Source organism: Limosilactobacillus sp. (genome assembly GCF_022482365.1).
GTDB lineage: Bacteria > Bacillota > Bacilli > Lactobacillales > Lactobacillaceae > Limosilactobacillus.
In genome coordinates, this window is record NZ_JAKVPE010000001.1 from 1323171 (window position 1) to 1437595 (window position 114425).

Below are 114425 nucleotides of genomic sequence, written 5' to 3' on the forward strand. Positions count from 1 at the left end.
GACGTCCCAAGTCCAAACAATGTTCATCTTTCTTATTCCTCCCTATTCTTGTCGAGGTCTATTATAGTCCAGCTATCGCGCCGAATGGGCCCTAGCGAAGAATATCGATCAGGTTTTTATTAGCCGCCTGACGGGCTGGCAAGATCCCGAAGATCAGGCCAACCGCCGCCGAGGTTCCAAAGGCCAGCAGGAAGGCATTCAGCGTGATGTGGGCGTGGATATGAATGCCGCTGCCGATCGAATGCGACAGAAGCGGTGCGATCAGGTGGGCCAGCCCGGCACCGCCGAGAAATCCCAACAGACCCCCGGTGACCGTCAGCACGACCGCCTCAATCAAGAACTGCATCATGATGTTGGCCGGAGTCGCCCCGACGGCCAAACGAATCCCGATTTCCTGGGTCCGCTCAGACACCGAGATGTACATCATGTTCATAACGCCGATTCCGGCGATGAAGAGGGAAATAGCGGCGATTAGGCTGATGAAGCTGGTGATGATGCTCATCTGGGAGGAGAACTGCTTGAGGGCCTTCTCCATGTCCTCGTAGGTGTAGGTCCCCTGGCTGGCCGCGCTGCCGTTCTTCTTTAGGTATTTTTCGACCTTGCGGGAAAGACGGCCAGCATTCTCCCCCTGGTCAAAGGTTAGCTTGATCGTGTTCCCCTGACTGGCGGTATCGCCCTGGTAGTAGAGGCTCTTTGGCAACAAGAGGTCGACCCCGTACTTGTTTTCGTCGCCATCCGTGGAGTATTCCGCCTGACCACGGTAGACGCCAACCACCCGGTAGCTGGTGGAGCCGACCGTGGCCGTGGTGCCAATGGCGTTTTGCGCGGTTCCGTACTGCTTCTTGGCCAGGGACTCCTTCATCAGGGCGACCGACTCTCCGGTTGCCAATTGGCTTGCGGAAAGATTGTGCCCGGCAATCATTTTTACGTCGGTGGTCGGCTTTTTCAGCAGGCTAACTGTGGTGTGCTTCAGGGTATCGCCGATCTCCGCGTGGGTGTTGAGGTTGGCCGTTTCGTGCTCGATCCGGACCCGCCGTACCGTTCCGCCAAACTGGTTGTCGATGTTGGTCAAATCCTGCTGGTTAAAGCCGTTGACCGCCGAATTTTCGTTATCCGGGGTGTAGTAGATCTCCGTCGTCTGCTGGCCCCGCTTGGCATTATTGCCGAACTTGTCGTACATCGTCTGGGTGATGCCGTCCCCGATTCCCAGGATCGTAATCACGGCAGCGATCCCGATCATGATCCCGATGATGGTCAGGAAACTGCGCTTTTTGTTGGCCCGCAGCGAACGCAGCGCGGTCCGAATTAATTCACTTACCCGCATCGCGCACCTCCTGACTGTCGCTGACGACCCGACCGTCGATGATCTTTACTATCCGCTCACACTGGGCTGCTACCTTGGGGTCGTGGGTGACCATGATGATCGTCGTTCCCTCGTTTTGGTTGAGCTCTTTGAAGAGGTTCATGATCTCCTGACTGGTCTCGGTGTCCAGGGCTCCGGTCGGCTCATCGGCAATCAGAAAATGGGGATGGCTGACGATCGCCCGGGCAATTGAGACCCGCTGCTGCTGCCCGCCGGACATGTTTTGCGGCAGAGAGTCGCCGTAGCCGTGCAGACCGACCTGATCGAGGACCGCTTCGACCCGGCCCTTGATGGTGCTGCGCCGCTGTCCGGCATAGAGAAGCGGCAGGGCCACGTTTTCCGCCACCGAGGCCTCCCGGATCAGCTTAAAGTTCTGAAAGACGAAGCCAACGTTCTGGTTGCGGAGCTTGGAAAACTGCTTCCGCGTATAGTCATGGATCGGCTGGCCCTCGTAAAAGTAGGTTCCCTCAAAGTCATCGTCGAGGAAGCCGATGATGTTAATCAGGGTCGATTTCCCCGAACCGGACTCCCCGATGATTGCCACCAGCTCGCCCTGGTCAACGTTTAAGCTAATGTCGTGCAGAACATGGAAACGGTGATCGCCCTGGCGGTAATACTTGTTGATGTGCTCAAGCTTAATCATCTTGATCAACCTTTGTATTGTCCTTCAGGTGCTTCCCCGGGTTGGTCACGATCCGATCGCCCGCGTCAACCCCATCGGTAACCAGGTAGGAGCTGTTAACCGCGTGACCGCTGACGTGAACCGACTGGGCCCGGCCATCAATCACGACGAAGACCTTCCCGTGACGGACGGCAGACTTCGGGATCCGCACCCCGTCCTGGGCAATGAACGCCTTGGCGGTCTGGCCGGCCATGAACTTGTTGGCGTTCAGGTTGGCGGTTACCTTGTACTTGCTGTTATTGCCCGTGGCCTTGGTAGGCACTTTGGCCAAGTACGACACCGGCGTTTTTTCGGTCCGATTGGTTGCCAGCGCCTTGACCTGCAGAGTCGTCCCCTGGTGAAGCTTGCTGTAGTCGTATTCGGAAACCTGACCGGTAAATTGGAGGCTGTCGGAATAGAGGGTCACTACCGGCTGCCCTTGCTTGGATTGGTCGACCGTCACGTAGCCCGCGTACGGGGCCGTCAGCGTTTGATTGACCTTGCTGTTGGTCGTGTTGAGCCGGGACTGGGTCGAACTAACGCTGGCCTGGGCGTCATTGTAGGCGTTCTGGGCCTCCGTCAGCTGGCTTTGCAGGTCCGCCTGTTCGTCCTCATCCGCACTGCTGATTTGCTGGCGAAGGCTGTTGATCGTCTGCTGCTGCGACTTGACCTGCTGCTGGGCCTTAGTCAGGTCCCCCTGGAGCTCGGTCGCACTATCCTGGGTCTCGTCATTATGGGTCGTCAGGATCGGCGTCCCCTGGGCAACGTGATCACCATCCTTCACGTTTAGGCTCTGCAATTTACCGGATGGCAGCGCCAGTACCTGGGTTTGGGTTGCTTCAACCTTTCCCGTCAACGCAAAGTCGGACTGGCGACTGACCTTCATCGTCCGGTATTTTGGTTGAGCGGTTGCCTTTCGCTGATTTGTAGCGCGGACCGCCACCGCGATCACGATTACTACTACCAGCAGCCCGGCAAGCAGCAGCCAGCGCCGCCGTTTGCTCGCTAGCAGGCCCTTCCTCAATCCCCGCCGTGTTTTCTTTTCCTTTGCCACGATTTTCTCCTCCCAATAGAACAAATTCGTTTTCCTGTATCATACCAAATATTGCCGACTGAAGCGATGACAAAAAAATCACCCGGGAAATAATCCTGGGTGATTTCAAACTAAATTATTGATCTAAAATCTGACGAGTGGTTCGAGCTAGTTTTTCAACGTAGCTGACACCAGAATTAAAATTGCGATTGTTGCGTGTATAGATCGCAATCAGGTAGCTCTGGCGCGCATCCGGAATGCAACCGATGCTGTGGACCTCCCATTTCTTATTGTCACTAGCTTTTCGCCAGCCATCCTTCAGGAAAAAGCGCGGACTGCCTGCTGAAATTCCCCACTGCTGTTGCGGATTAGTATTCGCCATTAGGGATTGAATATACTTCCGGGAGCGATCATCTAAGTAATCGCTTTTCGTTGGTCCGTAAATCATCCGAAGCAGTTTTAGCTGATCATGTGGGACTGTCAGGGTCGTTCCCCACCAGTCAGAAGCCGTCGTATTGGTCATCCTCAAGTCGCGATAAATGGCCTTTAGTGCCAGAATGCCACCTAGATAGTTCTCTAAAATTGCCGTAGTAGCTTTGTTATTACTATTGCGAATCATCTTTTCCGCAAGTCTTTGTTGAGTTTGGTCAAGCTGCCCTTTGTTCGTATGAAGCAGGAGCGAAAGAACTGCAACTTTGACCGTACTGGCCGTCTCATAGCGAAGCTTCGGTTCATTCGTAAAACTGAATTCCCTGCGCTCCTTCTGGAGGAAAACAGCAATTGAGGAAGCATTGCCGTACTCATTCATAATCTTTCCCCAGTTAGTAATCAATTGGCTCTTCAGTGTTCGTGTCAAGATCGATCTGCTCCCTTCTATTTCACCCATCACAGCTACTCTGCTTGGTCCATCAGGCGATTAATCCGCTTTACAAAAAGAAGGAGGAAGAGCCCAAAGACAATGCTGACGGTTCCAACTGTAAGGAAGTACGGAACTTCAGTCGCAGATGAATAGAACTTGACAATTTGGGCGTTGACCGCCTGACCGGCTGCATCAGCCAGAAAGTACATACTCATCATCTGAGATTTAAAGGCCTTCGGTGCTAATCGACTAGTAACCGCAAGGCCGACTGGGGACAGCGAAACTTCCCCTAGCTCAACGATGAACCAAGAGCCGACCAGCCAAAATGGCGAAACTCGTCCGGCGGTCGTCCCATGAATCAAACCTGGTAAAGCCATAAATGCATATGAAAGACCGGCAAAAACCAGCGCCGCCACAAACATGACCGGTGCGCTCGGCTGCTTTTTGAGATGGTCCCAAAGCAGTGCGAAAAGCGGGGTTAGCATCATCATGAAAAGCGGGTTCAGCGTCTGAAAGTTAGCAGCAGTAAAGTGCCAGCTGCCCAGGTGCAGAATCGTCCGCTGTGCCGCAAAGAGGGCCAGGACAACCGATCCAGACTCATCGATAATCCAAAAGATCACAGCGGAGATAAATAGCGGAATGTAGGCCACCACACGCGTTCTTTCGACTTTGGTAACCTTCTTGGAATTCAGCATCCAGACAAAGTAGTATAGCGGCAGGGCAATCGCAATGATCGTCACTAATGTAATCAGATTGGTGATGTTTAATTGGCCAAACGCTGCCAGAATAACCAGTACAACCACCAAGGCCCCGACTGCCAGCAGCGTCTTGACAATAATTGAAGAACGCTGCTCTGAATCCAGCGGGTCGGTTGGCTGCAGACTGCTGGCCGGCAGATATTTCCGCCCGTCAATCAGGTACTGAACGAGGCCAAAGAACATTCCAAAGGCTGCCAATGAAAAGCCGGCATGGAAGTTGGTTTGATTACCGAAGAGGTGTAGGCCAAAGCCCTCAGCAGCCCACGGAACTGCCCAGGGCGCCACCGCAGCACCCAAGTTGATCCCAAAGAGGTAAATACTGAAGCCGGCATCTCGCCGCCGGTCTTCCTCACTATAAAGGCCACCAACCATATCTGAGATGTTTGGCTTCAAAAGTCCGGTTCCCATAACGATTAGAGCAATCGAGGCAAATAGCGCCCCCTTGGCAAGCGGCAGCGAAAGGGCGATATGCCCAAACATAATCAAAATCCCGCCATAGAAGACAGTTCGACGTGCTCCCCAGATCCGGTCTGCCAACCAGCCACCAATGACACTGGAGAGGTAGACCATCGACCCATAAATTGCCATGATGGACGCGGCCGTGGTTTTATTAATTCCCAGACCACCTTCGCTAACGGCGTAGTACATATAGAATAGCAGAATTGCCCGCATTCCGTAGTAGCTGAACCGTTCCCACGTTTCCGTGAAGAACAGCGTCGACAATCCCCGGGGGTGCCCAAAGAATGCCGTATCAATATTTCTCTTGCTCATCTCAACGCACCTCCAATAGTACCTGATTACAATTGACAAAGTTTGTGAGACATTATAGTCAGGTTCCACTAGACAGTCAATTTCTGCTTGCCGAATAGTGCGCGGCAATTAGTCGCTTTTGCATCAAAGCGATTAATAACCTTAATTTTTCAGCACTTGCTTCTTTCTTTTTCATACTTTACTGTGCTCAAGAGACTCGATTATTAGGAACTTCGGTTTTAGCAATTAAATTCTGCTTTTCTCTCCTTCAATTCCTTATAATAGATTTAATTATTTCACCAGAGGAAGTGCATAACGTGAGTACAGATTTAACTATTGTCAAAATTGAAACCCAGTTAGAAAAAATTCCACTTAAGCGACCATTCGTGACCCATCTACACACGGTCAACGATATTCAGGCCGTCAAGGTGACCATTACTCTGCAGAACGGGATCAGTGGCACCGGTGCAGCAACGCCGAATGAAGTTGTTACCGGCGATACGCTTGCCAGCTTGCAAATGATTATTGAAAATGTCATTCGCCCTAAGCTGATCGGTAAATCGCTCGCTGCTTTTGAACCGCTAATGGCAACTCTGCAGGGCAGCATCCGCAATAACCACCCCGCTAAAGCTGCTGTAGATATTGCACTTTACAACGCCCGGGCAAAAGCATTCCACTGCCCGCTGACCGATTTGCTTGGCGGGGCCAAGAAGTCAATGGCAACCGATTATACCATCAGCATTGGTGACCCCGATCAGATGGTGGCGGAAGCTAAGGATCTCGTCAAAGCTGGTTTCCATTCTCTCAAAGTCAAAATTGGCAACGGAAGTGTAGAACAAGACGTTGCAACCCTGTCTAAAATTAGCCAGGCAATCGATCCCACCGTTAGTTTCCGGGTCGATGTCAACCAAGGCTGGTCGTACCAGGAAGCACGGCGGGGTCTCGCCCTGTTAGAGGCCGCTAATCTTAACCTTGATTTTATCGAACAGCCGCTGCCTGCAAACCAGTTAACGAACCTTGCGAAGCTCCGGGAAAGAACCACCCTGCCGCTCATGCTTGACGAAAGCGTCTTTACCCCGGCAGATGCGCTAAGGGTAATTAAAGCCGGTGCCGCTGACATGATAAACATCAAACTGATGAAAAGTGGTGGTCTTTACCCAGCTTCGCAGATTAATGAGCTCTGCCAGGCGGCCGGAATTTGTTGCATGATTGGCTGCATGATCGAAGCACCAGAAAGCTTAGCTGCCGCCGTTGCTTTTGCTAATGCGCACCAAAACGTTCGCTTTATTGACCTTGATTCAGTTTATATGGCAAAGCATTTCCCAAGTACTAACCATTTGATCCACCAAAAAGACCAGCTTTGGCTGCAATGAGGATAATACAAAGGGATCACCACAATTAAGCAGGTGATCCCTTTGTAATTAGTCAAAATGATTAGACGAACATTTTAGTGCAAGGCAGTGAAGAAAGTAATGAAGCCAAAGAAGATTCCCGGGAAGTTGGCGACAAAGACCGCCCAGTCACGTTCACTCTTAAACCATGCGTAGATTGACCACAGCGTGCAGTTTAGGCCCGCCACAAATGGCTGGAGAGGTGCACAGTAGGCACCGTGAAGGTTGTTAATGATCTGTGGAATGTATGAAACGTACATGCAGACGGCGATCACACTGGCAACGACACTTAAGACCCGGATAAATTTAGTTTCCTTCATAGATTTTGTACCCCTTTTTTCTTTTCTCTCTCAATTTCTCAATTATTCAGTTGCGGCTTTCAGCGCCAGAGCAAAGTCGCCGATCGTGGCGGAACCATTATTCTGGGCCAGTGGCATCGTGATGTATTCATCCACGTTGTCGATCGGGATATAGTTGTTCAGAAGCTCCATGAACTTCGGCCGAACCTTCTTCAGGAACTCTTCGCTGACGACCCCGCCACCGAAGATCAGTTGGCCAGGCCGGAACATCAGGGTTGCGTCCAGGGCGGCCTGAGCAACATAGTAGGCCATGATGTCCCAGACATGATCAGTCAGTGGAACATCCTTCCCCTTCTTCCCGGTCCGAGCCTCAAAGGTTGGGCCGCTGACCAAGCCCTCCAGGCAGTCACCGTGGAATGGGCAGATGCCCTTGAAGTCCAAGTCGTCTGGGTGGCGCTTCAGGCGAATGTGACCCATCTCAGGGTGCCCCGTTTCACCGACGAACTTGCCGTCGATCACGGCACCGGCACCAACCCCGGTCCCAATCGTGTAGTAAACCAGGGAGTTGACCCGCTTGTTGAACAGCGTGGAGAGAACATATTCACCGTAAGCGGAGCCGTTGACGTCGGTCGTCCAGTAGATCGGAATGTTGAAGTGCTCCTTGAACGGGCCGACAAAGTTCGTATCCGCCCAGCCTGGCTTTGGCGTACTGGTGATGTAACCGTACTTTGGGGAGCTCTTGCGGATTTCGATTGGCCCAAATGAGGCAATCCCGATGGCTGACAGGTCGGCCTTGTACTGGTCGAACCAGTCGATGCACTTTTGCAGCGTTTCTTCCGGCGTGGTCGTTGGAATGTGAATTGAATCTTTGACTTGGTAGTTGGTGTCACCGACTGCGCAGACGAACTTGGTCCCGCCGGCTTCAATACTTCCTAATAACATCATTTTGGCTCCTCCTTAGTTGTTCTTTTCCATCTCTGCCCGCAGCTTGTCGCCGACCTCTTCGTAGCCCGGCTTGCCCAGCAGGCCAAACATGTTGACCTTGTAGGCTTCGACGCCCGGCTGGTTGAATGGGTTGATCCCGTTCAGGTAGCCGGAGATGCCCATGGCCACTTCAAAGAAGTAGATCAAATAGCCCAGGGTGTACTCGTTCTCTTCTGGAATGTGAACGGTCATGACCGGAACGCCACCGGCCGTGTGGGCGGCAACGACAGCTTCGTAGGCCTTGGTGTTGGCGAAGTCCATCGTCTTGCCTTCCAGGTACTTGAGACCGTCGAGGTTGTCCTCTTCGCTCGGGATGTCAACGTCGTAGTTTGGACGGTCGAGCTTGACCACGGTCTCCATCAGGAAGCGCCGGCCCTCCTGGATGTACTGACCCAGGGAGTGCAGGTCGGTCGTGAAGTTGGCACTGGATGGGTAGATGCCCTTTTGATCCTTCCCTTCGGATTCGCCGGCAAGTTGCTTCCACCATTCGGCGAACATCCGCATGTTTGGCTCGTAGTTTTCCAGCAGCTCAGTTTCGTAACCCTTCCGGTACAGGATGTTCCGGTAGGCAGCGTACTGGTAGGCTTCGTTCTTGGTCAGGTCAGGGTCAACGAAGTCCTTTTCGGTCTGGGCGGCACCGGCCATCAGCTGGTCGATGTCGGCACCAGAAGCGGCGATTGGCAGGAGACCAACGGCGGAGAGAACGGAGTAACGACCGCCGACCCCATCCGGAATGACGAAGCTTTCGTAACCGTGAGCGTCGGCCTCGGTCTTCAGGGCCCCCTTGGCCTTGTCGGTCGTGGCGTAGATCCGCTTGTTGGCCTCTTTCTCACCGTACTTGGCGATCAGCTTGTCCTTGAAGATCCGGAAGGCAATGGATGGTTCCGTGGTCGTCCCGGACTTGGAGACGATGTTGACGGAGAAGTCCTTGTCGCCGATCAGCTGAAGCAGGTCGTGAACGTAGGTTGAACTCAGGGAGTTCCCGGCAAAGATGACCAGTGGGTACTTGCGATCCTCAGCACTCTGGGCTTGGTAGAAGGTGTTGTGCAGGAAGTCGATGGCCATCTGGGCACCCAGGTAGGAGCCCCCGATCCCGATCACGACCAGGATGTCGGAGTCAGATTGGATCTTCTTGGCGGCCTGCTTGATGCGGGCGAATTCTTCCTTGTCGTATTCGGTCGGCAAATGGAGCCAGTCACGGAAGTCCGCGCCAGCACCGGTGCCCTTGCGAAGTTCTTCGTCGGCGGCGTTGACCATTGCCTGCATCTCACCGAGTTCGTTTGCGTGTACAAATTGCTTTAAGCCTTGCTTGTCTAATGAAACATGAGCCATGATAAAAGTCCCTCTTTTTACTAAAATTCCTCAGTTGTTAGTAAAGCGCTTCCTTGTTTCAACGATTCTTATGTTAGCGCTTTCTGTTTTCTCTGTCAACCGGTTGACATAAAAAGTTAAAATAAAAAAGAGCGGCACTAGGCCGTTCCCCCATCGATTAGCTTGACCGGCAGCATCACCGACTCCACTGACTCCCCGTCTAAACGGGCCTGGAGCAGCTTCACAGCGGTCTTTGCCATCCGATCAATCGGCTGCTGAACAGTGGTCAATTGTGGCAACAGAATCCGGGTGGAATTGGCACCGTCATAGCCAACCACCCGCAGGTCCTCTGGAATCAAGCGTTTATACTCCCGCGCCACGTTCATGATCAGACCGGCGTTGGTATCGTTATCGGCAAAGATCCCATCAACCTCCGGATGTTCTTCAAAAATCTGCCGAATCACCTGGCGCTTCTTTTCAACCGGATCATCAAAGCTGATGTGGTAGGTGATCGGCGTCCGCCCGTGCAGCCGCAGCAATTCTTCATAGGCTAAACGCCGTTCGTGGTTCGGCGTCGGAATGTTTTCCGGATAGTTGGTGTGGATAATGTGCCGGCAGCCATCATCAAGTAGCCGCTGTGTGGCGAGCCGTCCCCCGTTGTAGTTGTCGGACGACACCACCGGAACGTTTCTGCTGACAATCTGTTCAATCGAAACGATCGGCAGGGTCGTGCGCTGGTATTCATCGATGTCCTCATTGTGAGCCCCGACGATTAGGCCGTCGACCTGCCGGTTCAGGAGCTGCCGCAAAAAGCTGCGTTCCTTGTCTGGATCGTTCTGACTATTTCCCATCAGGACCTTATAGCCGCGGTGATAAAGCTCACTTTCCAGAGCTGCTTCCAATTGGCCGAAGAAGGGATCATCGGTGGTTGGAAAGATCAGGCCGACAATCTTTGTTTCCTGCTTATAAAGCTGGCGAGCAATCGCATTGGGCCGGTAATTTAGTTTCTCCATCGCGCGGTGGACCTTGGCAATGGTTGCGTCACTAAGGTAGCCACGCTGGTTCAAGACGCGGGAAACGGTCGTCTTGGACACCCCGGCCTCACGCGCAACATCGTCTAATTTGACTGGCTTTTGTGCCATTTCTTTCACCTGATTTTTTACATAATTGGTTTTATTATAACATTTCCGACTGGCGAAAATAAAAAAGCCCGCTTAAACGCGAGCAATTCATTATCATAATACCGCCCGATAAGCAGCGAGGGTTGCGGGATCAAAGCAGACCATCGTCACCTGCTCGACACTGGTAGATTGTGCCAGAAAGTCCCGGATGGTCTCCAGGGCGATTGGCGCCGCCTGGTCAAGCGGAAAGGCATAGACCCCAGTGCTGATCGATGGAAAGGCCACCGTTCGACAATTGTGTTCTTCCGCTAGGAGCAGGCTGTTGCGGTACGAATTGGCCAGCAGTTGGGCCTCATCCCCGGTGCCACCATGCCAGATCGGTCCCGGGGTATGAATGATGTAGCGGGCCGGCAAATTAAAGCCGCTGGTGATCCGGGCCTCTCCGGTGGGGCAACCGTTGAACTTGCGGCAGGCCGCATACAGGGCCGGACCGGCAGCCCGGTGGATGGCGCCGTCAACGCCACCCCCGCCCATCAGCGTGGTGTTGGCCGCGTTGACAATTGCATCGACCGCCAGCGTTGTGATGTCGCCTTGAATAACTTGAACTTGTTTCATTGATTATTCCTTCCTTGCTTAAATTGCGGGTAGAGCCAAATTAATTCAATTAATTTTCCGGGAAATACTTCTTGCTAAGACAATATCAAAGCCATTCGCAAATGTCACGCTAACTTTTCCAGACATAAAAAAACACTGGAAGCTTATCATCTAAGCCCAGTGAATTTTCTGTTATTACCAAATGTTAACCCGATCCGCGGGGGCCCTGTACATCTTATCGCCCGGTTGGATATCGAAGGCGGTGTAGAAGTCGGCCTGGTTCTGGGCCTGGACGTTGGCCCGCAGCTTTTGCGGGGCGTGAACGTCGATTGACAGCAATAATTGATCATACTGCTTGGTGGCCTTCATCCGCCAGATCGTTGCCCAGTTAATGAAAAATTCTTTGGCATTGAAATCGGCCTCACCCTTGGCGGCCTCGAGGGCACAGCTAAGTCCACCCCCGTCGGCAATGTTTTCGGAAACGGTCAGCTTACCGTTGACCTTTTGTCCGGCAAACGGCAGGCCGTCGAACTCATCGATCATCTTCTGGGCTAATTGCTTGAAGTGGGCAGAATCTTCCGCGGTCCACCAGTTGTTCAGGTTCCCGTACTCATCGAACAGCGCCCCGTTGTTGTCGAAGGCGTGGGAAATTTCGTGGGCGATTACGGCCCCAATCCCACCGTAGTTCTGGCTGCTGGATTGCTTTAGGGAGTAGAACGGCGCCTGCAGGATGGCCGCCGGGAAGACGATGATGTTCTTGAACGGGTGGTAGTAAGCGTTAACCGTGGCCGCACTCATCTCCCAGCGCATCCGGTCCACCGGCTTATTCCAGCGCTTGAACATTTCTCGGTTGCGAGTGATCGTCAGTTGGTTCAGGTTGGCGATTAGGGACTCGCCATCGTCGACCTTCAGCTGGTCGTAGAGTGCCGGGATTTTGTCCGGGTAGCCAACCTGAATGCCCAACTTATCAAGTTTCAGAATGGCCTTTTCACGGGTGGCCTTGCTTAGCCAATCATTCTTCGCCAGCCGGCCCTTGTAGACCTTGACCATCTGCTCAACCATGTGGTGAACGTCGGCCTTTGCCTTAGGCCCGAAGTACTTCTTACCGTAGTAGTCCCCGGCCACCTGGCTGAAGACGTCACGGGCCAGGTAGTAGGCAAACTTCCGCTGGCTGATCGGCTTCTTGCTGCCGGAAAGGGCTCGACCGAAGCGGCCGTTAATCTCCCGCATTTCGTCATCCAGGTAGCTGGCGTAGTCACGAATGACGTTGACAATCGCCCAATCCTTGAAGAGATCGAAGTGGTCCTTCAGGATTTCGTCTAAGGCCTTGAAGTAGTCCGGCTCGGTCACGATTACCTTTTCCGGCTCCGTGCCCACCAGCCGCTTAATCACAGCGGCCAGGTCCAGCTGGTCCGTGGAAGCCGCCAGCTCGGCCACCGTCTGCGGGTTGTACATCTTGCTGTAGTCAGCCGCTTCTTCGGCACTCTTGACGTGCGGGGCCAGCAGCGCATCGAACTGCTTGGCGTGCTCAATGATCGCTGCGGCCTCGTCCTTGTCGTACTTGAGTTTGTCCATCAGCGTGGTCATCATGTCCGTCCAAAGCTTCAGCAGTTGGTCGTGCTCCTGCTTCTTATCTGGAGCATAGTAGCTCTTGTCCGGCAGGATCAGCGCTGGTGAAGAAGCAAAGAGCGCATATACCGTGGCGTTCTTCATGTCGGCATCGATGTCAAAGCTGACCGGTGAAGGCAACCCGGCCATGATCCAGTTGCGCCACTGGTTCTGGTAATCATCATAGGACTGTAAGTCGGTCACACTGGACAGGACCCGCTGCAGTGCCTTGGGGCCGATCTTTTTCCGCAGTTCGAATTTCTTGGCAACCCGATAAAGCTTGATCATTTCATTGAAGCGCGCGTCGTCGGACTTTTCCTTCCCATCCGCGTAGGCGTCAAAGTCATCCATCATCTGCTTGTCGATTGCGTCCACCAGGTCGTTGAATCCCCCGGTTGCCGGCTTGTCGTCAGGAATCTTTGCCTGCTTGATCCATTCGCCGTTAACGGCTTCGTACAGGTCATCCTTGATCATTTTTTCGTCTATTGCCACAATTTTGTCCCCCTTAAAAGGTTTAATACCTTAATTATACTATTTTTCGATTTTAGCGACACTCACGACGCACTAGTCCTGGAAGGGGGCCAATAAAGCCTGCCGAGCTCCAGGCGAGAACCACTGATCATGGCGCATAATCAGCTGGTTGACCGACTGATAGTTACTTAGGTCGGTCGTACCCGCCAGCAGCCCCGCAAGCTGGAGCTGCCGGGCAAAGTGAACGTCGGCGGCCTCCAAAACGTTGCGGTAGATCGGCTGATCATCCGGGTCCCAATTTTCGTTCAAAAGGCCGACTGCCCGCCGGTACTCATCGCTGTGGGTCAGGACCCGCTGCATCGCCTGTGGATTCAAAATGCTTGTCATCCCTGATTCCCTCTTTCAGTTGAAATACGTGCCCGCGCGGCTGCTTGACCGACAATTGACCAGACGTGGTCGTCAGGAGCCAGTCAACATTCCGGTAGCGGTGCATGCGAAGCTTTTCTTCGCCCCAACCGTCAGTAATAATCACGATCACCGCCCCGGTGCGGGAGACGTGGTGATCACGCAGGTAGTCAAAAATCGCCTGGAAGCTGGTGCCGCCACCGCCTTGACGCTGCCATTCAATCTGATGACCACTGCGCAGCCGTTGTCCCGGGCCATACACCTTCGCATCAAAAGAATAGACGGTTACCATCGGGCGTTCGCGAGCAACCAGGTTCCGAATTTCAGCCAGCGCCCGGCGGATCTCAGCATCGGTCATCGAACCAGAATTATCAACGAAGATTCGCAAGTCGGCAGTCTGGTGGCTGACCTGACCGGGCAGATCCATACGCAACGGTTGACGCCGATTGAAACGTGCCCGCGACTTCTCCTTGCCCCGGGTGATCTTGCCGACCTGGTGACGAAGAACCGACTGCCAGTCGAAAGCAGCCGACTGGCGGGGACCGGTCAGCTGCTGTACTACCTCACCCGGCAACAAACCCCGATCGCGCTTGGGGGTCTGCTGCCAGGCGTGGCGCAGGACTCGTCGCAGATTAGCCAGGCGAATCTGTTGACTCCCCTGGCTGGCCTGGCCGACGGACGTGCGCCAGCCCTGGTGGCCGTCCGTCCCCAGCGCCGATTGTTGCCCATGACCCTGACCGCTTAAGCGCAGGCCACCCTTCTTTAAGCGTTCCTGCTCCTCAACCGTGGTGTTTTCCAGCAGGATGAGATATTCCTGCGAATCCAGGCGGGCGGGAACCCGCTTCCGCAGCAGGCGTCTTAACTGCGCCAACGTGGCCGTGCTGGTGGGCGCTGCCGCTAGGTACTGATTAACCGCCACGTCGGTTGCCACCTTGACCATGTCGGGATGCGGGTGCTGAGCATAACGCAGCGGATGTTGCCAAAGCACGTGCAACGCTTCGTGGGCCAGCAGCGTCTGCTGATCATCGGTGCGTAGTTGCAAAAACTGGTCCGGATTGATCCTCAAAATTAGCTGATCCCCTTGCCAGGCAAGTTCCGCGGTGGCGGCTTGATCGGGATCGTAGGAACGGGGCAGCTGGAGCAAAACTTCGCCCAGGAACCGGTGACTCTGGAGCAGCTGAACCACCGCCCGGGTTGCTTGATCCGCAGCAGTTGTGTCTTGCCGTTTCTGATGGTGAAATAAGCGGTCTAAAAAGCTCATCAGCGATTGTCTCCCCGCGTTGCAATCACGGCCAGTTGCTGGTAAAGCTGGGCCACTGCACCAGCGGGTTCCTCCTTAGCCCGTTCATACATTGGCTGAAGAATGTTGTCCAGCCGCTCCCCTATTGATTGAGCAAGGGCATACTGACCGTCCGGGCTCACCATCGCCAGCAAGGCCCCAAAATGCTGGGCGCCGGCCTCCGAACTCAACGGCTGGCCTGAGTCATCCCTGATCCAATCTCGCAGGAGGGCCAGCTTGGTTGCATCGTCAACGGACCGAAATTCGTCCCGACTGCTTTCCTTAGTCTGCAGCTCTTCGACGGTCAAACCGCGGCCGTGTGCCAGGACAAACTGAGCAAAGGAGGCCCCCACTTCGGTCCCCAGATCACCGCTGAAGAGGTCGGCGGCCAAAGATTTTTGAATCTCGGCCGGTAACTGAGCCAGCTGGTCCAGGTTCTTGGCAACCCGTTCCCAGGCCCGGGGTGTCGGGTGAAGGTCCTGCTCATCCCGATTAATAATTGACAGTCGCTCCGGATAGGTGGTCAGGTAATCGACAACCATCGAATTGAGGCCAACCGATCGGGCCCAGGAGAGCCATTCGGCGGTCGAAGTGGTCATCACCAGTCGAACGGTCCGATCCTTGATCGCCGCGTCTGCGATCGCCACGTCATACTCACTCTCGGTGAAGCCAGCCATGGTCGCGTCGGGATTTTCGGCAATCACGATCCGAACAGTCTCCGGCAGACGCAGGGCGTTGATCCGCCGCTGCAAGACCAGGTTCATCAATTCGCTCTGGACGGCCTGACTGCCCCGGTTGAACTCGTCTAAGAACCAAACGATTGGTTTATCCGGATGGGCCTCGGCGAACTTGATGATGCTGACCAGGGTTTCCGAATAACCGTACTGGACGTTTGCCAGCCGGCCATAGTGCCGAGTCTCGACAAAGGAGTCACTGGTCAACGGTGGCACCGGGATTGCCAGGTCACCCTTCTCGCTCAGGCTCACCACGGTCGTGTATAGCTGGGCTCCCATCTTAGCAGCCACTTCCTCCACCAGGGCGGATTTCCCGATCCCCGCGTCACCGACAATGTTGGGAACGTTGCCCGCACGGAGCACCAGTGGAACGGCGATTAATAGTTGTTGATATGTTAAGGCCATCTCATTCAGTCCTTCCAGCCGTGTTTTTCTAAGTCCATCTCCCGCTTACGCATCCCCGAAACGTAGGGGTTGCCGGCAACGAAGAAGCGGCGCGGCTTGGCACCATCCTTGCCTGCCAGGTTAACCCCGATTCGGGCCGTCGTGATTATTTCCCGGGGAATTTTAAAATTTTCCAAGTCCACGTAGAGGGGGCTGTCCTCCATCGGCTGCCCATCTAGCCGGCGCGAACTGATTCCCAGCGCCTGAACCAGTTTGGCAGGGCCATTGGTAAGGTTGATCCCGGTCATTTGGCGATGCTTTCTCATTAAATCAATGCCCTCACAGGGCTCGATCCCCCGCAACAAAATCCCCTGCGGCTCTTCTTTGTCTTGAACAACGATGTCGAAGCAGTAACGGCCACGAATCTGGTAGAGGTAGATGTCGCCCGGCATGCCGTAAAGGGAAGCGGTATAGTTGGTACGGCGGCCATTAAAGGCGTGGGAGGCCGAATCGTTTTCACCTAGATAGGCCTCGGCTTCGACAATGTAGCCGCTGGTCTTACCGTCCGGACCCGTGTAACACACCCGCTTGCCCAGCAGGTTCTTGGCAATTTCTACAGTTGGCCGGCCGGTGAAAAATTGTTGATATTTCGTCAGCATCGTTTAACTTCCCCCTCAAAGATACTATTCTTAAGGTACCACGAAACGAAAGAAGCGACAGTAATGGAACTCAAAATTGAACGAATTTATACCAAGCCCGCCGACCTAAATGGCTACCGCATCCTCGTCGACCGGCTCTGGCCGCGCGGCATTTTCAAGGATAACGCCCACCTCGACAGCTGGCTCAAGGAGGTCGGCCCCAGCACCGAATTGCGGAAATGGTTCGGCCACGATCCCGCCAAGTATGCGGGATTCAAGGAACGCTACCTGCAAGAGCTGGCGGCTAATCCGGCTTATGACCAGCTCAAGGATTTGGTGAGCCAGCAATTGCCAAAGCAAAACGTGATCCTTTTGTACGGGGCCAAGGACGAGCAGCATAATCAGGCGGTTATTCTTCGCCACCAATTAGTTGCTGATCTCAAATTAGAACAATAAGAGGATCTCCAGCATTATTCTGTGCCCGGATCCTCTTAACTCAATTCAATAGCTGCAATCCCGCCTGTAAGACATCACCGTCCACACTGGTCGTCAGGAATCGCTGCATCGGCGTCTCGCTGTGCCGGTCCTTAAAGGCCAGCGGCTCGGCGGCCAGGATCACCGCCGTCAGGTTGTTTTCGGTCATTAACAGCTGGCCGGGGCCCGTGTACTTGCCCTTGGTGTGCTTGCCAATGCGCCAGACGTGGAGCTTGGCGTTGCCGGCAGGGTCCAGCTTTAACTGGTACTTGCCATTAGCGTCCATTTCGACCGGGATACAGGTAAACTTCAGCACCTTGTACTTTCCCTTTTTGCTCATTCTTTTTGCCACCTTTGTTTAATTTGCTTTCTATTTTAATCAATTTTGTGCTAACTGTCACATTATCATCCCCGCCGATTAGTGCTACAGTTAAGGTAAATGAATGGGGGAATGATTTATGAATAAAACACCGATTACCGCCGAACAAATGCGGCACTACGATTCCTACACAATCAACACAATTGGCATCCCGTCACTGGTGCTGATGGAGCGGGCCGCCCTGGCCGTCCGCGATGAGATTCTACATGCCTTCCCGCTTTACCTCGACCGAGTCGTTGTCGTCGCCGGCAGCGGCAACAACGGTGGAGACGGGCTCGACGTCGCCCGGCTTCTGCACATTGCCGGGGTCCACGTAACGATTCTCAACGTCGGCAACCCGGACCACGCCTCGGATGAGCATCAGGTTCAGGATAAGATCTGCCAATACTACCAGATCCCCGAAACAACCGACCTGACCGTCCTCAAGCGGGCAACCCTGGTCGTCGACGCCATGTTCGGAATCGGCATTGACCGGCCCGTCACCGGTGCCTACGCCGACGCGATCAAGGCCATCAACGCCAGTGACGCCCTGGTCGTTGCCGTGGACATGCCATCCGGCATCAACACCGACACCGGCGAGGTTATGGGCGTTGCCGTCAAGGCGGATGCCACCGTCACCTTTGCCTTCAACAAGGTCGGGCTGACCAAGAATGACGGTGCCAAGTACGCCGGCCGGATCATCATCGCCGACGACATGGGCACCTACGCCGTGGATGATTAACTAAAAATGAGGCCGGGAGAAAGAAATTTTCTCTCGGCCTCTTTTGCTTTTTCGAATATTGGAAAGATAACGTGGAAAACAACCGTGGGGCTAGTGTCTAGCTACGGACGAAAGCCGACGCCTTTAGCGTCGACTCCCGTCCTAGGCTAGCCATACGCCCCACTCTGGTGGTTGTTTCCCACTCACATTTTTTAGTTTACTTAAGGTACTTAGCCGGATCAGCCACGAAGTCCTTCACACTGACCTCAACGCTGTCCTTGGTGGCCGCGTTCTTCAATTGGAACTGACCCTCGTCGACTTCCCGACTGCCGAAGACGGCGAAGTACTTGGCGTTGCGCCGGAAGGCTTCCTTGATCTGCTTACCGACCTTGACGCCGCTGTAATCCTTGTCGGCCACGATGCCCTGCTGGCGAACCTGGTTCAGAATGTCGAAGGCCAGGCCGTCACCCTTGTCATCAGCACTGGCAAAGAAGACGTCCAGAGTGTCCTTTGGCGCAAAGTCTGGATTTTCCTGCTGGAGGAGGAGCATCAGCCGCTCAACCCCCATGCCGAAGCCGATTCCACCTTCTTCGGGACCGCCGAGCTGCTTGATCAGGCCGTTGTAGCGTCCACCGGCACAGACCGTCGTGTAGCCGCCACCGAAGACCGGTGAGTCGGACATGATCTCGAAGATGGTGTGGTTGTAGTAATCCAGCCCCCGAACCATGTTGGTGTCGATCTCGTAATCAATTCCCAGTTGCTTGAGCAGGCTTTGAACCTGGTCAAAGTAGGATTGGGACTCCTCATCCAGATAGTCGAGGATGGATGGGGCGTCGGCCACGATCTTCTGGTCGCCTTCGTCCTTGCTGTCGAGGACCCGGAGCGGGTTGCGGTAGAGCCGGTCCTGGGAATCCTTGCTCAGTTCGTCATAGTGAGGCTTCAGGTAGTCAATCAAGGCCTGGCGGTAGTCCTCACGCACCTGCTTGTCACCCAGGGTGTTGATCGTCAGCTTGACGTTCGGCACACCGAAGCGTTTGAAGAGGGTCATCGCCATGGCAATAACCTCAACGTCAATCTGTGGTGACTCGTTGTTTAAGGCCTCCACCCCGATCTGGTGGAATTCACGCTGCCGGCCGGATTGTGGCCGTTCGTAACGGAACATTGGCCCCATGTAGTAAACCTTGTACGGTTTCGGGTATTCTGGACCGTAGAGTTTGTTTTCCACGTAGGCCCGGACAACCCCGGCCGTTCCCTCTGGGCGCAGGGCGATGTGACGATCACCCTTGTCGCGGAAATCGTACATTTCCTTTTCGACAATGTCGGACGTGTCCCCGACGTTGCGGGAAAAGACGTTGTAGTCTTCAAACATCGGTGTCCGGATTCCCCGGTAGCCGAATTCATGGAAGACTTCCCGTGCGCTTGCCTCAACTTTTTCCCACAGGCCGGTCGTTCCCGGCAGCAGGTCTGCAGTACCCTTTGGTTTTTGATAATCCATTTGATTTGCTCCCTTCGTGTCTTCGCGTTTTAAGTAGAAATCGCCCTCCAAGGCCAATGCCTTAGAGGGCGATTTTAATCACTGTGCCACCTCTATTCGCAACGGCCTCACAACCGCTGCCTCAGGAAGTTGTCATAACTTCGCGGCGATAACGGAGCCACCGGAGCGGGATACTAAGCATTTCCCCCGTCCAGCCAAGTAGAGGTGACTTAATGACGGCCGCCAGTTTTCAGCTGCCCTGGTTCTCTGCATCTTCTGCCGTCACTTTTTATTCTACTGAACGCTTTTAAATTCATTAGTGATTCTACCATACCAAACAGCTGCGGTCTACCTTCTTAAGCCTGCGCCTGCATGTGGTGAACATGAATCAGGTAGGTCAGAACAATCCCCAGGGTGATAATCATCATCAAGAAGACGGAGATGAACAGGATCTGATAGTTTCCCTGCTCAATGACATAACCACCGTAGAGGGGCCCGATCGCCCGCCCGACCGAAATCGTGATGTTGAGCAGGCCCTGGTAGTGACCGGCCTCATTGACGTCGGTCAGCTGGGCCACCCAGGCCGGCAGACCGGCAAAGCTAGTGGTCTCCCCGATCGTCAGAATCACAAAATCAACCACAAACGCCGCCAGGCTGCGGGCGAAGACCAGCAGCAGGAAGGAGAGGGCGAAGATGAAGATCCCCACGATGATCTGGCTTGAGAGCCGCACATAGGGACTGAGTTTGTTGACCAGCGGCTGACCGATGATGATCAGGATCCCGTTGAGGGTCCAAAGCATACTGTAGGCGTAGAACGGAATCCCCATGTTGGTCATGTGGACCGCCATCACGCTTTCCCACAGGGAGTAGCTCAGGTGGATCGTCACCAGGTTCAACAGGATCAACCAGACCAGGGTGATTAATCGGCGGTGTTGGGCCGAACGCGCTCCACTTCTGGCTCGCATGGCAGCGGACTTCTTTGGCAAAACAATTCGCACGTTGAAGGTCAAGACGACCAGGATTGTCAGCAAAACGTAGAAGACGGTTGCCACGGCAAAGACCAGCACTACGCTGATTGGCAGCAAAACACCAACCAGGAGCGTTCCGATGACCACCCCAATGTTGAAGGCCATGTAGATGTAGTTGAAGACGTAGCGGGACGTCCGATCGCTGACCATTGAGCCGTAGGAATTGACGATCGTCGCGTTGATCCCATCCCCAAAGCTGTTCAGCATCATTAAAAGGGCAAACCAGGGCCAGGTGTGAATAAAGATCAGCAAAAAGATCGCCAAGGTGGACAGACTGACCCCCACCAGGGCCGTCTTATACTGACTCCAGTGGTCAAAGAGCCACCCTCCGCTGTAGTTGCCGGCCATCATGGCAATGGACATGAAGAGCATCACGATCCCCGCCGTTGTCAGGGTCTGGTGCAGGTAGTTGTGCATGTACATCGTGGTCAATGGCCATAAGAAAGCCGCCCCGGTGTTGTTAAGCAGACTTGCCAGGGCGACCCATTTTAATTTAACGGTTGTTTTGGCTGTCATAATGATCGCTTATCCTAGCGTTGCTCAACCATTTCTGCCGATGGCACCCGCAGGAGCGTGTAGGCTGTCGACTGACGGTTAGCCCGCAAGCCAATCCCGTTGAGCGGCGTGTTGCGGTAGCGGACGGACATGACGGCAGCGAAGGCATGACCGGTGCGGGAGTCCTGCTTCTTGAGTTCCTTTTTATTCCACGGCAGGCCAACGGCGTTCAGAGGAATAATTCGGTCGCTGTCCGCCACGGCGCCAAAACGTGAGTTGGTGACGTACTTGTTATTGCCGGACCAGTAAGTGTAGGAGACGATCGGGTGGCCACCACCCTTGCTCCGGTTTGCCAGAACATAGTAGTAATCGTCCCCCCGATTATTGATCTGCAGGGCGTAGTATTTCGTGCTGACCTGTGCCTCGGCCCGGTTACCCAAATCAACCCTGTGGAAAAAGGTCGCGTGGGCCATTGCACCCAGCCAGATCAAGGACACGGCCAGTAAGGCGACGTAACGTAAGAACAGTTTCTTGTCAAAGGCCTTCTTGGTTTTCGCAATCAGCATCAACTGCTGAACCCGAATGTAGTGGATAACGTAGCAGAGAAAGGCGATCGCTAAAATCCATAGCAGCCAGCCCAGCCAATTCCAACTCATAATCATTCTTCTCCCATCGTAAAGTGTTTACCCTAAATTATCACACAAAAAGGCCGTAAAGTCCCGCCCTTTCCGTTGATAAGTAGCACAATTTTTCGATTTTTCTAAAGTTAAAGCGACCGCGTTGGTCAGATTTAAGAACTGTGCTAAACTTTATTTTGGTATAAAATAGGATCTTGTTCTATAATTGGGCAGTAGTATTTAGGCATTGAATCTCTTAGTGAGGTTTGAACTAAGGAGGAATTGATTTCATGGACAATTTGAGTGACTTAGCTCGCGAATTAATCAACTTTGAGCGTGAAAACGACTTAAACGATAACGAAGTTGCTTTTGGAAGTCACCTATCCGTTGAACGGGTACACGACATTAAGTCAGCTAACTCTGCGGCGACTTCGGAAGAAACCGAATTGCTCCAACGGTTTATGCAAAGCAAATAACCATAAAAGAAAAGCGACTGTGATTTGAAATCACAGTCGCTTTTCTTTTATGATCGATAGAACTTCACCGGCACCACAACCGACGCCACTTTTTCCTGGGGTTTCGCGATTCGCTGCAGCAAGGTCTTGATCAGCTGCGCGCTCAGTTCGCCAATTGGCTGAATGACGGTCGGCAATTCAGGGGCAACCTGGCGAATCAGCTTCGAGCCATCGTAGCCCGTAATGCGGAAGTCCTGGTTCATCCGCAGCCCCGCCTGACGGTAAATATTGATGATCTCCAGGGCCTGAACATCGTTGGAGGCAACCACACCGTCGTAGATTCCTGGAAAGACATCCTGAAGCTGGCTCTTGTTAATGTCGATCGGGTCAAAGCTGCGGCCCTGCTGGCTCAGGTAGTCCACGACCCCCTGCAGCCGGTTGACCGTCGGCGAAACGGATTGGTCTTCGTCAACGATCACCGCAAGCCGCTTAACGTTATGATCCAGCAAGTACTTGGCCGCCAGTTGACCACCCCGGTAGCTGTCGGCCGAAACGATTGGAATATTGTCAGCCAGGTACCGGTCAAAGGACACGATTGGGGCCGTTATCTGATGATATTCATCAATCCCCAAATTATGGGAACCAGAAATAATGCCGTCTACCTGGTTGGCCATCAGCATGTTGAGGTAATCGTGCTCGATCTCCGGATTTTCCGCCGAGGAGGCAATGATCGCCTTGTAGCCCTTGGTAAACAGCTGGCGTTCAAGCTCGTTAACCAGCTCAGCAAAGAACGGATTGATCAGGTTAGGGAAAATCAGGCCGATAAATTGGGACGGTTTCCCCTGCATGGCCCGGGCCAGTGCGTTGGGTTGATAGTTCAACTGCCGCATTGCCGCGTGAACCTTTTTTATCGTTTTTTCGCTCAATGAACCGTAGTTGTTGATCACCCGTGAGACCGTCGTCACTGATACGCCGGCCACCCTGGCAACATCGCTTAGCTTTGCGACCATAGAAACAATCCCGTTCCTTTCGTTTGTTAATTGTTTAATGTTAAAAACTTTATTATTATAACCCATCTTTACCACTAGGACAGGCTTTTCACCCAATTAATATGCTAATTATTTCATTCGTTAAAGATTTGTTTGGGATCCATTCTGATTGCAATTAGCCAGTAAAGCTTGCTGCAACGGACGAAATCCACTTAATAATATAATATTTCTTATTTTAGCATCAAAGCTAAATTGACGTTTTACCTAATAAATGTTACTTTGATACTAGCTGAAATCTTAATAAGTTCTTAAATATTTTCACCAAAACTTATGAATTTATTTATTAACCTTCAAGTTTGTTTTATAAAGGGAGTTCGTGCCAATGAATCGTCAAGAATCAACCAATGTGACCACTCGTTTCAAAATGTATAAAAGCGGCCGTAAATGGATGTTTGCCGGCATCACCGCTCTCACCATGCTGACTGCTACTGGTGCAGTTGCCCACGCCGATAATCAAAGCCAATCCGTTCAGAGCCAATCAGCCGTCGCCGAAGTCACCAGTTCTGCCACCAGCGATAATTCCAGTGCGGCAAGCGACAGCAGCTCCGTAACAATCAGCGCTGCTAGTGCTGCGGCCTCATCTGCCAATTCAGCGGTTCCATCCGCCGCCAGCGCTTCTTCAAATTCGGCCAGCACCAGCAATGCCGCCCCGGCTGGGTCCGCTTCCGCAAGCCAGGCCACAGTCGCTAGCGCATCAGCCAAGGCCGTTAACGCCGCCACTAGTCAGCAGCAGACCACGACTGATCTGAATAGTCTCCACTTCAGCAATAATGCCCGTTCTCAGCAATTCATCGAGAGCGTGGCTGCGGGAGCCGTTCAGGGCTGGAGCAAATACAAGGTCCTGCCGTCAATTACCGTTGCCCAGGCAATCCTCGAAAGTGGCTGGGGCCAGTCGTCGCTATCGACAAGTGCTCACAACCTTTTCGGGATCAAGGGGTCCTATAACGGTCATTCAGTAACTATGCGGACGCGGGAGGTCTATGGTGGCCGCAGCGTCTACATCAATGACAATTTCCGGGCTTACGCCAATAACTCCGAATCCGTTGAAGATCACGGGAACTTCTTAGCCAGCAACCGGCGTTACAATAACCTGATCGGTGACACCAACTACGTCTCCGTTGCCAACAAGCTGCGCCAGGACGGGTACGCCACCGACCCAAGCTATGCTCAATCCTTGATTAAGCTGGTCCAGACTTACAACCTTACCCAGCTCGATGCCGTTGCCCTGTCCGGTCACGCGGTTGTCAACAATTCACAGGAGGAAACCTCTACCAAGGCAACAGCCGGAACAACGACCAACAATGCTACCACCAACGGGGGAACCAATTACTACACCGTTCAACGTGGTGACACCCTCTCCGCGATCGCTAGTCGCTTCTCAACTACGGTTAACACCTTGGCAAACCTGAATGACATTCAAAACGTCAACCGGATTTACATCGGGCAGCGCCTCCTGGTTCACCAAAACGAGACAAGTACGCAGCAGAGTCAGCAAGCAACAACCACCACGGGCTCCACTACCACTACCCAGTCGCAGACGCAGAATACCCAACAGACGACCACGTCCGTTTCCTCATACACGGTTCAGCGTGGCGACACTCTGTCCGGCATTGCCGCCAAGTTCAACACCACTTACACTGCTCTGGCACAGATCAATCACCTAACGAACCCGAACCGAATCTACATCGGCCAACAGTTGCAGCTGCGGGCACAGTCAAGTAAAACTACTACCAGCAGTACGCAAGCGGCGGCAACCAGCAGCTCGCACCAAACGACCACCAGCAGTTCAACGGCTGCTACCTACACGGTCAAGAGCGGTGACACCCTTTCTGCGATTGCCGCCAAGTTCAATACTAACTATGAGCAACTGGCTCAACTAAACGGCATTTCAAACCCGAACCGGATTTACGTTGGGCAACGGCTGCAAGTTCAGACTAGCAGTCAATCGACAACGTCCTCGTCCCGTTACCGACTTGCCGCTAATAGCCGCACGAACAGCACTGGCAGCTACACCGTTCAGAGCGGCGATTCCTTGTCAAAGATCGCAGCCCACTATGGTATTAGCTGGCGGACATTGGCTTCCAAGAACCAGCTGCAAAGTCCATACATCATCTACGTTGGTCAAAAGCTAGCTCTCTAATAACAACCTCAAAAAGCAAAAGTTTTTACACACTTTTGCTTTTTTTAGTTTAAAATCTTAAAATAAAGGTATCTTGAGAATGTTAACGCTTTAAAATAACGCAACAGATAGAAAGTACGTGATCCAATGCCAGTTCGTAGTATTAACCAAGTTCCCCACCTCACAGAAGTCAGTCAGCTTTTCAAAATCCTGGGCAACCCGAAACGACTGCAGCTGCTCTACCTGCTGATTCAGCATTCAATGAGCGTTACGGAGATCAGTGAAAGCCTTAACTGGGAACAGTCTGGCGTGTCACACCAACTTCAGCTGCTGCGCAAGTATAACCTGGTCCAGCAGCGCCGAAAGGGAAAGGTCGTCATCTACCACCTCGACGATCCACAGGTGGTGGTCCTGATCGCTGACGTCCTCAGCCACGCAGAACGAATTGTTACCAGTGAGCATTAATTAAAAAAGGAGACTGGGAATTATCCCAGCCTCTTTGCCGTTATATAGCTATAAATGCTACAGCGCGGTAGCTGGCTGGATTCCGAACGTTGATAAATCAACGTCCGGAACGCCTAGCCAGCCTCGCGGGGGTGGGAAGACGAACTCGCAAGCGAGTTCTGTCCCACTCCCTTTGTGTGCCCTGCCAGCTTGTAATTAAATAAACTTTAACTGAAAGTCTTCCTTGCTCAAGACATCGTCGACCGTTAACTGTTCGCCATCGTGAAAGTGAGTTTGGTCGAGATAAAAGCCTGGGTGAGCATGCCCATAAAACTTAAAATTATACATTGGTGCCGAATCATTCGTTTCAATCCGCATGATTCCTTGTGTTCGATCGGAGCAACTAACCGTCTGTGTCTTGCCATTGTCATGAACGTAAACTATCGTCACTTTTAACACCTCCGTCTTAATTATACCCCTATTTTGGTCTGCCTAATTAAATTTTAACCTTGATATGCACTTATTATACTTTTTATCGCTAAATGACCAATTAATAAAGCATCCCAGTAGAATCAGCATTGACCCTACTGGGATGCTTTAACTGTAATTAATTTAGTCTGCCGCTAGGGCATCAATTGGGTTCAGCTTGGCCGCCCGCCGTGCTGGCAAGAGGGCCGCAATGAACGAAATGACGATGGCAATCACGAAGGCAAAGATAATGTTGCCACCGGTGATTTGCACGATGTTGTACTTAATCAGGCCGTAGAGGGCGTGGTTGAGAATCAGGGTCACGACCAGTGCCAGCACCACCGCCAGCACAGCCGAAAAGAGGCCGATCAGTATTGATTCGGAGGTGAACAGGCGCCGAATGTCTTGTTTTCGTTCACCCAGGGCACGCAGGATCCCAATTTCCTTGGTCCGCTCGGAAACCGACATGTACATCGTCACGATGATCATCAGCGCGGATACCAGGAGCGAAATTCCGGCGATAGCCGCCAGAACGGTCGAGGCCAGGTGAACATAGGTGTTGACCGTCTTCAGGACGGAGCCAACGGTAATGGCGCCCAGCACACGTTTGTTGTTATTATCGCGCATGTTGTCGATCCGGTTGGCAACCGTCTGGACCTGGTCAAGGTTCTTCACGATGACGGCTGCATAGTTGGCGGTAGTGGTCCCGCCCCCGGACTTCAGCAGGTTCTTCATTGTTGTCGCGTTCAGCGCGGTCGAAGCACTGGCCCCGTCCGCAATTCCGCTCACCCGAACGTCACCGGCGATCTGGACCGGCTTACCCGCTTTATCAACCCAGGTAAACGACAGGTGGACCTTCTTGCCGATCAGCTGCCGGTACTTTTTAGCACTGCTCAGCTGAATGGCCTGCTGCTTGGTCAGCAAAATTTCATTATTCCCCGGACGGTGGCCTTTCTTGATCGAATTTGTCGTGATGGAGTGGTTCCAGGTGGTCAGGTTGGTCCCGCTCTGCTGCAGCTGCTTATAGGAAAGGCGGAAGCCCGGCACCATTACCCCGGGTTCAACGGTCGAGACGCCCTTCATTTTCTTCAGGCGGTCAATGTTGTGTTGGCTGATGAACATCGACTGCGGATCAGCCGACATATTTTGCATCGATGACCGCAACTGGTCCTGGCTCATCTTCTTTCCACTGACGTTACGGAAGACCGTCACCGCCCGTGGGTTGGCCAGGCTGTTGACCTGGTCCTGAATATAGCCATTGATCCCGTTGCCCAGGCCGCTAAACAGGATCACCGCGAAGATCCCGATCGCCGTCCCCAGCATGATCAGCGAGTTACGCCAAAAGTTGTACATCAAGTGCTTAAAGGCCGTACGGTAGCTCGCCGCTGCCGGCAGCACCCGGGCCGCAATGTGAGTGGGATGCTCTGGCAACGGATAGGTCGGCCGGAGCTGCTGGTCGCCGTCGATCTTACCATCCGCCAGGTGAACGATCCGGGTCCCGTGGTCGGCAACTTCTTGGGAGTGGGTCACGGCAATCACGAGCTTACCGTCCTTAGCAATGTTATCAAGCAGGGCCAGCACCTCTTGGGTGTTCTGCGAATCCAGGGCCCCGGTTGGTTCGTCGGCAATGATGATTTGCGGATCGCTGGCCAGCGCCCGGGCGATCGCCACTCGCTGCTTCTGACCCCCGGAGAGGTGGTTCGGGTGCTTGTCAACCTGGTCGGCCAGTCCCACCTTGTCGAGCAATTGAAGGGCCCGCTTCTTTCGGGCGTCACGGTCCAGGTCGGTCATGTCGAGGGCAATCAGAACATTGTCCAAAACCGTCAGGTGGGAAATCAAATTGTAGGATTGATAAATGTAGCCCACCGTGGAACGACGGTAATTATCCAGCTGCTTTTCCTTATGGTGGTCAAGCAGCTGCCCGTTGACTAGGACCTCCCCCGTAAAGTTACGATCCAGGCCACCGATAATGTTCATCAAGGTTGATTTCCCACCACCGGACTCACCGAGGATCGAAACAAACTCCCCCCGGTCAAAGCGAAGACTGATTCCGTTCAAAACTGGGAAAGCCTGCTTGTCCAGGTAGTATGACTTATGGATATCTTTTAATTCTAAAAAGGCCATTGCTTTCTCCTTTAACTCCCTACTTGTACTAGATAAGGTTAATTATAACAACTTACCGCCAGTCGGTGCATTCACCGCTACCGCTCTTTAAGAATTATTAAAATTTCCCGGGAAATAATCACTCGGCCTGAAGGTGGCCATCTAACAACTGGTAGGTGTGATCGGCAAACTCCCGCAGGCGCAGGTCATGGGTGACCACGATTACCGCTTTATTGTGGGCCGTGGCCATTTCCCGCAGCAGCCGGCCAACCGCCTTCACCCGCTCGCTGTCCAGGGCCGCCGTTGGCTCGTCAGCCAGGATGATCTGTGGATTGGCGTACAGCGCCCGTGCCAGGGCCACCCGCTGGTTCTGGCCCCCGGAGAGTTCTCCCGGATAGTGATTCAGGAGCTGGTCAATTCCCAGCTCCTTCAAGAGCGTGGTTAATTCTTCCTGGGTCAGGTTACCCTGCTTTTTAACCCGGTCCACCAGCTTAAACTGATCCACCACGTTGAGGTAGGGTAGAAGGTTATAGGACTGCAAAACAAAACCAATCGTCGTCAGCCGCAGCTGGTCACGCTGCTTGGGTGACTGCTCAGCCAAATTTTGCCCATCAATGAGCACCGTGCCGCTGTCCGGTGTTTGCAGGCCGCCAATGATCGTCAGCAGGGTGCTCTTCCCCGATCCCGATGGCCCGAGTATAAGATTCAGCTCGCCCAGGTCCGCACTGAAATTAACGTTATGCAAAACATCAACCCGGCTGAGCCCGGCGCCAAAGGCCTTGTTGACGTTCGTTAGTTCAATTGCCGCCATATTAATCAGCTCCTTTCAGTTGTTTAGCGCCGCGACCGGGTCAATCTTGAGGATCATCCTAACCGGCAGCAAGGCGCCCACCATCCCCAGGGCAACCAGCGCCAGCCCAATTCCGGCAATCGCCGGCCAGCTCATCAGGATCGGCACTTCGGTTGGCATCAGCAGCTGGGTAATCCAAGTAAAGACGATCCCGCCAATGACCCCGCAGAACATCAAGAGGGCCGCCTGAGCTAAAGTAGCGTTGACCAGGTGCCGGGCAGGAATCCCCTGCGCCCGGAGTACGGCATAGTTGGCCATCTTTTGCATCGTCAGGATGTAAAGAAAGACCGCGATAATCACCAGGGAGATCACCATCAGGAAGGCGATCATAAAGGTAAAGGTATTGTTCTGGGCAGTATAGCCAGGAAGCTTGTTGATAAACTGCTTGACCGTTAACCGACTCAGTCCTGGAAAGGCGCTCCCCTTAACGTTTTGATCCGCCACGACCCCGCTGGCAACTACGGCAGGGCCAACGCCGCGCAGCTTCCGCCAGTTGGCCAGGCTGGTATAGATCACCGGTGCGACGTTGAGCTTGGCATCCTTGGCAAAGCCGACGATCTTAAATGACTGACCGCCATCGTTTAGGCGGACCCGATCGCCCAGGTGGTAGCCCTGGGCCCGCAGTCCCTGATCCACCACGATTTCACGATCATTTTTTGCTTGACGGCCCGCAACCAGGTGCAGGCGCTTTTGGGCAATGAACTGCCGGGAATCCAGGCCAATCAACTGGGCATTTTGCTTATGCTTATGAGTACCCGTGGCGCGCGTCAGGACAACCGGCGTCTGACCGACCAGCGCTTCATGCCGATTCAATTTCTGCGGAAGCTGTGCCTGAGTGATCATCGACTGACTCAGGCTGCCGTTGGCATTCTTATTGAGAAAAACCGTCCGCGTTCCCCAGGAGTTGATGGCGACCTTGTTCTCATTGGCCAGTCCAAGCATCATCCCCATTAAAATGAACATCAGGTAGGAGACCAACATGATCATGACCGCAATTAGGACGTAGCGGAACTTCTCGTGCTTGATTTCTTTTAGTGCAAGAAACACCTTTATCACTTGCTTTCCTTTTATTTAAAAAGTGACACCATGTCACCACAAAGTATAAGCGCATTGGTGACACCGTGTCAACTTTACCTATTCGCCATCCTCCCAATCTGCGGTATACTAATTCAATGAATTGTTAATTACTGAGGAGATTTGAACTAATGAAACATCTTCGTGCCTGGTGGTCCTTTACCCTCCTAACAATTGGCTGGGCCACCAATGCCATCCTGTGGCTGCCTCAGCTGGGCCAACTTTATTCCCAGACCAATAACTGGTCAATGGTTGGCCTACAGCTTAGCCATAGCCTGACAATTATTTTCTTTTTACTATGTCTACTGGTCAGCGGTGACGTTTTGAGTCGCCGTCAGCAGCCGGTCGCCACCGCGGTCAAAATGTGGCTCTACCTGGTTGCCCTGGCCCTGACAGTTTTGCTGATAGAGTGGCTGGGCTTCAATCACTTTGACTACCATAATCTCTATAACAGCCTGCTGCCGATCAGCCGCAACCTGGCACCCAGCGCCACGGCCGTGATCATCGGCGCCGTGGTTCTCCCGTGGCTGCGACAAAAAGCCCAGTCAAATGCTATGCTCTGGATGGCCGTGCTCTTTCTGCCGCTGATCGCAACGACGCTCTTTAGTCAGGATGCTTTCGGCCTGCTCAAGGGCAATTCCGTCACCTTTTACCTCCTGGTCATGGCGCTCGGGAGTCTCGGCGCCAGTCAACCGTTCAAGCGGCGCACCGTCGCTAAGTGGCTGGGCTTGGCATTAATAGTTAACACCCTCTTAGTCGCCATGATGCCCAACGCCTCCTTCCAGGTGCACAAAACCATGGTCACCGCGGGGCGTTTTACCGTTCCGACCTCCTTTACCATGGTCATGGTCGCACTCGGCTGCTTTCTCCTGCTCCGTCAGCCACTGACCCGCTTTGTGAGCCAGCTACACCGGCCACACTTCTTCCTGTTAGGATTAGCCGTGCTGTTTGGAGACCAGGTGGCCACCGGGCAGTGCGCCCGCATAGCTGCTCAAACGAGCTCACCGGTCCTTCGTGCAGTGATCATCGTGGCCTTTGCCATCCTCGGCCTCCTCGTTGCCGGTTACGGTCCCGTCCTAGCCGAAAAGCTACAGGGGCCATGGCACATCAGCCAACGCATTGACCGGCTCTGGAACACCGATCACTCCCTGACGCCCGACCGACAATTGCAACAACTCGGTCGGCAGGTTGGTCGGTGGTTTGCTTCCCAATGGCCAACCTGGCTGGCGTTGGCAACGGCCTACGTCTTCGCCGACCTGTCACTCTACTACATGGGCAACCAGTCCCACTTCGTCAAGCAGTCGATGCTCTGGGTCACCCTGGTGCTGATTTTTCTGACTTTTAAAGCCCTCCAGGCGCTAACCAATCGTTACTGGTTAGCCCTCTTGCTCACCGGGCTCTTCAACGCCATCTGGATCGTCGCCAATATCCAGAAAATGGATCTGCGTAACGAACCGATCCTGCCGTCCGAGCTGGCAATGATCGACGACCTCGACAGCCTGCTCAAGATGATCGACTACCACCTGCTCATCTACGCAGGCATTGGCATCGTCGCCGTTATCGTCGCCATCATTCTTCTTGAACGGTGGCGTCGTGCCCAACGCCTGTCCTGGCCGTGGCGGATCTTCTGGCTGGTCCTCGCCGTCTGTGCCTTTGGCAGCTCCAATTTCTGGAACCACCACAACTCCCGGATGCAGACGCTGATGACCGGCTTTGACGATCAACCGCACTTCATCCACCAGGCCGTCGGTGCCAAACAGAACGGCCCGACCGTCCAGTTTCTAAACAATGTCGACATCACGATCATGGAAAAGCCCCAAGGCTACTCCAAAGCCGCGATGACCCGGATCAGCCGAGAATATGCCCAGGCCGCCAAGAAGATCAACGTCCACCGGACCACGCGGTTAAGAGATCAAACGGTGATTTTCAACCTGAGTGAGAGCTTTGCCAATCCGACCCGGGTTCCGGGTGTTTCACTGCGGCACAATCCAATTCCACGAATTCAGCACATCAAGAAGCAGACCACGTCCGGCATCATGATCAGCTCCGGCTACGGTGGCGGGACAGCCGACATGGAATACATGACCCTGACCGGCTTTGCAATGTGCAACTTCGCTCAGACCCTTTCGACGCCGTACACCCAGTTGGTACCGTTTCTCAAGCACAATCCGACAATCGTCCAGAGCTTCAACTACGCTGCGGCGATCCACCCTTACTCCAAGAAATTCTATGACCGGGGAACCGACTACCCAAAGTTTGGCTTCAAGAAGTTCTCCTACCTCGGCAGCAAGAAGTACCCGATTCGCCACCAGAAGACGATCGACAACAACACCTATATGTCGGATGAGACGGCCTATGCGAACACGCTCGACCAGCTCAACGCCCACCACGGTCCGCAATTCATCAACCTAGTCACGATGCAAAACCACCTGCCGTACAACAACCTCTATAAGGACAGCAAGACCGACTACTTCAAGGCCACGGTCGGCAACGGCACGGACCCTAAGCAGGTTGCCAACTATGCGGTCGGCATCCATTACACCGACAAGGCGGTCGCCAAGTTTATCAAGCAGATCGACCGGATTAATCGGCCAATCACCCTGGTCTTCTACGGGGACCACCTGCCCGGCATTTACCGGAACAGCATGAAGAAGGACGGCCTTAAATTACACGAGACCGACTACTTCATCTACTCCAACCCGGCTGCCCAGCGCCAAGGGGCCAAGCGGCTGACCCGTTCCACCCATTACGTGGCGCCGAACGACTTCACCGCCATGGTCGCCGAGCAGACGAACGCCAAGGTTACCCCTTACCAGGCCATGCTGACCATGCTCTATCACCAGTTGCCAGCCTACGCGCTGAGTACCCAGCAAAACGGGACCAACAGTTTTAACTCGGCGCCGGAATACGTTAACCAGCACGGCAAGGTGGTCACGTACAATTCGTTTACCAAGCACCAAAAGAAGCTTTGGCATGACTACCAGCTTGTTCAATACGACATCACGGCTGGTCACCACTACCTGCTGAAGACTAATATGATGAAATAATCATCTAGCATCCGTTCTTTTTGACGGGTGCTTTTTGTATGTCCAAAATATTTTTAAAATTTGTTTAAGACCACTTCGTAACCGTTTTCCACCCGTCAACGGTCACCATTTCCGCCTTTTAAATGGGCCGCTAAAAGCCGTTATGACGGCGGTTTTCAGTTGCATTGCATAAATTTTTATGTTAGCCTAACAAAGTATTCGAATTAAGTTAATTTTGGTTGTCAACCGGGTTAACAAAATAAGATGAAAGGTGGATTTGGCGTGGATAACACAAAAAATCAGCACCGTAAGCACCGCTTGATTGAGTATGCTAACGGGAAGTCTCTAGAAGAAATTAACGGCACCGTTGAAGTCCCTAAGGGAAAGGGATTCTGGCGAACATTATTTGCCTACTCTGGTCCTGGTGCATTAGTTGCCGTCGGGTACATGGACCCTGGTAACTGGTCAACCTCAATCACCGGTGGACAAAGTTTCCAATACACCCTAATGACTACCATCTTGATTTCAAGTTTGATTGCGATGTTGCTTCAATACATGGCGGCTAAACTCGGGATCGTGAGTCAAATGGACCTCGCTCAGGCAATTCGGGCACGGACCGGTAAAGCATTAGGAATTGTTCTTTGGATCATGACAGAATTTGCTATCATGGCAACCGATATTGCCGAAGTTATTGGGGCAGCGATTGCCCTGAACCTGCTCTTCCATATTCCATTAATTCCGTCCGTTTTCATTACGGTTTTGGATGTTTTAGTACTGCTCTTATTGACGAAGATCGGGTTCCGGAAGATCGAGGCTATCGTTGCCTGCTTGATCCTGGTCATTCTGTTTGTTTTCGCTTACCAAGTGGCCTTGTCCAACCCTGATTGGGGAGCTGCATTTATGGGGCTGTTACCATCAACCAAGGCCATCGCACAAAGCCCTAACGTCGGCGGCATCACCCCATTGAGTGGTTCCCTCGGGATCATCGGGGCGACCGTCATGCCGCACAACCTCTACCTGCACTCCGCAATTTCTCAGACGCGGAAGATCGATCATGACGACCTCGACAGCATTCGCCAGACGGTGCGGTTCACGACCTGGGACTCCAACATTCAGCTGTCCCTGGCCTTCATCGTCAACTCACTGCTGCTGATCATGGGGGTTGCCGTCTTCAAGTACGGTGCCGTCAAGGACAGTTCCTTCTTCGGCCTTTACGAGGCATTAAACAACACTTCGATGCTTTCTAACCCAATTTTGATTGCGGTTGCCAAGTCTGGAGTCCTTTCAACCCTGTTTGCCGTAGCATTGCTGGCATCTGGGCAGAACTCCACCATCACTGGGACCCTGACCGGTCAGGTGATCATGGAGGGGTTCGTTCACATGAAGATGCCACTCTGGGCCCGGCGGCTGGTAACCCGGTTGATCTCCGTTGTCCCCGTGCTGCTTTGTGTCGGCCTGACGAGTGGTGAATCCGAGATCCAGCAACACTCTGCCCTGAATATGCTGATGGAAAATTCGCAGGTTTTCCTGGCATTTGCCCTGCCATTCTCAATGCTGCCATTACTGATGATGACTAACAGTGAGGTTGAAATGGGTGAGTTCAAGAACCGTGGCTGGGTCAAGTTCTGTGGCTGGTTGTCAGTCATTGCGTTGACCTTCCTGAACCTTTACAACCTGCCTTCCACCTACGAAGGTTTCGGCGTTTGGTCCAAGGGCACCGCGGATATCCTGGCCTACGCCTCGATCGTAGTTATCCTGGCCCTGTTGATCTGGACCTGTGTCGAACTTTACCGCGGTGACAAGCGCTTTGCCGCTGAGGGGAACGGCTTTGGTCAGCACGAATCAACCATGAAGGGTTATAAGAAAGATTAACGAATTAAACTAAGGAGGATTGGCAAATTGCCAATCCTCCTTTGGCGTTTTAAAATTGCTAGATCATGATATAATATTGTCCTGTAGTAATTTAATTGTTCTGGATGAGGTGAACACATTGAACAACGACCAAGATCAAAACAAAAAACGCCTGACCCGGGTGGAGCTTTACGACACGCCGAAGCCCGGCACCAAGAAAAAGAAACGCTCATCAATTTTTGACAACTTAAAACGCAAGGAACAGGAAGACGAACGCCGCTACGCCAGCACCGCTAGCAAGACCGGGCACAAATCCCCCCGTCCTAAAAAGCCACGGAAGCGCGGCGGCCACCGCACCTTCAAGATCCTGCTATCAATCCTCTTAGCAATCCTGTTGGTCATGATCATTGTCTTCATGGTCAAGCAGCAGAACCCGGTCAACACCAGCAACGACAACGAGACCACGGTTTCTACCAGCTCCAAGAAGAAGCACAGCAGCAGTCACAAGAAGAAACATAAACACCACAAGTCGTCCAGCAGCGAGGACTACACGAATGACGACGTCTCCGACACCTACTCTTCGACGCCAAGCACCAGCCGGAGCACGACGACCAGCCAGCCGAGCCAGCACAGCACGTCGACGACCGACAACAACACTAGTCGGCAAAACTCAAGCTCAACGACAACCCAGCAACCGCAAAGCAACAATAACCAGCAGTCGTCCACGAATACTAACCACCAGTCATCCCAGACGACGGGCACCATTTCGAGCCAGCCTGCTAACGGTCAACAAGGCGGCACTAATACGCAACAAAAATAATTTTCAATTAGCCCTTGCGAAGGATCAAAAGCGTGCTATAATCAAAAGCAATCGAAGGATATGCACATTGTTGATCCTCTAACAGGGAGTCGGTACCTAGGCTGGAAGTACCGTAGAGGTTTTGGCATTGTTGTACCACCTTGTTAAGATTACCGGCCGAGATAAGGCCGATCGGGTCGTGTCCGTTACCACACCATGGAGAGGACGTTTTTTTAGTACGTCCTGAAGATGGGTGGAACCACGCTAACTATTGATAATTAACGTCCCTAGCGCTTACAAACGTAGGTGCTAGGGACGTTTTTAATTTTTATAAGGGAGAGATACATATGGCTCAAGTTGCAGTTATGTCACCAGATGGATCCGTTGAAAAGATCGATCGCGATTCAAAAGAAAGTTTACAGGCCCTGCGGAAGTTATCTGCACTGATGCTCAAGGCCGCATTACAGCAGGAATTCAAGGGCATTCGGCTCGGTGAAGTCGTTGCCGATGAAGACGGCTTCCACGTTGATTCCGATAAGGACGATCAACAGGTTTCCGTCGACGAATTGCCAGCACTTCAAGATGCAATCAAGAAGCTGGCTAAGGACGACGCCAAGGTTGAATTCGTCGAAATGGACCTGGACGATGCCCTGGCCGAAGCGGGCGACGACCAGTACTCCAACGCCCTGATCAAGGAAGCCGCTAAGGATGGCAAGGTTGCCATGTACCAACTCGGCGACGTTAAGGCCGTTGCCGACCAGGATATCCTGGTTTACGGTGACGTTGTGAAGAACATCCAGCTGCTCTCCGTTGCCGGTGCTTACTGGAAGGGCATGTCCTCCAACCCAATGCTGCAGCGGCTGTACGGGACCGTCTTCTTCAAGAAGGACGACCTGGCCGACGACCTGAAGAAGCGCCAGGAAGCCCGCGAACGTGACCACCGGGTAATCGGGAACCAGCTTGACCTCTTCTTCGTTGATCCAAAGGTCGGCGCCGGTTTGCCATACTGGATGCCAAAGGGTGCCACGATTCGGCGGACGATCGAACGTTACATCATCGACCGGGAAGTTGCCGACGGTTACAAGCACGTCTACACCCCAGTCCTGATGAACCTGGACGCCTACAAGACTTCCGGTCACTGGGAACACTACCGTGACGACATGTTCCCACCAATGGACATGGGTGACGGCGAAATGCTGGAACTGCGGCCAATGAACTGCCCAAGCCACATCCAAATTTACAAGCACCACATCCGTTCCTACCGTGATCTGCCACTGCGGATTGCCGAACTTGGGATGATGCACCGTTACGAAAAGTCCGGTGCCCTCTCCGGTCTGCAGCGGGTTCGTGAAATGACCTTAAACGACGGCCACACCTTCGTTGCCCTCGACCAGATCCGGTCCGAATTCGCCAAGATCCTGAAGCTGATCATGTCCGTCTACAAGGACTTTGACATCACCGACTACAGCTTCCGGCTCTCCCTGCGTGACCCGAAGAACACCAAGAAGTACTACGCTAACGACGAAATGTGGGAACGTTCCCAAGCCCTCTTGAAGGCTGCCATGGACGATCTGAACCTCGACTACTACGAAGCTGAAGGGGAAGCTGCCTTCTACGGTCCAAAGCTGGACATCCAGACCAAGACTGCTCTGGGCAACGACGAAACCATGTCCACCATTCAGCTGGACTTCATGCTGCCTGACCGCTTCGGCCTGACCTACGTTGGTAACGACGGTAAGGAACACATGCCAGTGATGATCCACCGTGGGGTTGTCGGCACCATGGAACGGTTTATCGCCTACCTGACTGAAATCTACAAGGGTGCCTTCCCAACTTGGTTGGCTCCTGAACAAGTCCACATCATCCCGGTTAACGAGGATGCCCATGGTGCCTACGCCGATGACTTCGCCAAGAAGCTGAAGGCTGCTAACATCCGGGTCGTTGTTGACCACCGGAACGAAAAGATGGGCTACAAGATTCGTGAAGCCCAGACCCAGAAGGTTCCATACACCCTGGTTGTCGGTGACGACGAAATGAAGGGCAATGGCGTTTCCGTGCGGAAGTACGGTGAAAAGGCTCAAAACGAAATGAGCCAGGATGCCTTCATGAACGAAATCCTCGCTGATATTGCATCCTACTCCCGTGAAGAAAACTAATTCATAAATTTAACGAAGCGGTCGTATCGAGTCCGAAAAGCGGTTCGATACGACCGCTTTTTTAGTTGGGTGTACTCCAGTTAAAAACTTTTGCTTCGCTTAGTTTACGGGTGTAAACTAAGCAAGTATCTTAAATGGGGTGAGAAAATTGAACGATAACTATATTGAATTGCCACGCTACAAGGTGATTTTTCTGGCGACCTGCGTCGGGGTGATCGTCGCCAGCATGTTTTACATCCAGCCGATCGAAAACGTGATTACTGTCAGCTATCAGATCAAGCAGTCCCAGACCGCCGTGATCGCGATGCTGACCCAGGTCAGTTACGCCCTCGGGCTCCTGCTGGTGGTGCCGCTCGGTGACATGTTCAACCGCTACCGCTTTCTGCAAGTGATGGAGGCCATCTCGATCTGCTCACTGCTGCTGGCGAGTTGGGCCCCGAGCCCGGTCATCTTTGCCCTGGCCTCCGTTTTGATCGGGCTGACCTCGGTCGGCGGCCAAATCATCATTCCCTACGTTGCCTACCTGACGCCCCTCAAAAAACAGGGGCCGATCCTGGGCGTCATGATCTCTGGAATGCTGACCGGGATCCTCTTCGCCCGAACCTTTAGCGGCCTGATCGCCGCCGCCCTCGGCTGGCACATGGTCTACCTGATCGCCGCCGTCCTCAACTTCCTGCTGCTGATCTTGATTCACCAGTGGGTCCCGAACGACCCCCGCGAGCACGGGCAAGACATCTCGTTGGGCCAGCTGCTGGCCTCCCTGCCCAAGCTACTCAAAAAGTACCGTTACCTGCGCAGCTCGGCCGTCAACGGCTTTGCCATGTTCGGGCTGGCCAACCTCTTCTGGTCAACGCTGGCCTTCCTCTTGATGAGTCGCTTCCACTACGGGTCGGCCGTCGCGGGCAGCATGGGCCTGCTGGGGATTGTCGCGATCTTTGCGGCCCCCTTCATCGGGCGGATGGTTAATCTCTACTCGCCAAAGCAAAACATCGTGACGAGCATCATCCTGGCTATCGTAGCCTACCTGATCTTCGGTGCCTTTCAGCATTCAATGGTGGCCCTGGTCATCGGCATCATCGTCCTTGACCTGAGCACCCAGTTCAGCCAGGTCACCAACCAGGCGATCATCCAGTCGCTCAGCCGGACCGAGAATAGCCGTAACAATTCAATCTTCATGTTCTCCTACTTCTTCGGTGGCTCAATCGGGACCCTGACCGGTATCGACGCCTGGTCGCACTTTGGCTGGGCCGGCGTCACCGCGATGGCCGTGATCTTCGTCATCGTGGCCCTCAGCGCCCATTTTGCAATTGGCGAACCGGAAAAGCTTGGCTGAAGTTAATCTATCAAACGCGGAGCACAAAGCGGCCGCGTTTTTATTATCTCTTCGTAAAATACGAACATTAATTTAAAATATTCCAAAATAGTATTTGATTTTGTGAACTTTTCTTTGTATCATCGAATTGAAAGTAAACAATATTTTTATTTTAGTTGCAATCGTTCGTGTTTAGGAGGTTCACATGCACTGGTTTGCGGATATTATGGCGGCACTTGGCGTCGTCCTCAACGGGATTCCCCAGGGGATCATGGCGATGGGGCTGGGCTTTGCCGTCTTTCCCACAACGTTCTCATTTCTCTTAGTCTCCGGAATTAACTTCGCCTTTAATTCCGTCGCCCCAGTTTCTTTTCAGGCCGAATCATTAGCCCTGACCGGCAACCTTGGTAAGAACACCCGGGAGTACACCTCGATCATCTTCGGTGGTTCCATCATCATGTTGATCATCGGGCTGACCGGCACGTTGACCAAGATCGTTCAGGTTTTTGGCAACCACATCATCACCGCCATGATGGCCGGCGTCGGCATTATGCTGGCCAAGATCGCCCTCAACATGAGCAAGGGCCACGGCTGGACCGGCTGGGTCTCCATCGCGGTCGCCGTCGTCACCTACCTGGTTTCCAAGGACCTGGTCTGGACAATCTGCCTGTCCGTAATTCTCTCTAGCCTTTTCGCGGTCGTCGTCGAACACTACCAAAACGAGCTGCCCAAGGCCGTCACCGTCCGGCGCTTTATCTTCACCAAGCCAATGTTCAACCTGCGGATCTTGCGCGGGGCTTTGGGGCTGGCCTGCCTAAACATCGGGGCCAACCTCTCGTACGGACTGATCACCGGGCAAATGACCGGCATCAAGCCCAACCCCGTGAACCTGAACCTGCTGACCTCTTCCCAGGCCCTGGCCGACATGGGAACCAGCCTGCTCGGTGGTGCCCCGGTTGAAACTATCATCTCCGCAACGGCGAGTGCCCCGGAGCCAGTTGTTGCTGGGATCTTAATGATGCTGATCATGGCCGTGATTCTGTTCGTCGGCTGGTTGCCCAAGATCGGGAAGTACGTCCCCAGCAGCTCCATCGCCGGCTTCTTGCTGGTGTTAGGACTGTTCGTGACCTTCCCGGAAAACGCCGCGACTGCCCTGGCCGGTAAGGAGCAGCTGATTGCCGCCACCACAATGGTCATTACCGCCCTCGTCGACCCATTCACCGGTTTGCTGGCCGGCGGGGCAATGAAATTCGTTCTGCCGCTGCTTGGCCTTTAAGGAGAAAAAGATGACAAATTATTATCAATTAAAACTCGGTTCACTGACGCGCAAGCTGCCGATTATTCCGATCAGCGCCGACACAGCCATCGCCTCGTTTGTCCTGCTCGGGGACGACGAACTGTCCCGAACCGCTGCTAAATTAATTCAGCCGAAGCTGCCAGCACAGTTCGACTACATCGTGACGGTGGAAAGCAAGGGGATCCCCTTCGCCCACGACCTCAGCCTCATCACGAAACATCCCCGCTCCTTCGTCATCCGCAAGTCGGTCAAGGGCTACATGCGCGATCCGCTGGAACAGTCGGTCAATTCAATCACGACCAAGCAGGAGCAGGAACTGGTCCTCGACGGTCAGGATGCCCAGCAGCTTCGGGGAAAAAAGGTGCTCCTTGTTGATGACGTCATCAGCACCGGCAGCTCCATCCACTCGGCTGCCACCCTCTTAGAGAAGGCCGGCAGCCAGGTTGTGGGCAAGGTTGCCATCCTGGCCGAGGGTGATGCGGCTAAGCGCAACGACATCATTTTCCTTGCCAAACTGCCGCTCTTCAACCTCGATGGCACCATCAAGGCATAATAAAAAGCGAGTTCCGTAGCTGGACACTAAGAACTCGCTTTTTACCACGTTATAACTATGTAATGTCACTGTCAGATCCCCTGCCAGTGGCATTTTTTGATATCGACGTGGGTCTCGTCTTTAAAGGGGACATTTTCCGCCAGCAGCATCGGGCGCTGGTCGACCCAGCCGGGCACTAGTCGGCCGTTCGCCGTTACGACCCGGTGACAGGGATGTTTGCCATAACCACCCGATTTGCCCAGGGCCTTGCCGACCAGGCGGGCGTTCCGGGGCCGACCAATGATGCGGGCAATTTGCCCATAGGTAGCAACCCGTCCTAGCGGGATAATGTCGACGACGTTTAGGACCGCACGCATAAACTGGTCATCGATTTTAGTCATCCGCGTTTGCCCCCTTCCGGCTCAGCCGCGGCAGCAACAGGAAGATTACCAATCCCGCCAAGAAAAGGATCCCCAGGGAGGCGGCACCAATCGTTGACTTGCCGGTCCGCTGGGTGACAACGCCGACGATTACCGGACCAAGGATTGCCGAAAACTTGCCAAGGATGTTATAGAAACCAAAGAATTCGCTGCTGGATTCCTTAGGCACAAGCTGACCAAAGTAGGACCGGCTCAGTGCCTGGATGCCACCCTGGCTGGTCCCGATCAGAATTGCCAGAAACCAGAAGTCAAACATCGTCTTCAATCGCAGGGCGTACAGGCAAATGAAGAGGTAGACCACAATCCCGGTCAAAAGAGCCGTCCGATTCGAGGTTCGCCGGGCATACCAACCGTAGAGGAGTGAAAACGGAAAGGCAATCAACTGAACAACCAGCAGGACCAGCATCAGCATGGTCGTGTTGACCCCCATGTCCTTTCCGATCGAGGTTGCCATGGTGAAAATGGTGTCGACCCCGTCAATGTAGAAGAAGTAGGCAATCAAGAACCAGGAAATTTGCCGGTATTGGCGGATGTGCCGGAAGGTTTGGGCTAAGCGGCGAAAGCTGTCCTTCAGCGGATTATCAACCGCCGCCACACTGTACTGCTGCTGGCCGTGACGGAGCAGCGGCCAGCCAAAGATGACCCACCAAACCGCGGCAATGACGAAGCTGAACTTGCCGATCCCGTAGCTATCGAGGAGCCCACCAAAGCCGTTGGTCAGCTGGGCCGCCAGAAAGACGATAAAGGCAATCACCCCGCCCAGGTAGCCCATGCCGTAACCGGTGGACGAGACCAGGTCCATCTGGTGATTGTCCGCCACGTCGGTCAGGAAACTGTCATAGAAGAGGTTCCCGCCCGAATAGCCGATAATTGACAAGATGAAGAGGATCAGCAGCCACTGCCAGTGCTGGGTCGGCACCAGCGCCAGGCCCAGTGTCAAAATGATGGCCGGCCAGGTAAAGGTGTTGAGCCACCGGCGTTTGGCATTCGGGTAATCCGCCAGCGCCCCCAGCAGCGGCGCCAAAAGGGAAACCACCAGGGTGCCAAAACTATTGGCATAGCCCCAGTAAGCGGTGGAATCGGCGCTGCTGACCCCGGCCTGCTGAGCCACCGCCTTGAAGTAGACCGGCAGGACCGCCGTCACCACCAGGATCCCGTAGCCGGAGTTGGCCCAGTCATAGAAGATCCATTGCCATTGTTGCTTAGTAAACTTCACGAAAACACCTTACTTTCTGAAAATCCCGTCGATCGGTTGGCCAGCAGTGGGCGCCGGATAGTGTAACCCCAGCAGGCGGGCAAAGGTCGGCCCCTCATCGACCAGGTGTGCCCCCGCCACCGTTGCGCCAGTCTTGACATCGGGACCGGCAAAAACAGCCGTGGTGAAGTAGTTCGGCTGGCTCGGCCCATAGCCGTGGACGCCGTGGTAACGGTCATGAGTGCCGAGCGTCGCCGGATCGACGTCCTCTACGATTGCCGGTCGGTTAACCTCATCGGTGAAGTAGTAGCCCGGCTTGGCCTCAATCAGGAAGGTACACCGCGGATCGGCACCGAGCTTGACGGCTTCCGCCCCGTCATAGATGTGTTCAACTCCTTCGACTCCGGCGATGAGCTGCTTTAACTGGCCAAGATTGACGTTGCCTCGAGTATAGACATAGGTTTCACCGTCACAGGTCTTGGCGGTCACCTGCCAGTTGTCGCGGTAGGTCGTCTTCCCCGCCAACGGCGACAGCCAGCCGTGATGGGCAAAGAGCATGTTGAGGTGGATCATCTTGGAAACGTTGATCTGGTAGTGGTCCCCCAACAGGACAAAGTTGGTTTGGTCAAAGGTTCCCGCCTGCTTTGTTGCGGCAATGATGCGGGCTACCCGGCCATCGAGGTGCTGCAGGGCCTCCTTAGCTTGGGGTGACCGGACGCCATAGCGGTGGCGCATGCTGTCCATGTCAACCAGGTGGATCAGTGTCAGGTCCGGCCGCTTGTTCTCCAGGGTATCAACTGCACAGGCCGTGATAAAGTCGTCCAGCCAGGGCTGCTTGATCCCGTGACGCAGCTTGCCGTAGCGGTGGTTCATCTGAATCAGGAAGTAGGGCGAGCTGGCCTTCAGCGAAACCAGCACCTGGTTGGTCCAGATTCGGTTGGGAAAGATTTCCGCCAGGTTGTAATCAATCTGACTACCCGCCGTTACCGGCCAGAGGAAAGCCGCGGTGGTCAGTCCCGCCTGGTGGGCAACGTCATATAGCGGCATTGCTTTGACGTCCTTGCGGTACCAGTACCAGTCTGGCGAAAGGCGCCGCGGCTGGAGCTTGGTGTTGTTGACGATCCCGTGCACGGCCGGGTATTGACCGGTGATGATCGAGGTGTGGGACGGGTAGGTCAACGTTGGGAAAATTCCCCGGACCCGCTTCACCCAGGTTCCCCGATTTATTACCCGGGAAATATTGGGAACCAGGTCCCACAATTCGTCGAGGTCGCGAAAGCCCAGCGAATCAAGGGAAATAACGACTAATTTCTTTTGGCTCATGGTCTTAACCAGCTTTCTGCTAATTTTTAATAACTAGATACCCTCTATTTTACGATTATTTTCCGCTCCGTGTTAACCATAATGCACAATTCACTGCTTTTGGCTATTATTTTGCCGGCAGACTAACTATAATAGAAGAGTTACTTTGCATTTTCTGCCGATTTTATCGACAAATCTACGAAAACGCGTTTAAAGGAGTGGACATCTTGTCACAGCAGCAACCAACTCGGTCACTGGGATTCTTCGCGGCCCTCTCGACCGTTACCGGAACCGTCATCGGCTCGGGAATCTTTTTCAAGGTTCCCGCCGTTACCAAGGCGACCGGGTCCGTTAGCCTGGCGACCTTCACCTGGTTTCTTGCCGGAATTATCACCATCTGTGCTGGCTTAACGGCGGCGGAACTGGCGGCGGCCTATCCTCAAACCGGCGGACTGACCCTCTACATCGGCAAGGCCTACGGGAGCTTCTGGGGCTTTTTAGCCGGCTGGGCCCAGTCACTAATTTACTTTCCCGCCCAGTGGGCCGCGGCCGCAATCGCCTTTGCCACCCAGTTTGTCGACCTCTTTGGCCTTGACGACAGCTGGCTGCCCCTCGTCGGTATCTGCGTTACCCTCCTTGTCTTACTGACCAATTTTATCAGTGCTCAGGCCGGTGGGTTGGTCTCCTCGATCGCCCTGGTGGTCAAACTGATCCCGGTCGTCGCGATCGTCGTCCTCGGCTTCTTCCACCCCGGGGATCCGCAGTTTCGCCTCTTCCCAGTCGCTCCCGGCCCCAGCCAGCACCTCCTTACCGCCCTTGGCAGTGGCCTGTTGGCGACGATGTTTGCCTACGACGGCTGGATCCACGTCGGAACAATGGCGGGTGAAATGAAGAACCCTAAAAAGCACCTGCCGCGCGCCATTTTCTTGGGGCTTGGCCTGGTCACCGTGGTTTACTTGCTGATTAACCTCGCCTTTCTCTACGTGGCTCCGCTGGGAACCGTGGCGGCCGACCTGAACATCTCTTCCCGGGTGGCCCATATTGTTTTCGGCCCCCTTGGTGGTAAAATTATTACAATCGGAATCATGATTTCGGTCTACGGAGCACTGAACGGCTTTACGATGACCGGGATTCGAGTTCCCTACGTGATGGGCTACCTCGGCTACCTGCCGTTTGCGCGTGCTTTCCGGGCACTCAACCGGGGCGGCGTGCCCTGGGTCGGTGGCTGCCTGCAGTTCATCGTGGCGGTCCTGATGATTCTGTCCGGGACCTTTGACACCATCACCAACATGCTGGTGGTCGTCATTTGGTTCTTCTACATGCTCTGCTTTGCCGCGGTCTTTATCTTACGCCGGCGGGAGCCCGATCTCCCGCGGCCATACAAGGTTCCCGGCTTCCCGTTGGTACCCATCATCGCCATGCTGGGTGGCGTCTTCATCATTTTGACGACGCTCTTTACCCAACCGGCGATTACCCTGATCGGGGTCCTGATTACCTTAGCAGGCGTGCCAATTTATCGCTATCAGCAAACTCACCATCGCATTCGCCAAATTTAAGGGAGCTGATTAATGATTATCAAATAAATCATTAAATATTATCAAAAATAGTATAATATTACTGGAGGCTAAAACGTGAGGTGATATTATGCTACCGAAAATGAGTGAATCCAAGATGATTGCTGAGCGTATGCCTACCAATTGAAGATGTGTCATAAGATAAAGAATGACGTTTAATCTTTGAAAGGTGGTGGAAATAATGCTCAGGACGGAAAAAGTGCGTCTGTATCCCAACGCAACCATGAAAAAAGTTCTTGATGCTTTGTGTGATTATCGACGTTACTGCTGGAACCATGGACTGACCTTATGGAATGACATGTATGACGAGTCACTGATTATGGGTAACAAGAAGCTTCGCCCAAATGCCTATAAGGTCCGGAACGAGCTGGTTGCTAATAAAGCGGACTGGCAATACGAATTATCAGCTCGGTGCTTACAATTGGCAATCGCTGATCTGGGAAAAGCTTGGCAGAACTTTTTCGACAAAAGTCAGCCTGATTGGGGCAAGCCACATTTCAGATCGAAGCGTGCACCCCGCCAAGGCTTCAAAACTGACCGCGCCAAGATTGTCAATGGCAAGTTACGGTTAGATAAGCCCCGCGGAATTAAGGGCAATTACGACCTGCCTTTTAAGGGCGCTCAAAGCCTGGCGGGAGAGCTGAAGGTTGTTTCAGTTTACCGGGAAAACGGCAAATACTGGGCTTCCTTACCGTTTGAGGTTCAGGAAGCGTCAAAACCCATCGACTGGTCAAAGTACGGCCGTTGACGTTAACGTGGGGCACTTTAACTACACCGCGGGCGAGGTCAACATCCTACCGAAGCGGCTGCGAAAACTTTACCAGCGCATCAAGCACTATCAGCGGGTGCTGGCGCGTAAACGCAAGGTGAATGGCAAGTTCGCTAACCACAGTAATAATTACGTGCAGACGAAAGCCAAGCTGCAACGTGATTATCGGCGGGTAGCGAACATTCAAAATGATATTTTGCAAAAGTTTACGACGAACCTGGTTGACAGCTACGACACGATCGTGATTGAAGATCTGGCGGTTAAGCAGATGCAGATGAGTCATGTCGCTTCTAAAGGCCTGCAGCGGTCCCTGTTTGGTAAGTTCCGGCAAATTCTAACCTATAAAACCGAATGGTATAGGAAACAGCTAGTTCTGGCTGATCAACATTATCCCAGCACCCAGCGCTGTGCTAAGTGCGGTCATGTTAAAACGGGTCAAGATAAGATTACTCTACAAGGTAATGTTAAGCACCACACTAAGCATAACGAATATATCTGTTATCAATGCGGTTACCATAATGATCGTGATCAAAATGCGGTGCTCAATCTTCTAGCTTTAGTACAGTAAATATTTCTATGGGGTGGGCTACACCCTTCAAGCTATCAGAGCCGGTCAATGTGATTACTCCCTAGTTGGAATATCGGAATACTGGTGTTGACGGTAGTAAATAAAATTAAGAAAGGAAAACTATATTCCTTCGCAAATATGATCAAATCACAAATGATGATATTTGTTCACGTTTTATATAGCAGATTCACTTTTATGAAAAACAGTCCCAATTTGCAAAAAACTGAACACGAGAAAACACTCGGGCTCTTTGACCTCACCATCCTTGGTATCGGGGCCATCATCGGGACCGGGATCCTGGTTCTGACCGGGATCGTGGCGGCCGAGGATTCCGGCCCGGCAATCGTCTTCTCGTTTCTGATCGCCGCCCTCGCCAGCGGGCTGATCGGTCTCTGCTACGCCGAACTGACAACCAGCCTGCCCAACTCCGGGAGTGCCTTTTTCTACGCCTGGGTCGCAATCGGTAAGTTTGTCGCCTTCCTCGCCGGCTGGACGCTGATCGGGGTCTACGTTACCACGACGGCCACCGTGGCGAATGGTTGGACCGGCTACGTCCAATCGTTCCTGGAGGTTCTCGGCATTAAGCTTCCCCACCAGTTTCTCGTCAATCCGGCGGCCGGGGGCTATGTCAACCTGCCGGCGGTCCTGATGATTATCCTGATGACCATCGTTTTGACCCGCGGAACCAGCGAAAGCAAGTGGGTCAACAACTTCCTGGTCGGCGTCAAGCTCTTCATCATCCTGCTCTTCATCGTCGTCAGCGTCTGGCACGTCAATCCAGCCAACTGGCACCCCTTCCTGCCTTATGGTTATAAGGGGATCTTCACCGGTGCCTCGGCCGTCTTCTTCTCGTTTTTGGGCTTTGATGCCCTGGCGACCTCGGCTGAGGATGCGAAGGACGTCGGCCACACGATCCCCCGGGCCATCGTGCTCTGCCTGACCATTTCGACCGCTCTCTACATCCTGGTCAGCCTGGTCATGACCGGGGTCCTGCCCTACAAGAAGCTCAACGTTTCCGAGGCGATGTCCTACGTCCTGCTGAGTCAAGGTCACGAAGTCGTCGCCGAGATCGTCTCGCTGGGGGCCGTGCTCGGCATCATGGCGGTGGTCTTTGCGTTCATCTACGCCGGTTCCAACATTCTCAAGTCAATGAGCCGCAGCCGTTTCCTGCCGAAGGGCCTCGCCGCTGTCAACTCCAAGACCCAGAGCCCCAACCGGGCAATCTGGCTGGTCGGGCTTGCCGCGGCCGTGTTCGCCGGGGAATTCGACCTCCACTACCTGGCCTTGATCGCTAACATCGGCTCGCTGATGGTTTTCATGCTGATCTCGCTGATTGTCATCATTCTGCGTTACCGCTATCCAGAACTGAAGCGGCCATTCGTTGTTCCGTACGGGAAAATCCTGCCGGTCCTGTCAATTTTGATTTGCCTGGTCCTGCTCGTCAGCATCTCGGTCAAGGCCTGGCTGACCTACCTGATCTGGATTGCCCTCGGCCTGATCGTCTACTTTGGCTACTCCCTGCGGCACGCCGATGAATTCAACTTTACTGAAGATTAAGATTAATGCACGATCAACCTTGATCGTGCATTTTTCAATCCCGAAAAGAGTAGAATAGAGTTAGAACGTTTGGAAACTACAGAAAGGAAATGGTTATCTATGACACGTTATCGAAATTCGGCCTGCACCTCCATCATGGTCGGCAAACTCGCCTCAATCGACGGTTCGACCTTCATCTCCCGGAATGAGGACCGGGTCAAGGCGATTGAACCCAAGCGCTTCCTGGTCCAACCCGCCGTCCACGACCGCCACGCCACCTACGTTTCGGCCTATAACAAGCTGACGGTCCCGCTGCCGGAGAGCGGAATGCGCTACACCGCTACCCCATCCGTTGATCAATCGGCCGGGCCGAACGAAGAAGACGGCTTCAACTCGGCCAACGTTGGTGAAAGTGCGACCGAGAGCGTCTACGCCAACGATCGGGTCCTGGCCTATGACCCCCACATCAAAAACGGGTTGGCTGAGGATTCAATGACCACCCTGGTCTTGCCTTACATTCATTCCGCCCGGGAAGGGGTCCAGCGCCTGGGTGAACTAGTCGCCGAATACGGTTCCGCCGAGGGCAATGGCGTTCAGTTCATCGACCGCGATTCCGTCTGGTACATGGAAATCGCCACCGGTCACCACTGGGTCGCCGTCCGCATTCCGGATGATTGTTACGCGGTGGCCGCCAACCAAATCGCCATCGAGCAAATCGACTTCAATGATCCAGACAACTACATGTGGTCCGACGGCATCCGTGAATTTGTCGACGAGCACAATCTGAACCCGGACGACGATCAGTGGAACTTCCGCCACATCTTCGGCACCAACACCAAGAAGGATCACCACTACAACACGCCGCGGGTTTGGTTTGCCCAACGCTACCTGAGCCCCCTGGCAAGCGCCGGGCAGACGCCTGAATCCCCCGACATGCCATTCATCCGCAAGCCGGAACGCAAGATTTCTGTCGAAGACATTCAGTACCTGCTGAAGTCGCACTACAACGAAACCAAGTACGATCCACTCGGTGAGGGCAGCGATCATGACAAGAAGGTCTACCGGGCAATTTCGCTCTCCCGAACCGCTCAATCCCACATCCTGCAGATGCGAAACACCGTCAACCCGAAGCACGCCGCAATCCAGTGGGTCGAATTCGGGGTGCCATCGTTCTGCGCCTACACGCCATTCTTTGCCAATGCGGATGACACCGACGCCTCCTACCGGAAGGTCCCGAAGACAATGAAGCTAAAGAACGCCTTCTGGCTGAACGAGGCCCTCGCCATGGTGGTCGAAAGTCATTACAGCGAGTTCGCCGAGGATGACGAGGACTTCCAGCAAGAGCTCAACGAATGGGCCCGGCGCAAGATCGCCGCGGTTGATGCCAAGGCCAGTCAGCTGGATGGCGCCAAGCTGACCACTTACCTGACTGGACAAAACCACAAGATCGCCAAACACTACCACAAGAAGACTAAGAAGCTGCTTTTCAAGCTCCTGACGGACGGCACGGAGCTTTCCGAATTGACCTTCAAGATGGATCCAAACTTATAAAAATAAATTACTGGAGAACAGTTAACAAGGCGAGTAAAAAAGTGGACTCGCGGTTTGTTGGCTGTTCTTTTGGCTTATCGGCGCTTTTTGTCTAGTATCTTTGCCAAATTAAGCAGAGTCCGGGAGGAAAACGCCTCCGCGGACTTTTTTATTTAAGAAATTTTGATAAACGTTTGACATCCAGAGAAAAACCGCTTACAATTCAAACCGTAAAGCAATTATCTTTTTTAGAAAATCTCTCCGCTAATTCTGACGAAAGGATGCACACTAATGAAAAAGCACAGCTTATTCAAAAACCCTTTTTATCGGTTTGACTCGCTAAACATTCTCTTATTCTTCACTGCCTGGGGAATCTGGTGGTCCTTCTTCCAGATCTGGCTCACTAACACCCTGCACTTCTCCGGTGCCCAGGTTGGGACGATCTACTCTTTCAACTCCGCCATCACCCTGGTCCTGATGTTCGTCTACGGTGCCATCCAAGACCGGCTCGGCTTGAAGCGGCACCTCCTGATCTTCTGTGCCGTCATGGAAATGCTGCTCGGCCCATTCTTCACCTGGGTCTACGCACCACTGCTCCACAGTAACTTCTATCTCGGGACCTTCCTCGGTTCCCTCTACCTGTCATTCGCCTTCCTGGCCGCTTCACCAACCTTTGAAGCCGTCACGGAGCGGATCAGTCGGCGCTACGGTTTCGAATATGGTCAGGCACGGTCATGGGGTTCATTCGGTTACGCGGTTTCCGCACTGCTGGCCGGTTTCCTCTTCACCGTTAGCCCATACCTGGTCTTCTGGCTCTCATCCGGAATTGCCCTGTTGCTCTTCCTCCTGCTCGTCTTCGTCCACCCCGAAAAGAACGCTAAGGCGATTGACACCTACGAAAACAAGGTTGAAAACGCTAAGGAAAGCAGCACCGCTTCCCTGAAGGAAATTTTCGGCGTCTTCAAGATGAAGGCCCTTTGGCAAATCATCATCTACATCATCTTCTCCTGGACATTCTACACCGTCTTCGATCAGCAGATGTTCCCGCAATTTTTCACCCAATTCTTCGCAACTAAGGCCCTTGGTCAACAGATGTACGGGGTTCTGAACTCCGTCGAAGTCTTCCTGGAAGCCATCATGATGGCCTGTGTTCCATGGCTGATGAAGAAGATCGGTGTTCGGCGGACTCTCTTAGTCGGGATCACCATCATGGTTGTCCGGATTGGGGGCTGTGGCCTGGTTACCAACCCAGTCGGCGTTTCCTGCATCAAGTTGCTCCACGCCCCTGAAACCGCCTGCTTCGCCCTCGGCCTCTTCCGTTACTTCACCCTGCACTTTGATACCAAGGTTTCCGCAACCCTCTACATGGTCGGTTACCAGATTGCTGCTCAGGTTGGTCAGATCATCTTCTCGACTCCACTTGGTAACCTGCGTGACCACATCGGCTACAGCCACACCTTCTTGGTAATCTCCGGGATCACCCTGATCGCCGGGATCTACGCCCTCTTCATCCTGAAGAAGGATGACGTCGACGTCGAAGGTCAGCCGCTGGCCAAGGATTAATTAAAGCCATAATAAAATTGAGCCCCGTCACCGGATTTTCTCCAGCGACGAGGCTCCTTTTTTATTCTTCCGCGAGCTTGCCGACGACCGGCAGGCCCTTCAATACCCTTTCACCGTGGGGCGATTTCTCAACCAGGACCGCGGTCAGGTCGCGCCCGGCCAGGTTGCCGTGGTGCTTGCCACCCTGCCAAGCGGGTTTGGCGGACACGTCATAAACCGTCCCCTTGATCGCCACGTAGGCTGGTTGGCCGTTTTGGCCGTCAAACTTGGCTAACTCTTTCTTGGTAAATACTTGTTCTGTCATTTTGGCCCCTCCTTTGGTTTGTGCTGACTTCAGCATACCATCTCACCGGCGGGAAAGGGCCCTTTGCCGACTTTATTAAGCAAAACTTACTGATTGTCCTTGGCAAATACCAGGTGGACGCCGCCATCACCAAGCGGATCGGCGCGGACGAGCTGGAAGCGCTGGTCGACGAAGACCTGTTTGGTGTCGAAGGTGCCCTTCTTCGTAACGTCGCCGCTGATGTAGGGGGCCACCACCAGGGAAATTTCATCGACCAGGCCGGCCTTGAGAAAGGCTCCGTTGATCAGGGCGCCACCACCGAGCACCATCTTTTCGATGCCAAAGCGTTGCCGCAGCTTGACCAGGGCCTGTTCAAAGTCAATCTGCTCATCCCCGCAGACCAGGTACGGGATCGCCATTGACCGCAAAAACGCCAGGTAGCGCTTGTCAGCCAGCTTGGTCACCACCTCGATCGCCCGGCTCTTCTTGCCGGCATAATCGAAGTAGTTCTTTTCCCAGCCGGCCCGGCCGCGCCGATCAAAGCTGACATCCCAGGTCGTGGCCTGCAGGTTTTCCGGTGACCAATCGGTGTAGTCAATCCCGGTCGGGTCGTACTGGCTGAGGTCGACCTTCCCCGGTGCCGCGTACATAACGATTGTGTTGCTGCCGTTCGCATTGGTGTTGCTCAGCTTAAAGAGAATGTCGTCATAAAAGTCTCCTGAGGCCTTGTCACCCGGCAGGCCGTCCCAGTCGCCATCAATCTTGCCGTCAATCGACTGATACATGTGAATGATTACCTTTGCCCGTTCCATTTTCGGTTCCTCCTATCTGACTGTATTATACCAAAAAGGCCGCCCTCCATTTGGAAGGCGGCGCGGCTTTAGCAGTCATGAGTTCCGCTATATTCGGTGGTGACCGGCTCGGTCAGGTCGACAACTTCCAGGTTCTCGGTCAGCGTCCCCTTCGTCGGGCTAACCAGCGGCATGGTGAAGTACTTCGGGTTGAAACGGACCTCCATCTGGTTTTCAAACTGGATGTTAGCGTAAGGCTCGCTCTTGATCCAGACGTCGCCAATGTTGGAAGTCACCCGCTCGTCAAAGTCATGCAGATCGGCGCCCTGGTTGACGAAGATCAGGCGGTAATTGGCGTCCAGGCTGCAGTTGCCGATGGCGGAAAAGGGCCCCACCCCGTCGTCGAAGTCCAGGACAATTTTCTTCCCCGGGCGCAGGTACTTGGCGATTCGTTGCTTGGCTTCAGCGGTAAAAGTTAATTGCTTCATCAGCGCTTCCTCCTCATTTCTTACTAATTGTTAGTTTACGCTTTTAGCGAGAAAATCAAACTAATCTGCTCAGGCGGCAAATGCGTCTTCCCACCTTGTGAATTTCGTTCTATACTTTGGGCAAAGGATTCGAACGCAATGATCAGCAGACACCAAAGGGGAAGAGTACGATGATTCATGAAATTAAGACCGTCTCAAACTACATTGAAGAGATTGAAAAACTCATTAACAGTAAAAAGCACAACTACTATTTCCGTGGGCAAGACGACGCCTTCTCCAACACCCTTCCCGCGGTTTTCCGCAGTCGCAAGCTCCTCGACAACGAGGATAACCTCTTCAACGATTTCTTGATGACCGACCCACAGCTCTTCGAGAAGTGCCGAACAAACTTTGAGCGGCTCGCGTTGATGGAGCACTATCACTTGCCGACGCGACTGCTCGACGTCAGCAGCAATCCCCTAATCGCCCTGTTCTTTGCCGTGAAGGGCGGTCAGGGGAACGGTGAGGTCTACGTCTACAAGGACCAGCCCAACCGCGATAAGCTGGCAAAGATGCTGGATCACCAGGGCTGGCCCCACCTGATTGCGGAGTACGACGCCAAGATCGGCTCGACCTACCACAATTACTTTAAGAAAAACGCCTTTTCCAACGAAATGCAGCTGGAGTCTTCCCTCGCCCGTCAGTCGATGGCCGACAAGAGCTCCTTTTTCCAAACCATCAAACACTTCTACGAGTTGGATGATCAATACATCGCCAAGCAGCATAAGCTTTGGAGTCAGAGCTATTTCAGCTACTTCGAGGATGACGCGGCCAGCCACTTTATCGACTTCAAGCGGGACCTGCAGACGATCCCCTTCCTGCGCCTGTTTGAAGAAGCCAAGCGGGACATCCCCAGTTTTGCCAATAAGCTGAACCCGCTGGAGCTGATTGTCCCAAAGATTGTTAACAGCACGCGGATGAGTCGCCGGATGGAAAACCAGCAGGGCCTCTTCCTCTTCGTGCCCTTCATCGGCGACGAGTATGACCAGTCGGTGGCGATTGACTACGCCGAAGTCGAGCACCGTGCCCAGCTGGCGATCGATGTCTTGAGCCTGTATAACCATGACCATCCCGACGAGAAGGAGAAGTACATCATCCCCGTCCAGTACAAGCACGGCATCCTAGACGAGTTGGCCAAACTCGGCATCGACTCCAGCTTCATCTATCCCGAGGACCATACTAAAAAGGCCGAATTGATCAAGAATAAGTACCTGGAGCTATAGGCAGGGCGCATGACCGGCGATTCGAGATGGGCATTTAACATTTTGTCCGGCACACCCTAGAATGGGGCTAACTAATCAGATCAATCCTGATCTCGGAAAGGGAGCCCTTTTCATGCGTCGTCGTTTTGCTATTCTTACCATCGTTGTCATCGCCGTTGCAATCGGGGGCCTGGCTGCCTGGCACCGCGCCCGGGCAGCTAAGCAGTTCGTTCAATCAAGCGTTCCCACCATCTTCGTCCACGGTTGGGGCAGCAGTGCCAATGCCGAAGCCAAGATGACCCACGCCGCCAAGCGGGCTGGGGTCACCGAGACAATCGTCCGGGCCAACGTTGCCAAAAGCGGCAAGGTGACGTTTAACCGCACCATCCCGGCGCACGCGATCAACCCGATCGTTGAGGTCAACCTGGCCGACAACAAGCTGAGCGCCTACAAGCACGACTATGTCACTGGCTACAAGCACGGCGGCACCTACGTCAAAAACGTCGTCCTGGCGCTGGAAAAACAGCACCACTACGCCGCCATTAACCTCGTCGGCCATTCGATGGGCAACCTGGAGATCATCAACTACATCAACGATAACGTCAACAATGACCGGCTGCCGAAGATCAACCACCTCGTCGCGATTGCCGGCCACTACAATGGCTTTGTCGGGCAAAAAACTGCTACCAGCAGGGTCGATCCCCAAACTGGCAAGCCAACGCGCGAGGATGCCAGCTTCAAGCCGCTCCTGAGTCTTCGCCAGACCTTTCCCACCAACACGCGGGTGCTGAACATCTACGGCGACATGAAGGACGGCTCACATTCCGACGGCGACGTCCCGGTTAATTCGGCCAAGACGCTCAAATACCTGGTCGCCGGTCGCGCTAGGTCCTACCGGGAAGTGGAGATTAAGGGCAAGGACGCCCAGCACAGCAAGCTCCACAACAACGATCAGGTCAACCGCGAACTGGTCAACTTCCTTTGGCGCAAATAATTTTGAAGCGTTGCAAAAAAATCAGTTAACCAAAAAAATCGGATGATGAACCATGTCGGCTCGTCATTCGATTTTTAAGATTTACGAGAATACTAATTTTATACAGATATCCTTCTATTTGATTTTGGCCAATCATCCTTGATTAGGCCTCCAAAAAATTAGGATCAGCAAATTCTGGGTGTGGATAATGATAGAATCCCTGACCAGATTCTTGACCGAAGTGCCCAGCAGCGGCCATTTCTTTCAGTTTTGCATCGATTTCCTTATAAACTTCATTATGCGTCATCGCATAGAAGTTCTCGACCATCTGTAATGAGGTCCGAACGCCTACTTGATCCAAAATCATAAATGGGCCCAATGGTGACTCTGTCGAAATCATCCAATCTTTATCAATCGTTTGTGGATCAGCTACATTTTTAACCCAAAGCTGCAACGCTGAGGAGAGAAGCGGAACTAGAAGAGCATTTAAAACATAGCCGTGCTGTTCCTTATGCAGCTCAATCGGCACCATCTTGATTGCCTTAGCAAAATCAACAACCTCCTGATAGACTGTAGGATCAGTCTGGACCGTCCCCATAATTTCTGCAACATTATGACGCCAAATCATATTGGCAAAATGCATGTGGAGATACTTTGCCGGCCGGTCAACATAGTCAACCAGCTGGGAAGGAACAAAAGTTGATGAGTTGCTAGCAAACACAGTCTTTTTAGGAGCAGCAGCCGATAGTTCCTTATAAAATTCTTCCTTAATTGCCAAAGATTCAGGAAGAGCTTCGATTACATAATCGGCATCCTTTACAGCATCATTAAGATCAGTTGTAACATTAACAATATTGTCCATTCCGGCCTGAAGTTCTTTATCGCTTAATTTCAGATCATGCTTGTAGCTTGGCTCTAATGCAGTTAGCCTCTCTTTCACAGATTCAATATTGTGATCATAAATGGTAACTTTAAACCCGCTCAGTGCAGTCTGATACGCGATTTGACTGCCTAACACACCAGCACCAGCAATTGTAATATTAGAAAATGCCATAAAATCATCCTCCCAGATTGTAGTAGCCATAGCATACGGAAATTCTACTAACAAAATGCATTGTGCCCTAGTTCCATGTTAATTATCGATAACCAGGAGCCAGTAATCGAATCCTTTTTACTTTCCATTATGCTTGTTTGCTTCTGGATAAACCGCTTTCGGCTACGGTTTTATTGTACTAAAATTAGAAGAATGGAAATAGATTTCTTTGCACAATCATTCACAATATCGTTGTGCACGCTGCACATTCTGGAGGAATTATGAAATTCACTAAACTTGTTCATCAACTGCGGAGCCAGCTAAAGATTCGTCAAATAAAATACGGTGCTAATGCTAATGTCTATCAACTACACTTAGGAGTCACTGGGCAGCAACACTTGGGAAGTGTCAATTTGCTTAAAAAACATTCCCATTTCTACCTCGTTAATGGCAACGATTGTGCAGAAATTTTTTGTCCCAGTACCATAGCGGAGAGTGCAGATTATTCAAAGTTCGATGATTATCAATGCCATATCGTCAACATTATTAACCAACTTTTTCAGCAAGAGCAGCAGGAAAATACTCATATTCTTGAAGCACTTACTTCATCATTTCGCGAGTCCAGTATTGAACAGGTTCTTAACCAGCTGGCGCAAAAACTAAATAACTCACTCTTAATTATGAGCTCTAACTATCAGATTATTGCCTACTCAACTCAGTTTGGTCTTCCTCCTGCACCTTGGTGTAATGTTATTAAGCAGGGGTATTCGGACGATAAAATTATCATGCAAATCAGCCGCTCCATTAGCCTTCCATTGCTTGCTGCTCATCAGCCATACAAAACCTCCATTACCAAGGGAGAAGAGCTAGTTATTAATCTTTTTAATCAGGGAAACTTAATTGCTTTTCTAGTTCTTTTTAACGATCAACACCCAATCGATGACGACCAACGAGCCTTGCTCACTACGGCCGCTATATTTCTTAAGCAGCGCCTCCTTGCTGCCGGTTTAATCAACAATTGGAATTCACAATGGGAAGATTCACTAATTGAACTACTGAAGAACGATCGTTTTGACAGCATTCCGGCAATTCTTAATAAGCACCATCTGACGTTTCCAGCAGAACAAGCACTGTTATTTTGCCAATCGACTGGAGATCGCCCTCTATCGTTTCTCAAAATGGCCCTCCAGCATCTCCTTGTTAAAGAGTTTGGTTCAGCCTTAACCTCAGTTTATGAAGGACGAGTTGTTAGCAATTTTAAGTTGCCAATCCGGGAACTACACTGTTCTGTCACTGAAAAAAAGTTAACCAAAATTGCCAAGCAACTGAAAATTACTATGTTAGTTACCAACCCTTTTAACGATCTTAGACAAATTCATGATATGTATCAGCTCGGTTTAACGGGATGCCACCTGCTGACAATCAATCAACCAGTCGAATTTCTTTATCGACATCAGTTGCTACTGCTCTCCACCATTTCGCAGGACAAATACCATTTGTTGATCGATCCAGAGATAGAGCAATTAAAACAATATGATATCCAGCATCGAACCGCACTCTTGCCCACATTGGCAACGTTAATTAAATATAATGGTCAAATCCAAAAAGCTGCTGCCGCACTCTATGTTCACCGCAATACCCTAACTAATCGTATCAAGCAAATTGAACGGATTAGCGGCTATAATCTAGCAAACTATGCTGACCTTTTTGCCATTAATTTTTCCTTACAGCTCAGCAATATTATTAAAAATAATCCTATAAATGGATGGTAGATTATAGAATGAAGTTAGCCACCCAGTTGGTGGTAAATAAAAAACGCCATTCGGCGTGACATCAGGTATCATATTAAGTGAACCAAACCTATATGAAAGGATGTCCGTCAAATGACGCACTTAAATGATACCATGTCTACTATTTTATTGACTACTCATAAAAAGAATGCTCATCTTACTAAAGAAGAACGTGTGATGATTGCGACTTTAAAGTCGCAAGGACTTTCCAATCGCGCAATTGGTCGCCAATTAGGAGTTAATCATCAAACAATTAATAACGAGCTCAACCGTGGTACGGTCCGCCAACTTCGTCGTCAAAAATCTAATGGTAAGATTTACGAATATTCTTACTACATCTATAGTTATGAAGCTGGTCAGGCCACATATCTTGAACATCACCGCCATTCTGGTCGTCGTCGCTTATATTATTCTTCAAAGCAATTTTTACGATTAGCTGATCAGCTAATGCTTGGTGAGTTTGACGACCACCATTACTCCCCACAAGCGGTTATTTATAAGGCTCGAGATTTAATGAATGATGGCACCCTGATCCCAAAGTCGGTTGTAACTTTATATCAATGGATTAATGAGGGTGTGCTTCGTACGTCCAATTTAGACCTCTTTGAAAAACCTAAACGTAAGCATCATCAAACTCATCCGCAAGCTAAAAGGTGCTTAGGGCCTAATATTGCTCAACGACCTCAAACTGCGGACCAACGGTCCGAAATTGGCCATTGGGAACTGGATACAGTTCAGGGACAGAAAAACGGTAATGACAGTGTTGTACTAGTAATGACTGATCGCCTTTCACGAGTTAATATCACGAGTAAAATTGCTGGTAAAACTGCGCATGCAGTAAATCAGTTCTTTATAAATTTGCGCCAGAAAATGGGCACAGATGCTTACTATCGCATTTTTAAGACAATAACCTCTGACAACGGTTCAGAATTTAGTGAGTTAACACAAGTTCACGATCATGTTTTCTATGCTGATCCGTATTCCCCTTGGGAACGTGGATCCAATGAGATCAATAACCGGTTTCTCCGCAAGGAGATTACCAAAGGTGAAGCTATAAATAACTATAGTAGTGCTCAGATCATAGCGACTAATGATTGGATGAATCACTATCCACGAGCTATGTTTAATGGACATTCGTCAATGGATATCTATCGTAAGGCCTTCTACCAAGAGATATCACAGCTCCATCAACCAATAATCAATTGGTCAGTATTATTTATTTGAGTCCAGTGGCTAACTTATTCTTGAAATTTAGGTCCTATAAATGGATAACGACCAGGTCACCGTAACAGTAAAGTAAAATGGAAGGAGGTCATTTAATTGAGACGATTTAGAAACATACTAATAACAATCACGATAATAATAACGGAGCTGGTAATCGCCGGACACGGCCAGGCCGCAACCCTGAAGCAGCCGCGAAGCCAAACCTACCAGGTCACCTACATCAACGCCAACGCCTACCAAACCAAGCACCAGTACGCCCTCTTCAACCGAGCCGGCCGGGTCGCCTACGTCAACGTCGAGGATTTCGACCAGTCCGGCAACCCGTTCGTCGATAGCAAGGCAACTAAGGAGCAGGCCCGGGCACCCCAGCTCCTGCAACGCTACGTTTCCTCGGCCACGGCTCTCAACCGGGTGGCGACGCAGCGTGGCTTTCAAGTCCGGGCAAACCATCGGGTGCGGATCCACAACCAGCTGATCACCCAATCGGCTACCGGCAAGGTCAGTCAAGTCACCAGCACCGGCTTCACCATCACCTACCCAACCAAGTCAAAGGTGCCCTACGCCACCGTCCAATTCAAGCTGGCCCCAGATAAGTACCAAGTTAAACACTGACGAAAACAACCCACGACCACAATCTGTCGTGGGTTGTTTTTTTACTCTAAGTGCCAGCGCTTCTTCAGCTTGTCCTCGCTGAATTGCAGCAGCTCTTCACCACTGACGCCGTACTTATCAGCCAAGATCAACACCTGGTCGATGATGTCGGCCATTTCCTCGCGGAGGTTGTATTCCTTCTCGGCCGTCGTCGCTGCCGCCTCCCCGGGATGGGAACGGCCGATCTCAATCGCGCGGACCGCCCGCGCTAATTCGCCTTCCTCTTCGGTGATAAAGTTCATCCGCCATTCCGGCGACAGTTCGTACCAGTGCTTGCTGCGGTAAAAGTCGCGCAGCCAGCGCTGGTGATCGTTAATCAGCATTGCAACCACTCCTTTGGGCCTATTATACCCCGGGAGCGGGCGATTAATAGGCCTGGATCAGATCCTGAATTGGCAGTGCGGTGGTCCCCGTTACGATCTTGGGCGAACCACCCCCGTTGACCTGACCGAGCGCCTGAAACTTTGCCAGGACGTCCCGCGCCTTCCCGGCTGGTGAAATAATCGCAAAGCTAGTTTGCTGATTGAGTTTGGCAACCAGCAGCTTGTCGGTCTTCACCTGCCGCAGCAGTTGCGGTGCCAGCATCGACATGTCACCGGCGCTGTCAATTTGGACCTGGCTGACCGGTTGATCTTCCTCTAGAATTTGCTTGAGCTTAAAGGCCAGCAGCTCCTTTTTGAGGACCTTCACCTGCTTTTTAAACTGCTTGTTTTTGGCGGCCAGTTCCTGGATTCCGGCGGTGACCTGATTTTCCTTCACACTGAGCAATTTGGCCGCCTGCTTCAGCTCCTGGTCATCCTGCTTCAGGCGGTCGTTGGTCACCAGGTTAGTCGTGATGAAGATCTTGGTCCCGGCCGAAACCCTGGCCGTGCCGAGGATGACAAAGCTCTGGAGCTGGCCGGTGTGATTGACGTGGCAGGTGCCACAGGGTTGGATGTTGATATCGCCAAAGTGGACCAGCCGGACCTGCGAATACTTCTGGTAGGCAGGATCGGGGTAGTCACTGCCAGCGACGTAGGTAAACGTGGTAGGGATGTCCTGGTGGATGACGTCATTCATCCACGCCTCGACGTCCGCCAACTCCTCTTCACGGACCTGCTTGGCGTCGACGATGTACCATTCGTTGTGCGGGTTGGCGTTCACCTCAACGATCCTGGCGTCCTTGTCGGCATAGTAGCCGTCGAGGAGGTGAAAGGCACTCTGCACGGTCGTGTTGATCCAGCGCGTCCGGGCATCGACCTGCATTTTGATCGGATCATGAAGCTCGCCGGCCACCTTATGATAGAGGGTGTCCCCGTCCCACTTCAGGTCGACTACCGGCAGACCATTGATCGTCCCGCGATCGGCCAACTGCCCGCCCTTCTCGCCGTAGAAGACGGTCTCGTCAAAGGCGTAGTAGTCGTCTTTTTCGTCTTTGATCTTGGTCGTGCAGGTTAGCTTTTCGAAATTATCATAGTTCTTGTTCATTATTAGTCTTCTCCTTTCAAAACCATGTCAAGATGTGGAATATTATCTTCCAAATAGACCGCCGAAATCGGCCGAAAGCCAAATGATTCATAGAATTTCTGCAGATAGGCCTGGGCTTGAATCTGGATCGGTTCCCCCGGAAAATGCTCCTGGGCGACCGCAATCGTTTCCTGGATCAGCCGCCGACCATAATGGTGCTTCCGGTATTGCATCGGCACCAAAACCCGACCAAAGCTGATTTGGCCGTCCGCCCGTTGGTAAATTCGCGTGTAACCCACCAGTTGCCCCTGGTCGGTTTGCAGCTGAAGATGGAGGGCATGGTAGTCGTCAGCATCGACCTCCTGGTAGGGGCAATGTTGCTCGACCACGAAGACCTTAATCCGCTCCTGTACCAACCGGCACCATTCCCGTGCACTCATTTCATCAAGCGTCTTCACTTCAATTTTCATCCAAAAAACCTCCTAGTACGCAAAAAGCACCCAACCCTATTTCTCTTTCGTTCGAAAGCCCTAACGAAATAAGGTTGAGTGCTATTATTCCCAGTTCCGGGGAACCAGGTAGCGTATTTATTTGTTGCTAGTAATCTAGCACAATTAAGTATGGATGTAAACGTTTGGAATCAAATTCTGCTCAATAAACTTTCGCCAATCTACTCTCAATCCTAGTACCAGGCCGGTTTGTCGCCGTCCGTTCCCGGCTTGTCGACCCCGAAGTCCTTGCGTGCATACGGTGCCGGGTCGTTGATGATCTTGGCCACAAAATTACCGATCGACTTCCGTGAAACCTCGGTTCCCTTAAAGGCCTCACCACGCTCCGTGGTCTCGTAGTCGACCTCGTTCTTGTTGGTCAGCCAGGCCGGGCGAATAATCGTGTAGTCCAGGTCGGAGGCGGAAATCACGTCCGCGGCCTTGCGGTAAGTGCCGAGGTAGCTGTCCTCCTGACCGCCACCGAGCTCGGCGTTATTCCATTCGCCGAACTTGCCGGGTACTTCGTCGTAGATTCCGATCGATGAAATCCAGATCAGCGGCTTTACGCCGTGCTTATCCATCGCCGCCACAATGTTCTTGGCCTGTTGCTCGATCTCCGGACTGCGCAGGTTAGCATAAACGATGTCGGCTTGGGCAATCGCCGCGTCCAGTTCCGCCGTCTTCAGGGTATCGCCCTTAATCACCGTTTCCCGGTCCTTGTCAACGTGTTGAAGGTGCTGCGGGTGCCGGGTGTAAAGCAGCAGATGGTCGTTCCCATTTGTCAGCAAGGCATCAATGGCATGCCCGGCAATCTGGCCAGTCGCTCCGAGGATCAATACTTGTTTGGTCATTTTAATTCCCCCTATTCGATTTCTTACGGTTTCTAGTATAGGCAGTTGTAAAACTTATTAAAAGTAAGCACTTTACGGTAAGATAGTTACCCAGCGGTAAGATTTACCTGGCCTGGGGGTAGTTGACGAAATTAAATTTTTTGACCAAAGCTTGCTATAATGGACTTAGCATTTCACAAGGAAGGTGAACAGATGATGGAGAAAATGTTCAATACCGGTGCCGACTACGCCCTCTCAATCATCGGCGGCAAGTGGAAGCCGGTGATTCTCTACCTGCTGGCGGGACATCCGCGACGGACCGGCGAACTGGTCAAGCAGCTCGGCACCTCCTACAAGGTTTTGACCGACCAGCTACGCGAGCTCGTCGACGCCGGCATCGTGACCCGCAAAAGCTTCAACACCATCCCGCCCCACGTTGAGTATCGGCTGACCGACGAGGGGGAGAACCTCTACGCCGCCCTGCGCTACCTCAACTACTGGGGCGAACGGCGGGCCGCGGACGAGGATGGCGTCAGGATCATGTGCACCAACCAGATGAAGAAGGTTGGCGACGACGGCCTCTGCGTCGTCACCAAGCGCCACCTCAACCATTGGAAACAAGAAATCGTCAGCCAAGACTAAGGAGTACTTTTATGAAATTAATCAGTTGGAATATCGATTCACTCAATGCCGCCCTCACCGGAACGTCCGAGCGGGCCGGCGAAACCCGGGCGGTCCTCAAGAAGATTGCGGCTGCCACACCGGACGTCTTTGCCATCCAGGAAACCAAGCTGCGGACGGACCCGACCAAGAAGCACCGCGAGGCCCTCGCCGAAATTTTTCCCGACTACGAATACGTCTGGCGGTCTTCGGAGGAGCCAGCCCGGAAGAGTTACGCCGGCACCATGTATCTTTACAAAAAGGACTACCAGCCCAAGGTGACCTACCCGACCATCGGCGCCCCATCGACCATGGACCAGGAAGGCCGGATCATCACCCTGGAATTTCCGGACTTCTACGTCACCGAGGTCTACACGCCCAACTCCGGCAACGGATTGAAACGGCTGGCCGAGCGGCAAATCTGGGACGATAAGTACCGCGAATACCTGACGGGGCTGTCGAAGGACAAGCCGGTCATGGCCAGTGGGGATTTCAACGTCGCCCACGAGCCGATCGATCTCGCCCATCCAAACAGCAACCACCACTCCGCCGGTTTCACCGATGAGGAGCGGGAACACTTCACCAAGCTGCTGGCGGCCGGCTTCACCGACAGTTTCCGCAAGCTCTACCCTGACAAAGCCGGCGCCTACTCCTGGTGGGCCCAGCGCGCCGTCACCAGCAAGCAGAACAACTCCGGCTGGAGGATTGACTACTGGCTGGTTAGTGACCGGATCGCCGATAAGATTCAGGAATCCACGATGGTCGACACCGGCAAGCGCCGCGACCACGCCCCGATTGAGCTGAAGATTGACCTTTAGAAATGTCTATCTAGCTCTTGCTCCCGCCTTAGTTAATTATTAAAATAGGATCATTATGAGATACTCTTACAAATTCAGCGACGCCATCCACCTCTTGGCCTACCTGGTGGTTCACGAAGGTGGGGACTGCTCCAGTAAGGCAATTGCAGCCAGCATCGAGGTCAATCCCAGCGTGGTCCGCAAGTTGATGGCCGACCTGCATCACGCCAACATTATTGATACCCAGACGGGAAAAGCGCGCCCCAGCCTGGCCCGGCCGGCCAATGAAATTACCCTCTTCGCCGTCTTTTGCGCCATCCAGATGGACCACGAGCTGCTGCATGTCGACCCGGCCACCAATCCCCAGGAAAAGGTGGGGCAACGAATCCAGCCCGTTTTGAGCCATTACTACGCCCAGATCCAGGACGCCGCCACCGCGGAAATGCGGCGAATTACTATCGATGACATCGTTCAGCAAATCAACCACAAATAGCATCGGATTCTCAAAGGATCCGGTGCTTTTGTTTCACGTGGAACAGTTCAATTTTTAACAGCCCAACGCAGCCCGGACATCGTCGAGAACCTGCGAAAGATCGCCCTTGATCGCAACCCCCTTGTCCTCAATTTGTTCGGGTAAAAACTGGTAGTCCCGATTAACCATCACGTCGTAGGCCCCGGGCAGATTATTCGTCAGTGCCCAGAACGGCTCTTGGATAAACATCGGGGTCAGGCGGCCGACGCCCAGCTCAAGGAAGAGGACGTGTTTGTCAGGCAGATGGGTCTCAATATCAGCAGAAATCTTCTGGTATTGCTCCTGATAGCGGCTGCCCTCCAAGAAATTGCCGTAGCCGCGGACCCAGGGAAAGGCCTCGGCACCACAGTGTGGGCACCGCGGAATCATGCTCTCCGGCAGAACCGTGGTGTCATGCTCATCCAAGTAGTCATACATCTCATCAATTTGGGCGGTCGCGTCCCAAACGTCATCGGTGCACTGCTGGCTGCATTGGAAAAAGCGGTGATCGCCCTGGATCTGGGCCACTTTTTCCTCGGGAAAGGCCTTGATTGCCTGAGTATCCTGGTTGGTCGTCAAAATAAAGTAATCCTTATCGCGCAAAAGGGCCTGCAAATCCGCATACGGTTTGCGCACCGGGGCGTGGAGCGTGGTGTGCAAAAAGGTGGCTAGATAGCCCCAAAATTCGCCCCGACTGGACCACTGCCGCTGCATTCCCGCAAAGGCGCCACTGATCTGATACTTGTCATAGTAACGCTTGAAGGCCGTCTTAAATGATGGTGTGGCGGCGTAGTAGAAATCACCGCCACCGGCCGCCGACAGCCCGGAAGCTCCACCGACAATCACGTGGTCGGCCGCCTTAATTTTTTCGGCAAAGATTTTAATCTGCTGATCATAGGGCAACGGCTTTTTCGCTGTCAGTTTGATCGGTGTCTCGCCCTGTGCGTAGACGCCGTAATAGCGGGAATAGTTCATCTGCGTTTGCATCACGAGCTGTTCGTACAATGATTGGTTCATCTCAATTTGGCTCCTTTACTAATTTGGTTAACGTCTTTTTCAGATCCCCCGGCAGGGCCAGCGATCGGTCGGCGATGCCCGCTGGAATGTTAATTTCCGTTGGCAAATTTAATGTAAGATAGTGCCAGCGGGGATGGGCTGCGACCATTTCCATCAGCGGCTGTTTGATTAATTGGTTGGCCGCCCCGATCCCGAGCTCGAGCTGGACCAAATTCTTATCGGCATATCGTTGGAGAAAGTCTTGACAGGCCTGCTGCTGGGCCTGCCATTCGGGGCTCTGCATTCGCAGGCCAAAGAAGTTACCCTCAATTTCCCACAGTCGGTGCGGCTCAAAGCCGTTCAGTTGAAAATGTTGGTCGGCGTTGGACGTAATCACAAAGTAGTCCCTCTCTCCCACCAACTGCTTGAGCAGCCGGAACTGGTCAGCACCGTGATAGTCATCGATAAGATATTGATGCAGCTTCGCCATAAATGCGCGACGTGCGCCCTTGGGCAGGTAGGCCTGGGCCCCCTGAAGAATACTGGTGATTCCATACTCCGCGGAAAATTCACCGAAGTAGCGGTGAAAGGCGGCGTTATTGGCAAAGATATTGTAACCCTCGCTAATCGAAAGACCGTTGCTGGCGCTGATTAGAATTGCATCGGCGGTCCGCAGAAGCTGCTGGGCATTTTCAATCGCATCCATTCTTCCCATCTCCTCAACAAGTTGTATAATTATGGACAGGTTGTCTTGAAATTCATGTAATCAATTTAGCGCAAGAACCAAAAAGGGAGAAGCACACAGTCGCACGGGCTGTCCACTCCTCCACAGTTTTAAGAAAGTGTCGTGAAATTATGTCAATGAGTCGCAAGCGGGATCGCCGCACCATCTACACGATCAACCTGATCAAAGATAGCTTCGTCGACCTAATTCAGAAAATGCCCTACGCCCAGATCACCGTTACCAAGCTCTGCCGGCAAGCCGAATTAAGCCGCTCCACCTTTTACCTGCACTTCAATTCGATCACCGAGGTCTTAAATGCCGTCCTCGATGATGCCCTCGTCTACCTTCCCGATGATCATTCGGCCGACGTTTCGGTAGCCACCGCCTCGACCGATTACCTGAAGCAAAATGAATCACTCATTCCCGCCTGCCAGCGCATCGGCAATTCGTCCAAGTATCAACAGCTCTTGATGGATCCGGACCTCAGCGAGTACATCATCGGCAGAATCATGGCCCACGAACGTTCCCGGGTGATCCCTTCGATCCAGGAACAGACCGGTCTTCCGGCCAAGGACGCCGAAAAGATCTTCCTTTACATGCTCCACGGTTCCTTTGCGGTCAACCGCGCCCACCACTTCACCAAGGACGCCGAATGGTACCACGAGGTCAAATTGCTGAACCAGTTCACCCTCGGCGGCTATCGGGCCTTGAGGAAAAGCCACCACGCATAATAGCAAAAGGCCCGCTGCAAATCTGTGCAAACGATTTGCAGCGGGTCTTCACTATTTACATTTCCATTCCCATTTTCTTGTATGATTCCATGCCACCGAGCCAGAGTTGATCCATTGGAACGCCCCGCTCCTCTGCGAAGGCCTTCATCAGGGTCATGTGGTCCATCAGGTGGTAGTGCTTGTTCGGCTCGGCCGGATCGACGACCAGGAGCTGGGCCATCATTCCGCCATCCTCGTGTTCCAGGATGTGACAATGGTACATGAAGACGCCGGCAACGTTGAACCAGACCTTGAGCAGCACGTGCTCGCCGGGGTTAATTGCCACGGTGTCCTTTAGCCCCAGTTCGTTCGGGTACGGGGCGTGGCCGTTACGCGACACCACCTCGAAGGCCCCACCGTGCATGTGGTAAGGATGGATCATGCCGGGGGCCGGGTTGGTGTTGTAGATGTCCCAGAGCTGGACTCGATGCAGCGGCATCTGGTAGTCGATCCGGTCCATCTTGAATTTCTTGCCGTTCATGGCCACCGCCTCGTCCATGCCGTCGAGGGTAACGTGGTGGACGGGCAGGTCGGGATCAACCGCCGGGTCCGGGGTTTCAAATAAGGTCTTTGGCAGTTTCGTCTCATCCTTTTCAAATTCATGAATCCGGAAATGAACCAACGGAACGTCGTCGGAGTAGAGGATCACCTCATCCCCCGGCCGGTACTTGCCAAAGTCAACAATCACTTCCTGCCGTTCGGCACAGGTGATCAGGAGCTTGGTTAATTTGACCGGGTGTGGCAGGAGACTAAGGTCACCGGCGATCTGGGTGAATTCTAGATCGTCGGAAAAGTGGAGGCGGAACTCCCGCCGGTTGGCCCCGTCGAGAAAGCGCAGGCGGACCCGCTGCGTGGTGACGTCAAAGTAAGGATTAATCGTCCCGTTGATCATCGGCGTTGGCCCGGCGACCCCATCCGGATCATAGTCGGCCCGGTAATCCCACTGGTTATTTTCGTGGAAGCGCCGGTCCTGGAGGATGAGCGGAATGTCGTCGACCCCGTAATTGCGCGGCAGGGGCAGGCCCGCCTCGTGCTCATCCTGAACGATGGCACCACCGGCCAGACCATGCCAAACCTGCTCGGCCGTTGCCGGACACGGGTGGGCGTGGAGCCAAACGAAGGCGGCCGGCTGGTTGATCTTGAAGGTCACGTCACGGCTCTTCCCCGGGTAGACCGGGGCGTGACAGCCGCCATCCTCGATTGGCCCCGGGATGGCGAGACCGTGCCAATGAAAGGTCGTCACCTCGGGCAGGTGGTTGACCAGGTGAACGTGAACCGTCTTGCCACGCTTAAAGATTACTGTCTTGCCCAGCAACGCGCCGTTGTAGCCCCAGGTCTTGGTCTTTTCCCCCGGCAGGAGCTGGGTCTCGCCGGGCTGGGCCACGATTGTGTAGTACATGTCGGTGGCGGTTTCCTTGTCCGGCTTTAAGATCGCCGGAATTTTTAAGGGCTGCTGTTCGGTCTGGGGCGCTTCTAGGGGCACATAACCCGCGTCGTGATAGTCATAGGCAGCTTCGTCGTAAAAGTAGTTCGTAATAACCTTTCCTTCTGCCATCTTCCTCAACCCCTTTGGTTAAATACTATTGCAGCGAATCCCAAGCCGTCAGGGTAACCGGCGTGCTATCTGCCAGCTGCTTAAGCTCATCATCCAGGTACTTGCGATTGATCACGGCCTCATAAGTGTATTCTTCAAACCAGTCCTGGGTCATGACGAAGTAGCCGTTGTCACCGTTGTCCTTGCCCCAGCTGTTTTCGATCTTCCAGCGGATCGGTTCACCGTTAACCAGGTCAAAGCCGGTTAGGGTCATGGCGTGGGAAACCATTGCCTGCCGGGATTCGAGCCGGTCCTTCTTGTCCATCGTGAAGTCAACGTCGAGCAGTTCGGCCCGCCGGAAGAGCTTGGCATCCATCAGGCCCCGCTTGCGGTCCATCTGCTGGAGGACGTCGTTGCCGACCCAGACAGTTTCACCGGCCTTAAGCTGCTTGATGGCCGCTTCCTGCAGGTACTTGAACGGCACGTTGACGAACTTGATCGGGATCCCGCCGGCCACGCTGTCCTGGGTTGGCATTGCGTAAACCTTGTTGTAGGCGTGGTCTGGTGCGTTGGTGACAACCACGTAATCATTCAGGTTGGTGGCGAAGTATTCCCGGTAGAACTTCAGCGGTGTCAGGTTGAGGATCTGATGGAACTTCTTGTTATCGTCCTGGTATTCCAGGTCAAACTTTGTCGGCGGTTCACCAAAGGAGTAGGCGGCGACCTTGTAGACGTCGGCCATCATCTTTTCCTTGGCCGCGCTCAGTTCATCCTCGCTGGCCCCGTCATTGACCAGGCGCCGCAGTTCCAGAGCGTCCTTTTTCATCATATAGTTCATTACCTCAGCCACATCGGTCGTGTCCTTGGTGTTATGGGTGTCGGGCATCACGTATTCCGGGACGACCCCGTACTTTTCGATGATCGAAGCGGCGTTGGCCCACTGTCCACCATCGTTTTCGGCAAAGCTCAGGTAAAAGTCGACGAGCCGGTCGTGGAGCGGCTTCTTGGCCGTGGCAATGACCTTCTGGAAGAACATGTTGGCCCGTTCGATCCGGTCCCAGAAGAAGAGGTAGTTTTGCGACAACTCAAAGTCCTTGACCTTGTACTTAGTTGCAAACTTGTGCCGCAGCGTGTTCAGGGTCGCAAATGACCAGCAACGGCCACTGTGCCGCTGATTGGATGGTTTCCCGGTCTTAATCTCGTAGGAAAAGGCCCGGTGCAGGCGAGCACTGGCTGCTGGATCCTCACTGGCGTTCTTGATCCCGTTCTTTTGAACCGCCCGGGCAATTACGTCGGCATCGCGACGGGCGTGAAAGGCTTGTTGATACTTTGTCACCATTTCAGGTGTTAAGTGTTTTTCAGACATAAAGATCCTCCTTGTTCTTTTTGCAAAAGTTAATCTACATCTATGATAACGCAAACAAAAAAATGATGGGCGATTCCCATCATTTCGTTAATCCGATTGTTCTTCGAGTTCCCGTTTCACCATCGTTGGATCGGCCTTGCCAGGGTTTAGTTCCACCAGCTTGCCGGAGCCACTATAAATAATCCACTCGGCGAGGTTGACGATGTGGTCCCCCGCCCGCTCCAAGTAGCGAATTACCGCCAGGTAGGTGCCATAGCTCTGCACCGCCGTCCCCCGCTGGAGGGCTCGCATGATGGCATCCTGCTGCTGGACATAAATGAGGTCAACCTTCAAATCCTCGTTGGCAACCTCGTAGGCCTGCTGCTCGTCGGTGTAAACGTAGGCGTCCATCACCCGCTCCAGCATCTGGCGGATAATCATCATCATCCGTTCAATCCGGTCTTCAATCTGATCATCATCGACAGTCGCGCTCAGGTTAATGGCCGCCCGGGCAATATGGGTTGCATAGTCCCCCAGCCGCTCGATGTCCGAACTGGCCTTAAGGATCGAGATAATCTTGCGGAAATCCGTCGCCACCGGCTGCTGGAGGGCCATCAGCTTCAAAGCCTGCTTTTCAAGGTGGATCTCCTCGTCGTTCAGCTTACTATCGGCACTTAAAACCTGGTGGGCCAGGGCCGTGTTCTTATCGGTGAAGGCCTTCGTCGCCTGGTAAATCTGTTCGCTGGCGTCGATTCCCATCTCCATGAAATGTCCACGCAGCCGCTTTAGTTCGTCGTCAAAGATTGCACCCATTATCGTCCCCCTAACCAAACTTGCCGCTCAGGTAGTCGGCCGTTTGCTGTTCCTGCGGGTTCATGAAAATCTCCGCAGTCTTGTTGAATTCAACTAGGTGTCCCTGGTGCATGAAGGCCGTCCAGTCCGCGGAACGAGAAGCCTGTTGCATGTTGTGGGTCACCATGATAATCGTTAATTGTTCTTTTAATTGTACTAAAGTATCCTCGATTTGCGAAGTCGAAACCGGATCCAGAGCACTGGTCGGTTCGTCCATCAGGATAATCTCGGGCCGCACAGCAAGCGTTCGGGCAATGCACAACCGTTGCTGCTGACCGCCGGAGAGGGCCAGGGCGCTACTGTTCAGCTGGTCTTTAACCTCGTCCCAAAGTGCGGCTTGGCGCAGGCTCTCCTCGACACGTGCATCGAGCACCTGCCGATCCTTTTCGCCAGCCAACCGGAGCCCGTAGATCACGTTTTCGTAAATCGATAGCGGGAACGGCGTCGGCTGCTGGAAGACCATCCCGATCTGTTGCCGCACCCGATAAACGTTGGCCTTGGGCTGGTTAATGTCGATCCCGTGGAAGTTAATTTCTCCCGTCACCGTGGCCAGCTCGTCGTTCATCCGGTTCAGGCTTCGCAAGACCGTTGATTTTCCGGACCCGGATGCGCCGATCAAGGCCGTAATTTGATGGGCTGGAAATTTGAGCGAAACCTGCTCTACCACCTGTTTAGTGCCGTAAGCAACGGCTAAATTGTTCACTTCTAAGGCTGTCTTTTCCATTTCTTATCCTCACTTTGCAAATCGCCGCTTCACCAGGTAACCGATCAAGCGGGCTAACAGATTGAACAGCAGAATCGTAATAATCAGTACCGCGGCCGCTCCGTTTGAAACCGCCCGAGCATCCGGCACCAGGCCCTCACTGTTGACCTTCCAGATGTGGACCGCCAACGTTTCCGCTGGCCGCAGCGGGTTGAGAAAGCTGGTCGGGCTAAACGGATTCCAGTTGCCATAGTCTACGGCGGGAGCACTCTGCCCGGCCGTGTAAATCAGGGCCGCCGCTTCACCAAAGACCCGACCCGCGCTAAGGATCATTCCCGTAATAGTTCCCGGTAACGCCCCAGGCAGGACGATCTTAGTAGTGACCCGCCATTTTGACATCCCCAATCCCAGTCCAGCCTGTCGTTGTAAGGCTGGAACCTGCTGGAGCGCATCTTCAAAGCTCCTGGTCAGGATTGGCAGATTCAGAATCGTCAGCACCAAGGCCCCAGCCAGTAAGGAGAAGTCCAAGCCAAATTGGAGAACAAAAACCAGGTAGCCGAAGAGCCCAATGACGACAGACGGCAGCGATCCCAGGACCTCGACGGCCAGGCGGATGGCTGCCGTCAACCGATTCTGCGCCGCGTATTCGCTCAGGTAAATCGCCGCGCACAGGGCGAGCGGCACCGAGACAAGCATTGTCAAAACAACTAGGTAGAGTGAATTGAAGAGCTGGTCCCGGATCCCGCCCCCGCTTTGAAAGGCTTTTGCCGGTGACAGCAGGAAGTGCCAGGAAACATGCGGCAGTCCCGTTACGAGCAGGTAGGCCAAAAAGCCCAGCACCGCCAGGCCGGTGATCCCGGCGAACAAGAGGATCAGGCCCGTTGCCAGTTTGTCAGTTTTTTCCGGTCGCATCTTACCGGACCCCCTTTCGGCTAATCAAACGCAACACTAGGTTAAACGCCAGTGACATCAACAGCAGGAGGAGGGCTAATGACCACAGAGCGTTGTTTGACACCGTCCCCATCACGGTGTTCCCGATGCCGGTCGTCAAAACACTGGTGAGGGTGGCCGAAGACGACATCAGACCCGCGGGCATAATCGCTGCATTGCCGATCACCATTTGCACCGCCAATGCCTCACCAAAGGCCCGTGCCATCCCGAACACCATCGCGGTCAAAATCCCGCTCTTTGCACTTGGGACCACCACCCGGCTGATCGTCTGCCAACGAGTGGCGCCCAGACCCGCGGACGCTAGGCGGTACTGTTTGGGAACCTGCCGCAGGTTATCAATGGTCATCGAAGTCATCGTCGGCAGAATCATCAGGAAAAGGACACAGGTCGCCGCCAAAATCCCGAAACCGGTCCCACCAAACATTCGGCCGAGCTGGGGTACGATCACCGTCAGCCCGACGTAGCCGTAAACTACCGAGGGGATTCCCACCAGCAATTCAATTACTGGCTGCAAGACCCGATAAACCCAGTTTGGCAACAGCTCAGTGATGGCAATCGCGCTGACCAGCGCCAGCGGCAAGGCCAGGACCCCGGCGAGGACCGTTACTGCAAAGGAGGTGGTGATCATCGGCAGGGCACCGTAGTGGTGATGGCTGGGCCGCCAGTCGGTGCTGGTCAAAAATTCACCGAGTGAAAATTTGTTCGTGGTAAACAGGGCCAGCCCCTTATTAATCAGAAAGGCAAATAAAGTTAGTACTAACCCACCGATCAGGAGAATCGCCAGACAGCTCACCAGTTTGCCGCCCCACTCCTGCCTGGTTTCGGCCGACGGAGCCAACAGGCGGTCGAAGGCTTGGGGCACCTTCTTCTTCCGGCGAAAAAGTGCGGTCGGTTTTGACTCGAAGGATTGGTTTAACTCGTCCATCGGCTTATCTGCTCCTTTCACTGATTTGACCATCCGGCGTCCGTGCCACCTTCATGTCGTGGATGCTGATGTAGTTGGCATCCTTGATGAGGGAATCCTGAACCCGGCGTGTTTGCATAAAGCGAATAAAGCTTTTGGTTGCTGCATCCGGCCGTCGCTTCATGTACAGGTGCTCGTAGGACCAGAGCGGCCACTGGTTGGTCGTCACGTTCGCGGCCGTCGGAGTCACGCCGGATAATTTGACCGGTTGCACCCGTGAATTAATGTAGGCAAACGAGATGTAGCTGATCGCCCCCCGCGTATTGGCCACAATTTCCTTCACGGTTCCGTTGGAGTCCTGTTCCTGAGCATTCACTGCGTGCTCACCGGACCTAAGCACCGTCTGCTCAAAGGCGACCCGTGTCCCGCTGCCGCTTGCTCGGTTAATGACCGTGATCGGCAGGTCAGGACCACCGAGCTGCCGCCAGTTCGTGACCTCACCGGTGAAGATCTGCCGCAGCTGGTCCAGGGTCAAGTCGTCGATGCCGAGACGGGGATTAACGATCGGGGTAATTCCAGCCACCGCAACGATGTGATCTTGCAGCTTGGCATGATCGATCCCGTCCTGTTGATCAGCGAAGATGTCGGAAGAACCGACATTCACCGCTCCATCCTGGACCTGGCTCAAACCGGTTCCCGAACCGCCACCTTGGACGATGATGCTGGCCTTAGTGTGACTCTGCTGATACTGCTCAGCAGCCGCCTCCACCAGGGGTTGGAGGGCGGTCGAGCCGACCACCGTCACCTTGGATTGGGCTGGCTGTTTCTTGGCGGCTGCCCAGCCGAAGCCGAGACCCACCAGCACTCCGGCCAGCAAAATTCCCAATAATACTTTTCGCATGGTCTCCTCCTAGTTGTCTTCACGGTTTTCCTATGATACAAATAAAAGCATAGCAAGCCGCTGTAAATGTTTAATCTGCACAATGTAAATGTTGTGTAAATATTGGAGAAACAAATGACTAAAGAATTCCTCCTCCTAAGCCAATCGCCGGCCCTCGTCCAACAGCTGACGGACATCTGTGCCAAGGCCCACTGGCACCTCCGCCGGGTAACAACCCCGACCGGACTGGTGGTTGCTTTAGAAAAGCACCCGGCCAGCGGGATCTGGTGGGACCTGACCGCCGCTACGTTGGACACCACCATCGCCACAATGACCCTGATCCGCAGCCAAATCGCCGGCCCCATTACCGTTCTGACGGCCAAAATGACTGGACGCCTGCAGCGCAAACTCTACGCCGCCCGGGTTGATGACGTTGAGCTTCTGCCAATTGATGACGCGGCCTTTCGAGCCAAAATTGAGCAGCGTCTCTGGACATACCAGCATACCGACCTCCATGGCAGCACCCCGCTCGCAAAGCCGGCTCATTCTGAAATTCTCACGATCGGCGACCTGACAATTGACCTGGCCGCTTACACGGTGACTAAGCGCGCTCAGCCGGTCGACTTGACGCCCAAGGAATTCCAACTGCTTTCTTACCTCGCCCACCATCAACAGCAAGTTCTCAGTCGCGAGCAGCTGGTGACCGGGGTCTGGGGCTACGACCTCCTGACTACCTCCCGAATTGTCGACATCCACATCAGCCACCTTCGCGATAAGCTGGAAGACGACCCCCACCAGCCAACCCACCTGCTGACGGTCCGTGGCTTCGGCTATAAATTCGTCTAAGCCCGCGCCCGACAAGTGTTTTTGCTTTCACGCTAACAAAAAATAAGTTAGAATAATAATGAAGTTGAACCTATGCAATCAAGGAAGGAGTCTTATCATGACGAAAGTATTTATCGCCGGCGGATCCGGTCGGGTGGCAACTGAACTGATCAAGGACCTGGTAGCGACTGGCAACCAAGTAATTGCCGGTGCCCGGCACCCCGAGAAGATCGTTAAGATGGACGGGGTGGCCCCTGTCAAGATGGACCTGCACGGAAGCGTTGATGATCTGGCTTCCCTGATGAAGGGCGCCGCGGCGGTTTACTTTGTCGCCGGCTCACGGGGCAAGGACCTGCTCCAGACCGATGCCATGGGCGCGGTGAAGACGATGCAGGCGGCCAAGCAGGTTGGCATCAAGCGCTACGTCATGCTGAGCTCAATGTACGCCCTGCAGCCGGAAAAGTGGGCAAAATACCCGGCACTGGCAAGCATCCCCGACTACAACATTGCTAAGTTCTTTGCGGACAATTACCTCATCACCAACAGTGGCCTGGACTACACCATTATCCAGCCGGCCGTGCTGACTGAGAAAGCCGCCACCGGCAAGGTCGACCTGGGATTGGGCGATGAAACTACTAACCCGATTCCTGACGTCGCCAAGGTGCTGGCGGAGGTCCTCAACCGAAACAACACCATCGGCAAGGTCATCATGATGCGCAGCGGTGACACGCCGATTGAGACGGCCCTGGACAATATTTAAAATCAAAAATGAGGTTGGAAATTAGCCCAACCTCATTTTTAGTTTTAAATGCTACAGCGCGGTAGCTAGCTGGATTCCAGCCTCGTCGACGGGGGGAACGAACTCGCAAGCGAGTTCTGTCCCGCCGCCTTTTTACTTTCTCGCAAACCGCCACATCATTAGTAATTCGCCGACATTGGTAATCGTCAGGCCGGTCATCAATCCAACATTGCTGCTTTGCCAAACAAGGGCCAGCAGACTGCCGATCAGCCAAATGGCAAGCACCCAGCCGATGTGGCTCCCCCTGATCCGGTGCTCAGACTGGTTGTAGATGGCGTTGCACATCAGGCAGAGGTAGAAGACCAGCAGGCTGCCGGTCAACATGCCGACCAGGAAAGGACGCGAAACGGAGTCGTGTGCTAGGTAGACCAGGCCAACCGTGATGGTCAACAGACTCATGATCATCACCACGTGCGAATACATGGCAACAAAGCCCCGCGTGTACTGGTAGTGATCCTGCAGCTGCTCGATCTGGATAATGTAGCAACCAAAGAGCGCCGCCAAAAAAACGAAGATTAAAAGTGGCAGCGGTGCCCAGAGCGCGCCGTGGAAGTACTGGGTGACGTTCACCAGCGCCTCACCGAAACTGATGATGATGATCAGGCTCAGCCGTTCCACCAAGTGGGGAAAGTTGACCTTAGCGGATTCAAAGAGCCGGAAGAAGGCCAGCGGCATCAGGAAGCCAACCAGGCCCCCGAAAACGCAGAGGTAGATTCCGTACCGGTAGCCCAACAGCAGGCCGCCCAGGATGGCAACGAATTCCACGAGCAGGGTGATGATGAAGGCGCGTTCGTCCCGCCCCCGCCACGGATGCTTGCCGGTTCCGCAGAGGTATTGCCACAGCAGGTTGCCGACCGTTAGCAGCATCGCCGAATTGAAGGCCTGAAAGGTGGTCTCCCAAGTGGTGTTGATGTTGTTGGCCAGGTAGATCGCCGCGTACATGCTGATCATCAGCCCCACGGTATCGACCAGCCGGCTACGGCCAAAGCGGTTGATGTACAGTGTCTGGTAGAGCCAGAGCTGCATGACCAGGATGATGGCAGTGATGAACTCGCCGTAAGTTCCTAGCGCTAGTCCGCCGCCCACGGGATGGTGGATCATTGCCGTAATCCGCGAAATCGCGTAGACAAAGATCAGGTCATAGAAGAGCTCCAGCATTGAGACCGGCTTGGCTTTAATCTTTTTCATTCTCAACTCCCCCTCGTTGTTTTTCCCTAATGATAGCATGGTTAGGACCGGGGTTTGCAAACATCCCCCGTCCGCACTAAAATGAATTGGTAAATAATCGGTAAGTGCAGGCGTACCCGAAACAAAATTGTGCCGTTGAGAAAGGATTACTATGCTCTCAACGGCTTATTTATTAGTGCCTAAATTTCAAGAATAAGTTAGCCACTGGACTCAAATAAATAATACTGACCAATTGATTATTGGTTGATGGAGCTGTGATATCTCTTGGTAGAAGGCCTTACGATAGATATCCATTGACGAATGTCCATTAAACATAGCTCGTGGATAGTGATTCATCCAATCATTAGTCGCTATGATCTGAGCACTACTATAGTTATTTATAGCTTCACCTTTGGTAATCTCCTTGCGGAGAAACCGGTTATTGATCTCATTGGATCCACGTTCCCAAGGGGAATACGGATCAGCATAGAAAACATGATCGTGAACTTGTGTTAACTCACTAAATTCTGAACCGTTGTCAGAGGTTATTGTCTTAAAAATGCGATAGTAAGCATCTGTGCCCATTTTCTGGCGCAAATTTATAAAGAACTGATTTACTGCATGCGCAGTTTTACCAGCAATTTTACTCGTGATATTAACTCGTGAAAGGCGATCAGTCATTACTAGTACAACACTGTCATTACCGTTTTTCTGTCCCTGAACTGTATCCAGTTCCCAATGGCCAATTTCGGACCGTTGGTCCGCAGTTTGAGGTCGTTGAGCAATATTAGGCCCTAAGCACCTTTTAGCTTGCGGATGAGTTTGATGATGCTTACGTTTAGGTTTTTCAAAGAGGTCTAAATTGGACGTACGAAGCACACCCTCATTAATCCATTGATATAAAGTTACAACCGACTTTGGGATCAGGGTGCCATCATTCATTAAATCTCGAGCCTTATAAATAACCGCTTGTGGGGAGTAATGGTGGTCGTCAAACTCACCAAGCATTAGCTGATCAGCTAATCGTAAAAATTGCTTTGAAGAATAATATAAGCGACGACGACCAGAATGGCGGTGATGTTCAAGATATGTGGCCTGACCAGCTTCATAACTATAGATGTAGTAAGAATATTCGTAAATCTTACCATTAGATTTTTGACGACGAAGTTGGCGGACCGTACCACGGTTGAGCTCGTTATTAATTGTTTGATGATTAACTCCTAATTGGCGACCAATTGCGCGATTGGAAAGTCCTTGCGACTTTAAAGTCGCAATCATCACACGTTCTTCTTTAGTAAGATGAGCATTCTTTTTATGAGTAGTCAATAAAATAGTAGACATGGTATCATTTAAGTGCGTCATTTGACGGACATCCTTTCATATAGGTTTGGTTCACTTAATATGATACCTGATGTCACGCCGAATGGCGTTTTTTATTTACCACCAACTGGGTGGCTAACTTCATTCTATAATCTACCCTTATTTATTAGTGATGTCTTTAATTGCCGGGATTTTGACCGGGATCATCGGGATGGCTTCATTAACCCTGTACCCGGTCCTGCTGTCGGTCGGCGTGCCGCCCGTTTCCGCCAACGCCACCATCACCGTCGCAACGGTCGGCGCCGGGGTCGGCACCACCATCTCCTCGCTGAAGGAGCTAAGGCACCACTGGGGCAGCGCTATCCTGGTGGCAATTCTTAGCACCTGCGGCAGCATCTGCGGTGCCCTGATTCTCACCCGCAGCTCCAACGCGGGCTTTCAAAAGATTGTTCCCGTCTTTATTCTACTGGCCGGTATTCTTTTACTTTGGCCCACTTCAGGTCAAGTGCGACAGCGGTCCCGCCACTTTGCTTGGCTCCTGGACTGGGCCGGCGTGATCCTTATCGGCCTCTATAACGGCTACTTTGGTGCGGCGTCGGGGCTGTTGATGATCGCGGTCCTGTCCAAGGCAATCGGCGGCGAATACGCGACCTACAATGCCGTCCGAAATTTTGCCTCCCTGGTCAACAACATCTGTTCCGCCGTCATTTTCATCTGCACTATCAGGATTCAGTGGGCCATCATCGGCTTTCTGCTTTTGGGGCTGCTTGTCGGCGGCTACCTGGGCCCCATCATCGTCCGCTACATTCCCTCGGCCGTGATCAAAAAGGTGGTCGGCGTAATTGCCATTTTGCTGGCCCTAGTTCTGGGGTGGCAGGCAATCCATTAGCTAAACGAAAAGCCTGGACCGGTTGCTAATTTTGCGCAGCCGGTCCAGGCTTCTGTTGGCTATTCATGGTTCTCGCCGGTGTGCAGCTCGTCGTCATGAATACAGCCGTAGGAATATTCAATTTTAATCTGCGGATCGTTCTCCTTCACTAGTTCCTCGCCGACCAGGGAAAGCTTTACCATCAGTTCCCGCGTTCGCTGACCATTGGGCGTCAGGGAGTAAAGGCTTTGCGGCGGCATGGTATCGAGGCTCTCCCGGTGCACAATCCCGCTGGCCATCAGGCTTTTCAATTGCTGGGAGAGCACCTTGCGCGTCACCTGGTGATGGTTTTCAACGTTGACGTTGCGAAGCAGTTCACCAAAGTGCTGCGACTTCTTCCCTAGCTGACAGATGATCGAGGTCTTATACTTGCCCTTCATCACGTCAATCAGATAGTCAATTCCTAATAAGTAGCGGTCCTTCATCCCAATCACTTCCCCACTAGTTACTTAATGGTAACGCTGTAACTTAAAAGTGCCTTCTTTTCGCATTTTGTGAATCCCCTTACAATGAAATTGTTGAGGAAATAACACCTATTATTTTAGCGTGTTTTTCCATAATCTCAAAAGGTTTCACACGGAGGTTGATTCTTATGAAGATCAAAGCTGCGGTTGTTAAGAACGCGGGCGACCCATTTACCATCGAAGACAACATTGACTTGCACGAAGTCGGCCCGACCGACCTGCAGGTGCACATCGTTGCTAGTGGGATTTGCCACTCCGACGAGGCGATTCGTTCTGGCGAAGCATCAGTCGGGTATCCCGCTATTCTGGGTCACGAAGGTTCCGGAATTGTTGAAAAAGTCGGTGCTAACGTGACCGACTTCAAGCCGGGCGATCACGTCATCCTTTCATACTGGACTGACGGTACCTGCGACAAGTGCCTTGCCGGACACGCCGGGCAATGCCGGAACTACACTAAGGGTGACCTGATGGGGGTCCGGCCAGACGGTGACTACAACTTCAGCAAGGACGGCCAGCATATTTCCAACATGCTCAACCAGTCATCCTTTGCCACTACCACCGTTGTCGAACAACGGAACGCAGTTAAGATCGACAAGGACCTCGACCTGCGGAAATTCGGTCCCCTCGGCTGCGGCTACGTTACTGGATCCGGCACCGTTTTGAACGCCCTCCAGCCACGGCCGGGTCAAACAATTGCCGTCTTTGGGACCGGTGCAGTTGGCCTTGCTGCCATGATGGCCGCTAAGATCTCTGGCTGCATTAAGATCATCGCCGTTGACCGGCACGAAGCCCGGCTCGAACTGGCGAAGGAATTAGGTGCGACCCACACGATCAACACAAACGATGACGACCCCGTTGCTAAAATTAAGGAGTTGACGGGCGGCTATGGTGTTGACTTCTCAATCGACACAACCGGGGCCCCAGTGATTACCAAGGCAGCCATTGACGCCCTGACGACCGGTGGAACCTGTGCCGGCATCGCCGTAACGTCTAACAGTGTCAACGTCAGCGAATGGGGTGACCTGAGTGCCTTTGACAAGAACTTCATCGGGGTTCTGATGGGTGACTCAGTTCCGCAGCTTGACATCCCACGGCTCATGGAATTCTACAAGCTTGGTTGGTTCCCATTTGATAAGACTGAAAAGTTCTACGACTTCGACCAAATTAACGAAGCCAACGAAGATTCACGAACTGGAAAGGTCATCAAGCCTGTCCTGATTATCGACAAAGATTACCAGCCCGGTGATTAATTAAACGAAAAAGCCCCTGCCTGCTGAAAACTCAGTAAGCAAGGGCTTTTCGGTTAGGCCACCGTGTAGACGCGGACGTCAGGATCCGTCGTCCAGGTTGGCTGCAGACCTGGGAAGACGTGCTTGGTGAACATCTCACTCTTCAGGTAGGCCTGGGCGTGCTCGACGCTGTTAAAACCGTGCAGAACCTGAACGTCCTCATCCCGAACCAGCAGCTGCTTGGTCAGCGCTCCCGGAATCGTGTCCAAAAACGGCTGCCGGTAATCATTGTAAACCTTCGCCGCTGCGGCCCGCTTTTCTTCCGGAACCACCATCGTAATCTGTAAGTATGCTTTGACTGTCATCATGAATTCCTCCTGTTTCAATCATTTTCAATTTTCATGATAGCCATCTATAATCGACAAAGATACGATTTCAAAAGCGATTGAGCTACTAAAAATTTTTTGAGGAGGTTGCCATGTACCAGCGAAAGACACCCAAAAAATACTACTGCACCGTTGATTTTGCCCTCGACATCTTCGGTGGCAAGTGGAAGCCCCGCCTGCTCTGCATCCTCGGCCACAACAAGGCCCTGCGCTACGGCGAATTGAAGGCCGCCATGGAGGATATCTCGGACGCGGCCCTGGCGGATAGTCTGAAGGAATTACAGCAAGCGGGGATCATCAGCCGCCAGCAGTACAACGAGATGCCGATCCGGGTTGAATATTCGCTGACCGCGACCGGGCAGTCCCTGCTCCCCGTCCTCGACACCATTTCAGACTGGGCGGTTCAGCACAGCAGCGCGGACATCTACAGCGGCCAGCACTTTCAGCAGGTCCACTTTGGAGCGTTTGAACAACACGACTAAACTAATTTTTTACTTTCCGCTATTGATGGCCCTCATCAGTCCTTCAAAGACACCCAAATTATCCATACCGTTGTCCACGGAAATATCTTGGCCGTTAATGTAGCTTGCCTTGTCGCTCGCCAAGAAAAGGGAAACCTGGGCGATCTCCAGTGGCTTAGCACCACGTTTCCCGGGAAGAGCTGGTTCAACACTCTTCATAAAGGAATCAGGTACTAGTGGAGTTTTAACCATCCCTGGCAAAATAGCATTGACGTGAATATTGTCATCTCCGTACAGGTAAGCTGCAGAACGTGTTAACCCACGCAGGCCCCACTTAGCCGTCGAATAAACTGTATATGGACAACCGGTATTACCAGCCGCGGAAGAAATGTTAATGATGGAGCCATGCCCCTGCTTTTCCATTAGTGGAACAACCTCTTTAATTCCCAGCATCGGGCCAGTCAGATTAACCCTGAGGACTTTATCCCAATCCTCCAGCATTTCCGTTTTTAAGGTCGAGTGGATATCAATTCCGGCGTTATTAACTAGGACATCCAATTGACTCAGCTTAGCGACCAAATCATGCCAAGAGCTCTCCGACGTAACATCCAGGTGTTGATAGTCCGCCTGGCCACCCGTTTTTTGAATCTCTTCGACAATTTGTTGACCTTCTTCATCGTTCAAACCCGAAACAATGACCTTTGCCCCTTCTTTGGCGAAGAGCTTCGCCGTGGTTTCTCCCATTCCACTCGTAGAACCAGTTATTAAAGCGACTTTGTTATCTAGAATACCCATGGTAATCTCTCCTTTAGCAAATGTGAAATTGTGAACATCTTTTACATTTTCACTATAAAGCGCGCCGGTCCGTGCGTAAAATAGCTAATTCGAGGGGTATACTATAAGCAAAAGCCATGCTATGGAGGCTTGATTTGAATGAATATTCGCGAGTTACAAGTTTTTCTTCAGGTTGCACGTGATCTTAATTTTACAAAAGCAGCTCAAAAGCTGTTTATGACCCAGCCAGCAGTTAGTGGGCAGGTCGCGCACTTGGAGCGAGAATTGGGACAAAAATTACTCAATCGGCAGTATCATCGCCTAACACTCACGGCTGCTGGTCAAGAAACTGTTCGGTATGCCCAAACAGTCGTTAACGCAACGGAGGGGCTCCTCAAAGACTTGCATCAACAGCCTGCTAAACCAGCAGCTTTGATGATTGGACTGTATCTGAACGAAGAATTAGCGCCCATTGCGCAGATGTTTCAGCATTTCAGCCAGCTTTTCGATATTCCCATCACCATCGACCGCAGCACTGGGTGGTCATCCTTAGACAGGCTCACTAATCATCAGTTCGACGTTGTCTTAGCAATTCAAAGAGACTATCCAGGGATTGAATGGCTAACTCTTTGTGATGACCAACTGGTCGCTTGGCTGCCAGCCGACGATCCCTTAGTCAACGAGAAATTCCTAACGGTGGACCAGCTTAAGGGCAAACTAATGATCAAAACTTCAATTGTCGGCACGGCTGATTATGACAGCATTCAACAGGATTTTATTCATAATCACGATTTTGAAACCATCACCGTTCACTCACTATCGGCAACTTTTTATAGCCTTCAAACTAATAACTCTTTTGCAATTCTTCCTAAAACATCCTTTACCGCTAACGACAAAATCAAACCGGTGCCCCTAAAAATTGATCCAGAGCGATCGAATCATTTCCAAATTGGCCTAGCCTACTTGGCTAAAAACCACTCAGCCAGCGTAGATGCCTTTATTCATTACTATCAACTAATGAACTAGTGGTGCGTTGGAGCATTTGAACAACACGGCTAATGCCAATTCTGCTATAATCAAGCTCCAATCACAATCAGACTAGAGAGGTGCGCACGTCTAATGAAGGTTATTTTTGTTTGTCTCGGCAACATCTGCCGTTCACCAATGGCCGAAGCAATGTTTAAGAAGATGGTCCGGGAGGCCAACCTGCAGGACCAGATCACGGTCGACTCCGCGGGGACCAGTGACATCGCGGCCGGCTCCCCGGCAGACCACCGCACTAAGAAGATCCTGGACAAGTACGATATTCCCGATGATGGCATGATCGCCCGGCAACTGACCGACCGTGACTTTGAAGAAGCGGACTACATCATCGTTATGGACCAGATGAACATGGTCGATGCCAAGGATATGGCGCCGGCGGGAACCGCGCATAAGGTCCACGGAATCTACGAAGCAACGCCCCACAAGAGTAACCGCTGGATTGTCGACCCCTGGATCACCCACCGTTTCCAGGATACCTACGACAGCCTGAGCGAGGCCCTGCCAAACTGGCTGACCAAGCTCGAAGGCGAACTAAAAAGTCGCTAAATTGACGCCTGCCCCAACTTTCGGGTGGGCTTTTATTTTCATTCGGGAGCAATCCCTTTCTTCCCGCGGTCGATCCGCCGTATAATGAGTTTATCCTAATAAAAGAGAAGTGAATTTTAATGGCAAAACGATTATTAGATGCCTTCCAACCCGCGCATTACGACCTGTACCTCGATATTGACCGGGCTCAGAAGGCAATCAGTGGAAAGACAACGATTCGTGGTCACGCCAGCCAGGCGGCGATCGCGGTCAACCAAAAGTATCTTTCCGTGGCTAGCGTCCAAGCTGACGGCCAGGACGTTCCATACACCACCGACGACCAGGCGGAAACGATCAACATCACTCTGCCGGCAGCCGGCGACGTCACCCTGACGATCGACTACTCCGCCCCGCTGACCGACACGATGATGGGAATTTACCCATCCTACTACGAGGTCAACGGCGAAAAGAAGGAACTGATCGGGACCCAGTTCGAAACGACCGCAGCCCGGCAGGCGTTCCCGAGCGTCGACGAACCAGCGGCCAAGGCAACCTTTAGCCTGGCGATTAAGTACGATGAGCATCCCGGCGAAACGATCATCGCTAACATGCCCGAGGATCACGTAGCAGACGGGGTCCACTACTTCCAAGAAACTGTCCGGATGTCAACCTACCTGGTGGCCTTTGCCTTCGGGGAAATGCAGTCCAAACTGACGGAAACCAAGTCCGGGGTCAAGGTTGGCGTCTTCGCTACCAAGGCCCACCCCGCTAAGAACCTCGACTTTGCTTTGGAAATTGCCAAGCGGGCGATCGAATTCTACGAGGACTTCTACCAGACGCCATACCCACTGCCGCACTCCTGGCAGCTGGCACTGCCGGACTTCTCCGCTGGGGCAATGGAAAACTGGGGGCTGGTCACCTACCGGGAGGCCTACCTCCTGCTCGATCCTGACAACACCTCGCTGGACATGAAGCAGCTGGTCGCCACGGTCATCACCCACGAACTAGCGCACCAGTGGTTCGGTGACCTGGTCACGATGAACTGGTGGGACGACCTCTGGCTCAACGAAAGCTTCGCCAACATGATGGAATACGTTTCCGTTGACGCCATCCATCCCGAATGGAAGATCTGGGAGCTCTTCCAAACCTCGGAAGCACCGATGGCCCTGCAGCGGGACGCCACGGACGGTGTTCAACCGGTCCACGTTGATGTCAACGACCCGGCCGAAATCGACTCGATCTTCGACGGCGCCATCGTCTACGCCAAGGGTTCCCGGATGTTGGTTATGGTGCGGGCACTGCTCGGCGACGACGCACTGCGGAAGGGCCTCAAGAACTACTTTGCCGCCCACAAGTACCACAATGCCAAGGGTGGCGACCTCTGGCAAGCCCTCGGCGATGCATCCGGCCTTGATATCGGCAAGATCATGAACTCCTGGCTGGAGCAACCGGGCTACCCGGTTGTTACGGCTAAGGTCGATTCGGACGGCCAACTGGTCCTGTCGCAAAAGCAATTCTTCATTGGTGACGGGGTCGACCGCGGTCGGACCTGGCAGATCCCGTTGAACAGCAACTACGACGCGGCCCCGCAGATCATGGCCGCTTCCGAAATTAAGCTGGGCAACTACCAGCAGCTGCGGGAAGCAAATGGGAAGCCGTTCCGCCTCAACGTCGGCAACAATTCTCACTTCATCGTCAAGTACGATGACACCCTGCTGGCCGACATCTTAAAGTCTGCCGACGAGCTGGACCCAATCAGTCAGCGGCAGCTGCTCCAGGACCTGCGCCTACTCGCCGAGGGGCAGCAGATCTCCTATGCTGACCTGATTCCGCTGCTGAAGCGCTTTGCAGGCAGTCACTCCGCCATCGTCAACGCCGAGCTCTACCGGATCGCCAACAGCCTGAAGATGTTCGTCAAGCCGGGTTCAACCGAAGAGAGCCAGCTGCGGACCTTCTTTGATCAGCTCAGCCAAGCTCAGGTAGCCCGGCTCGGCTGGCTGCCGAAGGACACGGATTCAAACGACGACCAGCTAACCCGGCCGTACGTCCTGAACGCGGCCCTCTACGCTCGGAACAAGGTAGCCATGACAGATGCTCACCAGATTTTCCTGGATCACCGGGACGACCTGGCGAACCTGTCTGCCGACGTCCGGGGGCTGGTCATCAAAAACGAGGTCCAAAACTACGGCAACAGTGAGCTCTTTGACCAGCTGATCAAAGCCTACCAGGACACTACCGACGCCTCATACAAGGCCGACATCCGGGGTGCTTTGCCGCAGACCACTGACCCAGCCCTGATCAAGCAGATCGTCGGGCTCTACGAGGATGCCAGCGTCATCAAGCCGCAGGACCTGCGTGCTTGGTACCGGGGCGTTCTCGCCAACGACGCCGGTCAGCAGGCGGCCTGGGATTGGCTGCGGACCGACTGGCAGTGGCTGAACGATACGGTCGGCGGTGACATGGAGTTTGCCACCTTCATCACCGTGACGGCCGGCGTCTTCCATACGCCGGAGCGGCTTGCCGAGTTCAAGGCCTTCTTTGAACCGAAGATCAACACCCCTGGGCTGACCCGGGAGATCAAGATGGACATCAAGGTCATCGAAAGCAAGGTCGCACTGGTTGAAAAGGAACAGGCAGCAGTCAACAAGGCCGTTGCGGATAATTAATAATTAAGGGACTAAGCAAAAAATCTTCGTGATTTTTGCTTAGTCCCTTTTAAAATTCTTCGAGCATCATTTGTTCCTGCACGAACCAACATTCTCTTTATTTTATATCTCATTATAACTTTTCGCCTGATTTTATAACTCTTTATAACTTTTAGCAAAAATTGTTAATTGGTGAACTATTTGTATTCATATTTCCATTTTGTTCTTCTTTCACCTATTCTTAGAGCTACTCATTTGCATAATATCCGCAAATCGCTTATTATTCTTTCTGTTGGGGTAGGAATCTCCGAGTGATTGTTCGGCGGAACGGAATGTGAACGTCGAAAGGAGGCCGCCTGGCTGCTTGGTTATTCCGCATTCACCACATTGACAAGTCAATGTCGTCCCTAACATTCAAATAATTTTAGGGAGGCAATATGATGTCAATTCTATCTTTTTCTAGTCCCCGCTTCACGACCCGCCAGATGACCCTGGCGGCGATGCTAATCGCACTGCAAGTGGTTCTTGGCAAGCTATCGGTCGGCGATCCGGCCGTCCTCAAGGTGGGCCTCGGCTTTATCGCCACCGCCCTGATCGGCTACTTCTTAGGGCCCTGGACCGGGGGAATGGCGATGGTAATCAACGATTTGATCTCCAACACCATTCTGAGCTCCGGTACCCTCTTTTTCCCGGGCTTCACCTTCTCAGCCTTCGTTTCCGGAGTGCTCGCGGGGATGTTCCTCTACAACCAAAAAATCAGCTGGCAGCGGGTCCTGATCTACGAATTCTTCCAAATTCTGATCACCAACGTCCTCTTCACGACGCTCTGGCTTTACCTGATGAGTCTGAGTTCATCCAGCACCGCCCAGGGATTCTGGGCCCTGCTGACGATCCGGCTGCCTAAGGAGATCATCACCTGGCCGATCGAGGCATTGGTGGTTCTGGTTATTTTGCGCCAGGTTGCCAAGCTCAACCTCGCTATCCGCAAATAAATTTCAAAAAAGTCTTGCATTCTGAAAAAATTAAGTTAGAATACCATTAAAGAATAAAAAAGCGATGAGAAAGAAGAGTAAATAGTCGCGTTCGCGCAGTGAATCGGTGATAGTGGGAGACCGATCGACCCCGGGCTATTGAAAAACACTTTGTCGATGCTGCTGACCCAAATGCTTTTGCAAAGTAGGCTCAGCCGTCGCCGGTACGTTACCACACCGGGAGAACATGTTCGTGTTCTAAAAGAGGCCTAGGCACTTGCCTAGGCAACTTGGGTGGTACCGCGGAAAAAAGCCTTTCGTCCCTTTGTATAAGGGAACGAAGGGCTTTTTCTTTATTCTCAAATCTAAATTCTTCAAGGAGTGTTATCAATGAGTTTAATTATTCCAAAGGACTACGATCCAAAGCTGTCAATCAGAGACACTGAAGCCGCTATTCGCTTCATCCGTGAAAACTTCCAGGACGAACTGGGCCACGAGCTGCACCTGCAGCGGATGTCCGCCCCAATGTTCGTCGAAAAGGGAACCGGGCTCAACGATAACCTGAACGGGGTTGAAACGCCAGTCTCCTTCTCCATGCAATCCATCCCGGGTCAGACGATTGAAGTCGTTCACTCCCTGGCCAAGTGGAAGCGAATGGCCCTCAAAAAGTACGGCTTTGGCATGCACGAAGGCCTCTACACCAACATGAACGCCATTCGTAAGGACGAAGACGTCGACAACTTCCACTCGATCTACGTTGACCAGTGGGACTGGGAAAAGATCATCGCCAAGGAAGAACGGACGGAAACGACCCTGAAGGCCACCGTTCGCCAAATCTTCAAGGTCATCAAGAAGATCGAACGCGAACTCTGGGAACTCTACCCGGACGCCGTTTACCAATTGCCGGAGGACATTCACTTCATCACGACCCAAGAGCTGGAAGACCGCTGGCCAGACCTGACGCCAATGGAACGGGAAGACAAGATCGCCAAGGAAATGGGCGCTGTCTTCGTAATGAAGATTGGGGACAAGCTCCAGCGTTCCGGCAAGCCGCACGACGGCCGGGCACCCGACTACGATGACTGGCAACTGAACGGGGACATCATTTTCTGGTACGAACCGCTCCAGTGCAAGCTCGAAATCTCCAGCATGGGGATCCGGGTCAGTCCAGAATCAATGCGTGACCAACTGAAGAAGGCCGGCGCCGAAGATCGGGCCAAGCTGCCATTCCACAAAATGTTGCTCAACGGCGAATTACCATATACAATTGGTGGAGGAATTGGTCAGTCCCGGCTCTGCATGCTCCTGCTTGGCAAGGCCCACGTGGGTGAAGTGCAAGCCAGCGTTTGGCCAGAAGACATGCTTGAAAAGTGCAAGCAGGCTCACATTCAAATTCTGTAAAATATATTTAGATTGGGAGAGTTAAAACAGTGGAAACAATTAAGATTAGTGAATCACCAAAACACGTTGGCGAAACCGTTAAGATCGGCGTTTGGCTGACGGACAAGCGGTCCAGTGGTAAGATCGCCTTCCTGCAGCTGCGGGACGGCACCGGTTTCTTCCAGGGAATTATCCGCAAGAACGACGTCGACGAAAAGATTTTCGACCTGGCTAAGCACGACCTGCACCAGGAAACCAGCTTCTACGTTACTGGTGAAATCGCCGAAGACAAGCGGTCCAAGTTTGGCTACGAAATCCACATCCAGGACATCGAGGTTGTGGGTGAAAGCGACGAATACCCGATTGGTAACAAGGACCACGGGATCGACTTCCTGCTCGACCACCGTCACCTCTGGTTGCGGAGCCGCAAGCCGTGGGCACTGATGCGGATCCGCAGTCGGGTTAAGCTGGCCACAATGGAATTCTTCGACAAGCACGGCTTTACCCAGTTCGACGCGCCAATTCTGACCTCATCCGCTCCTGAAGGGACGACGGAGCTGTTCAACGTCAAGTACTTCGACACCAACGCCTACCTGTCACAATCCGGCCAGCTGTACGGTGAAGCCGGTGCGATGGCCCTGGGACGGATCTACACGATGGGCCCAACCTTCCGGGCAGAAAAGTCCAAGACCCGTCGGCATATGACGGAATTCTGGATGATCGAACCAGAAATGGCTTGGTGCCACGAAGAAGAGAGCGAAGAGATTCAGGAACAATACATCGCCTACCTGATTCAGGATCTGATTGACCACTGCGCAACCGAGCTGGAAATGGTTGGCCGGTCCGTGGAAAGCCTGAAGCCATTCACTGAGCTGCCATACCCACGGGTAACCTACAAGGAAGCCATCGAAATGCTGCAAAAGGCTGGCATGGACGTCAAGTACGGCGACGACTTTGGTTCACCGGAAGAAACCTTCCTGGCCGACCAATTCAATAAGCCAGTCTTCATCAAGAACTACCCACGGGCCATCAAGGCCTTCTACATGCCAACCGACCCAACGGATGATCGCCAGGTAATCTGTGCCGACCTGCTGGCACCGGAAGGCTACGGTGAAATCATCGGTGGTTCCGAGCGTTCCTACGACTACGAATACATCACCAGCAAGCTGGAAGAAAACGGCCTGTCCAAGGAGGACTATGGCTGGTACGACGACCTGCGCAAGTACGGTTCCGTGCCGCACTCCGGCTTCGGGATGGGGCTGGAACGGTTCCTCGCCTGGGTCACCCTGCAGGATCACATCCGGGAAAACATTCCGTTCCCACGGATGATCAACCGCCTGCGCCCATAAAATTATCCAATATCTTAATCCGCAAAATGCCTAAAACGCGTTTTGCGGATTTTTATTTTGACTCTATTTTGCCAAAAAGCCGTTTTTGACGATTTTAGTTGCGTAAGAGCTGGTTCTATTTTGCGAAAAATGCGTTTTTGTCGATTTTGAATCCATGAGAGCTCACTCTATTTTGTGAAAAACGCATTTTTAACGATTTTGATAGTGTACTTTGGGGTTCTATTTGCTCAAAAGTAAGGTTTTCGCGATTTTGATGGTATAATATTTATCAAAACACCGTTTGGAGGGACAATAATGAGATATTTGCCGCTTTCAAAATACAAATATGCTGTGCAAAATGGCGACGACCCGTGGGTAAATGTAGAAAATGAGTATCAATCCCGGCTCAACAGCTATGCAGTTCAGAAAACCGCCCTTTTCCCTCTTCTCACCTACCGCAATGAAAGTCAAACCAGTAAGTATCCCATTTTCTTTCTTCCACTCCCAGAGATACTGGAACTGGCTGATCAATTCCGCCTCAATTCCAAACGAATCGAGGATCTTGCAATGCAGCTTCCTGGCCTTGCGATTAACCAGTTTCTCAATTCACTCCTTGTTTCGGAAATTTTTTACACCAACGATATTGAAGGAGTAAAAACGAGCAAAATTGAAATTGGAACAGTAATTCAAGAAAACAGCTTAAAAGTCAACGGTAAAGAAACGACGTCCAAACGACGGCTCGGTTCAACAATTAAACTTTATCAACAAACTCAACTGGGCAAGCCAATTCAGATTCAAACGCTGGCAGATTTTCGTAAAATTTACGATCGACTGTTAAAGGGGGAGCTGACTAAAAATCGTCTCCCAAACGGTGAACTTTTCCGCGATCGTCTTCCAAATGGCGAGTCTTTGACGATCAGTTCTTCAACCGGGGTTGTTGTCCACCGGCCACCAGCAGATGAGGAAAAAATTCAGCAGGCGTTGAGCACATTAATTGAATTCATGAATGATGACACAACTCCGGCGCTGTATAAGGCCTTAATTACCCACTTTTTCTTTGAAAACACCCACCCATTTCTGGACGGCAATGGTCGAATGGGGCGCTACTTACTCTCTTCCTATATCTCAACCAAATATGATCGCTTCACCGGCTTCTCAGTGGCCACGGCCATTCACGCTCACGTTCAGAAGTATTACAAGGATTTCGTCGAGGCAGATCACGCCGAAAACCGCGCCGATTTAACGCTCTTCATTCAATCATTACTGGCGATTTTAATTAGTCAGCAGCAAGAAAACATTACAAATTTAAGTCGAGCCAAAGCTGAACTAGACGCAGCCAAGGACACGATTAACAGGTGGACCGAAGAAAACAAGGAGTCTTTCCCTAATAAAACAGATCTCAAGTTAGTTAAACAAACTCTTTTCTACCTTGCCCAGTCAAAGCTATTTTCTTATCAACCAGCCTTGGGAATTAAGGACAACGAAATTATTGAAAGCAATAAGAGAAATGGCTTCCCCATGGCTAAAACCCGCCGGACATTGGACCTGCTTACGGACTGCGGAGCAATTCAGCTAATCTCGAAGAAACCCAAACAACACGAAATCACAATCATTTAATCATTCAATATTTGCATAATTCATCACGATAAATAAGCATTTCCAATCATTCATTTTTTCGGTTATCCTGGGGACAAGATCACACAGGAGGTATTGAAGAAATGAATAAACCATACATTATTTGTCACATGATGATGTCAATCGACGGCCGGATCGATTGCGGCATGACCGCCCAGCTGAAAGGCAACAGCACCTACTACTCAACCCTGAGCGCTATCGACGCCCCAACCCGGATCAGCGGCCGGGTTACCGCCCAGACCGAACTGTCCGGCGGCCAGCACTTCGCCAGCGCTTCTGCAACCCCGCTGGGCAAGGAAGCCTTCGGGAAAAATGCCAGCGCGGCCAGCTACAATATTGTGATGGACACCAAAGGCACCCTGCTATGGGGCAATGACGGCGGGGCTTCACAACCGCACCTGATCATTACCAGCGAACAGGCTACCAAGGAATACCTGCACGACCTCGACAGCAAGGGAATTTCCTGGATTGCAACCGGCAAAGAGCACATCGACCTGGCACGGGCCATGGAAATTCTAGCCGAGCAATTCGGTGTTGACCGCCTGGCAATCGTCGGCGGTGGCAAGATCAACGGCGGCTTCCTTGACGCCGGCCTGATTGACGAAATTAGCATTGTCATCGGTCCCGGTGCTGATGGCCGGGTCAACCAGCCAAGCCTCTTTGACGGGCGGCCAGCTGGACGGCGGCCAATCGATCTCAAACTCAAAGATGTTCAGTCGTTTGACGACGGCGCGGTTTGGCTCCGCTACCTGACAAAGTAAAGTAAATTCAAACAACCCCCAGGGCGATTGGCTCTGGGGGTTGCTGTTTACTTGAATAGTTTTTGCATTTGTTGGTTGGTTAGGTCAAAGTGCTGTTGAACCTTAGACTTTAACTGATCTTCCGGCAGGCCTGCTTCACGCAGTAGAGAAATCGTGCCACGAATTGCCTCCATTTTCCCTTCTTCACGGACATCTTCGTCGTGGAACATCATGTGAGTCTTGTTATCCATGTAATCATTCCTCCATTCCGTGTTTTTGCTTAGATTCTGGATGTAATCCTTCAATTCATCGACGTACTCGTCATTTACTACATCCTTATTATCCACGTAATCAAGGAAGTTGCGCAAGTCTTTACTGACATCATCTTTGGTGCCCTTAGTATTCAGAAAAATTGCTGTGCGACCGTCGCCCAATTCCAGTGACTTCTCCTGCTTACAGTAACTTAAAAAGTCATACCGATGCAGTCCCAGGCCAAAGGGATCGAAGGGCCAGATAAAGATCACAAAGGACCTGTTCAGCGTTGCGTACTTTTGCCCGTGCTTTAACATCTCACTATCGATCCGGCCCTGATAATAGCGCACCCGCTGCGGCAGGCCGCGCGTGTGGCGGATCTGCATGTCGATCTCGTAGACGACGCCGTCCTGGTCCTTGGTGTAAACGTCGAAGCGGACACCGTGGCTGAATTGAGTTTCCTGAATCGTCTTCTGAACCGTCGGGAACTCAATCCGCTCGATTTTTAGTTCCGGCAGGATCAGCTGGATCAACTGCTGACAGAGCTTCTTATTGCTCATCACGCTGCCGAAGACAAAATCATCCTGAATGCTAATTTCGTTGTTCATTTTGTTCACCTCGTATTTACTGCTCTAATTAATAAATACGGGAAAAAGCCAAAATTTGATTTTTAAAGTTCCTCCTGACACAAAAAATCGTGAACCCAGCCGCCCGAGTCTACGATCTTCTTTATTTTTGCATCAGTTTAGTTTTCTTCATCAGCCAGTCGGTCGCGTAAGCCGCCACCAGCAGCACCGGCAGCAGTTCAATCGGTACCAAGAGGGCCAGGAGGATCACCGTCAGCAGCGGGCGACCCAGGATGCAGGTCAGGCTGGCCGTCAGCACGACCGCCGCATTGACCGCCACCGTCCCCGGCAGCACAAGCGCACAGGCCACTCCGATCGCCAGGCTGGCAAAAATTGCCGGGAAGATTGTCCCCCCGCGCCAGCAGAGCGCAAAACCGAGGTTGGTGACGACCGCCTTCAGCACGGCCACCAGTAGGAGGTAACCGGCCGTCATCCCCAGCGCCTCCCGGCTAAAGGGCACGATCCGAAACTCACCGGAGAAGAGCGCGTCCTGACTGATCAAAGTGCTGGCCGCCAGCAACAACCCAAAGAGGCCCCCCTGCCAAACCTTGTCCAGACGGGCATGCTCGATGTGGCTGGTCCACTTGCCAAGCTGGACAAAGAGCCAGCCAAAGGCGATCCCGACCGCCAGTGCCGGAAGCGCCGTCAGCAGGTCCAGCCACTGCCAATTGATGGTGCGGTGATGGATGCCGAAGACCCCTTCCTCGGGAAAAAGCTTGAAAATGATTGCCGACCCGACAACGCCGACCAAGATCAGCAAAGTGATTACCAGTCGTTTCTGACGCCGATCCTTAAACAGCGTGCCAAAGCGCGGCGCCTGGGCCAGCTCTTCTCGCCTCATTTTGTCGCGCCAGATACTAGGTCGGTGCTCATCATCCCTTGTTTGGTCCAGATAGTAGGCCCAGCGCATCCGGTCGCCGAGCCAGTTCACCATCCCGCCGATGATCACCGTCGTCGAGGCCTCGGGACCAATGCTGCCCCCGGCGCTCAAGACCAGGAGCCCCAGCAGCATCGACTTCCACCACTGGTGATAGTCGACCGCGCCCTTCATCCTTACCTGGGTCAGAACCCCCGCGATTGTCAGCGGGTAGTCGCCCAGGCGCTTGTTCAGGTAGCCAATCAAAAGACCCGCGGGGATGCAGATCAAAAACGGGTACCAGTGGCTGGGCAGGTCAAACAGGTGCCGCCCGTCGAGCCAGACCCGGTCGATCAGCCAGTTCACCAGGTTCAGGTAGCCCGCCGTCAGCATCCCGATCACTAGGCTCCAAGCCAGCGCGTAGCCGCCTAAGTTTAGTCGCAAATGTTTATCCATCAGTCTCTACCTCTCAAATGCAATTTTAGCAAAAACGCTTCGGATCCCAGTCCTGGGGGTTGGAATCGTCGGCCGTTTTCCCCGCCAGGATCTTCTGGTAGTGATTGATCCGGTCGGTGACAATTTCCTGGCGCTGCTTCAATGCGGCCAGCTCCTGAGCATTGTGCTTTTGCGCCTCCTGAAGGATCTGGTAGCGCTCCTTTACCGTGGCCGGGCCCTCCAGGCAAAGGTCGAAGTAGTGGCGAACCTCCCTGACCGTCAGCCCGCAGCCCCGTAGGAATTGGGCCGCCTTGAGCCAGTTGAGGACCTCGTCGTCAAAAATTCGGTTGCCGTTTTTGTCCCGTTTGACGTCCGGCACCAGGCCGCTGTCGGTGTAGTGACGGACCGTGTAAACCGTCATCCCCAGCTTTTCGGTTATCTCATGCATCGAATACATCATCAATCACTTCACTTTACCAAATTTTAAGTTCTTTCGCCTTGCCTCGGGTAACCCGAGCAAGAATATACTAATGACATCATAACGAATCTAGAACAAAAACGAAAGGATCTGATTGAATGTCAAAGATGTTACGTGTTCACCAATTCGGTAGTGTTGCTGGGGTCCAGCTGGACGATATCGAAGTGCGCCAGCCGGGTGCCGACGAAGCCCGCATCAAGGTTGCAGCCGCCGGAATCAGCGGCGACCAGCTCAACTTCATCAAGGGCCGCTTCCTGCCCGGCCAACCCGTGCCAGAAACGCCAGCCAGTCTCGGTTACGAGGCCGCGGGTGTCGTGACCGCCGTCGGCCCAAACGTTGATTCCAACTGGGTCGGCAAACGAGTTGCCCCGATCGGTCCTTACGACTTCCTGAAGTACGGCAGTTTTGGCGAAGAAATCATCGTGCCAGCGGATCGCCTGGCCGAAATTCCCGACCAGCTTCCGTTCGACCAGGCCGCGGCGCTCTGGGTGCCATACCTGACCGCCTACCCAATTGCCGTCACCAATCCTCAATTAACCCACGGCTACGTCCTGATCACCGCGGCCACCTCCACCGTTGGCCACGCCGCCATCCAGATCGCCCAGGCACGGGGCCTGGAGGTGATTGGCACGACCCGGTCCGCGGCCAAGGCCAAGTTGCTGAAGGAAGAAACCGGAATTGAAAATGTCATCGTCAGCGGCCAGGATGACTTTGTCAAGTCGATCCAGCAGATGACGAATGGTCACGGTATCGACATCGCCTTTGACCCAATCTTCGGCCAAACCATCACCGAACTCGCCGACGCCATGGCAATGGGCGGACACATCATCGAATACGGCGTGATCGCCGGGATGGAGGCCCCAATGCCCGTTCCGCAATTGCTCGGCAAGGGCCTGACGATCAAGGGCTACTCCGTCAGTGAGGTGGTTGACCATTCAGAGATTCGCCAAACTGCCAGCCAATACGTCCTCGACCACATCACGGCCGGTGACTTTACCCCATTGATCGCTAAGGAGTTCCCACTGGCCGACTTCAAGGCCGCCTTTGATCAACTGGCAAAGAATGACCTGCTGGGCCGGGTCATTCTGACGATGGACAAGTAAGGAGAAAAAGATGAAGTTCACGATTCAACCAGCACCCCAATTAATGTACGATGCCCCCCTCGACCAGTGGCTGGGCGCACTGACCAATTTTGGAACCAAGCGGCCGCTGATTATCTTGGGCAACCAGTTCTTCAAGAGCGCTGGCTTCCTCGACAAATTGACCACCACCCTGCAGGCTAGCCAAATCATCCCGACCGTTTTCGACGACTTCCGGCGGGCCGATGTTGAAACAGCCAAGCGGGCCCGGGACCTGGCGATTGACCAGGGCGCTGATGCGATCATCACGATCGGTGGTGGGACGGCCCACGACCTCGGCAAGACCGTCGCCCTCCTGACCGCCAATCCCAACGCCAAGCTGATGCCCATTCTCCAGGGCCAGCAGTCGGTCGCCGGCTGGTCCTACCTCCCCGTTTTCACCATCCCGACCATGCCTGGCTCCGGCTCCGAAGCCAACGGTTCCGCCCAATTGAACGGGACCGATGGGCTGCCATACGGACTCGAAGGAATTTACCCAGCGCTGACCTATCTCCAGCCGGAGTACCTGGGCACGCTGCCGAACGTCTCCCTTATCCAAGGATCGCTCACCATCCTATCCCAGCTGACCTTAATGGACCTCACCGCCGACAGCAACCGCCTGATCGAAGGCACCCTCGATCAGTATCTGACCACCCTGGTGGAAACGCTGCAGTCCGTCGTTGACCACCAGCGAGCCAGCCATGACGAACTGGGGACCATCCTCCAGCTCAGCAGTCTCGCCATTGGTTCCCACATCCAGTACGGCAAGACGATGGACTGGGGAATTTTACTGTTGACGATGCAGGTCATGAACCGCTGGCAGGTTTCCTATTCCCAAGCCATCAGCCTTCTTTTGCCGGGCTGGGTTGCCGTCGTCGGAACTGCGACGCCCGCCTTTGATCACTACTGTCAGACGATGGGAATTGACCCCACGAACGTCGTCACGGGACTCCAGGACGTTTACCGCCGTCTGAAGATGCCAACCCGGCTCAGCGAAGTCGGCCAGACGCCCGCCCAGCCACTCACTGCCTGGGCTGAAGAAATGGCGACTTCCGCTCTTCAGGGGGTGATGAGTGCCGAACAAATCCAAAAGATCCTCAACCTAACTGAATAACACGCCAAAGCGGGCGGCCGTGAGTAAAATCGTCATAGTCGCCCGCTTTTTTTACTTTTCGCACGCAAAAAAAACGGTCGATTTCGTTTTCGACCGTTTTTACGCCCGTTTTGCGCGCGATTTATTTGCTTAAAATGTATCTTGTCGCTCTGCCCTCACCTATTTTTTCAACATAGCCTCGCTGGCTGAGCTGCTTCAAAAGCCTCAAAGCCTTAGTTCTCCCAAAGCCAGTTGCCTGACTAATTTTCGTCGTGGTACTTGCCCCTTCGTGAATTGACTGGTAAATCCGATTTTCGTCAGCAGTCAGGTCGTCAGCAACGAATTTCAAAACCGGCAAAACGATTTTGATTGAATTTTCAAAAATTGCAAATTGCGGCTGAACTAAGCTCTTTTGATATGAGTCTTTGATTCTTCTTATTCCGGTGCCGAATTGTTCAATTAGCCCTAGCCTAAAGAAGACGTTGGCAATAATTGGATTTCGCAAAATGGAAATCTGTCCCGCCAAGTATTCATTCTTGCTTAGCCCTTGTGGCAGTCCACCTGGTGAGGTTACTTCGATTCGGTCATCAAACATGGACACTTTAATTTGCGAATTAACACTCCAAATCCGATGAACTAATGCGTTCGCGATAGCTTCACGAAAAGCTTCTTCAGGAATCAGACTGACAACATTACGAGTCGCACCCTGAATTTCTTCGTGTTGATAGTATTGGCGATATTTTTGGAGAGCTTGGTCATATTCTTTAAGGATCGATTCATTTTCATAACTCGCCCGATCGAGCATAATGCTAATGTTCTCGCCAAAACGAATAATGTCGATTCCGCGGTAGTGGTTTTTATCGGCGAGAAGCTCACCGGCATTAGTGTAGCCATCTTTTTGCTTCAAATTAAGAGTAATCAATACGTCGGATGTTAATCTTCTAATCCCCAATTTTTCTTTCAGGGCATCTTCTAGAACATTAAATGAGAGATCTTGATTTGTCGCCGTTAAGCCGTCGTATGTTTTATTTTCACCAATCAGAATTAACTGGGATAATTCTGCTCTGTCAACTTCGATCGATGCACTATCATTTCTCTTATAGGCCTTTGATTTATACAAGTACGGGGGATGATCTCCTTGATTGACCGTTAAGGTAACCACGTTTGTCTGCTCATCAATTTTCAAATTATAGTCTGGATTCGGTTTGATCGAATCATTGATCTTATTTTCGACGTCTAGACAAAAGTCAACCGGATTCTTCACGCCAACAATTGTTCCATCATCCTTTACTCCGAATTTGACCTCACCAGTTCCATAATTTGCAAAAGCACTGACCGTTTTTGCGCCCGTTTTGCGCGCGATTTATTTGCTTTTCGCGCGCGTTTGAATCGGCTGATCTTCTTTAATTTTACTTTGGCCGCGCCATCGAGAAGCGCTCGCCAAGCCGGCTGTAGTTTGGTCCGGCGATCCGGGAAATTGGATCGAGCGCGGTGGCGTCGACGTGATAGCGATCGTCGACAATCTGGTCCGCCAAGTCATAGTTGACGACCTCCAAGATCAGGAGATCTGCGTCGGTTTCTCCATCCCGATTCTTAATTGGCACCACTTGGTCCAGCTTAACCTCCAGGCGCGCCTTGCTTCCCGCAATTCCGGGCGTCGTTACCCGCTGGCTATCCGCGGTGGTCAGTCCTGCAAGATCAGCCTCACTCTCGCCACTTGGCAGGCTGGCCGCGGTCATGTTCATCTGCGCCGCCAGCTGCCGGTCCACCAAGTTAACAACCCCCTCGTGCTCACGAAGCAGATTGGCCGTGGTGTCCTTCGGTTGGCCATCAATTCGCCCAATCGCCACGGTCACCAGCGGCCGCGACCCCGGCACTACCGAGAAAAAACTGAAGGGCGCCAGGTTCAAGTTGTGGTGGCCCGCATTCCAGGTGGAAATCCAGGCAATCGGCCGTGGAGCCACCAGCCCGGACAGCAGCTTGTAGTTATCGAGCGGCGAAACCCGCTGGCTATCAATTTGTTTCATTATAAAATCCCCCTAACGCTTTAATAGTCCCTGCTGCTGAGCGTACTGAATAAAGGCATCCCGCGGGCTGGCAGGCCGGTCGTTCAGGGCACTGGCCCGGCCGGCAATTAGATCGGTGAAGCTGGTGTCGCGGGCATTGGTTGTTCGACTAGCGTAATAATCGTGCAGGGTTTGATCGTAGTCGGCGAGGGTAGACTCCGCCACCCCACCGGCCGGATACTCATTTTCAAAGACCAGGGCGTCAAGGGGCAGACGCGGCTTTTCTTCCGACTCATCAGCGGGAACGCCAATCTTCAATCCCAAGACCGGCGCTGTCAGCTTGGGCAGGTGGAGCAGGTCGCTGATCGCCTGGTTGTCATTGTGGATACTGCCGAGGACGACTCCGCCCAGGCCCGCGCTTTCGGCTGCCACCAGCATGTTCTGCACCGCCAGGGTCGCATCGAAAAAGGCCTCCATTAGAATGTCGGTCGTGTCCAGCCGGCCGAGGGGCTGGTGCGCCTTTTCACGAATCTTCGCGTTCCGGTTCAGGTCGGCAATGAAGATGAAGAGGTCCCCATTTCCGGCAATGTAGGGCTGGTGGGCAATCGCCGCGATCTGCTGTTTCTTGGTCGGATCGGTGACGTGGATAATCGAAAACTGCTGGAGGAACTGGCCGGAAGAGGTGTGCCGGGCCACTTCGTAAAGAGTGTTCAGCTGGTCGGTCGTCAGCGGCTGATCCTTAAATTTGCGAATCGAGCGGTGATTCAATTGTGCTTCAATCGTGGAATTGTTCATGGTAAAATCCCCCTTCTTGTCACTTACTAATTATAAGTTACTGCTGAACGATCACCAAGTCAATTGTGCCTTAGTTAAAGGACCTTAACTGCTGGTTAACGAAAAACGGCGGGCCACAAATGCTGGCTCGCCGTTAATTTTTACTTGCTTGGCGTGTTGATCCCCACGCTATTCTTGGAATAAAGGCTTGGATCCGCACTCAGGCGCTTCACCAAATCGGCAATCGAGCTGACGGAGACGTTGTGCCCACCGAATGGCTGACCCTTCTCCGTGACCTCGTAGTCGACCGGGCCGGACGTGAACCAGCCGGGCCGAATGACCGTGTAGTTCAGGTCCGAGGCTTCGATCACGTCGGCCGCCTCCCGATAAGGCTGCAGGACGGGGCTATCCTTGAGATTGTCACCCATCCCCGCGGGTACCTCGTTGTAGATCCCCATCGAGGAGATGAAGAGCAAACGGGAAACGCCATTCCGGTCCATCGCCGCCACGATCTGCTTGGCAAAGCGGCCCAGGCTGCCGAACAGGGCGGCAAAGACCACGTCCTGTCCTTGCATGGCCCGGTCGAGGTCGGCGTCGTTCATGACGTCACCGCTGATCACCGTCTCGCGGTCGCCGGCTTGGATGCGGTTCGCGGACCGGGCAAAGAGGGTCAGCGTGTCATTCGTTTCGTTCAAAAGCGTTTGCCGGACCGCACTGCCGACGGTCCCGGTTGCACCAATAATTAATACCTTAGTCATCGTTTATTCCTCCTCGAGCTCTTCCAGCCAATTCTTCAAATTCTTACCGTTGTCATTGCCGGTGAGGACCCGCAGCTGCGGATTTTCATCGGCAAACTGTCTCTCATAATCGCCGTTGTTGCCGACGCTGGTGTAGAACGGCGCCACTTTCCCGGCGTAGTCGCCAAGGGCGTGCAGGAAAGACAATACCGGTGTCGATGGCGAGTAGGTCCAGACTGGGCCGCCGACCAGCACCAGGTCGTAGTCGGTCAGGTCCGGCAGCTGGTTGGTCAGCTGCGGCAATTCGCCGGCGCGCATCTGCTGCTTGGCAATGTCGGCCGTCTTGTACATGTCCCGGGAGAAGATCCCCGGGGCCACCGTCAGTTCCAGCAATGTCGAATCCGGCAGCAATTTGTGAATCCGTTCCGCCAGCCGCTTGGTCGTGCCCGACCAGGAGTAGTAGGCAATCAATGTTTTACTCAATTTTAGTCCCCTCTCTCAATAAGTAGAAGCCTCTTGTCTGACAATCAGCCATTTCCCGTTGTCCTTTTCGTATTCGACCCTCATCTGGAGCGGCCAGGTGGCAACCGCACTGCCCCAAACGCTGGCCCGAACCCGGTTCTGGCCAACCAGGCTGGCGCGATTGCCGTCAATCTGGACGTCCTTGATCCGGTCCTCGGTCGAGGAAAGATAGTACATGTCGCCGTTTTGAATCTGGTCAATCCATTCCAGCTTGGGCTGCACGTAGCCGGTCATGTGCACCAGCTGCATTCCCGGCGCCAGAATCCGATTGAGGGTGGCGACGTCGCGGGCGACCATCGCCTCGTTCTCCATCCGGTAAAGGTTGACCAGCTCCTGTTGGTCGTTGGCAATCATCGTTTCCATTTTAATTCTGCTCCTTCAGCTGGTCCGCCGCTTCGTTGACGCAACGCAGGGCGTTCAGGCTCCGCGGATAACCGATGTAGGGAATGTTTTGGGAAATCACCTTAATCAGGAACTCCCGGTCATTGCCGACGCGCATGTTGCCCTTAGCGTGGCCGATCAGCTGCGGTTCCGCACCACCCTGGGCAGAGATAAAACAGAAGGTGATCATCTCCCGCTGCCGCTTGTCCAAGCCGGACCGGGTGTAGTAGTCACCAAAACAGTTATCGGTCAGCCAATAGTTGATGTGGCGCGTTTCGGCCGGACCGGACTTCCAGAAGCCCTTCATCCCGTCGCCGAAGATGTCAACCTGGGCTTGTTCACCAGCGGTCAGACGATCCGCCGTCGTGGTATTGGCCTGTCCTTCCAGTGGCAGCTTGATGCCGCGCTGTTCAAAAATCTCATTGGTAGCCTTGAGGAAGGGGAAGACCCGGCCAATCCCAAGGTAGGCGACCGCCTGGTAGACGATTTCCTTGATCTCGACCGGGGTCAGGCCAAAGTTCATTGCTGCCGGAACCATGGCCTTAAATTCGTCAATCCCCTGACAGCCGAGCAGCGTTGCCAAAATCGTCATGAAGCGGGTCTTGCCATCTAGGTCGTCGTGGTTGACCACCTCATCGAAGGCAAAGTTGTCGAAGCGTTCGATAAACTCAGGGTCGGTCCGCTTGAAGTCGGACTGGTAGCCCGGAAACATCTTTTCGTGGTATGCCTGTGCGTTTTTACTAATTGCCATTGTTGATCTCTCCCTTGTTAGTCAATGTTTCGTTCTGATTGATTGTCTATATGATAGCGGGAACGCGCGGCCAGACCAATTCCGCTTTTTGATGGTTTGGATAAGAAAAACTTATTGAAGATTTTCAGCCGGAACAGTTGACTTAGAGTTTACTCTAAGTAGTACGATCATTCGTGAATCAAAGGAGGTACCATGATGATCCTATTGGGAATTGGCCAGGGTCTAGCGTTCAGCCTACAGACTAGCTCCGGGGTGGCAAATGCGGGCCCGGCGATTGCCGGCTCCGCGTCCGGGGTCGTCAACGTCGTCCACCAACTCGGCAGCTCCGTGGGGATGTCGATCACGGTGGCCCTGACCAGTGGAATTGCTTCCCGATCGGCTGCTTACAACACGGCTGTGTTAATCATGCTGGTGATCGCGCTGATCTCGCTGGCCGCTTGCTTTAACGTCGCCCGGGTAACACGGAAGGCTGCTAAATGAAAACAACCCTCAAGCGCAACTATTCATTGCGCCTGAGGGCTTTCTTATTTCTGAAATTGTTCCGCCAGCTTGTCGGCGAAGGCCTCGATGTAATAGCCCGAGTTGTCTTTCTTCCAATAGGCGTAGTACTTCTGGTGCAGCGGGCGCTTGCCGTTGTAGAGCGGGAGGATCCGCGAGAGCTGCGGGTCGATCAGGTCCTTCGTCCGGCCGTTAACCAAGATGTATCCCTGGTTGGCCACGACCAGCGCCTGGGCCTCGCCAAAGGTGCTGACCACCCGGAAGGCGCTGTGGATCCCCAGGATATCCCGGTAGTAGTCCTCCTCTTCCCCCGCCTGCTGGGGATTGACCACCAGAATGCACGGCAGGTCAGCCAGCTCCGCCGTGGTGATCTTTTCCCGGTCGGCAAACTTGCTCGAACTGACCACCGCCATGAAGTCGGTCTCCGTCAGCAGGCGGTTGTTGTACTCGTCCGACAGTGCCCGCCGTTGGTCGGAGAAGTTCAGATCGACCCGATCGGACCGCAGCAGCTTGAACAGCTCCTCGTGCATCCCGCTGGTGATCTTGACCTCCACGTTCGGGTACTGCTTGGAAAATTCGGCCAGGGCCTGGAGAAACTCCTGGGTGCCAAAGTTGCGCAGGTAGCCCAGGTGCAGGACGTACTGCTCACTGCCCCTGGCGATCCGCTGGGTTTCGGCCCTGAGCTGATCAAGCTGCTTGACGATCTGCTGAGCCTGGCGGTAGAAATATTCGCCGGCCGGGGTCACGGTGAAGCTGCGGCCCTTGCGCTCCAGCAGTTTCACACCCAAGTTGTTCTCCAGCTCCTTGACCTGCTGGGAAATCGCCGATTGGGAAATGTTGTTGTCCAGAGCGGCCGCGGTGAAGCTGTGGCGGTCCACCACCGCGATAAAGTAGCGCATCTGTTGGTCCATTGATCTCACTTTCCTTCCGTGCTCGTTCATGGTTCCATTGTACCCCATCGAACAGCCACCAAGACAAGTAACAAGTCACAATGTTTCCCGTGGAACATTTTAAAAGCAGGGCGCCGTGAAACGTCCTGCCGTTTTGCATTTTTAACAATTTACTCCATCCGGTGCTTGAGCTGGTTCGGGATGACCAGGCAGAGCAGGGTCACCAGAACCGAGTAGAGCATTGCCGGTGGCCACACCGTCAGTGTCAGAATCAGGCCGACCACTTTGATGAGGACGTCGGGAACGATCCAACCACGGCTGCGCTCCTTCAGCCATTCTCCGTACGACTTCTTGCCATCAGCCTTGGCGACCGAGGCGTACATGTTGGTGTTGGCGAAGGTAATCAGAAGGACAACGATCCCGTAGAAGGTCTGGGCGCCAACGTCATCGTAGTGGGCTGACATGATGCTCGTCGCGTACGGAAAGAGCGAGGAGAAGAAGAGCATGATCAGCGTTGCCCAGAGGGTCCCGGTCGTCACCCGCTTGATGTGGTACCACTCGTTGTGCATGTTGATCCACATCGCTCCGAGCCAGAAGAAGGAGATCGCGTAGGCCATGTAATTCGGCCACAGTTTTAAGAAGCCTGCAAGCGTCGTGTGTTCCGGCTTTTCCAGTTCTAACACCAGGATCGTAATAATAATTGCCAGCACCGCATCGGCGAAGGCAGCCAGTCGGTCTTTGTTCATTGTTAGCACCACCTTGTTAGTTTTACCTTATTCTAACATAGAGGGGCAATTAAAAAGAGCATCCGCGTGAGATGCTCTGATTAGTTAAATTAGCAGCAGAAAGCTAACCCCGCACACCTTCAAGCCCCTCTTTAACAATGAAGAAGACCAGCAGGAGTGAGAAAACGCTGTCCGACCACCACCAGCCTTGCCAAATTGTCAGGAGGTTGCCGACCAGGACCGCGGCCGCAGTGTAGGCACAGGTCAGGTTGCACATGGCATCTTCTTTGAGCGCGGCCGAGTTGACCTCCCCGGCGACCCGCAGCTTGATCATCATCAGGATCGGCATGCAGATCAGCGAGGCCAGGGCCATCAGGGTGCCGGCCAGGCTGCTCTCCGCTCCCTGGTGGGCTAGCAGATTATAACCCGAGGTCAGAACGATGTAGACCGCCAGCGCCAGCAGGCACCAGCCCACGATTCGGCTGGCTCGGCGTTCGATCCTGGCCACCTCCTCAGCAGGCCGTCGAAAGCCGACAATTAGCCGCCACAGCAGGGCCCCACCGGAGATGATCTCCAGCAGGCTGTCCAGGCCAAAGGCGATCAGCAGCAGCGAATGGGCCTGCAGCCCAGAGAAAAAGCCGACGAGAAACTCGAAAACCATCCAGGCGATCGAAAAGAGCTCGACGGTGATTCCCCGCCGGTAAGGATTGATGGTTGACATTAAATTCCACTTCTTCCGCAAGTTAATGTGAATATTCTAGTAGTTTTGGCCGAATAGTTCAAATCCGTACTGCCGCTGACAAAAAACGCCGCACAATTGCTAGCACGTGGCTAACCGTTGTGTGACACTTTCAATTTAATTCTTCAAAAACTGGGCAATCGCTTGGGCCACCGCCGGATTATACCGGGTCAAAGCACTGTGCTGGGCAAGCGGCCCGCGAAATTCACGTTCCTGGTAGGTCCCCGTGATTCCGGCGAAGTCCTGGCGCAAGCCCTGGGCACTTTCGTGACTGACCGCACCGTCGCTCGGTTTCCCCTGGTAGGTTCCGTAGATGTTGAGGTCGCTGAAGTGCGCGCCATTGAATGGTGAGTGCCGGCCCTCGTACCATTGCTGGTCGGCCCTCATCTCTTTGACATAGGTCGCAAATCCCCCGGTCTGGTGCTCCCTAAATTCGCGATCTTGCGCGCGATCAGTGTTGACGCACGAGGCAATGTCGACCAGCTTATTAACCCTGGCTGGCCCATCCCGGTGGGTCGCCAGGTAGTAAACAATGGCGTTGTTCCCGTAGGAGTGAGCCACGGCGTTGAAGCGCTCCACCCCGTACTTTTGATGCAGGTGGTTGACGATCGTGCCGATCCATCCCGCCGCAACGTGGTAGTCCCCCTCATGATTGTTAGCAAAAATCACCTGAACCAGGGGCTGGCCATCACCCTGGTGCCACCGACCAGTGTATTTGACCTTGCCGTTTGGTGAAACCGTCGCCCGAATGGAACGCTGGCCATAGCCATCCGCCGCAATCCGCCGAATCAGCATGTTGCTGGACCGCGCATTGCCGCCAAAACCATGGATAAAGAGCGTCGGCACTGGTCGCCCGTGTGATTGACCGGGCCGACTTCCCGAAAGCGCCGGGGTTCCGATCCCAAAGAAGCCGGACAGATAGGTGAGCGCCAGCACCACCGCGGCCATCACAACAATCAGCGCCCTTTTGCCACCCTTCGTCATCAATCCTCGCTTCTTTCTTAGTTCATCAGCTTGTAGCCACCGTCAATCTTAATCACTTCACCGTCGATAAAGGCGGCATCGTCGCTGGCAAGGAAGGCCACCAGCTTAGCCACCTCTTCCGGCTTAGCCAGCCGCCCCTTACAGGTCTTGGCCTGCTGGTAGTCCAAAAGGTCCTGCGGCAGGTCCTTGTTCATGTCGGTCGCCACCCAGCCCGGGCAGACGCAGTTGACGTTGACGTCCGGCTGGTACTGGAGGGCACTGTTCTTCGTCAGGTTGATCAGGGCCGCCTTGGAGGCATCGTACTCCGCGCTCTCGGGATTGTAGGTCGTCATGACGTCGATCGTTGCGATGTTGACGATCTTCCCATACTTGTTCTTAGCCATTTCCGGCGCCAGAAGCTGGGTTAAAAGGAATGGGGCGTAGAGGTTGACTTGCATTGACTTTTCCCAGTCCGCCAGCTTTTTATCTTCAAACTTGCCATAGAGGGCGATTCCGGCGTTGTTGACCAAAACGTCAACCCGTCCGAATTCCTGCAGGGCCGTGGCAGCGAGGCGCCGAACAGCGGCTTCCTTTGATAAATCGGCCTGAATGGCTAGGGCCCGGACGCCATACTTGGCGCTGACCTCCTGCTTCACGGCTTCGGCCATGGTCTGGTTATGGACGTAGTTAATGATGACGTCATCGCCACGGGAAGCAAATTCTTCAATCTCGGCCTTGCCCATCCCCCGGCTCGATCCGGTTACTAATACGACACGCTTCATAATTTTTCCTCCTAATCTTGCTTAAAGTTCACTTGGTGCAACCACTGCTGAATCTCGTCGTGCGGTGCCCCAGTATCATCCACCGGCAGGCCCGGCTTAATCTCGGCTCCCGGCGCCGCCTTCTTGATTAGGCGGACGCTCTTGCCCAGCCGACTCGATGAAAAGGTTGAGAACGGGTAAATATTCTTTCCCCGCAGGTCATACTGACGCAGGAAGGTTTTGACCACCATTGGGGCTGTGTTGTACCAGATCGGGTAGCCAACAAAAATGTTTTGGTACTGATCCATGTTCTTAACCCGCGTCTTAACGGCTGGTGACAAGTGGCCAAAGTACTCCTTACCGGCCCGGGCACTGACCGCCGAATAGCTCTGGGAATAGGGCTTCGCGGGTTCGATCCGGACGAGGTCGCCGCCGACCTGGCGGTGCAATTCTTCGGCAACCTGCTTAGTGGTCCCGCTGTAAGAGAAGTAAACCACCAGTGTCCGGCCCGGCTTAGCGGCCGCGTGAACGGGCCGGGCCAAGCCCCAGCTGGCAAGTACCGTCAGCATGGCTGCAACGATTATTTCAAGCCATCTCATGCTTCGCACCCCCCCCCCTATGGCAGTTGGTCGTAATCCGCATCACTGACCGGGTCACCCCAGGTCGGTTCGCCCTTCGACCAATCTTCGAGCGCCAGGTGGGTAAAGTAGCTGTCCTTGGCGGCGCCGTGCCAGTGCCAGACGCCGGCCGGGATTTTGACCACGTCGCCCGCAATCAGTCGCTGAGCGGGCTTGCCCTGCTCCTGGTACCAGCCTTCGCCGTCGGTCACGAAGAGCACCTGTCCGGCAGCATGGCGATGCCAGTTGTTCCGCACGCCCGGCGCAAAGGTGACCGTGTCGGCAAGCATTGGGTAGTCAAAGCCGAGGATTTCGTGGATCCAGACCGGACCGTTAAAGTGGGGATTCGCGCTGTCCTTTTCGCCAAGGCCAAAGCGCCCCTGGGGAGTCGTCAATTTCATGTTCAAGCCTCATTTCTTTTAGTTGTTGCGACAACTGTTTTGATTGACTATTATCCTACACAAGTATTTGGCGAAAGTCAACGATTTTTTCAGAAAAGTTTTTGCGACAACAAAGTGCCATTAAACGACTGTATTTAGGGATCTTGATGAGAAAATGCGATTGACAAAGACCAACAATTCGCTAAAATAGTTTTATCAACAACTTTCAGGAGGGGAACCATGCGTTATCAACTACCCGCAAGTCTCGGCGAACAAATTTATCTCGTCGGGCAAATGGAAAACAAGTACATTCTGACGAAGCTAAAGGAGCTCCAGCTGACGGCCGACACTGCCACCATCATTAGCTTCGTCAATGACCATCCCGGCACCCGGCAAAAGGAGATTAACCAGGCGCTGAACAAGCAGGCGGCAACCGTCACCAACATGATTAAGCGCCTGGAGAAGCGCAACCTGATGATCCGGCGGGTGGATCCCGAGAATTCGCGCGAAAAGCAGTGCTTCCTGCTCAAGGACGGTTTGGAAATCGTCGACAAGATCGACCAGTCAACCGCCGACGTCAACGCCCTCTTGAAGCCCTGCGTCCTGCCGACCGGGGAAGTCAATATTCAGCAATTTTTCCAAGCCTTGCTGGAGGCACTGCGTGAACTTGGCGTGGCGGAATAGAAGGTATAAGAAAAGAGCGCTAGCACGGGTGCTTTTGCTTATTCTAGTTGCCTATGACAAAATAACTTTATGAGGAGGGGATGACATGGAAACTGTTAAAGTAGAGCTTCAAGGAAACGAGACAGTAGTACCAATTCCAAAATCATTTCAGGTTCAACCGGGAACAGAATTCCGAATTATTAAGGGGAACGATGGCACATTGACACTAATTCCAACGAAACAATCGCCAGCAACCATCGAGAAGCTTTTTAAGGACTGGCACGGGAAATATCAAATGCCCGATGATCTCAAGGAATGGGAAAAACTTTAAAGCTTAAGCCTGAGCAATCAAAAAAGGGCATCTAATTCAGATACCCTTTAACATTGTCCTCTGTTGTCAAATCAACATTCTACTTATTCAATTCCGTACTTCTCCCGGATAACATCCCGGACGTCGTTGAAGTTCTTCACCGGCTGGGCGTCGGCCGGATGGTCACCCAGCAACTTTTCCATCCAGATCATGTCATACCAGCGGCCAAACTTGTAGCCACAGCGGTGGAACTCACCGACCAGCTGGTAGCCGAGGTGCTTGTGGAATTGGGCACTGTTCTTCGTCAGGTACTTGTCGTCATCCGTTGCCGGGTAGCCGATGCAGGCGTTGAGGTTCAAAATTCCCATTTCCTTGACGATCTTCTCCAGTGCCGCGTAGAGCTTGCCGCCAACGCCGGTGTGCCGGCAGTCCGGATCGACGTAGATCGAGGTTTCGACGCTCCAGTCATAGGCTTCACGACCGACAAAGGGCCCCACGTAGGCATAGCCGACCACCTGGCCGAACTGCTCGGCCACAATGTAGGGATACTTGACCAGCGTGTTGGCCATCCGCTGGCGGAAGTCGTCCACCGTCGGCACGTCATATTCAAAAGTAATCACCGTTTTCTCTACGTACGGTGCATAAATTTCTACCAAACGGGGTGCGTCCGTCAGCCGGGCCACCCGAATCGTCACATCTGCCGTCATTTGATTACCCTCTTTATCAATATTTATTTCCAGTGTAGCCCACGGCGCCGCGCCCGTCTATTTGACTTTTCCTATCATCGGCCATAAGATTTGGCTATCGCAAGGAGGAATTGTCATGACATTTCAGCAGTACCGCTACCTGATCGCCATCGCCAAGTACCGGTCGATCTCCCAGGCGGCCAAGGCCCTCTACGTCACCCAGCCCAGCATCAGCAACGCCATCCACCAGCTGGAGCGCGAACTCGGCATCCAAATCCTGATCCGCAGCAACCGCGGCGTCCAGTTCACTCCCGACGGCCAGGACCTGCTCCAATACGCCCGCATGCTGGTCGCCCAGGAGCAAAACATCCGGGCCCACTTCCGTCGTCAGCACCAATCGCCGCGCCACACGCTGACCGTGGCGTCCCAGCACTACAGCTTCGGGGCCGCGGCAATTCAAGAGCTTCTGCAGGCTTACCAAGAGGATGAGTACCAGCTGAGCTTCTGGGAGGAGCGCTCCACCGCGGTTGCCCACCACGTCGCCACCGGGACCGCCGATCTGGGAATCACAACCGTGGCCGATTTGAACCGTGAGCTCCTGGCCCGGCGTTTTGCCGACCAGGCCCTGGTATTCACCCCGCTTATGACCACGACCGCCCAGGTGTTCATCAACCGCAGCCATCCCCTGGCGCAAAAGCAATCAATCACCGCGGCCGACTTGAAAGACTTTCCCTGCCTGACCTACCGCCACGACGACCTCTCACTCAGCCTGCTGGAAGAATTCACCAGCTTTGCTCGCCAGGTCGTCTATGTCCAGGACCGCGGCACGATGGATAATCTGCTCGCCCACACCGCCGGCTACAACCTCGGCACCGGCGTGGTCACTCCTGGCTACGTCGACGCCGGGATCATCGCCCGCCCCTTCCTGCCGCAGCAAATCATTAAAATCGGCTATCTCCAGCGAGCCCACCACGCCGCCAGCGCTGAGGAGCAACGTTTCATTGCCATTTTGAAGGACATTCTTACCAAACTCACCGACTAAAAGGGCCAGTCATTCACTTCATAGTTGAAGTGAATGGTTGGCCCTTTTTTTAATCTAAATAAGCATTCTTAACTTACTTTTGCAATTCTTGCTTCTTAAAGTTCTGCAAATTCTGCTTTGTCGGGTTCAGGTTCGCCCAGCGCTTCGACAAGAACTGGTCATTCATCCGGTAGCTCGGCTGCGGCTGCTTTTGCGAGATGAAGCGGTTTGTCTCGTGGTCAAACTTGACCCAGCCGGCCCAACCGATGTGGATGGTATCCTCCATGAAGGCCGGTTTGTTACCGTCATGGGACAGATCCAAGATATGAGTGAAGCCCTGTTGACGCAGCTGGAACTTGATCTTCGCCACGCTCCGGTAGTACATGTTCATGTTCAACCCCGTGAACTTTTCCCACTTGGCGTTGACCGGTGGAATGACGAAGAGCACATTGGAATTGGTGTTCTTGAACTGATTGAGAACCACTTGAAGATCACCGTATTCCGGCGAGGCCGTGTAGGAGAACTTCCGCTGGGAGCCTGCCATCTTCTTGAGATGGGACTTAACCCGTTTTTCAAAGAAGGCGTTGCGGATGCCAAAGGGGTTATTGCCGGAGTCGCGCTTGCCGACCCGCTCGGCCTGGGCGGTCAATCGGTGATAATCATACTTTTTCGGCAGCTTATTGACGTTTGGCAAGATGTGATTTTGATAGTTCCGGTTGATTTGATAGTCGGAGAAGAGGGCGTCCTCGTGGGCCAGCATCGTGATCCGCATGTTGATCACTGTCCGGTCCCACGAATTCAGCGCCTTGCCAGCCGCGATCTTGCGGGCTCCCTCACCAACCGTGCCGTCGTCGCCGACCAGCTTCAGCAGTCGTCTAGCCACGTAGCGGTCATAGGGCGACTTTGGATTGGCATGCCTAAGCCAGGTCAGATTAGCGTAGGAACCGTTATAGTACTGAAAGGCCGGCTTCATGACTCCCTGCTTGGTAAACCACTGGGGTGAGATAATGTAGACCGCCTTTTGGCCCTGCATCGCATTTTCCATCGAATTGATGTTGAAGAACTGCGGTAACGATTGGGTTCCACGGGAGCCGAAGAGGAACGGCGTGTAGTCGTGGTAACGGGCCGCCATCACTGACGGGTGGTAGCGATCCATTCGCCGAAATTCACTGGAGCCGAAAAAGGGGACGAATTTAGTCCGCTTGTCGGTAAGAGCCTGAGTCTTCAGGGATTGATTCTTAAAGACGGTCGGGCTCAGCGAAACGGCGGCCTGCTTCTCCGTATTCAGCGAATGGTTAGCCTTGATCGGCAGGAAGAAAAGGATCAGGACGAGGACGAAAGCAAGAATTACCGGGCCGAAGATCGACCACAGGCGCTTGCCATTATGCATTTTGCAGCTCCTTTACCCGCTGTTCGATCTTTTCAACCGTGTTCCACTGGCTCCGGTCAAATTCAGAAACCGGCACCTGAATGTCAAAGGCATCCTGGAGTCCCAGCAACAGGGACACCGTGGCCATTGAATCAAGCAGGCCGGATTCAAAAAGATCCTGACTGGCGTCGCTGAAGTCAGCAGCGTCGCGACCGGTTGCGTCAGCTAAAATGTTGATAATTTGTTCTTGCATAATGTTAATCCTCCTAAATTAATGTCTCAGCAGGTAGGTATTTAAGAACCCGCTGAAGATTAAAAATGTAAACATGACAAAGTTAAAGGTAATGAAGATGGCCACGCCCGTCGTCAATTTGTTGTGGGGCAGGTTCTTCAGGTGCTTGCGCTTGTACCGCAGCCACCAGTCATTGATCACCAGGGCAAGCCCGTGGATGAACCCGTACAGGATGTAGTACCAGGTGATCCCGTGCCAGAAGCCCATCAGGACCATGTTCAACATGTAAGCCGTTGCTGACAGGGTGTTGCGGTTTTTAAACCAGTGCTTCTTGGTGGCTAAGAAGACGAAGCGCATGAAGATGTAGTCACGGAACCAGAAGGACAGGCTGATGTGCCAGCGGTTCCAGAATTCCTTGATGTTCTTGGATTTAAAGGGCTGCTTGAAGTTCATTGGCGAGCGAACGCCCATGAAGTACGAGATGGCGACCGCGAAGAGCGAGTAGCCGGCGAAGTCGAAGAACAGGTAGAAGCCGTATGAGTACATGACCCCCAGCATGCTCCACGACAGCATTGACGGCTGCATCATCGCCATTCGTTCAAACATTGGGTAGATCCGTTGACCAAAGTAATAACCGATCACGAACTTGTACAGGAAGCCAAGGAAGAGATAGAAGGTCCCCTTATTGACCAGGGCCAGGTAGTCCTCCCGACTCGGCACCTTGGCGTAATCCTTGGCAAAACGCCGGTAGCGATCGATTGGCCCGGACGTCAGGGTCGGCATGAAGAGCATGAAGCGGATGAACTTCCAGGCCGAGATGTCCTTGACCATCCCGTCCCGGCTCTCGATGATCGTCCCGGTCGCCCGGAAGGTCAGGTAGGAAATTCCGAGAAAGCCGAGCAGGGAGTTGTGACCGACCATCGCCGGCGTCAGCTTGACGACTACCAACGGGGCAATCGAGAGCGCCGTAAAGAGATAGAAAACCCCGGCAGCGTTATTCTGCTGGCGATAGTGATGGTAGTACATCACCAGGCAGGTTTCCCAGATGACGTAGGCAATCAGGGAAATCCCCTGCCGCCAGCTGGCCCCGTCAAACATCAGAAAAATGAAGATAAAACTGATCAGTGCTTCGTACCAGCCGAAGCGCTTCCCGAAGTAGAGGCCGATCCCCAAGGGGAGAATGGCCAGGATCAAGTAGATGAAGTAAACGGGGGTTCCGTAAGCACTGAAGTTC

At 53.1% G+C, this 114425-nt stretch carries 116 protein-coding genes, 1 pseudogene, 1 riboswitch and 1 other annotated feature (2 of these 119 cut by a window edge); of the genes and pseudogenes, 46 read left to right on the plus strand and 71 right to left on the minus strand.

The window, feature by feature from the left end; genetic code table 11:
- From cls to LKE23_RS06210, 6 genes are all read right to left on the minus strand, one after another.
- Positions 1–27: the start of a cardiolipin synthase gene (gene cls, locus LKE23_RS06185; protein WP_291976466.1), read on the minus strand. Its footprint begins 1467 nt before the window's first position; the window shows 27 of its 1494 coding nt (coding positions 1–27); it begins with the start codon at positions 25–27; its stop codon lies off the left edge, out of view.
- A gap of 64 nt (positions 28–91) precedes the next feature.
- A complete protein-coding gene (locus LKE23_RS06190; protein WP_291976468.1) occupies positions 92–1324 on the minus strand; it encodes an ABC transporter permease in 1233 nt (410 codons plus the stop codon).
- The gene (locus tag LKE23_RS06195; RefSeq protein WP_291976469.1) at positions 1311–2006 is read right to left on the minus strand and encodes an ABC transporter ATP-binding protein; all 696 of its coding nucleotides are present in this window, start codon (positions 2004–2006) and stop codon (positions 1311–1313) included. Before LKE23_RS06195 ends, LKE23_RS06190 begins: the two co-directional genes overlap by 14 nt.
- Entirely contained in the window at positions 1999–3078 is a 1080-nt protein-coding gene (locus LKE23_RS06200; RefSeq protein WP_291976471.1) for an efflux RND transporter periplasmic adaptor subunit, read from the minus strand. The genes LKE23_RS06195 and LKE23_RS06200 overlap by 8 nt, the downstream gene beginning before the upstream one ends.
- A gap of 115 nt (positions 3079–3193) precedes the next feature.
- The gene (locus LKE23_RS06205) at positions 3194–3913 is read right to left on the minus strand and encodes a serine hydrolase (protein ID WP_291976472.1); all 720 of its coding nucleotides are present in this window, start codon (positions 3911–3913) and stop codon (positions 3194–3196) included.
- Positions 3914–3948: 35 nt separating this feature from the next.
- A complete protein-coding gene (locus LKE23_RS06210; protein WP_291976473.1) occupies positions 3949–5445 on the minus strand; it encodes a peptide MFS transporter in 1497 nt (498 codons plus the stop codon).
- A 296-nt stretch (positions 5446–5741) separates the two neighbouring features.
- Between LKE23_RS06210 and LKE23_RS06215 the strand changes: the two genes are divergently transcribed.
- The gene (locus LKE23_RS06215; RefSeq protein WP_291976474.1) at positions 5742–6797 is read left to right on the plus strand and encodes a dipeptide epimerase; all 1056 of its coding nucleotides are present in this window, start codon (positions 5742–5744) and stop codon (positions 6795–6797) included.
- 74 nt (positions 6798–6871) lie between these two features.
- Here the strand turns inward: LKE23_RS06215 and LKE23_RS06220 are convergent, their stop codons facing one another.
- The 10 genes from LKE23_RS06220 to LKE23_RS06265 form a co-directional block, all read right to left on the minus strand.
- The gene (locus tag LKE23_RS06220) at positions 6872–7135 is read right to left on the minus strand and encodes a SemiSWEET family transporter (protein ID WP_267202015.1); all 264 of its coding nucleotides are present in this window, start codon (positions 7133–7135) and stop codon (positions 6872–6874) included.
- A gap of 42 nt (positions 7136–7177) precedes the next feature.
- Positions 7178–8056 (minus strand): fructokinase ScrK, encoded by an 879-nt coding sequence (gene scrK / locus LKE23_RS06225; RefSeq protein WP_291978273.1) that lies wholly within the window; start codon positions 8054–8056, stop codon positions 7178–7180.
- A 15-nt stretch (positions 8057–8071) separates the two neighbouring features.
- Positions 8072–9430, minus strand: a complete 1359-nt coding sequence (locus LKE23_RS06230; protein ID WP_291976475.1) for a glucose-6-phosphate isomerase — start codon at positions 9428–9430, stop codon at positions 8072–8074.
- A gap of 137 nt (positions 9431–9567) precedes the next feature.
- Positions 9568–10551, minus strand: coding sequence for a LacI family DNA-binding transcriptional regulator (locus tag LKE23_RS06235; protein ID WP_291976477.1), 984 nt, complete (start codon positions 10549–10551; stop codon positions 9568–9570).
- A 93-nt stretch (positions 10552–10644) separates the two neighbouring features.
- The gene (locus LKE23_RS06240; RefSeq protein ID WP_291976478.1) at positions 10645–11145 is read right to left on the minus strand and encodes an O-acetyl-ADP-ribose deacetylase; all 501 of its coding nucleotides are present in this window, start codon (positions 11143–11145) and stop codon (positions 10645–10647) included.
- Positions 11146–11319: 174 nt separating this feature from the next.
- On the minus strand, positions 11320–13206 hold the full coding sequence (locus tag LKE23_RS06245; protein ID WP_434737614.1) for a M13 family metallopeptidase: 1887 nt from the start codon (positions 13204–13206) through the stop codon (positions 11320–11322).
- Positions 13207–13296: 90 nt separating this feature from the next.
- Entirely contained in the window at positions 13297–13590 is a 294-nt protein-coding gene (locus LKE23_RS06250; protein WP_291976480.1) for a hypothetical protein, read from the minus strand.
- Positions 13535–14869: a vWA domain-containing protein gene (locus LKE23_RS06255; protein ID WP_291976481.1), complete on the minus strand. Its 1335-nt coding sequence runs from the start codon at positions 14867–14869 to the stop codon at positions 13535–13537. Before LKE23_RS06255 ends, LKE23_RS06250 begins: the two co-directional genes overlap by 56 nt.
- The gene (locus LKE23_RS06260) at positions 14869–16026 is read right to left on the minus strand and encodes an ATP-binding protein (RefSeq protein ID WP_291976482.1); all 1158 of its coding nucleotides are present in this window, start codon (positions 16024–16026) and stop codon (positions 14869–14871) included. Before LKE23_RS06260 ends, LKE23_RS06255 begins: the two co-directional genes overlap by 1 nt.
- Before the next feature lie 5 nt (positions 16027–16031).
- Positions 16032–16664, minus strand: coding sequence for a DNA-3-methyladenine glycosylase (locus tag LKE23_RS06265; protein ID WP_291976485.1), 633 nt, complete (start codon positions 16662–16664; stop codon positions 16032–16034).
- Between the two features lie 63 nt (positions 16665–16727).
- Here LKE23_RS06265 and LKE23_RS06270 point away from each other — a divergent pair, with 63 nt between their 5' ends.
- Entirely contained in the window at positions 16728–17099 is a 372-nt protein-coding gene (locus LKE23_RS06270; RefSeq protein ID WP_291976487.1) for a DUF488 domain-containing protein, read from the plus strand.
- A gap of 40 nt (positions 17100–17139) precedes the next feature.
- Here LKE23_RS06270 and LKE23_RS06275 read toward each other — a convergent pair whose 3' ends face one another.
- Positions 17140–17457 (minus strand): DUF7671 family protein, encoded by a 318-nt coding sequence (locus tag LKE23_RS06275; RefSeq protein WP_291976489.1) that lies wholly within the window; start codon positions 17455–17457, stop codon positions 17140–17142.
- 118 nt (positions 17458–17575) lie between these two features.
- Here LKE23_RS06275 and LKE23_RS06280 point away from each other — a divergent pair, with 118 nt between their 5' ends.
- On the plus strand, positions 17576–18217 hold the full coding sequence (locus LKE23_RS06280; RefSeq protein WP_291976491.1) for an NAD(P)H-hydrate epimerase: 642 nt from the start codon (positions 17576–17578) through the stop codon (positions 18215–18217).
- Positions 18218–18413: 196 nt separating this feature from the next.
- Here the strand turns inward: LKE23_RS06280 and hisS are convergent, their stop codons facing one another.
- The 3 genes from hisS to LKE23_RS06295 all read right to left on the minus strand — a co-directional run bounded on the left by hisS (position 18414) and on the right by LKE23_RS06295 (position 21849).
- The gene (hisS, locus tag LKE23_RS06285; RefSeq protein ID WP_291976492.1) at positions 18414–19691 is read right to left on the minus strand and encodes a histidine--tRNA ligase; all 1278 of its coding nucleotides are present in this window, start codon (positions 19689–19691) and stop codon (positions 18414–18416) included.
- Positions 19692–20026: 335 nt separating this feature from the next.
- Positions 20027–21214, minus strand: coding sequence for an MDR family MFS transporter (locus LKE23_RS06290; protein WP_291976493.1), 1188 nt, complete (start codon positions 21212–21214; stop codon positions 20027–20029).
- A gap of 14 nt (positions 21215–21228) precedes the next feature.
- Positions 21229–21849, minus strand: coding sequence for an LVIS_2131 family protein (locus LKE23_RS06295; RefSeq protein ID WP_291976494.1), 621 nt, complete (start codon positions 21847–21849; stop codon positions 21229–21231).
- A gap of 251 nt (positions 21850–22100) precedes the next feature.
- Here LKE23_RS06295 and LKE23_RS06300 point away from each other — a divergent pair, with 251 nt between their 5' ends.
- On the plus strand, positions 22101–22286 hold the full coding sequence (locus LKE23_RS06300) for an LBP_cg2779 family protein (protein WP_291976495.1): 186 nt from the start codon (positions 22101–22103) through the stop codon (positions 22284–22286).
- A gap of 47 nt (positions 22287–22333) precedes the next feature.
- Here the strand turns inward: LKE23_RS06300 and LKE23_RS06305 are convergent, their stop codons facing one another.
- Complete coding sequence (locus LKE23_RS06305; RefSeq protein ID WP_291976496.1) at positions 22334–23275, minus strand: LacI family DNA-binding transcriptional regulator; 942 nt, start codon at positions 23273–23275, stop codon at positions 22334–22336.
- A gap of 361 nt (positions 23276–23636) precedes the next feature.
- On the opposite strand from LKE23_RS06305, the gene LKE23_RS06310 reads away from it, so the two are divergent.
- A complete protein-coding gene (locus LKE23_RS06310; protein ID WP_291976497.1) occupies positions 23637–25454 on the plus strand; it encodes a LysM peptidoglycan-binding domain-containing protein in 1818 nt (605 codons plus the stop codon).
- Between the two features lie 126 nt (positions 25455–25580).
- The gene (locus tag LKE23_RS06315) at positions 25581–25898 is read left to right on the plus strand and encodes an ArsR/SmtB family transcription factor (protein WP_291976498.1); all 318 of its coding nucleotides are present in this window, start codon (positions 25581–25583) and stop codon (positions 25896–25898) included.
- A gap of 195 nt (positions 25899–26093) precedes the next feature.
- On the opposite strand, the gene LKE23_RS06320 is transcribed toward LKE23_RS06315, so the two are convergent.
- The 4 genes from LKE23_RS06320 to LKE23_RS06335 form a co-directional block, all read right to left on the minus strand.
- Positions 26094–26327, minus strand: a complete 234-nt coding sequence (locus LKE23_RS06320) for a hypothetical protein (RefSeq protein ID WP_291976499.1) — start codon at positions 26325–26327, stop codon at positions 26094–26096.
- Between the two features lie 162 nt (positions 26328–26489).
- Positions 26490–28469: an ABC transporter ATP-binding protein/permease gene (locus tag LKE23_RS06325; protein ID WP_291976500.1), complete on the minus strand. Its 1980-nt coding sequence runs from the start codon at positions 28467–28469 to the stop codon at positions 26490–26492.
- Positions 28470–28587: 118 nt separating this feature from the next.
- Positions 28588–29259 carry an ABC transporter ATP-binding protein gene (locus tag LKE23_RS06330; protein WP_291976501.1) on the minus strand — a complete coding sequence of 224 codons (672 nt, stop codon included), beginning with the start codon at positions 29257–29259 and terminating at the stop codon, positions 28588–28590.
- A gap of 15 nt (positions 29260–29274) precedes the next feature.
- Positions 29275–30345: an ABC transporter permease gene (locus tag LKE23_RS06335; RefSeq protein WP_291976502.1), complete on the minus strand. Its 1071-nt coding sequence runs from the start codon at positions 30343–30345 to the stop codon at positions 29275–29277.
- Positions 30346–30503: 158 nt separating this feature from the next.
- Here LKE23_RS06335 and LKE23_RS06340 point away from each other — a divergent pair, with 158 nt between their 5' ends.
- From LKE23_RS06340 to LKE23_RS06370, 7 genes are all read left to right on the plus strand, one after another.
- Positions 30504–33419, plus strand: coding sequence for an LTA synthase family protein (locus LKE23_RS06340; protein ID WP_291976503.1), 2916 nt, complete (start codon positions 30504–30506; stop codon positions 33417–33419).
- Between the two features lie 243 nt (positions 33420–33662).
- Complete coding sequence (locus tag LKE23_RS06345) at positions 33663–35270, plus strand: Nramp family divalent metal transporter (RefSeq protein ID WP_291976504.1); 1608 nt, start codon at positions 33663–33665, stop codon at positions 35268–35270.
- 118 nt (positions 35271–35388) lie between these two features.
- Positions 35389–36069, plus strand: a complete 681-nt coding sequence (locus tag LKE23_RS06350) for a hypothetical protein (RefSeq protein WP_291976505.1) — start codon at positions 35389–35391, stop codon at positions 36067–36069.
- A 326-nt stretch (positions 36070–36395) separates the two neighbouring features.
- Positions 36396–38204, plus strand: a complete 1809-nt coding sequence (thrS, locus tag LKE23_RS06355; protein WP_291976508.1) for a threonine--tRNA ligase — start codon at positions 36396–36398, stop codon at positions 38202–38204.
- A gap of 139 nt (positions 38205–38343) precedes the next feature.
- Positions 38344–39537, plus strand: coding sequence for an MFS transporter (locus LKE23_RS06360; protein WP_291976509.1), 1194 nt, complete (start codon positions 38344–38346; stop codon positions 39535–39537).
- Between the two features lie 184 nt (positions 39538–39721).
- Positions 39722–40792 (plus strand): NCS2 family permease, encoded by a 1071-nt coding sequence (locus tag LKE23_RS06365; RefSeq protein ID WP_291976510.1) that lies wholly within the window; start codon positions 39722–39724, stop codon positions 40790–40792.
- 10 nt (positions 40793–40802) lie between these two features.
- The gene (locus LKE23_RS06370; protein ID WP_291976511.1) at positions 40803–41366 is read left to right on the plus strand and encodes a phosphoribosyltransferase family protein; all 564 of its coding nucleotides are present in this window, start codon (positions 40803–40805) and stop codon (positions 41364–41366) included.
- 71 nt (positions 41367–41437) lie between these two features.
- On the opposite strand, the gene LKE23_RS06375 is transcribed toward LKE23_RS06370, so the two are convergent.
- From LKE23_RS06375 to LKE23_RS06385, 3 genes are read right to left on the minus strand one after another with little or no spacing between them, the layout of a single operon-like run.
- A complete protein-coding gene (locus LKE23_RS06375) occupies positions 41438–41746 on the minus strand; it encodes an MGMT family protein (RefSeq protein ID WP_291976512.1) in 309 nt (102 codons plus the stop codon).
- Positions 41739–43001 (minus strand): MFS transporter, encoded by a 1263-nt coding sequence (locus LKE23_RS06380; protein WP_291976513.1) that lies wholly within the window; start codon positions 42999–43001, stop codon positions 41739–41741. The genes LKE23_RS06375 and LKE23_RS06380 overlap by 8 nt, the downstream gene beginning before the upstream one ends.
- Before the next feature lie 9 nt (positions 43002–43010).
- The gene (locus LKE23_RS06385) at positions 43011–44303 is read right to left on the minus strand and encodes an alkaline phosphatase family protein (protein WP_291976515.1); all 1293 of its coding nucleotides are present in this window, start codon (positions 44301–44303) and stop codon (positions 43011–43013) included.
- Positions 44304–44509: 206 nt separating this feature from the next.
- On the opposite strand from LKE23_RS06385, the gene LKE23_RS06390 reads away from it, so the two are divergent.
- The 5 genes and pseudogenes from LKE23_RS06390 to LKE23_RS06410 all read left to right on the plus strand — a co-directional run bounded on the left by LKE23_RS06390 (position 44510) and on the right by LKE23_RS06410 (position 51822).
- Complete coding sequence (locus tag LKE23_RS06390) at positions 44510–45838, plus strand: APC family permease (protein WP_291976516.1); 1329 nt, start codon at positions 44510–44512, stop codon at positions 45836–45838.
- Between the two features lie 199 nt (positions 45839–46037).
- Positions 46038–47193, plus strand: a pseudogene (locus LKE23_RS06395) (RNA-guided endonuclease InsQ/TnpB family protein).
- Between the two features lie 195 nt (positions 47194–47388).
- Positions 47389–48750: an APC family permease gene (locus tag LKE23_RS06400; protein ID WP_291976517.1), complete on the plus strand. Its 1362-nt coding sequence runs from the start codon at positions 47389–47391 to the stop codon at positions 48748–48750.
- Positions 48751–48849: 99 nt separating this feature from the next.
- On the plus strand, positions 48850–50280 hold the full coding sequence (locus tag LKE23_RS06405; protein ID WP_291976518.1) for a C69 family dipeptidase: 1431 nt from the start codon (positions 48850–48852) through the stop codon (positions 50278–50280).
- Positions 50281–50550: 270 nt separating this feature from the next.
- A complete protein-coding gene (locus tag LKE23_RS06410; protein ID WP_291976519.1) occupies positions 50551–51822 on the plus strand; it encodes an MFS transporter in 1272 nt (423 codons plus the stop codon).
- A 61-nt stretch (positions 51823–51883) separates the two neighbouring features.
- Here LKE23_RS06410 and LKE23_RS06415 read toward each other — a convergent pair whose 3' ends face one another.
- The 3 genes from LKE23_RS06415 to LKE23_RS06425 form a co-directional block, all read right to left on the minus strand.
- Complete coding sequence (locus tag LKE23_RS06415; RefSeq protein WP_291976520.1) at positions 51884–52126, minus strand: cytochrome b5 domain-containing protein; 243 nt, start codon at positions 52124–52126, stop codon at positions 51884–51886.
- Positions 52127–52212: 86 nt separating this feature from the next.
- Positions 52213–52917: a dihydrofolate reductase family protein gene (locus LKE23_RS06420; protein ID WP_291976521.1), complete on the minus strand. Its 705-nt coding sequence runs from the start codon at positions 52915–52917 to the stop codon at positions 52213–52215.
- Positions 52918–52985: 68 nt separating this feature from the next.
- Positions 52986–53384, minus strand: a complete 399-nt coding sequence (locus tag LKE23_RS06425) for an iron-sulfur cluster biosynthesis family protein (RefSeq protein WP_291976522.1) — start codon at positions 53382–53384, stop codon at positions 52986–52988.
- A gap of 170 nt (positions 53385–53554) precedes the next feature.
- On the opposite strand from LKE23_RS06425, the gene LKE23_RS06430 reads away from it, so the two are divergent.
- Positions 53555–54646, plus strand: a complete 1092-nt coding sequence (locus tag LKE23_RS06430) for an FRG domain-containing protein (RefSeq protein WP_291976523.1) — start codon at positions 53555–53557, stop codon at positions 54644–54646.
- A gap of 112 nt (positions 54647–54758) precedes the next feature.
- Complete coding sequence (locus tag LKE23_RS06435; RefSeq protein ID WP_291976524.1) at positions 54759–55619, plus strand: alpha/beta hydrolase; 861 nt, start codon at positions 54759–54761, stop codon at positions 55617–55619.
- A 142-nt stretch (positions 55620–55761) separates the two neighbouring features.
- On the opposite strand, the gene LKE23_RS06440 is transcribed toward LKE23_RS06435, so the two are convergent.
- Positions 55762–56652, minus strand: a complete 891-nt coding sequence (locus LKE23_RS06440) for a 3-hydroxyacyl-CoA dehydrogenase (RefSeq protein WP_291976525.1) — start codon at positions 56650–56652, stop codon at positions 55762–55764.
- A gap of 260 nt (positions 56653–56912) precedes the next feature.
- Between LKE23_RS06440 and LKE23_RS06445 the strand changes: the two genes are divergently transcribed.
- The 3 genes from LKE23_RS06445 to LKE23_RS06455 all read left to right on the plus strand — a co-directional run bounded on the left by LKE23_RS06445 (position 56913) and on the right by LKE23_RS06455 (position 60257).
- Positions 56913–58403 (plus strand): PucR family transcriptional regulator, encoded by a 1491-nt coding sequence (locus tag LKE23_RS06445; protein WP_291976526.1) that lies wholly within the window; start codon positions 56913–56915, stop codon positions 58401–58403.
- A gap of 111 nt (positions 58404–58514) precedes the next feature.
- Positions 58515–59645 carry an IS30 family transposase gene (locus tag LKE23_RS06450; RefSeq protein WP_291976173.1) on the plus strand — a complete coding sequence of 377 codons (1131 nt, stop codon included), beginning with the start codon at positions 58515–58517 and terminating at the stop codon, positions 59643–59645.
- 96 nt (positions 59646–59741) lie between these two features.
- Positions 59742–60257: a hypothetical protein gene (locus LKE23_RS06455; RefSeq protein ID WP_291976527.1), complete on the plus strand. Its 516-nt coding sequence runs from the start codon at positions 59742–59744 to the stop codon at positions 60255–60257.
- Positions 60258–60298: 41 nt separating this feature from the next.
- Here the strand turns inward: LKE23_RS06455 and LKE23_RS06460 are convergent, their stop codons facing one another.
- The 4 genes from LKE23_RS06460 to LKE23_RS06475 all read right to left on the minus strand — a co-directional run bounded on the left by LKE23_RS06460 (position 60299) and on the right by LKE23_RS06475 (position 63081).
- Positions 60299–60619 carry a MazG-like family protein gene (locus LKE23_RS06460; protein ID WP_291976528.1) on the minus strand — a complete coding sequence of 107 codons (321 nt, stop codon included), beginning with the start codon at positions 60617–60619 and terminating at the stop codon, positions 60299–60301.
- Positions 60620–60662: 43 nt separating this feature from the next.
- A complete protein-coding gene (locus tag LKE23_RS06465) occupies positions 60663–61763 on the minus strand; it encodes a hypothetical protein (protein ID WP_291976529.1) in 1101 nt (366 codons plus the stop codon).
- Between the two features lie 2 nt (positions 61764–61765).
- Positions 61766–62212 (minus strand): GNAT family N-acetyltransferase, encoded by a 447-nt coding sequence (locus LKE23_RS06470; protein WP_291976530.1) that lies wholly within the window; start codon positions 62210–62212, stop codon positions 61766–61768.
- 212 nt (positions 62213–62424) lie between these two features.
- The gene (locus tag LKE23_RS06475; protein ID WP_291976531.1) at positions 62425–63081 is read right to left on the minus strand and encodes an NAD(P)H-binding protein; all 657 of its coding nucleotides are present in this window, start codon (positions 63079–63081) and stop codon (positions 62425–62427) included.
- Positions 63082–63240: 159 nt separating this feature from the next.
- Here LKE23_RS06475 and LKE23_RS06480 point away from each other — a divergent pair, with 159 nt between their 5' ends.
- From LKE23_RS06480 to LKE23_RS06490, 3 genes are read left to right on the plus strand one after another with little or no spacing between them, the layout of a single operon-like run.
- Positions 63241–63702, plus strand: coding sequence for a winged helix-turn-helix transcriptional regulator (locus tag LKE23_RS06480; protein WP_291978334.1), 462 nt, complete (start codon positions 63241–63243; stop codon positions 63700–63702).
- Positions 63703–63713: 11 nt separating this feature from the next.
- The gene (locus LKE23_RS06485) at positions 63714–64538 is read left to right on the plus strand and encodes an exodeoxyribonuclease III (RefSeq protein WP_291976532.1); all 825 of its coding nucleotides are present in this window, start codon (positions 63714–63716) and stop codon (positions 64536–64538) included.
- 55 nt (positions 64539–64593) lie between these two features.
- Positions 64594–65010, plus strand: coding sequence for an Rrf2 family transcriptional regulator (locus LKE23_RS06490; protein WP_291976533.1), 417 nt, complete (start codon positions 64594–64596; stop codon positions 65008–65010).
- A gap of 54 nt (positions 65011–65064) precedes the next feature.
- Here the strand turns inward: LKE23_RS06490 and LKE23_RS06495 are convergent, their stop codons facing one another.
- On the minus strand, positions 65065–66045 hold the full coding sequence (locus LKE23_RS06495; protein WP_291976535.1) for an NAD-dependent protein deacetylase: 981 nt from the start codon (positions 66043–66045) through the stop codon (positions 65065–65067).
- A gap of 1 nt (position 66046) precedes the next feature.
- Positions 66047–66730 (minus strand): hypothetical protein, encoded by a 684-nt coding sequence (locus LKE23_RS06500; RefSeq protein ID WP_291976536.1) that lies wholly within the window; start codon positions 66728–66730, stop codon positions 66047–66049.
- A gap of 155 nt (positions 66731–66885) precedes the next feature.
- Between LKE23_RS06500 and LKE23_RS06505 the strand changes: the two genes are divergently transcribed.
- Positions 66886–67479 (plus strand): TetR/AcrR family transcriptional regulator, encoded by a 594-nt coding sequence (locus LKE23_RS06505; RefSeq protein ID WP_366512161.1) that lies wholly within the window; start codon positions 66886–66888, stop codon positions 67477–67479.
- A gap of 55 nt (positions 67480–67534) precedes the next feature.
- Here the strand turns inward: LKE23_RS06505 and LKE23_RS06510 are convergent, their stop codons facing one another.
- The 7 genes from LKE23_RS06510 to LKE23_RS06540 all read right to left on the minus strand — a co-directional run bounded on the left by LKE23_RS06510 (position 67535) and on the right by LKE23_RS06540 (position 74708).
- The gene (locus LKE23_RS06510) at positions 67535–69073 is read right to left on the minus strand and encodes a multicopper oxidase family protein (protein ID WP_291976539.1); all 1539 of its coding nucleotides are present in this window, start codon (positions 69071–69073) and stop codon (positions 67535–67537) included.
- Positions 69074–69098: 25 nt separating this feature from the next.
- A complete protein-coding gene (locus LKE23_RS06515) occupies positions 69099–70418 on the minus strand; it encodes an aminopeptidase C (protein WP_291976541.1) in 1320 nt (439 codons plus the stop codon).
- 87 nt (positions 70419–70505) lie between these two features.
- Positions 70506–71210, minus strand: a complete 705-nt coding sequence (phoU, locus tag LKE23_RS06520; RefSeq protein WP_291976542.1) for a phosphate signaling complex protein PhoU — start codon at positions 71208–71210, stop codon at positions 70506–70508.
- Positions 71211–71220: 10 nt separating this feature from the next.
- Positions 71221–71973 carry a phosphate ABC transporter ATP-binding protein PstB gene (pstB, locus tag LKE23_RS06525; RefSeq protein ID WP_291976543.1) on the minus strand — a complete coding sequence of 251 codons (753 nt, stop codon included), beginning with the start codon at positions 71971–71973 and terminating at the stop codon, positions 71221–71223.
- Positions 71974–71982: 9 nt separating this feature from the next.
- On the minus strand, positions 71983–72864 hold the full coding sequence (pstA, locus tag LKE23_RS06530) for a phosphate ABC transporter permease PstA (protein WP_291976544.1): 882 nt from the start codon (positions 72862–72864) through the stop codon (positions 71983–71985).
- Position 72865: 1 nt separating this feature from the next.
- Positions 72866–73828 carry a phosphate ABC transporter permease subunit PstC gene (gene pstC / locus LKE23_RS06535; protein ID WP_291976545.1) on the minus strand — a complete coding sequence of 321 codons (963 nt, stop codon included), beginning with the start codon at positions 73826–73828 and terminating at the stop codon, positions 72866–72868.
- Between the two features lie 4 nt (positions 73829–73832).
- A complete protein-coding gene (locus tag LKE23_RS06540; RefSeq protein ID WP_291976546.1) occupies positions 73833–74708 on the minus strand; it encodes a phosphate ABC transporter substrate-binding protein PstS family protein in 876 nt (291 codons plus the stop codon).
- Between the two features lie 114 nt (positions 74709–74822).
- Between LKE23_RS06540 and LKE23_RS06545 the strand changes: the two genes are divergently transcribed.
- Positions 74823–75533: a winged helix-turn-helix transcriptional regulator gene (locus LKE23_RS06545; RefSeq protein ID WP_291976547.1), complete on the plus strand. Its 711-nt coding sequence runs from the start codon at positions 74823–74825 to the stop codon at positions 75531–75533.
- A gap of 97 nt (positions 75534–75630) precedes the next feature.
- Positions 75631–76272 carry an NAD(P)H-binding protein gene (locus tag LKE23_RS06550; protein WP_291976548.1) on the plus strand — a complete coding sequence of 214 codons (642 nt, stop codon included), beginning with the start codon at positions 75631–75633 and terminating at the stop codon, positions 76270–76272.
- A 132-nt stretch (positions 76273–76404) separates the two neighbouring features.
- On the opposite strand, the gene LKE23_RS06555 is transcribed toward LKE23_RS06550, so the two are convergent.
- Positions 76405–77499, minus strand: a complete 1095-nt coding sequence (locus LKE23_RS06555; RefSeq protein WP_291976549.1) for a low temperature requirement protein A — start codon at positions 77497–77499, stop codon at positions 76405–76407.
- Between the two features lie 210 nt (positions 77500–77709).
- Positions 77710–78840, minus strand: a complete 1131-nt coding sequence (locus tag LKE23_RS06560; RefSeq protein WP_291976173.1) for an IS30 family transposase — start codon at positions 78838–78840, stop codon at positions 77710–77712.
- A 130-nt stretch (positions 78841–78970) separates the two neighbouring features.
- On the opposite strand from LKE23_RS06560, the gene LKE23_RS06565 reads away from it, so the two are divergent.
- Positions 78971–79687, plus strand: coding sequence for a sulfite exporter TauE/SafE family protein (locus LKE23_RS06565; RefSeq protein WP_291976550.1), 717 nt, complete (start codon positions 78971–78973; stop codon positions 79685–79687).
- 59 nt (positions 79688–79746) lie between these two features.
- Here the strand turns inward: LKE23_RS06565 and LKE23_RS06570 are convergent, their stop codons facing one another.
- Positions 79747–80151, minus strand: a complete 405-nt coding sequence (locus LKE23_RS06570; protein WP_291976551.1) for a winged helix-turn-helix transcriptional regulator — start codon at positions 80149–80151, stop codon at positions 79747–79749.
- A 167-nt stretch (positions 80152–80318) separates the two neighbouring features.
- On the opposite strand from LKE23_RS06570, the gene LKE23_RS06575 reads away from it, so the two are divergent.
- A complete protein-coding gene (locus LKE23_RS06575; protein WP_291976552.1) occupies positions 80319–81440 on the plus strand; it encodes an NAD(P)-dependent alcohol dehydrogenase in 1122 nt (373 codons plus the stop codon).
- A 53-nt stretch (positions 81441–81493) separates the two neighbouring features.
- Here the strand turns inward: LKE23_RS06575 and LKE23_RS06580 are convergent, their stop codons facing one another.
- Complete coding sequence (locus LKE23_RS06580) at positions 81494–81784, minus strand: hypothetical protein (RefSeq protein ID WP_291976553.1); 291 nt, start codon at positions 81782–81784, stop codon at positions 81494–81496.
- A 113-nt stretch (positions 81785–81897) separates the two neighbouring features.
- Here LKE23_RS06580 and LKE23_RS06585 point away from each other — a divergent pair, with 113 nt between their 5' ends.
- Positions 81898–82287: a winged helix-turn-helix transcriptional regulator gene (locus tag LKE23_RS06585; RefSeq protein ID WP_291976554.1), complete on the plus strand. Its 390-nt coding sequence runs from the start codon at positions 81898–81900 to the stop codon at positions 82285–82287.
- A 9-nt stretch (positions 82288–82296) separates the two neighbouring features.
- On the opposite strand, the gene LKE23_RS06590 is transcribed toward LKE23_RS06585, so the two are convergent.
- Positions 82297–83061 carry an SDR family NAD(P)-dependent oxidoreductase gene (locus LKE23_RS06590; RefSeq protein ID WP_291976555.1) on the minus strand — a complete coding sequence of 255 codons (765 nt, stop codon included), beginning with the start codon at positions 83059–83061 and terminating at the stop codon, positions 82297–82299.
- A gap of 138 nt (positions 83062–83199) precedes the next feature.
- Here LKE23_RS06590 and LKE23_RS06595 point away from each other — a divergent pair, with 138 nt between their 5' ends.
- From LKE23_RS06595 to LKE23_RS06630, 8 genes are all read left to right on the plus strand, one after another.
- Positions 83200–84066: a LysR family transcriptional regulator gene (locus tag LKE23_RS06595; RefSeq protein ID WP_291976556.1), complete on the plus strand. Its 867-nt coding sequence runs from the start codon at positions 83200–83202 to the stop codon at positions 84064–84066.
- 93 nt (positions 84067–84159) lie between these two features.
- A complete protein-coding gene (locus LKE23_RS06600; RefSeq protein WP_291976557.1) occupies positions 84160–84630 on the plus strand; it encodes a low molecular weight protein-tyrosine-phosphatase in 471 nt (156 codons plus the stop codon).
- Between the two features lie 119 nt (positions 84631–84749).
- Positions 84750–87275: a M1 family metallopeptidase gene (locus LKE23_RS06605; protein ID WP_291976558.1), complete on the plus strand. Its 2526-nt coding sequence runs from the start codon at positions 84750–84752 to the stop codon at positions 87273–87275.
- A gap of 270 nt (positions 87276–87545) precedes the next feature.
- A riboswitch (THF riboswitch) is annotated at positions 87546–87641 on the plus strand.
- Positions 87642–87694: 53 nt separating this feature from the next.
- Entirely contained in the window at positions 87695–88246 is a 552-nt protein-coding gene (locus LKE23_RS06610; protein ID WP_291976559.1) for a folate family ECF transporter S component, read from the plus strand.
- Between the two features lie 55 nt (positions 88247–88301).
- Positions 88302–88553 (plus strand) — a binding site (T-box leader).
- A gap of 62 nt (positions 88554–88615) precedes the next feature.
- Positions 88616–89626, plus strand: coding sequence for an aspartate--ammonia ligase (gene asnA / locus LKE23_RS06615; RefSeq protein ID WP_267202663.1), 1011 nt, complete (start codon positions 88616–88618; stop codon positions 89624–89626).
- Positions 89627–89655: 29 nt separating this feature from the next.
- A complete protein-coding gene (asnS, locus tag LKE23_RS06620) occupies positions 89656–90954 on the plus strand; it encodes an asparagine--tRNA ligase (protein WP_291976561.1) in 1299 nt (432 codons plus the stop codon).
- Positions 90955–91248: 294 nt separating this feature from the next.
- Positions 91249–92550: a Fic family protein gene (locus tag LKE23_RS06625; RefSeq protein ID WP_291976562.1), complete on the plus strand. Its 1302-nt coding sequence runs from the start codon at positions 91249–91251 to the stop codon at positions 92548–92550.
- 101 nt (positions 92551–92651) lie between these two features.
- The gene (locus tag LKE23_RS06630; protein WP_291976563.1) at positions 92652–93329 is read left to right on the plus strand and encodes a dihydrofolate reductase family protein; all 678 of its coding nucleotides are present in this window, start codon (positions 92652–92654) and stop codon (positions 93327–93329) included.
- A gap of 47 nt (positions 93330–93376) precedes the next feature.
- On the opposite strand, the gene LKE23_RS06635 is transcribed toward LKE23_RS06630, so the two are convergent.
- From LKE23_RS06635 to LKE23_RS06645, 3 genes are all read right to left on the minus strand, one after another.
- On the minus strand, positions 93377–94168 hold the full coding sequence (locus LKE23_RS06635) for an Rpn family recombination-promoting nuclease/putative transposase (RefSeq protein ID WP_291976564.1): 792 nt from the start codon (positions 94166–94168) through the stop codon (positions 93377–93379).
- Between the two features lie 121 nt (positions 94169–94289).
- Positions 94290–95498: a chloride channel protein gene (locus LKE23_RS06640; RefSeq protein WP_291976565.1), complete on the minus strand. Its 1209-nt coding sequence runs from the start codon at positions 95496–95498 to the stop codon at positions 94290–94292.
- A gap of 25 nt (positions 95499–95523) precedes the next feature.
- Positions 95524–95925 carry a MerR family transcriptional regulator gene (locus LKE23_RS06645; protein WP_291976567.1) on the minus strand — a complete coding sequence of 134 codons (402 nt, stop codon included), beginning with the start codon at positions 95923–95925 and terminating at the stop codon, positions 95524–95526.
- A 128-nt stretch (positions 95926–96053) separates the two neighbouring features.
- On the opposite strand from LKE23_RS06645, the gene LKE23_RS06650 reads away from it, so the two are divergent.
- Positions 96054–97058 carry a zinc-dependent alcohol dehydrogenase family protein gene (locus LKE23_RS06650; RefSeq protein ID WP_291976568.1) on the plus strand — a complete coding sequence of 335 codons (1005 nt, stop codon included), beginning with the start codon at positions 96054–96056 and terminating at the stop codon, positions 97056–97058.
- 10 nt (positions 97059–97068) lie between these two features.
- Complete coding sequence (locus LKE23_RS06655) at positions 97069–98187, plus strand: iron-containing alcohol dehydrogenase (RefSeq protein ID WP_291976569.1); 1119 nt, start codon at positions 97069–97071, stop codon at positions 98185–98187.
- Positions 98188–98308: 121 nt separating this feature from the next.
- On the opposite strand, the gene LKE23_RS06660 is transcribed toward LKE23_RS06655, so the two are convergent.
- The 7 genes from LKE23_RS06660 to LKE23_RS06690 form a co-directional block, all read right to left on the minus strand.
- Positions 98309–99529, minus strand: coding sequence for an ATP-binding protein (locus LKE23_RS06660; RefSeq protein ID WP_291978275.1), 1221 nt, complete (start codon positions 99527–99529; stop codon positions 98309–98311).
- Positions 99530–99575: 46 nt separating this feature from the next.
- A complete protein-coding gene (locus LKE23_RS06665) occupies positions 99576–100193 on the minus strand; it encodes a flavin reductase family protein (RefSeq protein ID WP_291976570.1) in 618 nt (205 codons plus the stop codon).
- A gap of 12 nt (positions 100194–100205) precedes the next feature.
- Positions 100206–100967 carry an NADPH-dependent oxidoreductase gene (locus LKE23_RS06670; protein ID WP_291976571.1) on the minus strand — a complete coding sequence of 254 codons (762 nt, stop codon included), beginning with the start codon at positions 100965–100967 and terminating at the stop codon, positions 100206–100208.
- A 140-nt stretch (positions 100968–101107) separates the two neighbouring features.
- Positions 101108–101704, minus strand: a complete 597-nt coding sequence (locus tag LKE23_RS06675; RefSeq protein WP_291976572.1) for an NAD(P)H-binding protein — start codon at positions 101702–101704, stop codon at positions 101108–101110.
- Between the two features lie 3 nt (positions 101705–101707).
- Positions 101708–102166, minus strand: a complete 459-nt coding sequence (locus tag LKE23_RS06680; protein ID WP_291976573.1) for a flavodoxin — start codon at positions 102164–102166, stop codon at positions 101708–101710.
- Between the two features lie 15 nt (positions 102167–102181).
- Complete coding sequence (locus LKE23_RS06685; RefSeq protein WP_434737615.1) at positions 102182–102559, minus strand: nuclear transport factor 2 family protein; 378 nt, start codon at positions 102557–102559, stop codon at positions 102182–102184.
- A gap of 10 nt (positions 102560–102569) precedes the next feature.
- Positions 102570–103337, minus strand: coding sequence for a carboxymuconolactone decarboxylase family protein (locus tag LKE23_RS06690; protein ID WP_291976575.1), 768 nt, complete (start codon positions 103335–103337; stop codon positions 102570–102572).
- Positions 103338–103532: 195 nt separating this feature from the next.
- Between LKE23_RS06690 and LKE23_RS06695 the strand changes: the two genes are divergently transcribed.
- Positions 103533–103817: a hypothetical protein gene (locus tag LKE23_RS06695; protein WP_291976576.1), complete on the plus strand. Its 285-nt coding sequence runs from the start codon at positions 103533–103535 to the stop codon at positions 103815–103817.
- Between the two features lie 44 nt (positions 103818–103861).
- On the opposite strand, the gene LKE23_RS06700 is transcribed toward LKE23_RS06695, so the two are convergent.
- The 7 genes from LKE23_RS06700 to LKE23_RS06730 form a co-directional block, all read right to left on the minus strand.
- The gene (locus LKE23_RS06700; RefSeq protein WP_291976577.1) at positions 103862–104746 is read right to left on the minus strand and encodes a LysR family transcriptional regulator; all 885 of its coding nucleotides are present in this window, start codon (positions 104744–104746) and stop codon (positions 103862–103864) included.
- A gap of 149 nt (positions 104747–104895) precedes the next feature.
- Complete coding sequence (locus tag LKE23_RS06705) at positions 104896–105471, minus strand: TMEM175 family protein (RefSeq protein WP_291976578.1); 576 nt, start codon at positions 105469–105471, stop codon at positions 104896–104898.
- 103 nt (positions 105472–105574) lie between these two features.
- On the minus strand, positions 105575–106171 hold the full coding sequence (locus LKE23_RS06710) for a cation transporter (RefSeq protein ID WP_291976580.1): 597 nt from the start codon (positions 106169–106171) through the stop codon (positions 105575–105577).
- A gap of 135 nt (positions 106172–106306) precedes the next feature.
- Positions 106307–107173 (minus strand): alpha/beta hydrolase, encoded by an 867-nt coding sequence (locus LKE23_RS06715; protein WP_291976581.1) that lies wholly within the window; start codon positions 107171–107173, stop codon positions 106307–106309.
- Positions 107174–107190: 17 nt separating this feature from the next.
- On the minus strand, positions 107191–107934 hold the full coding sequence (locus LKE23_RS06720) for an SDR family NAD(P)-dependent oxidoreductase (protein ID WP_291976582.1): 744 nt from the start codon (positions 107932–107934) through the stop codon (positions 107191–107193).
- Between the two features lie 11 nt (positions 107935–107945).
- On the minus strand, positions 107946–108512 hold the full coding sequence (locus LKE23_RS06725) for a flavodoxin (protein WP_291976583.1): 567 nt from the start codon (positions 108510–108512) through the stop codon (positions 107946–107948).
- A gap of 17 nt (positions 108513–108529) precedes the next feature.
- The gene (locus LKE23_RS06730) at positions 108530–108931 is read right to left on the minus strand and encodes a cupin domain-containing protein (RefSeq protein WP_291976584.1); all 402 of its coding nucleotides are present in this window, start codon (positions 108929–108931) and stop codon (positions 108530–108532) included.
- A gap of 219 nt (positions 108932–109150) precedes the next feature.
- Here LKE23_RS06730 and LKE23_RS06735 point away from each other — a divergent pair, with 219 nt between their 5' ends.
- The gene (locus LKE23_RS06735) at positions 109151–109594 is read left to right on the plus strand and encodes a MarR family winged helix-turn-helix transcriptional regulator (RefSeq protein ID WP_291976585.1); all 444 of its coding nucleotides are present in this window, start codon (positions 109151–109153) and stop codon (positions 109592–109594) included.
- 85 nt (positions 109595–109679) lie between these two features.
- A complete protein-coding gene (gene mazE / locus LKE23_RS06740; RefSeq protein WP_291976586.1) occupies positions 109680–109904 on the plus strand; it encodes a type II toxin-antitoxin system PemI/MazE family antitoxin in 225 nt (74 codons plus the stop codon).
- A gap of 83 nt (positions 109905–109987) precedes the next feature.
- On the opposite strand, the gene LKE23_RS06745 is transcribed toward mazE, so the two are convergent.
- Positions 109988–110590, minus strand: coding sequence for a GNAT family N-acetyltransferase (locus LKE23_RS06745; RefSeq protein WP_291976587.1), 603 nt, complete (start codon positions 110588–110590; stop codon positions 109988–109990).
- Positions 110591–110705: 115 nt separating this feature from the next.
- Here LKE23_RS06745 and LKE23_RS06750 point away from each other — a divergent pair, with 115 nt between their 5' ends.
- Positions 110706–111611 carry a LysR family transcriptional regulator gene (locus LKE23_RS06750; RefSeq protein WP_291976588.1) on the plus strand — a complete coding sequence of 302 codons (906 nt, stop codon included), beginning with the start codon at positions 110706–110708 and terminating at the stop codon, positions 111609–111611.
- A gap of 73 nt (positions 111612–111684) precedes the next feature.
- Here the strand turns inward: LKE23_RS06750 and dltD are convergent, their stop codons facing one another.
- The 3 genes in view from dltD to dltB are tightly spaced (at most 18 nt apart) and all read right to left on the minus strand, a layout consistent with a single transcriptional unit that may run on beyond the window.
- On the minus strand, positions 111685–112980 hold the full coding sequence (gene dltD / locus LKE23_RS06755; RefSeq protein ID WP_291976589.1) for a D-alanyl-lipoteichoic acid biosynthesis protein DltD: 1296 nt from the start codon (positions 112978–112980) through the stop codon (positions 111685–111687).
- The gene (gene dltC, locus LKE23_RS06760; protein WP_291976590.1) at positions 112973–113212 is read right to left on the minus strand and encodes a D-alanine--poly(phosphoribitol) ligase subunit DltC; all 240 of its coding nucleotides are present in this window, start codon (positions 113210–113212) and stop codon (positions 112973–112975) included. Before dltC ends, dltD begins: the two co-directional genes overlap by 8 nt.
- A gap of 18 nt (positions 113213–113230) precedes the next feature.
- A protein-coding gene (dltB, locus tag LKE23_RS06765; RefSeq protein ID WP_291976591.1) for a D-alanyl-lipoteichoic acid biosynthesis protein DltB crosses the window boundary here: on the minus strand, positions 113231–114425 show its 3' portion. The gene runs 26 nt beyond the window's last position; only the last 1195 of its 1221 coding nucleotides appear in the window; its start codon lies beyond the right edge, outside the window; the stop codon is at positions 113231–113233.

Coding starts and splice junctions, on each gene's coding strand:
- LKE23_RS06720 (WP_291976582.1), bottom strand. CDS start 107,934: ATGAAGCGTGTCGTATTAGTAACCGGATCGAGCCGGGGGATGGGCAAG.
- LKE23_RS06735 (WP_291976585.1), top strand. CDS start 109,151: ATGCGTTATCAACTACCCGCAAGTCTCGGCGAACAAATTTATCTCGTC.
- LKE23_RS06375 (WP_291976512.1), bottom strand. CDS start 41,746: ATGACTAAAATCGATGACCAGTTTATGCGTGCGGTCCTAAACGTCGTC.
- LKE23_RS06485 (WP_291976532.1), top strand. CDS start 63,714: ATGAAATTAATCAGTTGGAATATCGATTCACTCAATGCCGCCCTCACC.
- LKE23_RS06505 (WP_366512161.1), top strand. CDS start 66,886: ATGAGTCGCAAGCGGGATCGCCGCACCATCTACACGATCAACCTGATC.
- pstA (WP_291976544.1), bottom strand. CDS start 72,864: ATGCGACCGGAAAAAACTGACAAACTGGCAACGGGCCTGATCCTCTTG.
- LKE23_RS06555 (WP_291976549.1), bottom strand. CDS start 77,499: ATGAAAAAGATTAAAGCCAAGCCGGTCTCAATGCTGGAGCTCTTCTAT.
- LKE23_RS06730 (WP_291976584.1), bottom strand. CDS start 108,931: ATGAAATTGACGACTCCCCAGGGGCGCTTTGGCCTTGGCGAAAAGGAC.
- phoU (WP_291976542.1), bottom strand. CDS start 71,210: ATGGGTGCAATCTTTGACGACGAACTAAAGCGGCTGCGTGGACATTTC.
- LKE23_RS06410 (WP_291976519.1), top strand. CDS start 50,551: ATGAAAAAGCACAGCTTATTCAAAAACCCTTTTTATCGGTTTGACTCG.
- LKE23_RS06430 (WP_291976523.1), top strand. CDS start 53,555: ATGATTCATGAAATTAAGACCGTCTCAAACTACATTGAAGAGATTGAA.
- LKE23_RS06265 (WP_291976485.1), bottom strand. CDS start 16,664: ATGCTGACGAAATATCAACAATTTTTCACCGGCCGGCCAACTGTAGAA.
- LKE23_RS06650 (WP_291976568.1), top strand. CDS start 96,054: ATGTCAAAGATGTTACGTGTTCACCAATTCGGTAGTGTTGCTGGGGTC.
- LKE23_RS06630 (WP_291976563.1), top strand. CDS start 92,652: ATGAATAAACCATACATTATTTGTCACATGATGATGTCAATCGACGGC.
- LKE23_RS06480 (WP_291978334.1), top strand. CDS start 63,241: ATGGACTTAGCATTTCACAAGGAAGGTGAACAGATGATGGAGAAAATG.
- LKE23_RS06250 (WP_291976480.1), bottom strand. CDS start 13,590: ATGACAAGCATTTTGAATCCACAGGCGATGCAGCGGGTCCTGACCCAC.
- LKE23_RS06460 (WP_291976528.1), bottom strand. CDS start 60,619: ATGCTGATTAACGATCACCAGCGCTGGCTGCGCGACTTTTACCGCAGC.
- LKE23_RS06605 (WP_291976558.1), top strand. CDS start 84,750: ATGGCAAAACGATTATTAGATGCCTTCCAACCCGCGCATTACGACCTG.
- LKE23_RS06590 (WP_291976555.1), bottom strand. CDS start 83,061: ATGGGTATTCTAGATAACAAAGTCGCTTTAATAACTGGTTCTACGAGT.
- LKE23_RS06580 (WP_291976553.1), bottom strand. CDS start 81,784: ATGACAGTCAAAGCATACTTACAGATTACGATGGTGGTTCCGGAAGAA.
- LKE23_RS06275 (WP_291976489.1), bottom strand. CDS start 17,457: ATGAGCAAAAAGGGAAAGTACAAGGTGCTGAAGTTTACCTGTATCCCG.
- LKE23_RS06255 (WP_291976481.1), bottom strand. CDS start 14,869: ATGAGCTTTTTAGACCGCTTATTTCACCATCAGAAACGGCAAGACACA.
- LKE23_RS06385 (WP_291976515.1), bottom strand. CDS start 44,303: ATGAGCCAAAAGAAATTAGTCGTTATTTCCCTTGATTCGCTGGGCTTT.
- LKE23_RS06595 (WP_291976556.1), top strand. CDS start 83,200: ATGAATATTCGCGAGTTACAAGTTTTTCTTCAGGTTGCACGTGATCTT.
- LKE23_RS06435 (WP_291976524.1), top strand. CDS start 54,759: ATGCGTCGTCGTTTTGCTATTCTTACCATCGTTGTCATCGCCGTTGCA.
- LKE23_RS06300 (WP_291976495.1), top strand. CDS start 22,101: ATGGACAATTTGAGTGACTTAGCTCGCGAATTAATCAACTTTGAGCGT.
- LKE23_RS06195 (WP_291976469.1), bottom strand. CDS start 2,006: ATGATTAAGCTTGAGCACATCAACAAGTATTACCGCCAGGGCGATCAC.
- LKE23_RS06220 (WP_267202015.1), bottom strand. CDS start 7,135: ATGAAGGAAACTAAATTTATCCGGGTCTTAAGTGTCGTTGCCAGTGTG.
- LKE23_RS06745 (WP_291976587.1), bottom strand. CDS start 110,590: ATGACGGCAGATGTGACGATTCGGGTGGCCCGGCTGACGGACGCACCC.
- LKE23_RS06690 (WP_291976575.1), bottom strand. CDS start 103,337: ATGGCAATTAGTAAAAACGCACAGGCATACCACGAAAAGATGTTTCCG.
- LKE23_RS06325 (WP_291976500.1), bottom strand. CDS start 28,469: ATGGCCTTTTTAGAATTAAAAGATATCCATAAGTCATACTACCTGGAC.
- LKE23_RS06510 (WP_291976539.1), bottom strand. CDS start 69,073: ATGGCAGAAGGAAAGGTTATTACGAACTACTTTTACGACGAAGCTGCC.
- LKE23_RS06495 (WP_291976535.1), bottom strand. CDS start 66,045: ATGAACCAATCATTGTACGAACAGCTCGTGATGCAAACGCAGATGAAC.
- LKE23_RS06550 (WP_291976548.1), top strand. CDS start 75,631: ATGACGAAAGTATTTATCGCCGGCGGATCCGGTCGGGTGGCAACTGAA.
- LKE23_RS06585 (WP_291976554.1), top strand. CDS start 81,898: ATGTACCAGCGAAAGACACCCAAAAAATACTACTGCACCGTTGATTTT.
- LKE23_RS06715 (WP_291976581.1), bottom strand. CDS start 107,173: ATGACGAAGGGTGGCAAAAGGGCGCTGATTGTTGTGATGGCCGCGGTG.
- LKE23_RS06500 (WP_291976536.1), bottom strand. CDS start 66,730: ATGGATGCGATTGAAAATGCCCAGCAGCTTCTGCGGACCGCCGATGCA.
- LKE23_RS06545 (WP_291976547.1), top strand. CDS start 74,823: ATGACTAAAGAATTCCTCCTCCTAAGCCAATCGCCGGCCCTCGTCCAA.
- LKE23_RS06725 (WP_291976583.1), bottom strand. CDS start 108,512: ATGAGATGGCTTGAAATAATCGTTGCAGCCATGCTGACGGTACTTGCC.
- LKE23_RS06465 (WP_291976529.1), bottom strand. CDS start 61,763: ATGAACAAGAACTATGATAATTTCGAAAAGCTAACCTGCACGACCAAG.
- LKE23_RS06295 (WP_291976494.1), bottom strand. CDS start 21,849: ATGAGTTGGAATTGGCTGGGCTGGCTGCTATGGATTTTAGCGATCGCC.
- LKE23_RS06565 (WP_291976550.1), top strand. CDS start 78,971: ATGTCTTTAATTGCCGGGATTTTGACCGGGATCATCGGGATGGCTTCA.
- pstB (WP_291976543.1), bottom strand. CDS start 71,973: ATGGAAAAGACAGCCTTAGAAGTGAACAATTTAGCCGTTGCTTACGGC.
- dltD (WP_291976589.1), bottom strand. CDS start 112,980: ATGCATAATGGCAAGCGCCTGTGGTCGATCTTCGGCCCGGTAATTCTT.
- LKE23_RS06270 (WP_291976487.1), top strand. CDS start 16,728: ATGGAACTCAAAATTGAACGAATTTATACCAAGCCCGCCGACCTAAAT.
- LKE23_RS06400 (WP_291976517.1), top strand. CDS start 47,389: ATGAAAAACAGTCCCAATTTGCAAAAAACTGAACACGAGAAAACACTC.
- LKE23_RS06315 (WP_291976498.1), top strand. CDS start 25,581: ATGCCAGTTCGTAGTATTAACCAAGTTCCCCACCTCACAGAAGTCAGT.
- LKE23_RS06230 (WP_291976475.1), bottom strand. CDS start 9,430: ATGGCTCATGTTTCATTAGACAAGCAAGGCTTAAAGCAATTTGTACAC.
- LKE23_RS06445 (WP_291976526.1), top strand. CDS start 56,913: ATGAAATTCACTAAACTTGTTCATCAACTGCGGAGCCAGCTAAAGATT.
- asnA (WP_267202663.1), top strand. CDS start 88,616: ATGAGTTTAATTATTCCAAAGGACTACGATCCAAAGCTGTCAATCAGA.
- LKE23_RS06640 (WP_291976565.1), bottom strand. CDS start 95,498: ATGGATAAACATTTGCGACTAAACTTAGGCGGCTACGCGCTGGCTTGG.
- LKE23_RS06235 (WP_291976477.1), bottom strand. CDS start 10,551: ATGGCACAAAAGCCAGTCAAATTAGACGATGTTGCGCGTGAGGCCGGG.
- LKE23_RS06440 (WP_291976525.1), bottom strand. CDS start 56,652: ATGGCATTTTCTAATATTACAATTGCTGGTGCTGGTGTGTTAGGCAGT.
- dltC (WP_291976590.1), bottom strand. CDS start 113,212: ATGCAAGAACAAATTATCAACATTTTAGCTGACGCAACCGGTCGCGAC.
- LKE23_RS06540 (WP_291976546.1), bottom strand. CDS start 74,708: ATGCGAAAAGTATTATTGGGAATTTTGCTGGCCGGAGTGCTGGTGGGT.
- LKE23_RS06705 (WP_291976578.1), bottom strand. CDS start 105,471: ATGAACAAAGACCGACTGGCTGCCTTCGCCGATGCGGTGCTGGCAATT.
- LKE23_RS06750 (WP_291976588.1), top strand. CDS start 110,706: ATGACATTTCAGCAGTACCGCTACCTGATCGCCATCGCCAAGTACCGG.
- LKE23_RS06330 (WP_291976501.1), bottom strand. CDS start 29,259: ATGGCGGCAATTGAACTAACGAACGTCAACAAGGCCTTTGGCGCCGGG.
- LKE23_RS06670 (WP_291976571.1), bottom strand. CDS start 100,967: ATGAACAATTCCACGATTGAAGCACAATTGAATCACCGCTCGATTCGC.
- LKE23_RS06190 (WP_291976468.1), bottom strand. CDS start 1,324: ATGCGGGTAAGTGAATTAATTCGGACCGCGCTGCGTTCGCTGCGGGCC.
- LKE23_RS06280 (WP_291976491.1), top strand. CDS start 17,576: ATGAATAAAACACCGATTACCGCCGAACAAATGCGGCACTACGATTCC.
- LKE23_RS06245 (WP_434737614.1), bottom strand. CDS start 13,206: ATGATCAAGGATGACCTGTACGAAGCCGTTAACGGCGAATGGATCAAG.
- mazE (WP_291976586.1), top strand. CDS start 109,680: ATGGAAACTGTTAAAGTAGAGCTTCAAGGAAACGAGACAGTAGTACCA.
- LKE23_RS06600 (WP_291976557.1), top strand. CDS start 84,160: ATGAAGGTTATTTTTGTTTGTCTCGGCAACATCTGCCGTTCACCAATG.
- LKE23_RS06240 (WP_291976478.1), bottom strand. CDS start 11,145: ATGAAACAAGTTCAAGTTATTCAAGGCGACATCACAACGCTGGCGGTC.
- LKE23_RS06490 (WP_291976533.1), top strand. CDS start 64,594: ATGAGATACTCTTACAAATTCAGCGACGCCATCCACCTCTTGGCCTAC.
- LKE23_RS06405 (WP_291976518.1), top strand. CDS start 48,850: ATGACACGTTATCGAAATTCGGCCTGCACCTCCATCATGGTCGGCAAA.
- LKE23_RS06635 (WP_291976564.1), bottom strand. CDS start 94,168: ATGAACAACGAAATTAGCATTCAGGATGATTTTGTCTTCGGCAGCGTG.
- LKE23_RS06560 (WP_291976173.1), bottom strand. CDS start 78,840: ATGACGCACTTAAATGATACCATGTCTACTATTTTATTGACTACTCAT.
- LKE23_RS06290 (WP_291976493.1), bottom strand. CDS start 21,214: ATGACAGCCAAAACAACCGTTAAATTAAAATGGGTCGCCCTGGCAAGT.
- LKE23_RS06470 (WP_291976530.1), bottom strand. CDS start 62,212: ATGAAAATTGAAGTGAAGACGCTTGATGAAATGAGTGCACGGGAATGG.
- LKE23_RS06695 (WP_291976576.1), top strand. CDS start 103,533: ATGATCCTATTGGGAATTGGCCAGGGTCTAGCGTTCAGCCTACAGACT.
- LKE23_RS06655 (WP_291976569.1), top strand. CDS start 97,069: ATGAAGTTCACGATTCAACCAGCACCCCAATTAATGTACGATGCCCCC.
- thrS (WP_291976508.1), top strand. CDS start 36,396: ATGGCTCAAGTTGCAGTTATGTCACCAGATGGATCCGTTGAAAAGATC.
- LKE23_RS06310 (WP_291976497.1), top strand. CDS start 23,637: ATGAATCGTCAAGAATCAACCAATGTGACCACTCGTTTCAAAATGTAT.
- LKE23_RS06415 (WP_291976520.1), bottom strand. CDS start 52,126: ATGACAGAACAAGTATTTACCAAGAAAGAGTTAGCCAAGTTTGACGGC.
- LKE23_RS06515 (WP_291976541.1), bottom strand. CDS start 70,418: ATGTCTGAAAAACACTTAACACCTGAAATGGTGACAAAGTATCAACAA.
- LKE23_RS06305 (WP_291976496.1), bottom strand. CDS start 23,275: ATGGTCGCAAAGCTAAGCGATGTTGCCAGGGTGGCCGGCGTATCAGTG.
- LKE23_RS06685 (WP_434737615.1), bottom strand. CDS start 102,559: ATGATTGCCAACGACCAACAGGAGCTGGTCAACCTTTACCGGATGGAG.
- LKE23_RS06365 (WP_291976510.1), top strand. CDS start 39,722: ATGCACTGGTTTGCGGATATTATGGCGGCACTTGGCGTCGTCCTCAAC.
- LKE23_RS06340 (WP_291976503.1), top strand. CDS start 30,504: ATGAAACATCTTCGTGCCTGGTGGTCCTTTACCCTCCTAACAATTGGC.
- LKE23_RS06425 (WP_291976522.1), bottom strand. CDS start 53,384: ATGAAGCAATTAACTTTTACCGCTGAAGCCAAGCAACGAATCGCCAAG.
- LKE23_RS06450 (WP_291976173.1), top strand. CDS start 58,515: ATGACGCACTTAAATGATACCATGTCTACTATTTTATTGACTACTCAT.
- LKE23_RS06665 (WP_291976570.1), bottom strand. CDS start 100,193: ATGAAACAAATTGATAGCCAGCGGGTTTCGCCGCTCGATAACTACAAG.
- LKE23_RS06370 (WP_291976511.1), top strand. CDS start 40,803: ATGACAAATTATTATCAATTAAAACTCGGTTCACTGACGCGCAAGCTG.
- LKE23_RS06260 (WP_291976482.1), bottom strand. CDS start 16,026: ATGGCCTTAACATATCAACAACTATTAATCGCCGTTCCACTGGTGCTC.
- LKE23_RS06645 (WP_291976567.1), bottom strand. CDS start 95,925: ATGCATGAGATAACCGAAAAGCTGGGGATGACGGTTTACACGGTCCGT.
- LKE23_RS06420 (WP_291976521.1), bottom strand. CDS start 52,917: ATGGAACGGGCAAAGGTAATCATTCACATGTATCAGTCGATTGACGGC.
- LKE23_RS06710 (WP_291976580.1), bottom strand. CDS start 106,171: ATGTCAACCATCAATCCTTACCGGCGGGGAATCACCGTCGAGCTCTTT.
- LKE23_RS06575 (WP_291976552.1), top strand. CDS start 80,319: ATGAAGATCAAAGCTGCGGTTGTTAAGAACGCGGGCGACCCATTTACC.
- LKE23_RS06625 (WP_291976562.1), top strand. CDS start 91,249: ATGAGATATTTGCCGCTTTCAAAATACAAATATGCTGTGCAAAATGGC.
- LKE23_RS06610 (WP_291976559.1), top strand. CDS start 87,695: ATGTCAATTCTATCTTTTTCTAGTCCCCGCTTCACGACCCGCCAGATG.
- LKE23_RS06570 (WP_291976551.1), bottom strand. CDS start 80,151: ATGAAGGACCGCTACTTATTAGGAATTGACTATCTGATTGACGTGATG.
- scrK (WP_291978273.1), bottom strand. CDS start 8,056: ATGTTATTAGGAAGTATTGAAGCCGGCGGGACCAAGTTCGTCTGCGCA.
- pstC (WP_291976545.1), bottom strand. CDS start 73,828: ATGGACGAGTTAAACCAATCCTTCGAGTCAAAACCGACCGCACTTTTT.
- hisS (WP_291976492.1), bottom strand. CDS start 19,691: ATGGATTATCAAAAACCAAAGGGTACTGCAGACCTGCTGCCGGGAACG.
- LKE23_RS06345 (WP_291976504.1), top strand. CDS start 33,663: ATGAAAGGTGGATTTGGCGTGGATAACACAAAAAATCAGCACCGTAAG.
- LKE23_RS06675 (WP_291976572.1), bottom strand. CDS start 101,704: ATGACTAAGGTATTAATTATTGGTGCAACCGGGACCGTCGGCAGTGCG.
- LKE23_RS06475 (WP_291976531.1), bottom strand. CDS start 63,081: ATGACCAAACAAGTATTGATCCTCGGAGCGACTGGCCAGATTGCCGGG.
- LKE23_RS06210 (WP_291976473.1), bottom strand. CDS start 5,445: ATGAGCAAGAGAAATATTGATACGGCATTCTTTGGGCACCCCCGGGGA.
- LKE23_RS06700 (WP_291976577.1), bottom strand. CDS start 104,746: ATGGACCAACAGATGCGCTACTTTATCGCGGTGGTGGACCGCCACAGC.